This window comes from Plantactinospora sp. BB1 (assembly GCF_003030385.1).
In the GTDB taxonomy this organism is placed as follows: domain Bacteria; phylum Actinomycetota; class Actinomycetes; order Mycobacteriales; family Micromonosporaceae; genus Plantactinospora.
Genome location: NZ_CP028159.1, coordinates 2123017 through 2238359, shown reverse-complemented (window position 1 = coordinate 2238359; position 115343 = coordinate 2123017). Strand labels below are relative to the sequence as shown.

The window sequence follows — 115343 nt, the reverse complement described above, 5'->3', positions numbered from 1 at the left end:
GGAGGTCAGCGTGGCCCGCCAGTCGTCCCACCGGCCCGAAACCGACGAGCCCGGAAACGAGCCCGTCGGAAGCGACGGGGCTGTCGACCCCGGGCAGATCGACGCCGGCTCCTCGGAAAGCAGCGACGACACCGCCGGCACCGGCGACGCCCCGGCGACGTCCGGCACGGCGGACCGTTCGCTGTGGGAAGAGGTCCGGATCGACCCGGTCGAGATCGCCCTCCCCTCGGGCTCCGGCTTCACCCTGCGGGCGTACCGCCCGGCGAGCGAACTGACGCTGACCGACATCGAGGACCGGGAGCACGACGACCTCTTCGCCAGCCGGTCCCGGCGGGCCGAGGTCGACGAGGACGAGGACGACGACGAGACCGTCGTGATCCTGGACGAGGAGGTCGCCGACCAGTTCGCCGAGGCGGAGAAGGAGGAGGCGGAGCGGGACGGCAAGTCCGGGGCCGCCGACCCCGACGCCGAGGCGGCCGAGACGGAGGCCGAGGAGGAGGACGAGGGCGAGGAGGTGCCGGCCTTCCTCACGTACCGGGGGAAGCTGCTGCTCTTCAAGAGCCCTGAGGCTCTCGTCACATTCGTCCGGTCCGGCGCGCCGCACGATCTGGCCGACCTGGACACCTGGGACCAGCTCGTCGAGCGGATCACGCCGGCCGACGTCGCCCCGCTGGACGAGGACTCCTACGAGCTCGACCTCGTGGTGGAGAACCTCCGCGGCGGGCACGACGTCTGGGACTCGACGCTGCTCATCGAGGCAGGTGAGGTGGCCCGCGACCTGGCCTACGCGCTCCGGCTGCCGGCCGTACTGGATATGCTGTCACCCGGCTCCAGCCTGGACGACCTCGACGAGGCGCTCCGGGCCACCGTGGCCGGCGGCCTCGGCGGATTCCGGGGTCGGCGGCGACTCAAGAAAATCGGGGCACAAACCGCAAGTCTCGGGTGGCGCACGATTATCGGCAAGATCTCTGCCGCCGTGGACTGGCGCGACTGACCCCTCACCAGGGAGCATCAGTCTTTGGCACACCACTTGTGTCTCGGGAGGAGGACGACGCCGTGGCGCTCGTGCGGGTGTACTGCGGTCTGGCCTCTGCGGACGCGACGGGTCGGCCGGCTCCGGCCGGCGCGACGCTGACCTCCGCAGTGGTCGACGACGCAGGCAGACTGCTCCACGTCTGCGAGATCACCGATGACCCGGCTGGCTACGCCCAGCTCGGCGCGGTGCTCGTCGAACGGGGCAGCGGGCCGAGTGGCGTGGCCGTCGCGGCGGACAGCGACGACCACCTGGTCACCTCGCTGCTGAGCGCGGCCGGGCGTCCACTGGTCATCGCCGACGACGACGCCGTCGACGACTTCGCCGAACGCTTCGCCGACGACGAGTCGGCCGAGGAGCGGGAATCCGCCCCGGCCGAGCGGCGCGCCGTCGGGCTGGCCCGGGCGTTGCAGGCCGGTGCGCTCTCCGCGGCCACCCTGCCGCCGCCGCGCGAACTCGTCAGCTTCAAGCCGGTACTCGCCGCGCACGCCGCGCTCGCCAACGGCCGGCACGCCGCCGCCGTGGCCCTGCGCGAGGTGCTGCGCGAGCTCTACCCGGCCGCGCTGCGGGCGTACCCGGACCCGGCCGAGCCGGTCTCGCTGGCCGTACTCGACGCGCTGCCCGAGCCGGGCATGCTCGGCGGCACCGCCGCACGTGGCCGGGACACCTCGGTCGCCACCGACGCCATCGCCGCCCACCTCGCCGCCGACGGTGTGGCCGAGGCCGACGTCATCACCGACGCGGTCACCGCGCTCCGGGTCGCCATCGCGGAGACCCCTCGACGGGGCGCCGCCAACAAGGCCCTCACCTCGGCGGCGGCGGAGACCGTACGACAGGCCGTGGCAGCCGTACGCGCCTGCGACGCCGGCTGCGACGCGCTGGTCGCCACCCTGACCGCCCGGGTCGTCAGCACGCCGGCTCCGAGCCGGCGGGCCGGGCGGCGCAGCGTCGGTGACGCCCCGGCGCCGGCCGGCACCGGGCTGCCGGTGCGGGAGCCGGTGCCCAGCTCGGGTCGGCGCAACCGGCACCAGCCGGCGGCGGCCGGCACCGGGCCGGCCAGCCCGCAGCCGATGGGGCCGCCGCCGGTCGCCCCGGCACCGGTCGCACCGCCACCGATGGCGCCGCCACCGGTCACCCCCTCCTCCGCGCCGCCGCTGTCGCCGGCCGCCACGCTCTCGATGCCGGTCGTGCCGGTCTCCGGACCGCCCCGGGAGCCGCGCTCGGCGGCGCCCTCCTCCGCGCCGCCGGCCTACCAGGCGGACACGATGGCGAACCGGCCGGTCTCCGCGCCGCCGCCTCCGCCGCCCGGGATGACGCCGATCCCACCGACGCAGCGCGGGTCGATCCCGCCCGCCGAGGCCGGCGAACCCTTCCGGGCCACCCTGACCACCGCCGCCATCAACAGCGCCCGCAACGAGCGGCGGCCGACGCCGATCACGCCCCGGCCGAAGACCAACGGGGACAGCTCGACGCGTCCGGGCACCATCTCCGCCGCCGGCCTGACCGTGTCGGTGCCGGCGGCCCGGCCCGAGCCGACGGCACCGCCCGGTTCCCGGGCCAACTGGCCGCTGGTCAACTCGGGCGACGAGCAGGACGACCGGGCGGCCGGGTCGGGATACCCCGGCTACCCGGGCGGGCAGTCCGGCGAGCGGGACGCCCCGGTCAGCGCGGCGCCCGCCGACGGGCGGGTGACCCCGCCGTGGCAGGCGGACGACCTGCCCCCCGAGCCGCCGACGCTGCGCCTCGTCGAGCCGTCGCCGCTGGCCGACCGGCCCCTGCACAACGGTCTGCCCGCCGACAACCCGCCGCTGCGCCTGGTGGACCGGGAGGAGCCGGCGGCCCGCGCCGGATCGGCCCTGCCCCGCCGCACTACCGAGCCGAGCACGCCCCCGGTCTCCGACGAGGGTGACGGCGACCTGCTGATCTTCGCGGCGGCCAGGTCCGCCTGGTTCACCGGTCACCCCGAGGAGAGCGAGGTGGAGTGGTCGTCGACCGCCGACAGTGGTTGGCGGGCCGCCGAGCAGGCGTCCCGGCCCTCGGTCGGCGCCTCGACCAATGCCGGCCTGCCCAAGCGGGTGCCGCAGGCCAACCTGGTGCCCGGTTCGCCGCTGCGGGACGAGCGCCCGCTGCGGATCGTCCGTGACGCGGCCCGGATCGCCGAGCACACCACCGGCTACTTCCGGGGCTGGCGGCGCGGCCAGGAGATCGGCGGCTACGCCGTGGGTGGCCGGCCGGGCCGGGAGGCCGCCGGAGGCTGGGACTTCAGCCGCGACCCCGACGAGCGGGCTGACAACCTCGACTACGAATACCGCTCCGCCGGTTACCGCTCCTGACCGAGCCGGACGAACCGCTCCACCGCAAACCCACACCGGCACGTCGACGACTCGGCCGGTGTGGGTTTTCCGCGTCCGCGCAGGGCACTGCGTGCCCGCTCGGCCACGCTCCGCTCTGCCGGGCCCGGCCGGTCGACAGTGCCGCCCGGACCGTCCGGTCAGGACCCGTCGGCTGACTGGTCAATCAGCTTTCAACCTACGTCGACCTGGTGTTTCTTCCCACAGTGTGCGGAGTTGACGACCCGTGGGAGGTGCCGCGACCATACCCCGGGACCGTAGGCGACACCTGCGACCAGCGGATGGAGGGCGACGATGGCCGGACCGGCAGTCGAGGCGTGGACGCTGAGCCGGCGGGGCCTCCTGGCGGCAGTCGCCACCACCCTGCTCGCCGCCTGCGGCCGTGACGACCAGGATCCGGTCGGGCCGCCCGGACCGGACGCCCGCGAACTCGTCATCGGCGCCAGCCTCGAACTCACCGGCCCCGGCCAGGCACTGGGCGTACTCCAGGAACGGGCGCTGAAGATCACCGTCGACAAGCTCAACGAGCAGGGCGTACCCGTCGGCAACCTGCGCCGCACCGTCCGGTTGGTGGTCCGGGACAACGCCAGCGAACCACGGCTCGCCGCCCAGCACGCCACCGAACTGGCCACCCGGGAGAACGTGCACGCGCTGATCGGCGGCTGCCTCGCCGAGACCTCCCTGGCGATCATCCCGATCGCGCAGCAGCAGCAGGTGCCGTTCATCTCCTTCGCCGCGGCCGACAACCTCACCGTGCCGCTGGCGCAGCGGACGTACATCTTCAAACTCACCCCGGACGCCCGCGACGTGGCGAGGGCGCTGGCCCCGCTGATTCGCTCGCAGGGCTTCGAACGGGTCGGTCTGCTGGCGACGCCTGGCGCGCACGGCGATTCGGGCGTACGGGCCCTCACAGCGGCTCTGAAGGCGGTCGACGTCGACCTCGTCAAGGTGACCCGGCTGCCCCGGGCCGAGAACGCCGACTACCGACCGGCGGCCCGGAAGGTGACCGATCCCGATCCCGACGCGGTGGTCATCTGGGGCACCGCGCCGTTCTCCGGTACGGCGGCCCGGGCGCTGCGGCAGACCGGCTACGAGGGCCGGATCTTCTTCGACGCCGGTGCGGTGGCCGAGGACACCCTCTCGGAGACGAACGCCCCGGCGGTCGAGGGCGCGTACGTCGTGCACCCCGCCTCGCTGAACAGCTCGTCGCTGACGAACACCTCCACCGCCGGGCTGGACCGGCGGGACTTCGTCTACCGCTACATCCACCTGTACGGCTCGTTCAGCGGCTTCGCCCCGTACGGGGCGGACGCGCTGCGACTGATCGTCAACGCCGCCCGGCTCGGCAAGAGCGTCGACCGGGGTTGGCTCCGTGCCTACCTGGGTAACCAGATCACCGAGGGGATCGCCGGGGCGTACGCGTTCGCCCCGATCCGGCACGGCGGGATGGAGCCGGACTCGCTCGGCGTCTTCACCGTGGTCTCCGGCTCCTGGAGCCGGGTCTCCTGACGTCCCGTCACGGCGCTCCGCCGCCCTCGCGGCCTACCGTCGCCGAGACGGCTCTCCAGAGTGGCTTTCCAGGGCGACGCGGGACCCCCGGTCGCCGCTCTGGCTCTGACGGGGGCGCTGCCGGCACGGCGCGGGATCACTTCCGCCATCACCATCCGAGGCGACGGTGACGCTCCCGATGCGACCGGGCCGCCTCCATAGTCGACCGGGCCGGCCCGCCAGGTGTGGAGCAAGTCCGGCGAACCGCTTCACAGCCGACCGGGCCGCCTCCAGAGGTCGACCGGTCCGGGCACCGTCCGATCCGGATGCCGGTCGACCGGGCGATCCGGATGCCGGTCGACGGGGTCGCCGGGCGGGGCCACCGGCGCCGAAGCCCGGCCCCTCCGCTCCGCCTCGCCACACCGGCTCAGAGACCCCTCCACCCGGGTCGCGGTCGACGCCGTCGCCAACGGGCGGACGCGGGCAGCCGCCTACCCGGCACGGGCCGGGCAACCGCGTCGGGCGTACCGGCCCAGGGCCGGGCCGCTCCCGACGGGCGACGTGTGCTCGCCGGTCAGGCCGGGGCGACGGCGCGCGAGCGCCGCATGGTGAGCACGTACTCGACCAGCGAGATCAGCACGTGCTTGGTCGACTCCCGGTTCCGGGCGTCACACGCGACGACCGGAACCTCGTTCGAGATCGCCAGCGCGTCCCGCACGTCCTGCGGGTCGTGGTACTGCATCCCGTCGAAGCAGTTGATCGCCACGAGGTACGGCAGCCGCCGGTGCTCGAAGAAGTCGATGGCCGCGAAGCAGTCGGCCAGCCGGCGGGTGTCCACCAGGACGACCGCACCGATCGCGCCCCGCACCAGTTCGTCCCACATGAACCAGAACCGCGTCTGGCCCGGCGTGCCGAACAGGTACAGGATGAGATCCCGGTCGATCGAGATCCGACCGAAGTCCATCGCGACCGTGGTGGTCGTCTTGCCTGGCACCTGGCGGGTGTCGTCGACACCCACCCCAGCCGACGTCATGATCGCCTCGGTGGTCAGCGGCGTGATTTCCGAGACCGAACCGACCAGTGTTGTCTTGCCGACGCCAAAGCCACCGGCGATGACGATCTTCGCCGATGTCACGCGCCCGGCCGTTGGGCGGTGCGACATGTCAGAGCCTGCGAAGTCCACTCAGCACCCTCTCCAGCAGTTCAGTGCCCACCGCGTCGTTTGAGTCGTCCAGAATTGTCGGTTCGTGCACCGCCACCAGGCCATCGGCGGCCATGTCGGCGATCAGGACCCGAGCCACTCCGAGCGGTAACTGCATCCGCGCCGCGATCTCCGCGAGCGACTGCAGCCGACCATCACACAGCGCGGCGATGTATTGATGCTCCCGGCCCTGGCCGCCATTGCCGTTACCGGCGGACCGACCGCGCACCGTCGTCTCGACGAGCGCCTCCAGGGCGATGTCCAGTCTCGGCCTAGTACGACCACGGGTAACGGCATATGGCCTCACCAGCGCGCCCGTCGGCTCGTCGCGTTCAGCCATCATCGCCGTTCACCCCCTTCTCGTCGTACCCGAGACTCAAAGCCTGGAGTTCGTCATTGTTCCATTGTCGTCGCACCGGCCGGCGAACCACACCGGCCGGGTACCACCTAGCTCAACATCCCCGCAGCGGCCCGGGGCGGCGGCGTCAACGCGTCACCCACCCGGTCGACGAGCAGTGCCATCTCATATCCCACCTGCCCGACGTCACAGCTGCGGGCGGCGAGGACCGCGAACGACGAGCCGTCCGAGATGGACATCAGGAACAGGAAACCATTGTCCATCTCGACCACTGTCTGCAGCACCGCCCCACCCTCGAAGCAGCGCGCCGCCCCCTGGGTGAGGCTGACCAGGCCGGATGCGATCGCGGCGAGCTGATCCGCCCGGTCACGCGGGAGGTCCCGTGACGACGCCAGGAGCAGGCCGTCCGCGGAGACGGCGATCGCGTGGGCGACGCCGGGCACACGATCGGCGAAGTTGGCCAAGAGCCAACCGAGATCCTGCGTAGATGTCATCCTTCATGCTCCTTCTGGCCGCTTGCGGTCGCGGGGCCCACCCCGGCCTGCGGGGATCGCTGCCCAGCCGGAGTCGCCTCCGGGTTGGTCGACTGGTCGTCCGTCGGGTGCGTGCGGCCACGCTGCACCCCACGGTGGTACGCGGACAAGAGCCCGCGAACCGCCTCCGGCGTACGACGCTGCACCGAGGTGGTCGGCTTCTCCACCGCTCCGGGCACCAACTGTGCCATCGGTACCCGCTTGGGCAGTCCGGTCTGGGTGGTCTGGCCACCCGACGTCGTGGCAGCTGCCGTAGCCGCCATGGCTGCCCGCCAACCGTCGTCGGCAGCCGTACGCCAGCCGCCGCCCTCGCCTGGCCGACCGGTGCCGTTGGTGCCCGGCCCGCTCCCCGGCTGCTGGCCACCGGAGCTCGGGCTGTGCACCGTTGCCGCGTTGCCTGTCGTCGGTACGGATCCGGCCTGGGCCGCGTCGGGAACGGCGGTGTCCACCGCGACGGCCTGGCCGGTCGCCTGGGAGGCCGGACCGGCTCCCTGCGGCTGCCCACCGGTCTCTTCCGGCTTCCGGCGGGTGCGGAACCAGGCCGACTCCAACTCGCGGAAGATCGGCAGTTCCATGGTCTCGTCGGCGAACTTCGGCCGCGCCTCCGCGTTGGCCGTGGCGTCCGCCGCCGGGGGCCGAGCCATCCTGGGCAGCTCGGCGGTCATGTCCAGGGCCGCGGCCAGGCGCTCCGGGACGGGCGGCGCGCTGGCCTCCCGGTCCGGCGTGTTCACCGGCGGCCAGGCCGGAGGTGCGTTGCCGCCCGGAACCGGCGGCTGCGCGGCCGGCGGCGGCACCGGGATCGGCGCTGGCGGCGGCACGGCCGGCGACGGGTTCAGACCGAACGGTGGCGCGGAGACCGGCGGTTGCCCGGCCGGCGGAGCCGAAACCGGCGGGACCGGCGGTGCGGAGACCGGCGGTGGCGCGGTCAGTCCGTTCGGCTGCGGATCCGGCGTGGCCGGGCGCTGCCGGGGGATGAACCCGGACATCGTCGTCTCCGACGCGAGGCCGGCCGGATCCTGCTCGGTGGCCCGCCGCTGCGGTAGCGGCTCGATGTCGTGTCCGTTGGGGATCCGGGGCGTGAAGGGGTCGTTTCCGTTGCGTCCCGCCCGGGCGCCGGTCAGGTCGGACCAGGCCGGCATCTCCCGGGGCTGGCTCGGGGCGCCGCCCTGCCCGCCGCCGTTCATCGCCGGCTCGTAGGGTCGGCCGTGCGGAGCGCCGTCGCGGTCGCGGTCGAAGCCCGGAGCACGGTCGCCGCCGAAGCCTGGACCACGGTCGCCACCGAAGCCCGGGCCACGGTCGCCACCGAAGCCGGGGCCACGGTCGCCGCCGAAGGCCGGCACCGGCGGGGCGGCCGGTCCGCTCTCCAGGGCGAGCGGTGCGCCGAGCGCGGGGCGGGCGGAGGGTTCCGGCGTACCCGGGAAGCCGCCCGGGTGCTGCGTCCGGCCGGAGAGCGCCCGGGGAATCAGCATCGTGGTGGGCAGCGTGACGTCGGCGACGGTGCCCCGGTCGTGGCCGGGCCGCAGCTCGACCTTGACGCCGTGCCGGGACGCCAGCCGGGCGACCACGACCAGACCCATCATCCGGGAGACGGTCACGTCGACGGCGGGCGGCGTGGCGAGCCGCTCGTTGAGGTCCTGTAGCTGCTCGGCGGTGATGCCGATGCCCCGGTCCTCGACGAAGAGCGTCGCCCGGTCACCGACCCGGCGGGCCTCGACCATCACCTGCGAGTCCGGCGGGGAGAAGGCCGTGGCGTTGTCGAAGAGCTCGGCGACCAGGTGCACCAGGTCGTTGACGGCGGCGGCCTGGACCTCGATGTCCCGGTCGACCATGCCGAACTCGATCCGGGTGTAGTGCTCGACCTCGGACTGCGCGGCCCGGAGCACGTCGATCAGTGCCGCCGGCTCACGCTGCACCCGGGTCGAGTCGGCGCCCGCGAGCACCAGCAGGTTCTCGTCGTTGCGGCGCATCCGGGTGGCCAGGTGGTCGAGCTGGAAGAGCTCGGCCAGCCGGTCCGGGTCCTCCTCGCCGCGCTCCAGCCGGTCCAGGTGACCGATGAGCCGGTCGACCAGGATCTGCGAACGGCGGGCGAGGTTGACGAACATCGTCGCGACCGAGGCCCGCAGTGCGGCCTGCTCGGCTGCGGTCCGGACGGCCTCCAGGTGGACGGCGTTGAACGCCTCGGTCACCTGGCCGAACTCGTCCTTGCTGCGTACCGGTAGTGGCTCGGCGATCTGGTTGGCCACCTGTACCGGTGACATCTGCGCGGTCATCTGCGGGTCGCGCAGTCGGGACACCGCGTGCGGCAGGCCGTACTGGGCGATGGAGAGCGCGCCGTGCCGCAGTTCGCGCAGCGAGCGGGCCATCGAGCGGGCGACCAGGTAGGCGAAGAGCACGGCCAGCAGCAGCATGCTGAGCAGCAGGCCGGTCTCCAGGAAGACCTGGCGCTGCACGTCGTCGCGGAGCGCGCTCGCCTCGGCGAGCACGTCGGAGTCGAGCCGGCCCTCGACCGTACGGATCAGCTGGGCGTTGCCGACCATCGCCGAGTCCCAGTCGTCGGCGTCGAACGGCGCGGCGGACATGCTCGCGTCCGTCCGGCCCCGGATCCAGCCGCCGTAGCTGTCGACCTCGCGCACGTCGGCGCCGGTCACCGTCTCGTCGTAGAAGGCGGACTCGGAGCCGGTCGCGATCGCCTTGAAGGTCTGCAACGCCTGCTGCTGACCGGTCTCGGTGGCGATGTAGTCGGTCTGCAACGCGGCGGTCAGCTCACCGTCGATCAGGGCGCGGTGCACCACGACCCGCCGCATCGACAGGAACTCCTTGCCGCGGGCGTTGGCGGCGGCGGCCCGCATCCGGTCGCTCAGCGAGGCGTTGCCGGCGAGCTGCGAGGCCAGGTCCCGGATGTTGAGCAGGTCGTTGATCAGACCCTCGTACGACTGTGCCGCGTCGGTCAGCTTGAGCTTGGAGTTGATGACCTGGCTGCGGATCCCCGGCAGGTCGGCCAGGCCCTGGTCGATCTGGGCCAGCAGCGCGTCGAAGTTGCCCGGCAGCTCGTCGAGCTGCGCCCGGCGCTCCGAGTAGGGGCCCTTGGCCTTGTCGACCTCGGGATGCACCTTGTTGTAGGCGTCGCGGGCCGTCTTCCGGGTGGTGTCGTTCTGCGCGCCGAGCAGCAGTACGGCGCCGGCCCGCTCGTCCTGCAGGTCGTGCACCAGTTCGCCGGAGGTCTGGGCGAGCGTGGCCAGGGTGTGCGCCCGGTTCGCGTCGTCCAACGTCTCCATGTGGTCGACGATGCTGGTCGTACCGACCACGACGACCGCGATGGTCGGCGCGATCATGATCAGACCCAGCTTCGACCAGATCGGCATGTCGCGCAGCCGGCCGGCGACCGGCCAGCGGAGACGCGACAGGATCGGGCTTGCTGTCTTCGGCCGCTTGCTCACGTCACCGCCTTTCCATCCAGTACCCGGCCAAAGGCCCAGGGCACCGCTGATCGACCGACCCGGGCGGGTCGGACCTCCGAGATTCCATCACGCCGCAACTCAAGAAGAAAGCCCAGGTTGTCACCGACTGGAAGCGCATCCGGATGTCCCCGCGATTTGACAGCAGTCTGTCTTTCTGGTGTCACCCAGGGTAGTCACGCATCCTGTCCATGCTCTACTGCCGTCAACCGTCCAGAACCGGCTGGTCACCGCTCGGCCCGGACCCGGAACCCGCACCGCAACGTATCGAACGTTACCGGCACGGGGAAACCCTACGCCCTCGCGTACGGTGGCTGCGTTCGGCTCCGGTGTCACCGGAAGGCCGGCGCTCGCAGGCGCAGAGAACCATTGCCCGACCGGTCCGGCACGGCAAGGTCGAAGTGCCGGATTACGCGCTCCGTGCGGACCACCGAATGGCCGCCTGGGCAGCCCGGCTGACCGCCCCGGCAGTTTTCCCGACCAAAAGAGATAGCAGACCGGAAATCGTGCGACAACGCCCCGACTCGGTGGCCGATCCGCACCTGGCCGGATCGGCCCACCCGTCAGGACGACAGCTTGGCGTACGCCGGCTTGATCACCTCGTTGATGATGGCGAGCCGCTCGTCGAACGGGATGAAGGCGCTCTTCATCGCGTTGATGGTGAACCACTGCAACTCCGGGTAGCCGTAGTCGAACGCCTCGACCAGCAGCGCCATCTCCCGGGACATCGAGGTACCGCTCATCAGCCGGTTGTCGGTGTTGACGGTGACCCGGAACCGCAGATCGCGCAGGAGCCCGATCGGGTGCTCCGCGATCGACGGGGCGGCACCGGTCTGCACGTTGGACGACGGGCAGAGTTCCAGCGGGATCCGCTTGTCCCGCACGTACGCGGCGAGCCGGCCCAGCACCGGCCGGTGGTCCCCGGGGGTGATGTCGTCGACGATCCGTACCCCGTGCCCCAGCCGGTCGGCGCCGCACCACTGGATCGCCTGCCAGATCGAGGGCAGCCCGAACGCCTCACCGGCGTGGATGGTGAAGTGGAAGTTCTCCCGTTGCAGGTATTCGAAGGCGTCCAGGTGCCGGGTGGGCGGGAAGCCCGCCTCCGCACCGGCGATGTCGAAGCCGACCACACCGGTGTCCCGGTGCCGGACGGCCAGCTCGGCGATCTCCTGCGAGCGGGCGGCGTGCCGCATCGCGGTCAGCAGCGTGCCGATCCGGATCGGGTGCCCGTGCGCCGCCGCCTCGGCGGCACCCTCGGCGAAGCCGGCCAGCACCGCCTCCACCACGCCGTCGAGGTCGAGCCCCCGCTCCAGGTGCTGCTCCGGCGCGAACCGTACCTCCGCGTAGACCACCCCGTCGGCGGCCAGGTCCAGGGCACACTCGGCGGCCACCCGGCGCAGCCCCTCGGCCGTCTGCATCACCGCCACGGTGTGCGCGAAGGTCTGCAGGTAGCGCTCCAGCGAGCCCGAGTCGGCCGCCTCCACGAACCACCGGCCGAGTTCCTCCGGGTCGGTGGTGGGCAGCGGATGCCCCACCGCCTCGGCGAGTTCGACCACCGTCGCCGGGCGCAGCCCGCCGTCCAGGTGGTCGTGCAGCAGCGCCTTGGGTACCCGGACGATCTCTTCGTAGCCGATTGCCGCCATGCCCCGACCCTAGTGGCCCGGCCACCGCGACCAGCGGCGGCACCACCGCCGGCCCCGGCCAGGTCGCGCACTATCGTGACGGGGTGCCACCCGAGGTCCTGCGGCGGCTCCGCTGCCCGGTCTGCGCCCGGCCGCTGGCCGCCGTACCGCCCGCCGCGGCGGTCGCGCTGCGCTGCCCGGTGGGGCACAGCTTCGACCTGGCCCGGCAGGGGTACGTCAACCTGAGCGCCGGCCGGGCCACGCACTCCGGGGACAGCCCGGCGATGGTGGCCGCCCGTGAGGAGTTCCTCGCCGCCGGCCACTACGACCTGATCTCGACCGCACTCGCCGACCTCGCCAGGGCGGTCGCCGGGCCGGCGCCGCAGACGTACCCGGAACTTGTGGTGGATGCCGGCGCCGGCACCGGCCGGCACCTCGGCGCGGTGCTCGACGCGCTCCCCGCCGCCGTTGGGTTGGCCCTGGACGTCTCCAAGCCGGCGCTGCGCCGGGCCGCCCGGGCGCACCCCCGGGCCGGTGCGGCGCTCTGCGACACCTGGCGCGGGCTGCCGCTCGCCGACGGCACCGCGGGGCTGCTGTTGAACGTCTTCGCCCCGCGCAACGGGGCGGAGTTCCGCCGGGTGCTCCGGGGCGACGGCGCGCTGCTGGTGGTCACGCCGACCGCCGAGCACCTCGGCGAACTGGTCGACCGGCTCGGCCTGCTCCGGGTCGACCCGGCCAAGGAGGCCCGGGTCGCCGGCAGCCTGGCCGAGCACTTCACGCCCGGCGCGACGGCCGTGCACCGGGCCACCCTCCGGCTCGACCGGACCGGGATCCGCACCCTGGTCGGGATGGGCCCGAGCGCCTGGCACGCCGACCCCGACCGGCTCGGCCGGCGGATCGACGAACTCCCCGAACCGAGCGCGGTGACCGTAGCGGTCCAGGTGGCCGCCCACCACCCCCGCTGACCGCCGACCCGGCGGGCGGAGCCGGCGGGTCAGGTGGCGGGTCAGGTGGAGAGGTCGACCTCCTCCCAGCCGGCGGGCGGGTCGTGGAACGGGCCGTGGAAGACCACCGCCCACTCCAGCGCCCACCGCCGCTGGCCGATCGCGTTGCTGTCGATCATCCCGGGCAGTTGCAGCCCCGCCTGCTCGGCCTCCAGGTAACCCCAGTCCAGGCAGTAGTAGAAGTCGAGTACGACGGCGACCTCGGCCGCGTCCCGGGGCGCCGCCAGGGTGCGGGAGCGCCACTGGCCGAAGGTCTCCCCCGCCGCCAGGTTGGGCAGCCGCTCCATCAACCGCTCGTCGCTCGGCTCCGTCGGGTCCAGGTGCCGGCTCAGTCCGAGTACCCAGGCCAGCGCGAAGACCGCGTCGTGGTGCAGTACGAAGGAGCGGTGGTCGCCCCGGCTGCCCATCACGAACTGCCACTCCGGCGGCGTCACCGCCTCCACCAGGTGCGAGCCGAGCAGCCAGCTCATCCCCGCCTCCGGCGGCATGCCGAAGCAGCGCGCCAGCACCAGGTGCAGTACCGCCGTCCGGGCCTCGATCTCGGCGGTGGGTCGCAGCTCGACCGCGTCGCCCGGCTCCCAGACCAACGGAAACTGCTCCGGTGGCACGGGCAGCCCCAACCGCCGCAACTCGGTCACGTTGGCGGCCCGGACCGCCTGGGGGTCGGGAGCGGATACGGTCACAGCCTGTTTCCCGTCACGTCGGAGTCGCCTCGGGCGCGCACGGCACCCACGGCACCGCGTGCGGTGTGGCCCGTCGTCGAGCCGACCGCGCACCCGGTGCTACCCCCCGGCGACGGAGGATAGCCGGTCGGCAGGCCGTACACCATGGGCGCCCGGCGTGGCAGCCGCACCGGCGGAAGCTGACCGGGACGAGCCCGCGTCGCGCCCGGACCCGGCCCGGTCAGTGGAGCTGATCGTCGGTGGTGGCGCCCCGGCGGACGGCTAGCCGATCCGGTCGATGACCAGGGCCGGCAGGGTCGGCGGTTCGGCCGAGATCGACACCGCCTCGGCGGCGACGGCGCGCGCCGCCGGGATCCGCCCCGGGTCGTCGGCCCGCAGCTCGTAGAGCGGCTCACCGGCGCGTACCGGATCTCCCGGCCTGCGGTGCAGCAGCACCCCGGCCCCGGCGCTGACCGGGTCCTCCTTGCGGGCCCGTCCCGCGCCGAGTCGCCACGCCGCGATCCCGATCCCGTACGCGTCGACGGCGGCGACGTGGCCGTCCCGGTCCGCCCGGACGACCTCCACCTCCGGGGCGACCGGCAGCGGGGCGTCCGGATCCCCGCCCTGGGCCCGGATCATCGCCCGCCAGACGTCCATGGCCCGGCCGTCCCGCAGCGCCCGCTCCGGGTCGGCGTCCGGCAGCCCGGCCGCCACCAGCATCTCCCGGGCCAACTCGACGGTCAGCTCCACCACGTCGGCCGGCCCGCCACCGGCGAGTACCTCGACCGACTCGGCCACCTCGACCGCGTTGCCCACGGCCAGCCCCAGCGGCGTCGACATGTCGGTCAACAGGGCGACCGTGCGCACCCCGTGCGCGCCGCCCAGCTCCACCATGGTCCGGGCCAGTTCCCGGGCATCCGCCTCCGACTTCATGAACGCGCCCGAGCCGACCTTGACGTCCAGCACCAGCGCCCCGGTACCCTCCGCGATCTTCTTGCTCATGATCGAGCTGGCGATCAGCGGGATCGCCTCCACCGTGCCGGTGACGTCGCGCAGCGCGTAGAGCTTGCGGTCGGCCGGCGCCAGCCGCTCGCCGGCCGCGCAGATCACCGCACCGACCTCACCCAGCTGGGCGATGAACTCGTCGTTGCCGAGCGCGGCCCGCCACCCCGGGATCGACTCCAGCTTGTCCAGCGTCCCGCCGGTGTGCCCCAGCCCCCGCCCGGAGAGCTGCGGTACGGCGGCACCACACGCCGCCACCAGCGGCGTGAGCGGCAGGGTGATCTTGTCGCCGACCCCGCCCGTGGAGTGCTTGTCCACGGTCGGCCGACGTACCCCGGAGAGGTCCAGCCGGTCTCCGCTGGCGATCATCGCGGCGGTCCAGCGGGCGATCTCGGCCGGCGTCATGCCGCGGAGCAGGATCGCCATCGCCAGCGCCGACATCTGCTCGTCGGCGACCCGCCCCCGGGTGTACGCGTCGACCACCCAGTCGATCTGCTCGTCGGAGAGCGTCCCACCGTCCCGCTTCGCCCGGATCACGTCGACCGCGGCTAACCCACCCACAGCTTGCTTCCTCTTCCCAGTTGCCTGTCGAAACCCGGACTGCCGGTCGAACCCCGAATCGGACTCGGGTCGAAGCCCGGACCGGGCTCAGCCGCCCCACCGCTGCGGGATCTCGACCGGCGGCTCCGCCTCACCCGCCCAGAACATCGCCCCGTCGGCGTCGACCACCACCACCCGGGGGGTACGCGCCTGCCCCCAGCTCACCGCCTCGGCCGGGTCGTCCCAGCTCGGGGCCTCCTCGAGTACCCCGGTCTGCGCCCCCTCGGCGTCACCGGCGGCCCGCTCCCAGTAGCCGGTCCAAACCCGCCGCCCACCCGAGACGTCCGGGTGCACGAAGACGGTCCCCCGGCCCCGCCACGCGGCCAGCGCCTCCGGTACCGCCGGCACCTTCACCGAGTCGGCGATCGCCTCCAGGTCCTCCACCCCGAACGCGTGCGGCAGCAGCTCCGCCATCCGCAGCGGCACCGGATCCGCCTCGATCAGGCACTCCGGCCCGCCGTTCTCCCAGAGGAGCTGCCGGCACCGCCCGCACGGCATCAGCGGCTCGCCGGTCGCCCCCACGCACGACAGCGCGACCAGCCGGCCCCCGCCCGAGGCGTGCAGCGCCGACACCACGCCGCACTCGGCGCAGAGCGTCACCCCGTAGCCGGCGTTCTCGACGTTGCAGCCGACCACCACCCGGCCGTCGTCGACCAGCGCCGCCGCCCCGACCGGAAAGTTCGAGTACGGCGCGTACGCGTGCCGCATCACGTCGGTCGCGGCGGCCCGCAGCTTCGCCCAGTCAATCTCCATCGTCACGCCCCCATCCTGCCCCGCCGCTGGTCAGCCCTTGATGTAGGGCTTGCCGTCGGCGGCCGGCGCCCGCACCTTGCCGACCAGGCCGGCCACGGCCAGCAGCGTCGCGAGGTACGGCAGCATCGCCAGGAACTCGCTCGGAATGCTGCTGTCGATGGCGCCCAGATAGGTGCCGAGCTGGTCGGCGAAGCCGAAGAAGAGCGCCGCCAGCAGGGCACCGGTCGGACTCCACCGCCCGAAGATCAGCGCGGCCAGCGCGATGAAGCCCTTGCCGCCGATCATGTTCTTGCTGAAGGTGTAGAGCGCCAGCGTGTAGGAGGCGCCGCCCAGCCCGGCGACCATACCGGCGAGCAGCACGTTGCGGTAGCGCAGCGCCAGTACCTTCACCCCGAGGGTGTCGGCGGCGGTCGGGTGCTCACCCACCGAGCGGGTCCGCAGCCCCCACCGGGTACGGAACAGCGCGACGTGGATCACCACCACCAGGATCAGCGCCAGGTAGAGGAAGATGTTGCCCCGGAACAGCGCCGGCCCGAGCACCGGAATGTCCGACAGCACCGGGATCGGCCACGCCTCGAACCTCGGCGGCTGGTTGTACTTCGCCGCCTCCGGCTGCATCAGCCGCTCGTAGAGGAATCCGGTCAGGCCGACCGCGAAGAGGTTGAGCACGATGCCCATCACCACCTGGTCGACCAGGTAGCGGATGGTGAAGACCGCCAGCAGCAGCGAGATCAGCGCCCCGCCCAGCGCCGCCGCGATCAGCCCGATCCAGGCGCTCGCCGCGATCGTGCCGACCAGGGCACCGGCGAAGGCGCCCATCAGCAGCTGGCCCTCGATCGCCACGTTCACCACGCCGGAGCGCTCACAGAGCACCCCGGCCAGGGCACCGAAGATCAGCGGCAGGGCCAGGATGAAGGTACCCCGGACGATGTTGACCAGCGGCATGAAGTTCTGCCCGGCCGGCGCGGCCGAGACCTGCCAGCAGAGGAAGGAGAGCACCACCCCGACCACGGCCACGCCGAGCAGCGGCACGAACCAGCGCTTCGGCAGCCCGGCCAGCAGCGCCGCGCCGGCCGCCGCCGCGACCAGCCCGAACAGGATCGCCCCGACGGTGCCGTCGATGGCCAGCGCCGCGCCGCCGGCATCCTCGCTGAGGGTGAACCGGGCATCCTCGCCGGTGGCCAACGCACCGAAGAGGACCGCCGCGACCAGCCCGAGCAGGACGGCACCGGCGCCGACCTTACGGTCCCGGGTCCAGAAGCCCGGCCGTACGGTGACGGCCAGTTCCTCGACAGCAATGGTGGACATCAGCGCTGCCTTCCGTTCGCGACTGCGGGGCTCGCAAGCTCACTCCTCGCGCTCACCGGCGCCGCCCTTCCGTTCGCGACTGCGGGGCTCGCAAGCTCACTCCTCGCGCTCACCGGGCTACCAGCCCTTCGCCATGCTCGTGGACAACCTGGCGGCCCGGGCGGCCCGGAGCGCGAAGATCGCCTTCACCAGTGCCGGCGCGGCGATGAAGATGACGATCAGCGCCTGGAGCACGGTGACCAGCTCCAGCGAGATGCTGGCGTACGACTGCATCCGGTTGCCGCCGGCCTGGAGCGCCCCGAAGAGCAGCGCGGCGAGCGCGACCCCCCACGGCTTCACCCGGCCGAGCAGTGCCACCAGGATGCCGTCGAAGCCGATCTGGGCGACCACCAGCGGGGTGAGCGCGGTGGCGGTGGTGCCGAGCACCATGTTCGCGCCGCCCAGCCCGGAGAGCGCCCCGGCGATCACCATCACGAGCACGTACGTCCGGCCGACGCTGATCCCCGCGGTCCGCGCCGCGTCCGGGTTGGCGCCGACCGCGCGTAACTCGAAGCCGAACGTGGAGCGGTTGAGCAGCCAGCCGACCGCCCAGGTGGCGGCGACCGCCAGCACGATGCCGAGGTGTACCCGCAGGTCGCTGCCGAGCAGCCGGGGCAGTTGGGCGGAGCCGTCCACCGGCCGGCTGATCGCGTCCGTCCGGTCCGGATCGTGTACGCCGTTCTGCACGATGATCCAGGCCAGGAAGGAGATGGCGACGTAGTTGAGCATGATCGTGGTGATCACCTCGTGCGCACCGGTACGCGCCTTCAGGAAGCCGGGGACGAAGCCCCAGATCGCCCCGCCCAGCGCGCCGGCCAGCACCGCCACGATCAGGTGCACCACCGGCGGCAGCGGCAGCAGGAAACCGGCCAGCGCGGCCAGGATCACCCCGATGGTGGCCTGCCCCTGTGCACCGATGTTGAACAGGCCGCCCCGGAAGGCGAGCGAGACCGCCAGCCCGGTGAAGACCAGCGGGGCGGTGTAGGTCAGCGTCTCCGAGATCGGCGCGAAGACCGGCTGCCAGCCGCCGGTGCCGTTCGCCCAGGCCTGCACGGCCGCCGGGTCGACGACCGCCCCCTTGAACAGGTTCGCGTACGCGTCGCTGACAACGGCCCAGCTGGAGTTGAGCGCGTCGGATGGCTGGGCGGTGAAGTAACCCCAGGTGGCGAGCACGTCCGGGTCGGAGACGATGATCAGTACCGCGCCGATCAGCGTGGCCAGCACGATCGCCAGCACGGTGACCGTGACGGTGTTGGCCGCCCAGAGGTTGTGCACGAACGCCCGGAGCAGTTGCCGCCCGCCGCCGTCCCGGTCGGTCAACGCGTCCCCGGGCCCGCCCGGTGCGGCTCCGGAACCGGCCGGCGACGCACCGCCGGAATCGGCCGTACCGGCTGCGGTGCCGGCGCCGGACGGATCGGCCGTGCCGACCGTGCCCACCGGCTCGGCGCCGGGCCGCTGCCCGGCCGGAGACTTCTCCGGCGACGGCGAGCCGGGCTCGTTCACGTCGGTCATCGGGTTTCCTCGCTACCAGCGACGTCGGGAGCCGGGGTCACCGGCCCGTCGGGGGTTGCGTTCTCTGCGGTGCCGGCGGTGTCGGTTGCCCCGACGGTGTCGGCTGTCGCCGCGGTGTCGGTTGTCGCCGCGGTGCCGTCGGGTGCGGCGTCGGTGATGCCGGCCATCAGCAGGCCGATCTCCTCGCGCGGGGTGTCCGGCCCGACGACGCCGAGGATCCGGCCCCGGTACATCACCGCGATCCGATCGGCCAGCCCGATCACCTCGTCCAGCTCGCTGGAGACCAGGAGTACGGCGGTGCCGATGTCCCGCTCGTGGATGATCCGGCGGTGGATGAACTCGATCGAGCCGACGTCCACGCCCCGGGTCGGCTGGGCCGCCACGAAGAGCTTGAGCGGCCGGGACATCTCCCGAGCGATGATCACCTTCTGCTGGTTGCCGCCGGAGAGCGTGCCGACGGCCGCCTCCGCCGACGAGGTGCGTACGTCGAACTCGGGGATCCGCTCCCGCGCCGAGGCGGTGATCGCGTCCGGCCGGAGCACCAGCCCGGAGCCGAACGGCGGCCGGTCGTAGATGTCCAGCACCAGGTTCTCGGCGACGCTGAACTCCTTGACCAGCCCGTCGACGCTGCGGTCCTCGGGGACGTAGCCGACCCCGGCCCGCAGCACCCGCTTGGTCGGCCAGCCGTCGATGCGCTGCCCGCCCAGGCTCACCGTGCCGTGCAGCACCGGGCGCAGCCCCATCAGCGCCTCGATCAGCTCGGTCTGGCCGTTGCCCTGCACACCGGCGATGCCGAGCACCTCACCGGCGCGTACGGTCAGGTCGACGCCGTCGACGGCGCGTACCGAGCGCTCGTCGTCGACGACGAGTCCCTCGACCTCCAGTACCGGTTCCCCCGGTGCGGCGGCGGCCTTCTGCACGGTCAGGTTGACCGTACGCCCGACCATCAGCGCGGCCAGCTCGTCCTCGCTCGCGCTCGGGCTGGCGGTGCCGACGGTCCGGCCCCGGCGGATCACGGTGATCCGGTCGGCGATCGCCTTGACCTCTTTGAGCTTGTGCGTGATGAAGACGATCGACTTGCCGGACTCCTTGAGCGACCGCATGATCCCGAGCAGTTCCTCGGTCTCCTGCGGGGTCAGCACGGCGGTCGGCTCGTCCAGGATGAGCAGGTCGACGTCCCGGGTCAGGGCCTTGAGGATCTCGACCCGCTGCTGCACGCCGACCGGCAGGTCCTCGACCACCGCGTCCGGGTCGACCCGCAGGTTGTAGCGGCCGGAGACCTCGGTGACCTGGCGGCGGGCCCGCCGCCGGTCGAGGAAGCCGGCGATGCCGCCCCGGACCTGCTCGGCGCCGAGCATCACGTTCTCGGCCACGGTGAAGACCGGGACCAGCATGAAGTGCTGGTGCACCATGCCGATGCCGGCCGCGATGGCGTCGCCGGGGCCCTTGGCCCTCAGCGGCCTGCCGTCGACCAGGACCTCGCCCTCGTCGGGCTGGAGCAGGCCGTACAGCACGTTCATCAGAGTGGACTTGCCCGCGCCGTTCTCGCCGAGCAGCGCGTGGATCTCTCCTGGCTCCACCGTCAGGTCGATGTGGTCGTTGGCGACCAACTCACCGAACCGCTTGGTGATGCCGCGCAGTTCGAGTCTCAGCGCAACCTCCTGGAGTGCGGGCGATGGTGCAGCCTAGCTGCTGCTCGGACCGGGTCGACAGGGCCTCATCCGTCGATCACCGCGGGCTGTTCGGCCCGCCCGGGCCGGTCTGTCGGCTCGCTCCGGCCGGCGTGAAAACCGGCCGCCCCGATCGGCGCGGAGATATGTCTCCACGACGGTCGGAGCGACCGGATCCTCGGCGTCGGAGCCGTACCGGTCGACCGCCCGACCAGGTCGGACGGTCGACCCGGGGGTCACTTCGGCTGGCTGGCCGAGGTGACCTTGATCGCACCGGAGCTGATGTCAGCCTTGATCTTGTCGACCTCGGCCTTCAGCTCCGCCGGCACCTTGCTGTCGAACTCGTGGTACGGCGCCAGCGAGACGCCGTTGTTGGCCAGGGTGCCGAGGTAGCCGGGGTCGTGCGCCAGCTTCTCGCCCTTGGCCGCCGTCACCACGGCGTCCTTGACCGCGTCGGTGATGTTCTTGACCACGGTGGTCATCAGGGCCGGGCAGTTCGGGGTGCTCTGGCAGCCGTCGACGTCGACCCAGATCACCGAGTACTTGCCGGCGGAGGCCTGCGCCGCCGCCGTGGTGCCCAGACCGGCGCCGCCGGCCACCGGCATGATAATGTCCGCGCCCTGGGCGACCAGGGTGTCGGAGACCTTCTTGCCCTCGTCCTGCTTGACGAAGTCGTTGGTGAACGACCCGTTCTGGGTCTGCTTGTTCCAGCCCAGCACCTGGACGTTCTTGCCCTTGGTCTTGTTGTAGTGGGCCACCCCGTCGGCGTAGCCGTCCATGAAGATGGTCACCGGGCCGATCTTCATGCCGCCGTAGGTGCCGACCTTGCCGGTCTTGGTCATCCCGGCCGCCAGGTAACCGGCGAGGAAGCCGGCCTGCGCGGTGTCGAACTGCATCGGGAAGACGTTGCTCTCCGGCAGCTTCGCGTCGACGATGCCGAACTGCTGGTCCGGGTTCGCCTTGGCGATCTTGGAGGTCGCCTCGCCCATCAGGCCACCGACGGCGAGGATGAAGTCGCAGTCCTGGTTGACGTACTGGGTCAGGTTCGGCTCGTAGTCCGCCTCGGCCTTGGACGCCACGTACTTGATATCGATCTTGCTGTCAGCGGCCTTGGCCGCCTCCAGGCCCGCCCAGGCGGAGGTGTTGAACGACTTGTCGTCGATGCCTCCGACGTCCGTCACCATGCACGCGGTGTACTTGTCGGCCGCGGCGCCGCCCGCGTTGCTATCGCTCGGTGCCTCACCACACGCGGCGGCGCCCAGCGCGAGCCCGCCCACCGCGAATACCGAGACGATCCGCATCCCACGCACAGAGCGCAAGACGGTCTCCTTCCCATTGCACACCGCCCACCGCGGTGGCAGCCCTAAGCCGGCCTGCGCGTTGCCGCCGGCTGTCCCACGTTACGGACGGGAGCGTACGCCCGCGCCTGTCCACCGGCCGACAATCGTGCCTGACTGTTGAACGCCCGTTACCCTTACGTAACTTCAGGGTGCGCGACATCACTTCCCGGCCCGCCCGATGCGTGACCTGGACCTATGGGACGTCCCGTTTCGGGCCTTCCGCCCCGGCCGACCGCCGCCGGACCCGGCCGACCGCCGCGCCGGAGCCGGCCCGGAGCCGGCCCGACGCCGGGTCGACGCCGGGTCGACGGCTCAGCGGCCCCGGGTCAGCGGCCCCGGGTCAGCGCCAGAAGACCGCGACCGCGGCGTTGACCAGGGTCAGCCCGATGATCGCCAGGAAGTGACCTCGGTTGACCGCCTCCCGCTTCCGGGAGAAGAAGACCATCACGAAGATCATCAGCCCGATCACCAGCTTGGTGGCGAGCTTCGCCGGTGACGGCTCGTCGCCGTCGCGCAGCGGCGCGGAGAGTCCGATGCCGGTCAGCACCTGGATGGTGGCGCCCCAGAGCATCAGCGGGTTGATCCGGATCCGTCCGGTGACGTACTGGGCGGCGGCACCACCCAGCAGCAGGGCGAAACCGATCAGGTGGGCGTAGAGGAGTATCAGCCGGAGAGGTTCCACGGCGGCCATCCTCCCCCATCCCGCCACCGCACGTCCCCCCGCCCCGGACGACGGGGGGATCATGCTCCGTCCGGGAAGTGGCGGCATCCCGGGTCGAACGAGATCACTACCTGCCCGAAGTCGCCCCGCGCCGGAGCGCGACGAGCAGCAGGCCGGCGGCGGCGTAGGCGGCGAGGATCAGCAGCGGGGCGGTGGCGCCGGCACCGTCGAAGAAGGCGGCGGAGCGGAGCAGGGTGCCGCCGGCACCGATCGGCAGCCACTGACCGACCTCGCCCCAGGGCTGGGGCAGCAGTTCCGGTGCGGCGCCGACCGCCGAGAGCGGGTTGCCGACCAGGAAGACGAGTATCGCGCCGAGCCCGATGCCCGGCCGCCCCAGCAGCGCGCCGAGCCCGGCCACGGTGGCCGCGGTCGCCAGCCCGACGAGCCCGAGGGTGGCCCCGACGGTCACGGCGTCGCCGGGCAGCAGGCCGAGCCAGCCCTGGAGCACCAGCGGGCCGGCGACGCCGACCAGCAGCCCGAAGCCGACCAGCCCGGCCAGCCGGGCCAGCCGGCCACCCACCAGCAGCACCAGCAGCGCCCCGAACAGCATGCCGGTCAGCCCGAGCGGCAGGAAGCCGGCCGCGAAGCCGGCGCCCCGGGGGTCGTCCGGGTCCGCCGGCACCACGTCGACCACCCGGACGGGCTGGCCGCCGGAGAACTCCCCGGCCGCCTGGGTGAGCAGGGCCGCCACGGTGGGGCTGGCCGCGCTCGCGGTGTGCAGGGTGGCGCCGTCCGGGCCGATCACGAAGGCGGCGTACGCCTCGCGGTCGCGCAGCGCCCGGTCGGCGGCCGCGCCGTCGGGCAGCCGGGTCACGTCGAAGGCGCCCGGTGCGGCGGCGTCGAGCTGCCCGACCAGCCGGTCGGCGGCCGGCGCCGGGCCCGCGACGACCACCGGCAGGTCGCGCGGCTCCAGGTTCGCCGCCGGCCCGGCGAAGAGGGGTACGAGCAGCGACTGCAACAGCACCACCGCCACGGCCAGCAGTACGGCCACCGGCAGCGGCCGGCGCAGCTGTGTCGGGGTGGGCGGCTCGGACGGCGCCGATGGCCGGGTCGTTTCCGATGGGCGGGTCGTCTCCGCTGGATGGGCCATCTCCGGGACTCCTCCTAAAACGAATGCTCGTTCTCTTATTCCCAGAGTCCTCCCAGCCGATTACCGAGTCAAGGAACGAGCGTTCGTTTTACACTGTGTGCCGTGCCACGCGTATCCGAGGAACACCTCGCGGCCCGGCGACGGCAGATCCTCGACGCCGCCCGGCGCTGCTTCCTGCGCAACGGCTTCCACGCCACCTCCATGCAGGACGTGATCTCCGAGGCCGGCCTCTCGGTCGGCGCCGTCTACCGCTACTTCGGCAGCAAGCACGAGCTGGTCACCGCGATCGCCGAGTCGGTACTCGACGGTGCCGACCAGCTCTTCGAGACGCTCGCCTCGGCCGAGCCGCCACTGCCGCTGATCGAGGCGCTGGACCGGGCGCTCGCGTTCGTCGAGTCCCAGACCGGCCCGGACGGCGTCTTCCCGCTCGCCATCCAGGTGTGGGCCGAGTCGCTGCGCGATCCCGCGCTGGCCGAGTTCGTCGCCCGGCTCTACGGCCGCTTCCGTTCCCGCTTCGTCGAACTGGCCCGCCGGGCCCAGCAGGCCGGCGAGCTGCCGGCCGACGCCGACGTCGAGGCGGTCGGTGCCGCCCTGTTCGGCCTGATCCCCGGCTTCGCCCTGCAACGGATCCTTGCCGCCGGCCCGGATTCGAGGACCTATCTCGACGGCGTACGTGCCCTCCTCGCCGGCCACGGCGTGCGACAGTAGGTGACGGAAGCCGTCCGATCAGGACGGGCCCGGCCCGGGGCGGCAGCCCGAGGTCAGGGCGTACTGGATCTTCCACGGTCCCGGTGGCCGGGCTACCATCGGCCGACCCGGGGTTGACGACCCGGCCCCGGCGCAGAGCCCCGGCTACGCCGCGACCGGCCGGCAGGGCGGACGGGAGTCACGCTGTGGTGTTGGCCAGGAGCGCGACCGGCGGCAGTCGCCGGCCGGTGATCGTGTTTCTCGCGCTGGTGGAGTCGGCGGCGGTGCTGCTCGCCCTCGGCATCGCCGGGGTCGCGACCAGCGGGGACGGTCGCCCGGCCACTCCGGCCGCCGCCCCGGCCAGCACACCCCCGGCACCGACCCCGTCGGCGCTGCCCACCTCGGCCATCGGCACCGCGCCGGTGATCCGGCCCGGCCGGCCGGGCGAGTCGGCCCAGGTGCTCCGCCCGGACCAGCTCACCCCGCCGCCCGGGGCACAGCACAACGCGGCCGACATCCGGTTCGTCACGATGATGGTGCCGCACCACGAGCAGGCGCTCCAGCTGGCCGCGCTGGTCCCGGAGCGGGCCGGCAGCACCGGCGTGATCGCGGTCGCCGACCGGATCCGGGCGGCCCAGCAGCCCGAGGTCGAGGTGCTGCGGGGCTGGCTGCGCGACCGCGGCCTCGACTCGCTGCTCGGCGGGACCGGGCACGACCACCCCACCATGCACGGCATGCAGACCCCGGAGGCGATCGCCACGCTCACCGCGACGACCGGGACGGACTTCGACCGGATGTTCGTCGAGATGATGAGCGCGCACCACCAGGGCGCCATCGCGATGGCCCAGGAGGTACTGGTGAACGGCGTCGACCGGCAGATCCGGGAGCTGGCCCGGAACATCGCCTTCGAGCAGGCCGTCGAGGTCAACCGGATGCGCGAGGTGCTCGACCCGAAGTCGAAGTGAGATTCAGCTGACCGAGGGCAGCCGCCAGACCTGGAAGGTCGGGCCGTCCCCGGGCAGCGTCAGCGCGCCGTCCGGGCCGGGGCGCAGCGCGTCCGCACCGCCGTAGAGGTTGACCGCCTCCGGCCCGGCCAGGGGCGGCCCGGCCAGCCGGACCGGTTCGGCGGTGCCGCGCCGGGCCAGTACCAGCACCGACTCCGTCGGCGACTCGCGCAGGAAGACCAGGCTCTCCGCGTCGGCGTACGCCCAGCGCAGGCCGCCGTGCCGCAGCGCCGGCACCGACCGGCGCAGCCCGAGCAGTCCCCGGTACCGCTCGAAGGTGGCCCCGTCCCAGCTCTCCGGCCGCCGCCACGGCATCGGGGTACGCGAGTCCTCGCCGTTGCGCCCGGTCAACCCGAGTTCGTCCCCCGCGAAGATCATCGGTGTGCCGGGGAGCGTGCAGAGCAGCCCGACCGCGACCTCCTGCCGGTCGGCGTCGCCGACGACGGTGCGGATCCGGGCCGAGTCGTGCGAGCCGAGCAGCAGCCACGAGTGGGTGAGCGCCCGCCACGAGACCAGCGCGCCGAACGCCCGCATCGTGGCCAGCACCTCCGGCCCGTCCCGTCGGGGCACCCCGCCCGGTACGCCGAGGAAGTCGGGCAGGTCCAGCCCGTCGTGCCGCAGCCAGCTCCACACCGGACGGCAGAACCCGGCGTAGTTCATGGTGCCCTGCCAGCCGTCCGCGTCCAGGTCACCGGTGAAGTCGTGCCCGTGCTCGGCCACCACCAGCCCGTCCCGCCTGGTCGCGGTGACCGCCGCGCGCAGCGCCGCCGCCACCTCGTGGGTGTACGCGTCCCGGCCGCGCCGTCCGGTCATGTTGGCCACGTCCACCCGCCAGCCGTCCAGCCCGTACGGCGGGTGCAGCCAGCGGTTCAGCACCGAGTCCGGCCCGGCGAGGAAGCGTCGGCGCAGTTCGGGGCTGCCCCAGTTCAGCTTCGGCAGCGACTTCACGCCGAGCCACGACTCGTAGTCGCCGGTCTCGTCGAAGTAGTACAGCCCCCGGTCCGGGGAGTCGACGTCGGAGACGGCGTCGACGAACCACTCGTGGCTGTCCCCGGTGTGGTTGCTGGTGATGTCGCCGAGCAGCCGCCAGCCCCGGGCGTGCACCTCGGCGGCGAGCCGGGCCAGCGCGGCGTCCCCGCCGAGCAGCGGGTCGACGTGCCCGAAGGTGGCGGCGTCGTACCGGTGGTTGGAGCGGGCCGGGAAGATCGGGGTCAGGTAGACGGTGTTCACCCCGAGCCGGTCGAGGTGGTCCAGCCGCTCGGCGACGCCGTCCAGGTCGCCGCCGTAGAACTGGTACGGCGTCTCCGGCCCCCGGCCGATCACCGGCGTCCGGTCCCAGTCGCACGGGATCGCCCAGTCCGGCGCCGGTCGGGCGTCGGCGGCGGCCGACCGGGCGAACCGGTCGGGGAAGATCTGGTAGACGACGGCGTCCCGGGCCCAGGCCGGCGGCGGGTCGTACGCCACCAGCCGGAAGTCGGTGTTGTCCGGTACGTCGTGGCCGAAGTCGCCGAGCGCGTTGACCCAGCGCTGTCGCCCGGCCGCCCCGGTGAGCAGGAACCGGTAGGTGGTCACCGGGTTGCGTACCTCGACCTCGGCCCGCCACCAGACCTCGCCGCCGGAGCGCCGGTCGACGGTCGCCTCGGTGAAGTGCGGCTCGCCGTCCGGGGTGCTGCGCAGGTACACCCGGTCGAACCGGGACGTTTCAGGGACCCGGAGGAAGACGTCGACGGTGTCGCCGAGCGCCGGGGCCTGCTCCGGCACGTGCAGCGCCGAGCCGTCGTGGTGTGGTCGCGGCTGGCCTGCCGGGGCTGTCATCGGTCCGGTCATCCCTTGGTGCCGCCGCCGGTCAGCCCGGAGACCAGGTGCCGCTGGGCGTAGAGGAAGACCAGTCCGGCCGGGATGGTGACCAGCACCGCCGCCGAGGTGAGGTACTCCCACTGCGGGTTGAACTGGGGTACGAACTGCTGGAGTCCGTACGCCAGCGTGAAGTTCCGGTCCTCCTGGATGAAGGCGGAGGCGTACGCCACCTCGCCCCAGGCGGTGAGGAAGGCGTAGAAGCCGGTGACCGCCAGCGCCGGCCGGGCCAGCGGGAGCACGATCCGCCAGAAGATGCCGAACGGCCCGCAGCCGTCGATCGCCGCCGCCTCGTCCAGCGCGGTGGGGATGGAGTCGAAGTAGCCCTTGAGCATCCAGGCGCAGAACGGCACCGCGATGGTCAGGTTCGCGATGATCAGCGAGGCCGGTGTGTTGATCAGCCCGAACCGCGCCATGATCATGTAGATCGGCACGATCAGGATGGCGACCGGGAACATCTGGGTGACCAGGAAGACCGTCATCAGTGGCCGGCGGCCCGGGAAGTTGAACCGGGAGACCGCGTAGCCGGTGGTGGCGGCGAGGAAGATCCCGAAGAGCATGGTGAAGGCGGCGACCAGCACCGAGTTGCCGAACCAGCGCAGGAACCGGGTCTCGCCCAGCACGTACGCGTAGTTGGCCAGCGTCGGGTCCTCGACCAGGCTGATCTCGCTGCTCTGCACCGCGTACCCGGGTTTGAAGGAGGAGAGCAGCACCCAGAGGATCGGCCCGACCGCGATCAGCGAGGCGACGATCAGCGTGGCGTGCAGCCCCACCGACCGCAGCGGGCTCCGGCCGGTACGCACGGATCGGCTCATCCTCACCACACCTCGCCCTGCTTGCGCATCGCTCGCCGATAGAAGATCGAGAAGACCAGCAGAATGGAGAGGATCAACACCCCGTAGGTCGAGGCGAGCGAGTAGTTCCGGATCCCCTCGAAGGCGGCCCGGTAGGCGCCGGTCACCAGGATGTCGGTCTGGCCGGCCGGCTGGCCCTCGGTGACCAGGAAGATGATCGGGAACATGTTGAAGGTCCAGATGGTGCCGAGCAGCAGCACCGTCATGCTGACCGGGCGCAGGCCGGGCAGGGTGATGTTGACGAAGCGCTGCCACGGGCTCGCGCCGTCGATCTCGGCCGCCTCGTAGAGCTCGTCGGGGATGGTCTGCATGCCGCCGAGCAGCGCCACCATCATGAACGGCACCCCGAGCCAGATGTTGGTGACGACCGCGGTGAACAGCGAGGTCCACCGGTTGGCGAACCAGTCGACCGGGTCGATCCCGACGGCGCTGAGCAGCGAGTTCGCCAGGCCGAACCGCTCGTTGAAGATGAACTTCCAGGCGAAGGCGCTGACGAAGGCCGGCACCGCCCAGGGCAGCACCAGCAGCACCCGGTAGAGCCCGCGCAGCCGCATCGGCCGGTTGAGCATGGTGGCCAGGCCCAGCCCGAGGCCGTAGTGGAAGACCACACAGACCGAGGTCCAGATCAGCGTGATGCTGGTCCACTGCCAGAACTCGCCGACCTGCCCGGTGAGCACCCGGGCGTAGTTGTCCAGCCCGACGAACTCCCACCGGTTGGGGTTCTCCTTGCAGACCTCCCCGCCGGTGATCGACCTGGTGCAGACCTCGGCCACCTGGTTGGCCTCGGTCAGGTCGGTCAGCGAGAGCCAGACGCCGCGGACCAGCGGATAGAAGATCAGGACCGCGAGTACCAGCACGACGGGGAGGACCATCGCCCAGGCGTACCAGTGCTTGTCCCAGCTTCGGCGCAGCCGGGACGGGCCGGCGGGGCGGCGTCCGGGCGGTGCGGGCGCCGGCGCCGGGCCGGCGGTCACGGTGGTCATCAGCAATGCTCCAGGAAGGGAGCCCGGCAGGGCCGCCGGCCAGCGCCGGCCGGCCCCGCCGGGTGCCGGAGGGGAGCGCCGGCCGGGGCCGGCGCCGACGGTCAGATCACATGCCGTACGACGGTACGACCTCGGACTTGTACTTGTTGGCGACCTCGTCGAGCGCCGCCTTCGGGTCCTTGTTCTGCACCAGGACCTGGGTGGCCATCTGGTCCAGCGGGCCGAAGAACTGGCCGCCCTCGGGGATCCACGGCCTCGGCACCGCCGACTCGACCACCGGCCGGAACGCCGAGACGACCGGGTTGTTCTTCACCGCGTCGAGGTCGTACGCCGACTTGCGGGTCGGCAGCAGCCCCAGCTTCTCGGCGAGGAAGGCCTGCGACTCCGCCGAACTCATGAACTTGACGAACGCGATCGCCGCCTCGACCTTCTCCTGCGGCATGCCGGACCAGACCACGTAGTTGTGCCCGCCGACCGGGGCGCCGGCCTTGGCCGAGCCGGCCGGGACCGGGGCGACGCCGAGGTTCGCCAGGCCGCCGAAGGTCGGCGCGGTGGAGATGTTGTTGACCTCCCACGGCCCGTTGACGATCATCGCGACCTTCTTCTCCTTGAAGAGGGTCATCATCGTCCCGTACGCGTCGTTGGCGGCCGGCTTCGGCGCGGCACCGCTGGCGATCAGGTCCTTGGCCACGTTCAGGCCGGCGACGTTCTGCGCGGAGTTGACGACGATCTTCTTGGCTCCGGCGTCGACCAGGTCACCGCCCTCGCCGTACATGAAGGGCAGCATAAAGTAGCCGGCCGGGTTGACGTAGACGCCGTCGGCACCGGTCTTCTGCTTGACCGCCAGCGCGGCGGTCTTCAGGTCGGCCCAGGTCGCCGGCGGCGAGCTGATGCCGGCCCTGGTCAGCAGCTCCTTGTTGTAGAGCAGGGCGAGCGAGTCGGTCACCTGCGGTACGCCGTACGTCTTGCCGTCGTACTTGTCCGCCGAGAGCGGGGTGGGCAGGAAGTCGGACTCGTCGGCGGTCAGCTCCGAGCCGTCGAGGGCGTAGAGGTAGCCGAGCGAGGCGAACTCCGGCACCCAGGCCACCTCGGCCCGGAGGATGTCCGGGGCACCGGTCTTGGCCTGGGCCGCAGTCTTGAACTTGTTCTGTGCCTCGCCGAACGGCACCGACTGATAGTTGATTTTGACGTTCGGGTACGTCTGGTTGAACTTCGCGACGAGTTCCTGGAAGGCCGGTCCCTCGTTCTTCGGGTCCGAGGTGTCCCACCAGGTCAGTTCCGCTTTCAGGGCGGCGGGATCGGTCTTCTGGCCCGACTCCCCCGACTTGTCGTCCTCGCCGCCGCAGGCGGCGAGCGTCAGAGCAAGGGTCGTGCAGGCGAGTACGACGATCCCTCTGGCTGTGCGACGCATCTAGCGCTCCTAGTCTGCCGGCCGGGTATCGGCGGGACAGTAGCAAGGAGTTGCCGATTACGAAACCCCTTGCAAACCCACTTGCAACAACCGCCGCCCACTCGTCATCTGACCCGGGCAATTCGTCCTGTTTGAAGCGCCTCCCGGGCGGCCGGCACCGCACCGTCACCCCGGTACCGCCACCGCCAGCAGCATCGGGCCGGGTCCCGGGCCAGCTTTGCAAGTACTTGCCGTGGGCTACGCAAGAAACGACTCGTGGGCTACAGTTCCGCCATGCGTGCACGATTGGCCGACATCGCCCAGCAGGCCGAGGTGAGTGAGGCCACGGTGTCGCGGGTGCTCAACGACCGCCCCGGGGTGGCACCGGAGACCCGGCAGGCCGTACTCACCGCACTCGACGTGCTCGGCTACGAGCGCCCCGCCCGGCTGCGCAAGCGCAGTGCCGGACTGGTCGGGCTGGTCGTGCCGGAGCTGGAGAACCCGATCTTCCCCGCCTTCGCCCAGGTCGTCGAGTCGGGGCTGGCGCAGGCCGGCTACACCTCGGTGCTCTGCACCCAGACCCCGGGCGGGGTGACCGAGGACGAGTACGTCGAGATGCTGCTGGACCGGCAGGTCTCCGGAATCGTCTTCGTCTCCGGCCTGCACGCCGACACCTCCGCCGATCCCGCCCGCTACCGCACGCTGATCGCCCGGCCGCTGCCGATCGTGCTGGTCAACGGCTACCAGCCCAGCCTGCCGGCGCCCTTCGTCTCCTGCGACGACCGGGAGGCCGGCGAGCTGGCCGTGGCCCACCTGGTCGCGCTCGGGCACCGCCGGATCGGCCTGATCACCGGGCCGGGCCGGTTCGTGCCGGTGCAGCGCAAGGTGGCCGGGTTCAAGGCCGCGATGAAGCGGCTGGTCGGCCTGGCCGACGCCGAGCTGGACGAGCTGGCCGAGCTGTCGCTGTTCGGTGTGGAGGGTGGCGAGGTGGCCGCCGCCCGGCTGCTCGACCGGGGCGTGACCGGGCTGGTCTGCGGCTCCGACCTGATGGCGCTGGGCGCGATCCGGGCGGCCCGGCAGCGCGGCCTGTCGGTGCCGGCCGACCTCTCCGTGGTCGGCTACGACGACTCACCGCTGATGGCCTTCACCGATCCGCCGCTGACCACGATGCGGCAGCCGGTCACCGCGATGGCGGTGGCGGCGGTACGCGCGCTGGTGGACGAGATCCACGGGCACGCCGCGCCGCACTCGGAGTACATCTTCCGACCGGAGCTGGTGGTGCGCGGCTCGACGGCGGTGGTGCCGGGGGTGCTGGACAAGCCGGCGGACCAGCCCCGGCCGCCGGCCGACCTGCCGCTGCCGGTCTGATCCGGCCGGGTCCTGCGAGGCAGCGTCGGCAGCTTCTTGCGCAAGAACTGCTTGACTCTTGCAGATCCGGCCCGGCATCCTGGCCCGGCATCCTGCTCTGACCCGCCCGGCATCCCCGTGCCTGACGAACGGACAACCCCCGCATGAGTGAGCGCAGCGAGCGAATCAGCCAGTTCAGTGCGGATGTGCCTCATGACGGCACGCAGCGAAGCGGAGTGCCGGCATGAGCGTCTCCCCCACACCGAGCCGGCCCGAGGACTGGTGGAAGTCCGCGGTGGTCTACCAGGTCTACGTCCGCAGCTTCGCCGACGCCGACGGCGACGGCACCGGCGACCTGGCCGGGGTACGGAGCCGGCTGCCGTACCTGCGCGACCTCGGCGTGGACGCGCTCTGGCTCACCCCGTTCTACCGCTCGCCGATGGTCGACGGCGGCTACGACGTCGCCGACTACCGGGACGTCGATCCGATCTTCGGCACCCTCGACGACTTCGACACCATGATCACCGACGCGCACGCGCTGGGGCTGCGGATCATCGTCGACATCGTGCCGAACCACACCTCGGACGCGCACCCGTGGTTCGTCGCCGCCCTGGCCAGCCCGCCCGGCTCCGCCGAGCGGGACCGCTACCTGTTCCGGGACGGCCGGGGAGCCGACGGTGAACTCCCGCCGAACGACTGGGAGTCGATCTTCGGTGGCCCGGCCTGGACCCGGGTCCCGGACGGCCAGTGGTACCTGCACCTCTTCGACCCGGCCCAGCCCGACCTGAACTGGCGGCACCCCGAGGTACGCGCCGAGTTCGAGGACGTACTCCGGTTCTGGCTCGACCGTGGCGTCGACGGCTTCCGGATCGACGTGGCACACGGAATGATCAAGGCGGACGGGCTGCCGGACGTCGGCGACAGCGTGCCGGCCGGCCAGCGCCAGGTCGAACTGCTCGGCCGGGCCCGGCTGCCCTACTTCGACCAGGACGAGGTGCACGACATCTACCGGGCCTGGCGGCCGATCCTGGACAGCTATCCGGGCGGCCGGATGGCGGTCGCCGAGGCGTGGGCCGAGACCCCGCAGCGGCTGGCCCGCTACGTCGGCCCGGACGAGCTGCACCAGGCGTTCAACTTCGACTTCCTCGACGCCACCTGGTCGGCCGACTCGTTCCGCAAGGTGGTCGACACCGCGCTGGCCGAGTCGGCGATCGTCGGGGCACCGACCACCTGGGTACTGTCCAACCACGACAAGCAGCGGCACGTCACCCGGTACGGCGACGGCGCGCTCGGGCTGCGCCGGGCCCGGGCGGCCGCCCTGCTGATGCTCGCGCTGCCCGGCAGCGTCTACCTCTACCAGGGCGAGGAACTCGGCCTGCCGGAGGTACTCGACCTCCCCGACGAGCTGCGCCAGGATCCGGCGTTCCGGCGCACCGGCGAGAGCCGGGACGGCTGCCGGGTACCGCTGCCGTGGAGCGGCGACGTCCCGCCGTACGGCTTCGGCCCGGTCGGCGGCGCTCCGGCCTGGCTGCCGGCCCCGCCCACCTGGCGGGCCCTCTCGGTCGCCGCCCAGACCGGCGCCCCGGACTCGACCCTGGAGCTGTACCGGGCGGCGCTCCGGCTGCGGCGCGAGCAGACCGCGCCGGCCGGCGGGTCGACCGAGCCGGCCGGGGTGACCTGGTTGGAGGGCGAGCCGGGAGTGCTCGCCTTCAGCCGGCCGGCGGCCGGTGTGGCGGAGCTGGTCTGTGTGGTCAACTTCGGCGCCGAGCCGGTCTCCGTCGACGGTTACGGCACGCCGATCCTGCGCAGCCAGCCGCCGGGCCCGGCCGACGACCCGGCCCGGTTGGCGACCGACACGGCAGGGTGGTTCATCCGGCCGGTAACCGGGTAAGCCACTATCGACCTGGTCGTCCGCCGCGCTCCGCGCCGACGGGCGGCCGGGGCCGCGACCCCTTTGTGGTGGAGGGGATGGTGGTGCCGGTGCTCCGGGAGCGCGTTCCCGGAGCACCGGTGCGTTCGGGCCGGGTGAACTGGCCGGGTGAACTGGCCGGGCGCCGACCCAGAGGCCCGACGGAGCCGGGTGGTCAGGAGGAGGGGCGGGTGAGCAGCGCGGCGATCCGGGCGATACCGGCGCGCACCTCGGTGGGGTCCGGAGGTTGCCGGGGCTGCGCCGGAGCGCCGGTACCCTCGCCGATCACCTCTTCCTCGCCGAGGTCCTCGTAGTCGCCGTAGATGCTGGTGTCGTCGAGGTCCGCCGCCTCGTCCTCGGCCTCGACCGCGATCTGCGCGGCGGCGATCTCGGCCCGGATCTCCTCGGCGGAGACCCGGGGCAGCAGCGGCTCGACCACCGCCATCAGCTCCTCGTCGGCCACCACCGACTCGGCCAGCGCCAGCGCGTGCGGCCGCTCGTACGGGCCGCAGACCACCGGCTCCCACTCCGCGTCGTCGTCCAGCGGCCCGAAGGTGATGATCCAGGGCAGCGCGAGGATCGGCGAGTCATCCGGCAGGTCCAACGTCACTAGTGCGCCCACGCGACTCATCATCGCGGCGATCGGCGCACGATTAGTGGCTTTTGCCCGAATCACAGCTCAGGTCACTTTCCCCGGGCCCGGTCACGCTCGGCTGCCGCCGGCACCGACCACCGTCCTCAACCGGTCGACGGGGGATGCGGCCGGGCCGGATCGGGCACCTCCGGCGCCCCGGTCAGGTCCTGCACCCTCCCCTGCCGGCTCGTCGCCGCGATCGCCGCGCCGAAGAGCAGCAACTGGTTGAGCAGATAGAGATAGATCAGCAGGCCGACCGCGCCGGCCACCACCGTGTACGCCGGATTGCGCTCCCAGCGCACCACGTAGTACCGGCCGACCGAGTTCAGCAGCGTCACGCCCAGCGCGACCAGCAGCACCGGCGGCAGCCAGCGCCGGAAACTCATCCGCAGCCGTGGTACGGCGAGCAGCAGCGCCGAGGCGAGCAGCATGTTGAGCAGGAACGCCAGGAACCAGCTACAGATGGTGAGCCCGATCGAACGCGCGCCGAGCAGCCAGCTCAGCAGCGACTCCAGCGCATCCACCGCACCGATCGAGAACCCGAGCAACACGAAGATCGCCAGCAGTACGGCGAGGTCGACGAGCTGGCGCAGCACGAGGTAACCCGGATGCTGGGCGAGACCGTGGATCAGCCGCTGCGAGGAGCGGATCGACTCCACCCAGCCGATCCCGGTGACCGCCAGCAGGATCAACCCGATGATCCCCGGGCGGCTGCTGCTCTGCCGGATCTGCTCGGGGTCGACGAACGGCAGGTTCCGGTTGAGGAAGCCGACGATCACCTCGCCGCTCTCCGCGCTGTCCCCGAGCAGCGCGCCCAGCACCGCGTACGCCACCAGGCCGAGGGCGAAGACCGCGAAGAAGCCGTAGTAGGCGATCGCCGCCGCCAGCCGGGCGCCGAGCACGTCGGTGTAGCGGCCCACCGCCCGGGCGAGGTGGTCGAACCACGGCGACCGTCGACGGTACGCCGTCAGTCGGGCGTCGATGCGCAGCACCGCCCGCTCGAACGCGTTCACGCCGCCATCCTTCTCCATCGCCACCCGGCGCGGGGCCCGCTCGACCCGCCACGCCGGCACCTCGACGCCACCAACCGACTTCCGGCCGTCGGACGGGCTCAGCCGCCGAGCGGAAAGTCCCGGCGCGGCTGCCAGCGGGCGTCGCCGCTGTGCGAGAAGAGGGTGAACTTCTCGACCTTGAACAGTGCGGAGAAGTCGGCCAGGTCCTCGTAGACCCGGTCCAGCGCCTCCGGCGTGACGTCCTGGGCGACCGTGACGTGCGGATGGTAGGGAAAACGGCTCTCCCGGCGCAGCTCGGGCGCCCGGCCGATCGCCGCCGCGAGCAGCTCGCACTCGCTGATCCCGGCCGCCACCACCACGAAGACCACCTCGGTGATCGGCCGGAAGGTGCCGGTGCCGCGCAGGTGCAGCAGGTAGGGCCGGTGCCTGGCCGCCACCTCGGCCAGGTGCCGCTCCACCTCCGGCAGGCTCGCCAGGGGTACGTCGGTCGGCCCGAGCAGCGTCAGATGCGCCGGCACGTACGCGGCCTGCGGGTCGCCGGCCTCCGCCCGCCGCCGGGTGAGGAACTCACACCACGGCTCCGGCACATCGACGGCGACCCCGATCCGGGTCATCGGAGTTCCCGGATCCTGCGATCCGTCCGTGACAACCACACTCCGCTCCACTCACCCGCCGGCCGGCAGCGCGCCGCCCGGCGACCACGTCCCGGTACCCCGGCGGTCTGAGGTCCCCGCCGGGAGGTCCGGCGGGCTCAGCCGTTCCGCGTACCGGGCAGGAACCCCACCCGGTCGTACGCCTCGCGCAGCGTTGCCGAGGCGACCGCGCGGGCCTTCTCGGCACCGATCGCCAGCAGCTTGTCGAGCTGCGCCGGGTCGTCGAGGTAGCCCTGGGTGCGCTGCTGGATCGGCCGGACGAACTCCGCCACCACCTCGGCCAGGTCCTTCTTGAGATCCCCGTAGCCCTTGCCCGCGTACGCCTCGACCAGCTCGTCGATGCTCCGGTCGGTCAGCGCGGAATAGATGACCAGCAGGTTGGAGACCCCCGGCTTCCGCTCCGGGTCGAAGAGGATGTCCCGCCCGGTGTCGGTCACCGCCGACCTGATCTTCTTGGCCGACTTCGCCGGGTCGTCCAGCAGCATGATGATCCCGGCCGGCGATGAGGACGACTTCGACATCTTGGCCGTCGGGTCCTGCAGGTCGGTGATCTTCGCGGTGTCCTTGACGATGTACGGCGCCGGCACGGTGAACGTCCGGCCGAACCGGGTGTTGAAGCGCTGTGCCAGGTCGCGGGTCAGCTCCAGGTGCTGCCGCTGGTCCTCGCCGACCGGTACGGCGTCGGCCTGGTAGAGCAGGATGTCGGCGGCCTGCAGGATCGGATAGGTGAAGAGCCCGACGCTGGACCGGTCGGCGCCCTGCTTGACCGACTTGTCCTTGAACTGGGTCATCCGGCTCGCCTCGCCGAACCCGGTGATGCAGCTCATCACCCAGGCGAGCTGGGCGTGCTCCGGCACCTGGGACTGGACGAAGAGGGTGGTCCGCTCCGGGTCCAGCCCGACCGCGAAGAGCTGGGCCGCCGCGACCCGGGTGGAGTGCCGCAGCGCGACCGGGTCGTGCCCGGCCGTGATCGCGTGCAGGTCGACCACGCTGTAGAAGGTGTCGTGCGTCTCCTGCATCGCCACCCAGTTGCGTACCGCACCCAGGTAGTTGCCCACGTGGAACGAGTCGGCCGTCGGCTGGATCCCGGAGAGCACCCGGGGCCGGGCAGGAGCGTCGGACATGCCGGCAATTCTGACAGCAACCATGGGAGCGTGTCCGCACGCCCCCGTGCCATTCCGCCCCGGTCACACCGGCCAGCCGCCGAGCTGTCCGGCGGAAAGCCGGGAACCGGCCGCGACGGTGCGGACTCGTACCCTGAAACCGGAGTCGGTCGGCGGCTCCGCCGCATCCGGGTGCGGCGTACCGCCCGGCCGGGAGGGACAGCGCTTGGCACGGGATCGGGGCGGACGCTCCTCCGGCGGCGGGCAGGGCGCGGTGGACGAGGCGATGGGCGAGCTGTACCACGCCTGCTACCGACGACTGGTCGCGCAGGTCTACGCGTTCACCACGGACCTGACCGAGGCGCAGGACGTGGTGCAGGAGGCGTTCGCCCGGGCGATCGCCCGGCCGCAGGGGCTGGCCGACGTCGACAACCCCGAGGCGTGGCTGCGTACGGTCGCGGTCAACGTCGTACGGCGGCGCTGGCGGCGACGCCAACTGCTGGACACCATCCTGCTGCGGGACCGTCCGGTGGCCCGACTGGTCGAGGCCGCTCCCGGCCCCGAGCGGACCGACCTGCGGGAGGCCCTGGCCGGCCTGCCGGTCAGCTATCGGGAGGTGATCGTGCTGCACTACTTCGCCGACCTGCCGGTCGAGGAGATCTCGTCCGTGCTCGGGGTGCCGACCGGCACGGTGAAGTCCCGGCTGTCCCGGGGACGTACGGCGCTCGCCGCCCGACTCGGCGACTACCAGGGCACCGGCGGACCGGCGGGATCGGACGCGGGATCGGAACCGGCGCCGGGATCGGGAGCGGCGCCGGGATCGGAACCGGCGCCGGGATCGGAACCGGCGCCGGGATCGGGTGCGCAGGGCCGGCCGGACCCGGCGGCCGACAGCACGGACCGGCGCGCCGACACGGCGAACCCGCCGGCCGGTCGGCCGGATGCGACGGCCGCCAGGACGGAACCACCGGCCCGGGTGCGGCCGGCGGTGCGACGGGGGTGAGAGATGCCTGACCCAGACCTCTCCGGCCCGGACCTCGACACCCGGCTGGCACGCGGCCGGGCGGCGCTGCTGGACAGCATCGACCAGCCGCCCCTGGCCCGGATCCGGGACCGCGCGGCGACCCGGCGCCGTCGCCGGCACGCGACCGGCGCGGCCGGTGGCGCCGCCCTGCTCGGCCTGGCGGTCGTGGCGACCGTGGCGCTCCAGCCGTGGACGGCCGACGGCACCCCTCCGACCCCGCCGCCGGTGGCGGACGTACCGCCCGGCGGCCCGGTCTACACCGGGGCCGGGATCACGATCAACGGGCTCACCACCTCCGCCGTCGCGCACGTGCCGGGGACGATCAGCGACGTCGAGTTCGTCGACCCCGACCACGGGTACCTTTTGGCCCGCTGCGGGGCCGCCGAGCCCTGCCCGGCCAACCTGGCCCGTACCGGCGACGGCGGCGCGAGCTGGCAGTACAGCGAACTGCCGGCCAGCAGCGCCGGAGAGCGGGACCTGGAGCTGGCCGCCTTCCCCGACGGACGGCTGCTGGTCAGCCACCCCGGCGGGGCGTACGCCTCCACCGACGAGGGCCGGAGCTGGCGGGAGGTCGACACCGGGGACGGGACCGGCCAGGTTCCGGCGGTTCGAGGCGACCTGCTCCGGGCCGGACCGGGCGGCGGGCGGTGCGACCTCGACGTGGAGGTGTGGCGGCCGGAGCGGGCCCGGGCCGGTGTCCCGGCGGCCACACCCGCTCTCGACGTCTGCTGGGTGGCACCGGCGGCCGGCGCCGACGGGGCCTGGTGGGTGGGCGGCTTCCGGGACGGCCGCGCCTCGGTGGCGATGACCCGGGACCGGGGCGCCAACTGGCGCACCGTCGACCTGCCCGGCGCCACCCCCGCGGCCGGTACCGTCGAGGTGGCCAGCCTGGGCAGCCAGGCGTACGCGGCGGTGCTCGGCGCCGACCGGGCCCTGCTGGCCCTCTACCACTCCGCCGACGGTGGCGAGACCTTCACCCGGAGCCGGGCCGGCGGGTCGAGCCTGCCGGCCGGGCTCGCCGGTGCGCTGGTCCCGCTGCTGGACGGCCGGCTGCTGGTGACCGGCACCGACCGGCAGCTCTACCTGAGCACCGACGACGGGGTGACCTTCCAGCCGGCCGGCGGGAGCCTGCCGCCGCTCGCAAGGCTGGAGCGGACCGTCGCCGGCTACGTCGCATACGACCTCTTCGGTTCCGGCTGGGCGGCCTACTCGGCCGACGGTGCCACCTGGCGCAAACTCCAGATCATCTGACCGGCCCCGGTCCGGGCATCACCGGGGCCGCGCGTCAGCGCAGGTCGGCCGAGCCGGGCGAGGGCGCGGCGGCCTCTCCGGCCTCCCGCTCACTGTGCTCCTCGCCGCGCACCTCGCTGTGCCCGTCGCCGCGCACCTCGCCGCGTCCGTCGCCGCGCACCTCGCCGTGTCCGTCGGTACGCGCGGCCGGCACGCTGGGCCGCTGCTGCTCCGGGAGCCGGGCCACCGAGATGCCGACCCGGGCCACCCGGCGGCCCTCGACCGCCAGCACCCGCAGCAGCCAGCCGTCCGGGTCGGAGCCGTGGTCCGGGTCGGAGCCGTTGCGGTGCCCGCCCGCCGAGCGGCCCGAACCGCCCCCGTTGCCGGACCCGCCTGGTTCGGCCACGCCCGGCACCGATACCTCGTCGCCGCAGACCGGCAGCCGGCCGAGGGCGGCCATCACGAATCCGCCGACCGTCTCGTACGGGCCGGGTGGCAGGGCGAAGCCGACCCGTTCGGCGAAGTCGGCGAGGTTGAGCCGGCCGTCCACCTCGGTCGGCCCGCCGGTCGGCACCGGGTCGGGCGCGCTGTCGTACTCGTCGTGGATCTCGCCGACCAGCTCCTCGATCAGGTCCTCCAGGGTGACGATCCCGGCCGTGCCGCCGTACTCGTCGATCACGACCGCGAGGTGGTGCCGCTCGCGGCGCATCTCGGTCAGCGCCGCCAGCACCCGCTTGCTGCCCGGGATCTTCTTCACCTCCCGGGTCAGGTCCCCGATCGTGGTGCAGACGTCGTCGTCCGGGCGGAGCAGCACGTCGCGCAGGTGCACGAAGCCGACCACGTCGTCGGAGGTGCCGTCGACCACCGGGTACCGGGTGTGGGTCTCGACCCGGACGAGTTGGGCCGCGTCCTTCAGCGGCAGTCCGGCGGCCAGGAAGACCACCTCGGTCCGGGGCATCATCACCTCCCGGACCAGGCTGGCGCCGGCCACGAGCACCTCGTCGATGATCCGCCGTTCGACCGGGTCGAGCCGGGTGTTCGCGGCGACCAGGTCGCGGAGTTCGGCCTCGCTGATCTGCTCCCGCCCCGCCGTCGGGCTGGCCCCGAGCAGCGCGGTGACCAGTCGGGTCGAGCCGTCCGCCGCCCGTACGATGATCCGGGCCAGGGCCCGCGCGAGTGGACCCGGTTGCCGTTTAGGACGCCCCGGCGATCGTCGCCGGGGCCCGGTACTGCCGCCGTCCCGCATGCCAAGGATGGTAGACACCGGAGGTGCCCGATGTGGGCACCTCCGGGCCCGCGTCATCCCACCGGTCGATGTTCGACTCTGTGCAGAATTGGCAGAACATGGTGGAATGCTGAGGGCGCGCGCCTCGGCGCCGAACACGAGGCCGATCCGGAATCGTCTGCGGAGTCGGCCCGGCATCCGTCGTACCGAAGCAGAAAGGGCACAGGCGTGAAACTGCTCGTCACCGGAGGTGCCGGTTACGTCGGCAGCGTCGTCACCCGGCTGCTGCTGGACGCCGGACACGACGTGGTGGTCCTCGACGACCTGCGTACCGGGCACGCCGAGGCACTGGCCTCGGAAGCCACCTTCGTCCGGGCCGACATCGCCGACGTCGCCACTGTGCTCACCCCCGACGCAGGCTTCGACGGGGTACTGCACTTCGCCGCGCTGATCGCGGCCGGGGAGTCGATGGTCAAGCCGGAGCTGTACTGGAAGGTCAACACGGTCGGCTCACTGGCGCTGCTCGACGCCGCCCGGCTCGCGCGGGTACCCCGGTTCGTCTTCTCCTCCACCGCCGCCGTCTACGGCAACCCGACCGAGACGCCGATCAAGGAGACCAGCACCCCGCTGCCGACCAGCACGTACGGCGCCACCAAGCTCGCCGTCGACCTGGCGCTCACCTCGATGGCCACCGCGCACGGGCTGGCGGCGGTGTCGCTGCGCTACTTCAACGTCGCCGGGGCGTACCTGCGGGACGGCGTGGCGCTCGGCGAGCGGCACGAGCCGGAGACGCACCTGATCCCGATCGCCCTCCAGGTGGCCGCCGGCCGCCGGGACAAGCTGCAACTCTTCGGCGACGACTACCCGACCGAGGACGGCACCTGCGTCCGGGACTACATCCACGTCGAGGACCTGGCCCGGGCACACCTGCTCGCCCTCGACGCCGCCAAGCCCGGCGCGCACCAGGTCTTCAACCTCGGCAACGGCTGCGGCTTCTCCAACCGGCAGGTGGTGGAGGCGGTCCGCGAGGTGACCGGGCACCCGGTACCGGTCGAGACCGCACCGCGCCGCCCCGGCGACCCGGCCGCGCTGGTCGCCTCCGCCGAACGGGCCCGGACCGACCTCGGCTGGACCCCGGCCAAGCCGGCTCTGCCGGAGATCGTCGCCGACGCCTGGACGTTCTACCGGGAGCAGATCCTCGGCGGAGCGGCGTCGTGACCGGCCGTTCCGACACCGGCCACCGGCCGGCCGCGACGAACCACCCGGACCGGCCGGTCGGGCCGGTCGCCGACCGCGCCACCGCCGGCTTCTCCACCGAGTACGGCGGCGAGCGTCCCGCCGGAGTCTGGGCCGCACCCGGGCGGGTCAACCTGATCGGCGAACACACCGACTACAACGACGGCTTCGTGCTGCCGTTCGCGCTGCCGCAGCGCACCGTCGTCGCGGCAGCACCCGAGCAGGGGCGACGCTGGACGGTCTGGTCCGAGCAGGCCGGTGAACGGATCTCGTTCGGCCGGGCCGACGCCGCCGAACCGGGCCGGGTCACCGGCTGGGCGGCGTACGTCGCCGGGGTCGTCTGGGCGCTGCGCGAGGCCGGACACGACGTACCGGTGGCCCGGCTCGCCATCGCCTCCGACGTACCGCTCGGGGCCGGACTCTCCTCCTCGGCGGCGCTGGAGTCCGCCGTACTCACCGCCCTGGCCGACCTCGGCGAACTGGAGCTGCCGCTGGCCGACCGGCCGGCGCTGGCGCAGCGGGCCGAGAACGACTACGCCGGGGTGCCGTGCGGGATCATGGACCAGTCCGCGTCGCTGCGCTGCCGGCCGGGGCACGCGCTCTTCCTGGACTGCCGGACACTCGCCGTCGAGCAGGTACCGTTCGACCTCGACGCCGCCGGGCTCGCCATCCTGGTCGTCGACAGCAACGCGCCGCACCGGCACGTCGGCGGCGAGTACGCCGCCCGCCGCGCCGCCTGCGAGTCCGCCGCCGCCGCGCTGGGCGTGCCGGCGCTGCGGGACATCTCCGTCGACCGGCTCGACGCCGCACTCGCCCGGCTCGACGACGAGACGGTACGCCGCCGGGTCCGGCACGTGGTCACCGAGAACCAGCGGGTACTGGAGACCGTCGAGCTGCTCCGCGCCGGCCGGCTCGCCGAGATCGGGCCGCTGCTGACCGCCTCGCACGCCTCGATGCGGGACGACTTCGAGATCACCGTCCCGGAGGTGGACACCGCGGTCGAGGCGGCCCTGACCGCCGGGGCGTACGGTGCCCGGATGACCGGGGGCGGGTTCGGCGGCTGCGTACTCGCCCTGGTCGACGCGGCAGCCGCCGAGACGGTGGCGTCGAGGGTCGCCGAGGCGTACGCCGAGCGTGGCTTCCGGGCCCCGTCCAGCTTCACCGTCACCCCGGGGGCCGGAGCCGAACGGATCGACTGACGATGCCGGACCCCCGCCTTGGTGGTTCAGGCTTGGCGGTCACGTTCCCAGGCGGCATGGTCCGCCTCGATCCGCTGCCACACCGCCCGCAACCGCTCCTCCGGTACGTCGTCGAGCGGCAGGTGGAACACCTCCCGCAGCAGGGCGCGCCATTCGGCGTACCCGGAAAGCTGCCGGACCGTCGCGGGGCCGGCCACCGGCCGTTCGGAGAGCATCCGACCACGGATGATCCGGACACCGGCCGGGGTCCGGTGCTGCACCGTCACCACCCGCACCATCCCGGACGTCGGCGAGGTGGAGATCTCGATGTGCTTGTCCAGCAGGTCGGTCGGCCCGGTCGCGGTGGTCGGAAAATCCATCCCGACGAACGCGCCGCCGGGCTCGTGGTCGAACCGCCAGCCGCCCGGCACCGAGTCCGACGGCCGCAACCGGAACCGGTCGTCCGGACCGAACGCCCCGGCGACCAGCGGCACCGGGTCGAGCGGGCCGTGGCCCAGTCCGGTGTCCAGCCACCAGCCCTGGCCGTCGAGGACGGTGGTCAGCGCGAGATGGTTGCCGCTGTCCCCGGCCGGGTCGCCCGGCTGGCCCTGCACGCCGGCCCGGTGCCAGGTCACCGGGTAGCCGAGCGTGGTCAACAGCGCCGAGAAGGCCCCGTTGAGCTGGTAGCAGTAGCCGCCCCGCCCCGCCACCAGGTGACCGGCCGCCTCGACCGGGTCCATCCCCCGCCGCTCCCCCAGCGCGATCCAGACGGTTTCGTACGGCACCCGCTCGACGTGCGCGGCATGCAGCCGGTGCAACTGCGCCACCGAGGGCCGCTCCGCCCGCTCGGCCGCCGGGTCGAGCCCCAGCCGGCGCAGGTAGGCGGTGGCGACCTCGTCGTCGAGCGCCGGCGGTCGCCAGATATCCACTCCTGTCGATATAGAGCCGATCACCGCGTCAGCTTAGCCAGGGGTACCGACAACAACGGTTCGCCTGCTCAGGTGATGACGGATCGGCTGGCTCGCCCGGCACCCACCACCTCACGCACCGCGCGGCTCCGCTCGTACGGGAGCCCCGCCAGACCCGAACCGGTCCAGCGGACCTTCACCGATCACAGCGTCGCGGGCGGCGAACAGAAGAGATGCTGTGGCCCGTTCAGCGGGTACTTCCCGCGACCGTCGGCAGCGGGTTTCGGCGCGGCGGCCTCGCTCTGGAGTACGGCGCCGAGGCAGAAGACCACCTCACGGACCGGCTCCGGCAGCTTGACCGTGGCGACGTAGGGGCGACGACCTTCCAGTGGCAGCGGGACGGAGAACTCCTCGCTGACCTCCTCGCCGGGCGGGACGACCATGCCCTCGACGGTGCCGACCGCGTCGGCGTTCACCCCGGGCGGGATCGCGAAGGTGCGCTTGGCCAGCTCCACCGTGCCGTCCTCCCGGGCGGTCACATAGACGTCGTAGGCGTGCGAGGCGGCGTCCCCTTCCACCCCGACATAGGCGACGATCGGCTCCGCGCCCTGGTTGCGCAGCGTGTAGCGGATCTCCAGGGCCTCCGCCCGAGGCGTAACCGTGGCGTCGAAGCTCGCCGTCGGCTTGGCGCCGCTCGGGCTCCACTCCGGCTCGAAATCCACGTAGGCGTCCGCGCCGCAGCCGGCCAGCGCGACAACGCCGAGCGCCGCCGCACCGCCGGCAAGAAGCAACTTCTTGATCAAGAGTACGACGTCCTTCTCGGCCAGCCCATCTCGTCCCGGAAAGCATTTTCGGTGTAACTGTAGGGGTGGTCGGGGTCGATCTGGCCGGGCGTGTTCGGGTCGTCGTCCTCGTCGATCGGCAGACCGACGGCCTCCCGTTCGTCGTTCTCGACCCCGACATCGCCCGGCCCCTCGTGGGTACCCGGCGCGGACGTGTTGTTCCCGTAGTCGTAGACGTGCGCGAACTCGTGGAACAGCCCCGCGACCGGCGGACGCTCGTCCGACGACGAGAGCCGGCTCGGGTTGTAGGTGACCTCGTAATCCTCCCCCAGATGCCAGTTCGTGGTGTACGAGGCGGTGTTGGACTCGGCTTCGACGATGACGAGCGGATTCCCCTGGTACGCGATGTCGCCGAGCACCGGCCAGTCGGCGGCGATCGCGGCCGAGTCGTTTCGGATGTCGTCCAGCTCGGCGAGCATCTGCTGCCCGATCGGCGAGGCCCGCATCATGTCGAGGTCGGCGCGGACCCGCTCCTGGAACTCGTCCGACCCCCGGATCTGGATGTACTCCGCCGCGTCGCTCACCTCGACCCGCACGTCCTGGCGTACCCCGGTCACCTGGTCCTCGTCCTGCCGGTAGGCGGTGTCGGCCCCGCCGCCGCCCGTGACCGTGTCGCGGCCGTGCCCGGCGTAGATCCTGTCGTCGCCGGAACCGCCGTCGAGCCGGTCGTTGTCCCGGCCGCCGGAGACGACGTCCCGACCCGCGCCGCCGTGCACGGTGTCATCGCCGGTCGCGCCTTCGAGGTAGTCCTCACCCTCGCCGCCAGCGATGTTGTCGTTGCCGGAGAGCCCGTAGACGACGTCGTTGCCGCGCCCACCGGCCAGCAGGTCGTCGCCGCCCTGGCCGTCGGCGTAGTCGCGGCCGGAGCCGGCCGAGGCGTAGTCGTTCCCGGCACCGCCGTACACCTTGTCGTCGCCGTGCAGGCCGATGATCCGCTCGTTGCCGTCCCCACCGCGCAGCGTGTCGTTGCCCTCGCCGCCGAGCAGGGTGAGGCTCAGATCGGCGCCCTTGGGCACCTCGACGACGTCATTGCCGTCCCCGGCGCGGATCGTCACCGGCGTACCCTCGGGGTAGTGGTACTTGACGCCGTTGACCTCGACGACCACCTGTCCGGTGTCCGGGTCCCGGGTCACCTTGACGTTGTCGTCGCCGGGGCCGGTGTTCACCACGGCCCGCCCGTCGACCATCAGCACCGAGACGCCGGTCGCCTCCGGCGGCAGCGTGAACGGGTCGGTCGTACCGGCGGAGACGGTGTCCCACTGCGTCGAGATGGCGTCCCACTCCGCTGTGGAGAAGCCGCTCAGCTTTCCCTTCAGAGCGTCGTCAAGCTCCTTGCGCAGGTTGCTGGCCCGGTTGGTCGCCTCGCTGACCTGGGTGGCCTGCGCGGGCTGGTTCCACCGGAAGACGATCTGTCCGCCCGAACGCCGGCTCGGCACGGCGCCCATGATCTGCTCGCGCTCGCCGTCGAGCGCGTTCTGATACCACCGCAGCAGCTCCGCCACGCCCTCCAGCGCCGAGGCGAGCCGGTCGGCCTGGCCGCCCATCGCGTCGAGGCTGCCGAACACCTTCGACTGGTGCTGACCGAACGAGTCGCGAGCCGCTCCCGCCCACTCCGAGCCCAGCAACTTCCGGCTGTCCGCGTCCAGGTCGTCGCCGACCGCGACGCTCGCCTTGCCGAAGCGCCGCCACGCCGACGCGGCAGTTTCGATCCGGCCCGGGTTGGCCTGAAGGTCCCAGAGCGCGGCGTCGACCCGGATCTCCCGATCCTCCGGCGGGATGCCCATCGACGCGTCCTCTCCTAGATCGGGATGTTGGGATGTTCACGGCGATGCCGCTCGGCCGCCCGCTCGTCGGCCTGCCGGTAGGCGAAGGCGACCTGGAGCAGGCTCTCGTTGTCGACCTCCAGCACGCCGATGACGCGCTCGACGGCCGTACCGGCGCTGCCCGCCACGGTGTTGTAGGCGTCGTTGAGCTGGCCGGCCGGGCTGACCTGGCCGAAGTCGGCCGGCGAGATCACGGCGTCGGCGCGCACCGCACGCAGCGCGGACGCGAGTTCGGTGGAGTTGTCCAGATAGGACTGGGCGACCCTGGCGATCTCGACCGGATCGGCACGCACCTCTTCCCCCATGCCTGCCCACGCTACCGCTGGGCTGCCAGCGCGCAGGCTCAGAAGTTCGACTAATACCTTTCGGAAGAAGTTGCTCGGCTCGCTGGCACCGATGCCGGGGCACAGACCGGCCATGACCGCTTCATGGGGTACGCACCCAGCCAATCACCGGGTTGAGCCTCCAGGGCCAGTACGCTCCGCCCTTGCCGGAATGCTTCGACACCGAGGACGGCCTGGTAGGCGCCTTCCTGCTATGCGAGCTGAACCACTTCAGCCAGGGGGATGGGCTGGACGACGAGCCAATCGAGCTGGTCGACCTGCTGGCCGGTCCGTCCACCGTCTACCGCGCACCGGCGACCCGGGCCGGCCTGGAACAGGAATCAGTCAGGAGATCGATGCCGAGAACGCACCTGGGACACCGCCGATGGAGACCATCCTGATCGGAGGGTCCGAGTACGAGCAGGTTATCCACAGGTTCCCGACTGTAGGGTGACGAGGCGGTCGCGCTTCGTGCTATAACCTCCGAGGCAATTTCACCTGTAATCGGGGGTAACGGGATCATGGAGACAACCGATCCGGGATGGCCACCGGAGTATCACCGCGGTGACGCCAGCCACGTCGACGCCGGCCCAGGTAGGGGGCTTGGCGCGCCCTCCTCACCTGGTGCCTTCGCGGAGGAGGACGACCGTGCCCAAATCCGGTAGGGACCTGGGGGTGGACCTCTACGAGCTATGGGTCGCCGGGGACAGGATGCTGCCGGAGGTGGCCCAGCAGTTCGCCGAGGCGGGAAAGCGCTTCGGCCAAACAGAGTCGGGGGACGGCTACTTCTCCCGTCCAGCCGAGATCGGCGGTGGCGGCTATGGTCCCGCGCAGCGGGCCTTCGCCGAGTTGCGGATGACGATGTCCGCGATCTTCCGGGACAGTCAGAGCAACCTGGAGCTTGCTGGGCAGGCCCTCAAGATGGCCGCCGAGAACTATGCCACTTCGGACCAGGCAGCTGTAGACCAGTTCAACGCGATGAAAGACGATGTTGGGCAGGGACGCTTCTGATGGCCTACACCTACGAGAACCTTGCCGCTGGCGCGGAGGCGTTGCGCCAGGCGGCCATCAAGACTGCCTGCGAACAGGCAGCGATCCCTCCTCGGCAGGAGGACCAGTCCGGCCAGCAAAAGCTGGACGTCAGCGCTATCGAGGCGGCGTTCGCCGGCGTACCGGCGATGTTCTATCCCTTCCTTGATATGCCGAGGCCGGACAACTTCGACAGCATTTTCCTTGATCTACGGGCCAGCGCTACGATCCTGATGACAACCCAGAACTTGCCGCAACCGGACCTCGAGCTCACTGCACCGAACAACAACAAGTTCTCCGGGGTGACCACGGTAGGCGACAACCTGGCGAGCTGGAGTGGCGCGGCAGCGCGTGAGTTCAAATCGCAATATCTCGACAAGCTTCCCGCTCAGCAGGCCAGCCAGTTCAACGCTGTCGTGACCTGCATGAAGCTCATCCAGCAGGAAAAGGCCATCTGGACGGAGGCTCGCAAGAACGTCGCGGAGATCGTCAACCAGGCAATCGATGTCCTGGAGAACATGCCGAGGCGGTGCAGCAAGGACAACTGGACGGTGGCGTTCACAGTGGTCGCTGCGGTAGCGGGCATCGCTGCCGTGCCACTTGGCGTTGCCACCGCCGGCACCGGCGTCCTCGTCGGTCTCGCCGTGGTTGACAAAGTAGCCGGGGGTGCCTCCCTTTTTATGGAGGACGACCCGCCGGAAAACCGGCGCTTCGCGGCATCGACGGCGGATGGCGTGATCCGTGAGGTCGATCGCGGCCTGAAGGAGCTGATCGCGCGAATCGTTGAGCAGGAAGGCAAGATCGCGACAGTGTTCAGCGGCGCCAACTCGGTGGTCCGCGACGAACGGCAGTCGTTCGTGCCGAAGCAGCCGCTGCTCGCGAAGGCAACCCCGGAAAACATCACCGAACAGGACTTCCTGGGCTTCTCGAGCTAGCAGGACGGAAAGAGTCATGGGCGAAATGGCGGACCGGATCAACGCCATCCACGTGCACGCCTCAGCGCCAGGTGGAGGGGTGCACGGCGAGGTACGCGGGCACAACGGCGTCGAGATCTACTTCTCGTCCGGCTACTACGAGCAGGCAAACGAGCGACAGCTCGAGCGACAACTCGAAGGCCTGGCCCGACTGTTGTGGACGGCCCGAGAGCGCGCCCACCGGGCGAGCATGGCAGAGTTCAACATCTACCCCGACGAATCCATTTCGTCGTATGAAGACGAGCGGTTTCACGAGGAGCGCGCACAGGTGGTCGCCATCGGTCGGTCGGACGATGACCGGATCGTGGTCTCCGTGCGCGGGATGCAGGAGTGGCGGATCCAGCTCGCTGCCGGGACGCTCCAGGCGCTCGACGAGCGCTCCTTCCTCGCCGGGCTGCAAGTCGCCGTGACCCGGCTGATCAGCGATCAGCTCCAGCAGGTCAACCAACTGAAGGTGCGGGTGTACCAGTGAGGCGCCGGACGATCCTACTCGCCAGCACGCTCGTAGTCGTGTTGCTGGTGGCGGCGGGTGTGTGGTGGGCACTGCGGCCGGACGACTCCCCGGAGACCGCAGCCTGCCCATACCCGGTGGTCTCCAGCGGAGTGACCTCGGCGAAGCCGGACGACGACAACCGGACGACGATCGCAGCACCGTCGAGCGGCGCCGTCACGGTGACCGAGACCGGCTTCACGCAGATCGCGAACAAGGGCGAGGTCAGCATGGGCGCCGTCGTCGAAAATACTAGCTCCCAAGTGGCATACCGGACTCGAGTGATCTTCGGTGCCTTCGACGCGAACGGCAAGTACGCACTGGGCGAATCCGGGCGGTTCAACTACTTTTTCGAGATCCCCATCATCCGGCCGGGCGAACGTTCGGTGATCGGCACCTACGCGTTCTTGGACCCGGCCAGCTTCACCCGGACCGGTATCTGGATAACCGTTGCCCGGGCAAGTCTGCAACTGGTCCAAACCCAATGGATTCGAGAAGCGGACACGGAGACGTTTCCGACGGTCACCGCCCGACTCAACCCCGAGAAGCCACCGATGGCGGGCGACGGGGATGTCATTGTGCACCTCGTGGCGAATTCCAACGCCTGCCGTGAACTCGGCGGTCGGGGCAAGATGATGGTATTCCGCGACGCGGCCGGATCGGTGGTCGGCGGAGCGTACCATCCTATGCCGAATTCCGAGGTATGTGCGGCCGGCGACTTTACTACCCGGGCGCAGGCGCTTGGCGGCAGGCTGCCGGAGGCAGATCTGGCTCGTACCGAACTCAGCGTCTACTGTGATCTGACTCCGAGTAGCTACCTGCCAGCAGGCCCAACCCAGCCCGTCAATTGACCGGGCTGGCAGCGGTCACCCAGCCGATTTGAGGATGCTGGATGTTCAACGTGACGCGGCCTGATCGGGTACGCGCACGGCCGGCTCTACCACCGCAAGTCACTCCGCCAAGGGAGTATTCGTCACCCGGGCCAACGCCAGCCGGGGGGAGCCGGAAGTAACGGTCCTGGCTGCGGTCACCGTACTGCGCCATGAAGTGGTCGAGCCGGCGGCTGGCCCGCTCGACGCTGGCTCGTTCCGCCTTGGCTGAGTTGCGCTCCCGGCCGCCCACGCGCTCGGGTTACCGGTCAGTGGGCTCGATAGCTGGCTCGTCCGACCGTCCGCTCGCCCGGCGTCCCGACGGTCAACCCGCCTCGACGATCATCCCCGCACCGACCGTACGGTTCGTCGACTCGTCGATCACGATGAAGCCACCCGTCGTCCGGTTCCGCCGGTACTCGTCGGCGAGCAGCGGCACGGTGGTCCGCAGCCGTACCCGGCCGATCTCGTTGAGCCGCAGCTCGGCGGCGGTCTCGTCCCGGTGCAGCGAGTTCACGTCGAGCCGGTACCGCAGATTGCGGATCACCGCCCGGGCGGACCGGGTGGTGTGCTTGATGGCGTACTTGCCGCCGACCCGCAGCGGTTTGGTCTCGTCCATCCAGCAGATCATCGCCTCGACGTCCTGGGCCACCGCCGGGGCGTTGGTCGGCCGGCAGATGAGGTCGCCCCGGGAGATGTCGAGCTCGTCGGTGAGCCGCACCGTCACCGACATCGGCGGGAACGCCTGCTCGACCGGGCCGTCTGCGGTCTCGATCGCCGCGATCCGGCTGGTGAACCCGGACGGCAGCACCATCACCTCGTCGCCCGGCTTGAGCACACCAGAGGCGACCTGCCCGGCATAGCCCCGGTAGTCCGTCACCGTCGTCGACTGCGGCCGGATCACGTACTGCACTGGGAAGCGTACGTCGACCAGGTTGCGGTCGCTGGCGATGTGTACGTGTTCGAGGTGGTGCAGCAGCGACGGGCCCTCGTACCACGGGGTGTTCTCGGATCGGCCGACGATGTTGTCGCCGTGCAGCGCCGAGATCGGCACCACGGTCAGGTCCGGCACCTCCAGTTTCGCCGCGAACGCGGTGAACTCGTCCGCGATCCGCTCGAAGACCTCCTGGGACCAGTCGACCAGGTCCATCTTGTTGACGCAGAGCACCAGGTGCGGCACCCGGAGCAGCGAGCAGAGGAACGCGTGCCGGCGGGACTGCTCGACCAGCCCCTTCCGTGCGTCGACCAGGATCAGCGCCAGGTCCGCGGTCGACGCCCCGGTGACCATGTTCCGGGTGTACTGGATGTGCCCGGGGGTGTCGGCGATGATGAACTTCCGCCGAGGGGTGGCGAAGTACCGGTACGCCACGTCGATCGTGATGCCCTGCTCACGCTCGGCCCGCAACCCGTCGGTCAGCAACGCCAGGTTCGTGTACTCGTCGCCTCGGGCCGCGCTGACCGCCTCGACCGCTTCGAGCTGGTCGGTGAAGAGCGACTTGGTGTCGTAGAGCAGCCGGCCGATCAGGGTGGACTTGCCGTCGTCGACGCTGCCGGCGGTGGCGAACCGGAGCAGGTCCATCGCACGGGTCTCGATCGGGACCACGGTCGCCGTCATCAGAAGTACCCTTCCCGCTTGCGGTCTTCCATCGCCGCCTCGCTGACCCGGTCGTCGCCCCGGGTGGCGCCGCGTTCGGTGATCCGGGTCGCGGCCACCTCCTCGATCACCATCTCGACGGTGTCGGCCGCCGATCGGACGGCGGCGGTGCACGAGGCGTCGCCGACGGTGCGGTAGCGGACCTGCTCGACGAAGGGCGTCTCGCCGGCCCGGGGCGAGATGAACTCGTTGACGGCGTAGAGCATGCCGTCCCGCTCGACGACCTCGCGCTCGTGGGCGTAGTAGATCGACGGCAGCTCGATCTTCTCCCGGGCGATGTAGTGCCAGACGTCCAGCTCGGTCCAGTTCGACAACGGAAACACCCGGATCGACTCGCCCGGATGGTGCCGGCCGTTGTAGAGCGACCACAGCTCCGGACGCTGGTTCTTCGGATCCCACTGGCCGAAGTCGTCGCGGAAGCTGAACACCCGCTCCTTGGCCCGGGCCTTCTCCTCGTCCCGGCGGGCGCCGCCGAAGAGGGCGTCGAAGCGGTACTTCTCGATCGCCTCCAGCAGCACCGGCGTCTGGATCCGGTTGCGTACCCCGTCGGCCGGCTCGTGGACCAGCCCGGACTCCAGCGCCTCCGGCACGCTGGCCACCACCAGTTGCAGCCCCATCTCGGCGACCCGCCGGTCGCGGTAGGCCAGTACCTCGGGGAAGTTGTGCCCGGTGTCGACGTGCATCACCGGGAACGGGATCCGGGCCGGCGCGAACGCCTTCTCGGCCAGCCGGAGCATGACGATCGAGTCCTTGCCGCCGGAGAAGAGCAGCACCGGCCGCTCCAGTTCGGCGACCACCTCGCGGATGACGAAGATGCTCTCGGCTTCCAGCGCGTCGAGATGGGACACCCGGTAGGCCGCTGGCGAGGTCATCGCGTCACCTCGCCGCGCCCGCCGACGGAGTCCGGCCTCCCGGTGCTGAGCCGGCCGCTCCGCTCGCCGCGCCCGCTCATGCCGGCCCTCGTTCGTGCTGCTCGCGCATGGGATTCCAGACCCTCCCGGTCGGTTAAGTCGCCATGTCCCGGCCTAGGGTACCCGGAGGTGACGCTGCAACGCTGCGAGCAGCCGAGGAGCGAGATCCTTACGGCACACCACCAGATCCGGCAGGCGGGGATCGGCCTGGTTGTATTTCAGCGCGGATCCGTCGATACGGGAAGCGAAAAGCCCGGTGGCCGTCGCCACAGCGACCGGAGCCGCCGAGTCCCACTCGTACTGGCCGCCGGCATGGACGTACCCGTCGACCTCGCCACTGATCACGGCGGCGATCTTCGCGCCGGCCGAGCCCATCGGCACCAGCTCGGCGCCGAGTTCGGCGGCCAGGTCGGTGAGGAAGACCGGCGGCCGGCTCCGGCTCGCCGCCAGCCGGACCCGCCGGGCGGTGCCGTCCGAGCCGGTCGATCCGGTACTCCCGGTCCCCGCCGCCGACGTCATCGGCGGGTACGACGGCGGCTGGTCGGTGCCGAGCACCCGGTGCTGGGCGGGAAGCCCGACCGCGGCGCCGACGATGCCGTGCGCGGTGCCGGCCCGCCGGGCCCAGAGCGCCACGTGCACCGCCCAGTCCGTCCGGCCCTCCTCGGAGAACTCCCGGGTACCGTCCAGGGGATCGATGATCCAGACCCGGTCGGCGCCCAGCCGGGGCGCCACCTCCGGCTCCATCCCGGCAGCCCACGCGAGCCGGGCGCCCTCGTCCTCCTCGGACAGCACCGCGTCGGCGGGCCGCCACCGGGCCAGCTCGGTGCGGAGCAGTTCGTGCGAGACCTTGTCACCGGCCGCCTTCAACGCCCCGGGGTCGGCGAAGCCCATCTCGGCCCGGAGCTCCAGCAGGGCCTGACCGGCCCGACCGGCCAGCCAGCGGGCGAACTCCCCGTCGATCACCGGCGGCGCGGCCATCAGGGCATCTCCAGGGAGCCGGCCTCGCCGGCCGCTTGACGCGAGATCATCGTTGTCAGCCTCCTCATCCGCGGCGCAAAGACTACCGGCCGAGGCGCGGCTGCGGGGTGGACCGCCGGCCCGCCACACCGGGCACTGTCCGTCCTTCGCCGGTCAGCTGCCGTGGTACGTGTTCTGCGCCCACTCCAGGCCACGCCCGACGACCGCCTCCGCCGCGTCCGCCGCGCGGTCCACCAGGAACTCCAGTTCCTTGCGCTCCACGGCGGAAAAATCGGAGAGTACGTAGGCGGCCGGGTCCTGCCGTCCCGGCGGCCGCCCGATCCCGAACCGCACCCGCAGATAGTCCTTCGTCCCCAACGACTTGGACATCGACCGCAGCCCGTTGTGCCCGCCCTCGCCGCCACCCTGCTTCAGCCGGATCTGCCCGTACGGAATGTCCAACTCGTCGTGTACGGCGACCACCTGGTCGACCGGCACCTTGTAGAACTGGGCCAACGCCGCCACCGGGCCACCCGAGAGGTTCATGTAGGTCAACGGCTTCGCCAGCACCAGCTTCGGCCCGCCGAACCCGAGCCGCCCCTCGGCCACCTCGGCGACCGCCCGGCGGTGCCGGCCGAACTTCGCGCCGATCCGCCCGGCGAGCAGGTCGGCCACCATGAAGCCGACGTTGTGCCGGTGCCGCGCGTACTCCCGGCCGGGGTTGCCGAGCCCGACCAGCAACCACGGATGAAGCTCCTCCGCCACGCCGCTCTTTCCCCTCTGCTTCCCGATCCGCTGGCCGCCACAGTACGAACCCGCTGGGCGTCACAGTACGAACCCGCTGGGCGTCACAGTACGAGAACAGGCGCCCCCGAACGTCCGGGGGCGCCTGTGGAGACGGTTCTCGCTCAGGCCTCCGCGGCGGCCTGCGCGGGTGCGCCCTGGTTGTCGCTCTCGCCCTCGGCGGCCTCGGCACCGGGGCCCTCGGCACCGGCTTCCTCCTCGGCCTCCTCGGTCGGCTCCTCGCCGGCCTCGGCGGCCATCTGCTCGGCCGTCGGCGCCTGGGTGACGAGGGCGAGGATCTGCTCCGGGTCGGCGACCAGCTCCACACCCTGCGGCAGCCGTACGTCCGCCGCGGTCACCTGCGCACCGACCTCGAGCCCCTCGATCGAGACCTCGAAGCTCTCCGGCAGCCGGGTCGCGTCGGCGCTCACGGACAGGGTGTTCTGCTCGTGCACGACCAGGGTGTCCCTGGCCGGCTCGCCGGTCAGGTGCACCGGCACGTCGACGGTGACCTTCTCACCCCGGCGGACCAGGATCAGGTCGATGTGCTCGAAGGTGTCCTTGATCGGGTCACGCTGGATGGCCTTCGGCAGCGCGAGCGCCTGGGTGCCGTCACTGATCTCGATCGCGAACAACTGGTTGGCGCCACCGTGCCGGATGGCGGCGGCGAACTCACGCGCTGGCAGCGCGATGTGCTTGGGCTTTTCGCCGTGGCCGTACAGCACGGCGGGCACCTTACCGGCCCGGCGGGTACGACGGGCACCACCCTTGCCGAACTCGGTGCGGGGCTCGGCGCTGATCTTTACCTCGGACACGGGAAGACTCCTGATACGGTCACTCTGCGGCGCTACGTCGGCTGGCGGTTGCGGTGCTAGGGCGAAGGGCGCGCTGGGGGCTTTGCGTGTGGCCACTGCCCGGAGCACCGCGTCGATGACGGTGCGTCCGTGCGGCGCTTGCTTCAGCGGCCCGCAGGGCACCCTCGCCGTGGCAACCGCACCAGTCTACCCGAGCCCCGATGCGGGTTCGCGGCGGTCCCCGCCCAGCCAGCCGGCATCATTCGCGATCCGCCAATTCCACCTCTGGATCACCCCGCCGGGCCGCCTCCAAGGGGACGCGCCGGACCGGCTCCGAGCGGACGCGCCGGAGCGCCTCCGGACGGACGCGCCGGACCGCCCGCAGCGGGCGACCGTCAGCTCAGCCCGCCGAAGAGGGTGGTCACCGAGCCGTCGTCGAAGACCTCGCGGATCGCCCGGGCCAGCAGCGGCGCGATGGAGAGCACGGTGAGCTTGTCGAGCTGCTTCTCCGGCGGCAGCGGCAGGGTGTTGGTCACCACCACCTCGCTGATCCGGCTGTTCTTCAACCGTTCCGTCGCCGGGTCGGAGAGCAGGGCGTGGGTCGAGGCCACCAGCACGTCCGCGGCCTTCGCCTCGTGCAGGATCTCGGCCGCCTTGCAGATGGTGCCCCCCGTGTCGATCATGTCGTCGACGATCAGGCAGACCCGGCCCTCGACGTCCCCGACCACCCGGTTCGCCACCACCTGGTTCGGCTTGGACGGGTCCCGGGTCTTGTGGATGAAGGCCAGCGGGCAGCCGCCGAGCCGGTCGGTCCAGCGCTCCGCCACGCGTACCCGGCCCGAGTCCGGGGCCACCACCGTCATCGGGCGGCCGGCGTACTTGCGCTGGACGTACTCGGCCAGGATGTCCATCGCGAAGAGGTGGTCGACCGGGCCGTCGAAGAAACCCTGGATCTGCGCGGTGTGCAGGTCCACCGTGAGGATCCGGTTGGCGCCGGCCGTCTTGAGCAGGTCCGCCACCAGCCGGGCCGAGATCGGCTCCCGGCCGCGGTGCTTCTTGTCCTGCCGGGAGTACGGATAGAACGGCAACACCACGGTGATCCGCTTAGCCGAGCCGCGCTTCAACGCGTCGACCATGATCAGGGTCTCCATGACCCACTTGTTCACGCCGTGCGTGACGGACTGCACCACGAAGGCGTCCGAACCACGCACCGACTCCTTGAACCGTACGAAGATCTCACCGTTGGCGAACTCGTAGGCGTCCGATGGTGTCGGCGCCACCCCGAGCACCTCACCGATCTCCGTTGCCAGCTCCGGAAATCCCCTTCCGGAGAAGAGCATCAGGCTCTTGCGATTTTCGGCGACGATGCTGCCCATCGGCTCGTCTGCTCCCGTTTGTCGGTGGGTCACCCGGCGTTGGGCCAGAGACTATTCGGTTGCAGTATCTCCCGAGGCCGGACGACCTTCACCCGCTACGGAGCCCCCGTGCAGTGGCTCACCTTCGCTTGCGCCGGGCGCCTCCCGTCCGGCACGCTCCGCCGCCGCCGCGGACTTCGTACCGGGCCGGCGGCGCAGCACCCAGCCGTCGATGTTGCGCTGCTGGGCCCGGGTGATCGCCAGCGCCCCCGGGGGTACGTCGTTGGTCACCGCGCTGCCCGCCGCCACGTACGCCCCGGCGCCCACCTCGACCGGGGCGACCAGGCTGGTGTCGCAGCCGACGAAGGCCGCCTCACCGACCACGGTGTGGCTCTTGTTGACCCCGTCGTAGTTCACGAAGAGCGTCCCCGCGCCGATGTTGGCCCGCGGCCCGATGGTGGCGTCCCCGACGTACGTCAGGTGCGGCACCTTGGCGCCCTCGCCGATCTCCGACTTCTTCACCTCGACGAAGGTGCCGACCTTCGCCTTCTCCCGCAGCGTCGCCTCCGGCCGCAGGTACGCGTACGGTCCCACGCTCGCCCCCGGACCGACCGCCGCGCCGACCGCGTGCGCCCGGAGCACGGTGGCCCCGGCACCGACGGTGGTGTCGATCAGCGTGGTGTCCGGGCCGACGGCGGCCTCCGGGCCGACGGTGGTGGCCCCGCAGAGCTGGGTGTTCTGGTCCACCACGGCGTCCCGGCCGAGGGTGACCGTGACGTCGATCCAGGTCGTCGCCGGGTCGAGCAGCGTCACCCCGGTACGCATCCAGCCCTCGTTGACCCGGTCCCGCAGCAGCCGGCGCAGCGCCGCCAACTCGACCCGGTCGTTGCAGCCGAGCGTCTCGGTGGCATCCGCCGCCACGTGCACCGCCACGGCTTCACCGGTCGCGGCGAACTGGCCGAAGACGTCCGTCAGGTATTCCTCGCCCTGGTCGTTGTCGGTGGAGAGCTTGCCGAGCGCGTCCCGCAGCAGTGCGGCGTCGAAGGCGTAGATCCCGGCGTTGATCTCCCGGATCGCCCGCTGGGCATGGGTCGCGTCGCGCTCCTCCACGATCCGCTCCAGTCCGCCGTCGGCGCCCCGGACGATCCGGCCCAGGCCGGTCGGGTCGGCCACCTCGGCGGCGAGTACGGTCGCCGCCGCACCGGCGGCCTCGTGCGCGGCGACCAGCTCGGTGACGGTCTCCGGACGCAGCAAGGGCACGTCTCCGTTGAGTACCACCACGGTGCCACCGGCGTCCGGCGCGCTCTCCAGGGCGATCCGGACGGCGTGCCCGGTGCCGTTCTGCTCGGCCTGGAGCACCGGCTCGGCGTACGGGGCGACCTCGCGCAGGTGCGCGGTGACCTGGTCGGCGCCGTGGCCGACCACCACCAGCGTGCGGTCCGCCGACACCGGGGCGGCGGCCACGAGTACGTGGCCGAGCAGGCTGCGGCCGAGGATCGGATGGAGCACCTTGGGTAGCGCCGACTTCATCCGCTTGCCCTCACCGGCGGCGAGGACGACGACGGTGCGGAGGCGGGGCTGGGACACGAGAATGCTCCCGTCAGAACGGCCGGCAGTGTGCGGCCCCATGCTAACCAGGCACCGGCGACGATGGGCGAAGCTCCCGGGAGAGGATTCGAACCCCTACAATCAGGACCAAAACCTGACGTCCTGCCATTAGACGACCCGGGACCACCTAAAAGGGACAAAGTTCCCTTCAGTCGGAGAGCATCTACACCCTACCGCCCCGCCTCCAGATCCTCATCCGTCATCCCTCGCATGATCCCTTCGATCTTCCAGTACAGCCGGCTGGAGCCAGGGACCTCGATTACCAGACAGCCCCGATAACCGTTGCCGGTGTTCCGCCGGTTGGTCGCTGGCCGGTGCCGCTTGATCGAGGGCCTCCGAAACGCCTCCGCCGGCACGCCGACCAGGTCGGCCCACCATCGACCGGCGGCTGCCACATCCGCCGTCTCGTGGATGCTGAGCTGAAACCGGAGGACGGACCGCTGCACCCCCAGCGCCTCGACGAAACGGAGAAACAAGAGGATGAGACCCGGGTCGCTGTTGACGAACTTGACGCGGCAGTCGTTAGGGCGCCACGGCTTGGCCTTGGCGCCCTCGCACCAGTAGATCGCCGCGCCGACCAGAATCAACTCGCGATACCGAAGGGTCTTCACCCAGTCCGCCGTCGCCTTGACCGTCTCCGCCCGTGCGGCGTCCCGGGCCGCTCGGTGCGGACCCCAGAGCGCGTCGGTCATCCGCCGGGAGTGCGCTCGTCGGCGGTCGGCCTCGGCCGCCGGGTCCGGGTCGAGCGGCAGGTGTTGGACCCACCGGTACGCGGTCGACTTCGCCACTCCCAGCTCGACGGCGATCTCCGGCACCGAGCGACCCGCCCCGCGCAGCTCGACGGCCCTGGCCCGCAACTCGTCCTTGGCGTTGGGTCGTTTCGTCCACTCCGGCGCGGGAACATCCCGCAGCAACGCCGTCAACCGGTCCTTGCCGATGCCGAGCCGCTGCCGGATCTCCCCGGCGGAGAGCAGCTCGACCGTACGCAGACGACGCGCCTCGGCGGCGAGCGGATCGATCACGACCAGGAGATTAGGGCCCGTGTACGACAAGACCGGTCGATGGCTGCCAGCCGATTCCCAGTTCGCGTCCATGGCAGACTACGAGAGCGTAGGTTACGGTGACGTAGGCGTAAGTTACCGCTCTTCCCCCTACGCTCAGCGAGGTGCCATGTCCTCCGTACTACTCGAACAACCGGCCGCCACCGCCAAGAAGGGCCCCAAGCCACTCACTGACGGCGTCCAGTCCAAGGGCATCCTCTTCGCCCTCTGGTCCTTCGTCACGATCCCCTTCCTCGCCCTGCTCGCCGCCGTGCCGGTGGCCTGGGGCGGCTGGTTGAGCTGGACCGACATCGCCATCGCCGGAGTGTGGTACGTGGTGGCCGGGCTCGGCATCACCGTCGGCTTCCACAGGTACTTCACGCACGGGTCGTTCAAGGCCAAGCGCTGGCTGCGGGTGGCCCTCGCCGTCGCGGGTTCGTTCGCGGTCCAGGGCAACATCACCCAGTGGGTCGCCGACCACCGCCGGCACCACGCCTTCTCCGACCTGGAAGGTGACCCGCACTCACCGTGGCGCTTCGGCAGCAGCGTGTGGGGCCTGACCAAGGGTCTGTTCCACGCCCACGTCGGCTGGCTGTTCAAGCGGGAACTCTCCAACCGCGAGCGGTTCGCCCCCGACCTGATCGCCGACAAGGACATCAACCGGGTCGACCGGCTCTTCCCGCTGCTGGTGGCCCTCTCCCTGCTCACCCCGGCGCTGGTCGGCGGCCTGGTCACCTGGTCCTGGCAGGGCGCGCTGACCGCGTTCTTCTGGGCCGGCCTGGTCCGGGTCTCGCTGCTGCACCACATCACCTGGTCGATCAACTCGGTCTGCCACGTCTACGGCGAGCGCCCGTTCGAGGTGCGCCAGGGCGACCGGGCGACGAACTTCTGGCCGCTGGCGATCCTCTCCTTCGGGGAGAGCTGGCACAACCTGCACCACGCCGACCCGACCTGCGCCCGGCACGGCGTACTCCGGGGTCAGGTCGACATCTCGGCCCGGGTGATCTGGCTCTTCGAGAAGGTCGGCGCCGCGTACGACGTGCGGTGGCCGAAGCCCGAGCGGGTTGCCGCGAAACTACTCAAATCAACACCGTCGCAGTGACCCGTGACGCGCCCGGGCACCCGGCCACGAGCGTTCGCCTGGCAGGATGGCCAGGTGACGGAGCGCAGCGAGGGCGCCACCAGGGACGATCCGAGTCGGCGTGGCATCGCGGAACGGCAGCGGGATAGCGGGGTGAGCGACGGTCCGGATACCGACCGCAGCCTCGGGCGCCGGCAGGTCAAGCCACCGGCGCCACCGCCGCCGCCACCCCCCAAGCCCAGTTCCCGGGTACGGATGTCCGCGGCCCAGCGCCGCGAGCAGCTCATCGCGATCGGCCGGCAGGCCTTTGCCGAGCGCGGGTTCGACGCGACCTCGATCGAGGATGTCGCCGCCCGGGCCAAGGTCTCCAAGCCGGTGGTCTACGAGCACTTCGGCGGCAAGGAGGGCCTCTACGCGGTCGTCGTGGACCGGGAGGTACGCGCCCTGCTCTACCGGGTCACCACCGCGCTGACCGCCGGGCATCCCCGCGAGTTGCTGGAGCAGGCGGCGCTGGCCCTGCTCGACTACATCGAGGAGGAGACCGACGGCTTCCGGGTGCTGGTCCGGGAGTCGCCGGTGCTCTCCGCGACCGGCAACTTCAGCAGCGTGATGAACGACGTGGCGCACCAGGTGGAGCACATCCTGGGTGCCGAGTTCAAGAGCCGGGGCTACGACCCGAAGCTCGCCGAACTCTATTCACAGTCCCTGGTCGGCATGGTGGCGCTCAGTGGCCGCTGGTGGCTCGAGGTGCGCAAGCCGCGCAAGGAGACGGTGGCGGCGCACCTGGTCAACCTGGCCTGGAACGGGCTGTCGCACCTGGAGGCCAAGCCGACCCTGCTCACCCGCCGGACCCGCTGAACCCGCGGCCGGACCGGCGTCGCCGTCGGGGTGGGTCTCAGCGGCCGGGGCGGGCGCTCGTACTGGTGTCCATCTCGCGTTCCTCCTCGGCGTGCTCCGCCGGGCCGACCTTGTCGTAGAGGCCGGTGGCGAGCAGGACGAGTCCGAAGAGCATCGACACGATGACCGTGGACATCGAGAAGTTCAGGATGTTCGCCTCGGTCTGCAACACGGCCATCATCGCGATCGCGACCACCAGGAAGACCACCCCGATGGCCAGGTTCATCAGGTGCCCGAAATTGCCCCGGTGCACCGCGCCGAAGAGGACCACCAGCCCGAAGATCACCGAGACCAGCGCGAACGCCATGTTGGTACGCAGCCCCAGCACCCAGTGGCTGCCTCGGCTGAAGAAGTCCTCCCCGGCGGTCTCGAAGAGTCCGAAGACCCCGAAGATCACGATGTAGAGGCCGATCAGCCCGGCGAGTACCCGGTAGACCGGACGAGCCGGGTGGTTGATCGGGATGTGCGCCATGTCCCCTCCTGGCTGCCGGTTGGCGACTTTCCTACCGGATTGTCACCCGGGCCGGAGAGGATTGCCCGGCGAACGCCGGATCGGCACCGGCCGGACCGCTGCGACGGCCGGCCGGTGCGGCACGGGCTCAGAGCACCAGGCGGGCGTCCTCGAAGGCCTTGGCCTCCTCCTCGGAGCCGACCTTGCCGTACATGCCGCACATCAGCAGGGTCAGCCCGAGGATCATCGTCACGATGGTGGTGGCGACGGTGAAGTTGAGATAGTTCGCATCGGTACGCAGCACCGCCAGTTCGGCGAGGCCGAGCGCCATCAGGGCGTACCCGATGAACTTGTTGACCGTCGTGTCGACGTTCCGGCCGACCAGGGTGGCGAGCAGGATGACCAGGCCGAGCACGGTCGAGATCACCGAGTAGCCGAGGTTGGTCCCCTGGCCGAGTACCAGGGTGTCGTCCTGGGCAAAGAACTCGCCGCCGCCGGCCTCGACGAAGCCGAGGACACCGAAGGCCACCAGGTAGAGGCCGATCAGCCCGCCGATGGCCCGGTAGACCGGCCGCGCGGGATGGTTGACGGGGTTGTGGGCCATGATCAGCAGTCTCCAACGCCGTTGCCAGTGGGGGTCGGAGCTAGATTCTTCCGCATGCCGTCCGGGTGACGCCGCACACCCCCGCCGGTCAGCGGCCCCTCGTCGTCGCACCGCCGCCGCTCAGCCCTCCGGTACCTGCTCGGCCAGGGCCAGCCACGCCTCCTCGGTCTGCTCCCGCTCGGCCCGCAGAGCCCGGAGCTGGCCGTCCAGCTCGGCGATCCGGGCGTAGTCGGTGGCGTGCTCGGCCATCTGGTCGTGCAGTGCCGCCTCGCGCTGCTCCAGCTTGCCGATCTGCCGCTCCAGCCGGCTCAGCTCCTTGCGGGCCAAGCGCAGCTCCCCGCCGGAGAGGACACCCTCGGCCCGCTCGGCCGGCACCGCGCCGTTGCTCCGCCGCTCGGGCGGCGGCCCGCCGGGCGTGACGGCGCGGGCGAGGTATTCCTCGACACCGCCGGGCAGGTGCACGAGCCGGCCGTCGCCGAACATCCCGTACACCACGTCGGTGACCCGTTCGACCAGGTAGCGGTCGTGACTGGCCACGATCAACGTACCGGGCCAGGAGTCGAGCAGGTCCTCCAGCGCGGCCAGGGTGTCGGTGTCCAGGTCGTTGGTCGGCTCGTCGAAGAGCAGCACGTTCGGCTCGGCGGCGAGCAGCCGCAGCAGTTGCAGCCGGCGCCGCTCACCGCCGGAGAGGTCGGAGACCGGGGTCCAGAGCCGGCGGTCGTCGAAGCCGAAGATCTCGGCGAGCTGGGAGGCGTTGATCTCCCGGTCGCCGAGTACGACCCGGCGGGCCACCTCCTCGACCGCCTCCAGTACCCGCAGGTTGCCCGGCAGCTCGGCCAGCTCCTGGGAGAGGAAGGCCGGCTTGACGGTGGAGCCGGTCCGCAGCTGCCCGCCGTCCGGGCCGCGTACCCCGGCGAGCAGCCGGAGCAGCGTCGTCTTGCCGGCACCGTTCGCGCCGACGATCGCGATCCGGTCACCGGGGCCGACCTGCCAGGTCTGGTTGTCCAGGATCAGCTTCTCCCCGGCCAGCAGGGTGACGTCGGTGAGGTCGTACACCTGCTTGCCGAGCCGGGCGGTGGCGAGCCGTTGCAGCGACACGGTGTCGCGCGGCGGCGGTACGTCCGCGATCAGGGCGTTCGCCGCCTCGATCCGGAAGCGCGGCTTGGAGGTCCGGGCCGGCGGACCGCGGCGCAGCCAGGCGATCTCCTTGCGCAGCAGGTTCTGCCGGCGTGCCTCGGTGGCCGCGGCCACCCGTTCCCGTTCGGCCCGGGCCAGCGTCCAGGCGGCGTAACCGCCCTCGTAGGCGCGTACCGCCCGGTCGGCGACCTCCCAGGTGGCGGTGCAGACGGCGTCCAGGAACCACCGGTCGTGGGTGACCACCACCAGCGCGCCGCGCTTGCCGATCAGGTGCCGGGCCAGCCAGTCCACCCCGGCCACGTCGAGGTGGTTGGTCGGCTCGTCCAGCACCAGCAGGTCGGCGGTGCGGACCAGCAGGGCGGCCAGGGCCACCCGCCGCCGCTCGCCGCCGGACATCGGCCCGACCGGCTGGTCCAGCCCGAGGTACGGCATGCCGAGCCCGTCGAGGATCGCGCGTACGCCCGCGTCACCGGCCCACTCGTGCTCGGCGCCGAACCCCTCGTCGAGCCAGGCGGTGCCGAGCACCACGTCCCGGACCCGGGCCTCGGGGTCGAGCACGAGGGTCTGCGGCAGCCAGGCCACCCGCAGGTCGCGGCGGTGCGTCACCCGACCGCTGTCCGGCTCCTCGGTCTTGGTGAGCAGCCGCAGCAGGGTGGACTTGCCGGTGCCGTTCAGCCCGACGACGCCGATCCGGTCCGAGTCGGAAAGGCCCAGGGAGACGTCGGTGAGGAGCTGCCCCGCCGCGCCGTACCCCTTGGAGACCCGGTCCAGATTGACGATGTTGGCCATGTACTCAGACGGTAGTCGCCCCGGTCAGCTGACCCGGGCGCCGGGGACCGGACCGTACGCCGTGCGGACCTTCCGGCACAGCCCGGAGGCGGTCAGCTCGGCCGCGACCCGCTCGGCGTGACCGCCGTCGGTGGCGAGGAAGACGCAGGTGGGTCCGGAGCCGGAGACGATGCCGGCGAGTGCCCCGGCCGCCTCGCCGGCCTTCAGCGTCTCGGCGAGCGCCGGGCGCAGCGAGAGCGCGGCGGCCTGGAGGTCGTTGCCGAGCGCCCGGCCGAGCCGGGCCGGATCCCGGCCGCGCAGCGCGGCGAGCAGCGCGTCGGCGTTGCGCAGCGGAGGTGGGGCGGCGTGTTCGGCGCGCAGCCGGTCGAGCTCGCGGTAGGCGGCCGGGGTGGAGAGGCCGCTGTCGGCGATCGCCACCACCCAGTGCCAGGTGACCGGGCGGGCCAGGATCGGGCTGATCGTCTCGCCGTGGCCGGTGCCGAGCGCGGTGCCGCCGTACACCAGGAAGGGGACGTCGGAGCCGAGCCCGGCGGCGATCCCGGCCAGCTCGTCGCGGCTCAGGTCGGTACCCCAGAGCGCGTCGCAGGCGACCAGCGTGGCGGCGGCGTCGGCGCTCCCCCCGGCCAGGCCGCCGGCGAGTGGGATCTGCTTGCGCAGGTGCAGCCGGGCGTGTGCCGGCACCCCGGCGTGCGCGGCCAGCGCCCTGGCGGCCCGGATCACCAGGTTGGACTCGTCCAGGTCCAGCTCACCGGCGCCCTCGCCCTCCATGGTCAGGGTGAGGGTGTCGCCCCGGCGGGCGGTCAGCTCGTCGTGGATCGAGATCGCGTGGTAGACGGTGTTCAGCTCGTGGTAGCCGTCCGGGCGCAGCGGCCCGACCCCGAGATGGAGGTTGACCTTCGCCGGCACCCGGACCCTGACCGGGCCGGGCATCCTCCGGCGCGGCCGCTCGTCGTCCTCGTCCGGTCCCCATGCCTCGGTCATGCAGCCGTGCCCCGAACCCGCGACCGGGCGGGACACCACCGGACCGGATGGGGTGCCCACGGTCGCCGGGACGCGGGATCGACCGGCTCGGCCGTCACGTCGGCCACCTCCTGCCACACACGCCGTCAGCCTACTCGGCGGCCCGGACGGTCACCGGAGCCGACGCGGCGATCGCGGCGAACTGGGCGACCGTCAGCGCCTCGCCCCGGGCGCCGGGATCCACCCCGGCGGCGACCAGCGCCGCCGCCGCCCGGTCCGGGCCGCCGGCCCAGCCGGCCAGCGCCGCCCGCAGGGTCTTGCGGCGCTGCGCGAAGGCCGCGTCGACCACCGCGAAGACCTGTTTCCGGGGTACGTCGTCGCGGGGCGGTTCGCGTCGGGTGAAGGCGACCAGCCCGGAGTCGACGTTCGGCACCGGCCAGAAGACGTTCGGTGGCACCCGGCCGGCGTTGCGGGCGTCGGCGTACCAGGCGAGTTTGACCGACGGGACGCCGTAGGTGCGGGAGCCGGGGCCGGCGACCAGCCGGTCGGCCACCTCCTTCTGCACCATCACCAGGCCGTGCCGCAGGGCGGGCAGTTCGGCGAGCAGGTGCAGCACCACCGGCACGGCGACGTTGTAGGGCAGGTTCGCCACCAGCGCGGTCGGGGCCGGGTCACCGAGTTCGGCGGCGGTGATCCGCAAGGCGTCGGCGGCATGCACGGTCAGCCGGGCCGCACCGGCCGGGCCGGCGTGCCGGGCCACCGTCTCCGGCAGCGCCCCGGCCAGCGTCGGATCGAGTTCGACCGCGTGCACGTGCCCGGCCACCGTCAGCAGGCCGAGGGTGAGCGAGCCCAGCCCCGGCCCGACCTCCAGGGCCACGTCGTCCGGGCCGAGTCCGGCGGCGGCGACGATCCGGCGCACCGTGTTCGGGTCGTGCACGAAGTTCTGGCCGAGCTTCTTGGTCGGGTGCACGCCCAGCCGGGCGGCGAGTTCCCGGATCTCCGCCGGGCCGAGCAGATCTGCGGCCATCTGCAACAGGGTACGGGCCACCGGCAGGGAACCGCCGCCTGCCCGGCCCACTCGTCGACGCCGGTCGGGGCCCGCCCGGCCCGCCCGTCGACCCCGCCCAGCCCGCCGGTCGACGCCTGGCCGGGGTGGGTTGGCGACGCTCGACCTGGACAAGCTAGGCGTTAACCGAGCCGCTTGACGCCTCTGGTGTCCAGGTGGATCGCGCAGATCTAGCCGGGGGCATGCGTCGGCGCGGCCGGGAGGGGCGTACCGGCGAAGTGGCAGGCGGCGACCCGCTCCGCACCACCCCGGCCGATCGGCCCGCCCCCGGCGACGGTTCGCGCGTCGGCGTCCGGGACGAGCAGCGCCGGGGTTTCCCGGGCGCAGATCTCCTGGGCGATCGGGCAGCGGGTGTGGAAGCGGCAGCCGGACGGCGGGTCGACCGGGCTCGGCGGGTCGCCGGCCAGCACGATCCGCTCCCGTCCCCGCTCGCGCGGGTGCCGTACCGGTACCGAGCCGAGCAGCGCCCGGGTGTAGGGGTGCGCCGGGTGCTGGTAGACGGTGCCGGCCGGGCCGAGTTCGGCGAGCCGTCCGAGGTACATCACCGCGACCCGGTGCGAGACGTGCCGGACCACGCCGAGGTCGTGCGCGATGAAGACCAGGGCGATGCCGAGCCGCTGCTGCAACTCGGCGAGCAGGTTGACCACCTGGGCCTGCACCGAGACGTCGAGCGCGGAGACCGGCTCGTCACAGACCACCACCCGGGGTTCGGTGGCCAGGGCGCGGGCGATGCCGATCCGCTGCCGCTGCCCGCCGGAGAACTCGTGCGGGAACCGGCGCATCATGTCCGGGGCCAGCCCGACCATCTCCAGCAGTTCGGCGACCCGGTCGCGGCGGGCGGCGGCGCCCCGGGCCAGTTTGTGCACGTCGAGCGGCTCGGCGACGACGTCCAGGATCGGCATCCGGGGGTTCAGCGAGGTGACCGGGTCCTGGAAGACCATCTGCACCGCCCGGCGCAGTTCGCGGCGGCGGCTGCCCCGGGCGGAGCCGACGTCGAGGCCGGCGTAGCGGACCTGGCCGGCGTCGGGGCGTTCCAGCCCGACCAGCAGCCGGGCCAGGGTCGACTTGCCGCAGCCGGATTCGCCGACGACGCCGAGGGTTTCGCCGGCCGCCACGGTCAGGTCCACCCCGTCGACGGCGTGCACCCGGGATCCGCCGCCGAGGCCGCGTCCGGCCCGGTAGCTCTTGCGGACCCCGGTGGCGACCAGCAGCGGCTCGCCGTGCGCCGGTCCGTCGGCGGTGAGCGGGCCGACGGTGTTCGGGCCGGCGGAGGTGGCGAGCGCGGTCGGCGTACCGACGGCGGTGGTGGACCCGGCCGGGCCGGCGGAGGCTGGGCCGGGCCCGGCCGGGTGGTCAGACGGGGGCATCGACGGCCTCCTCGGCGTGGTGGCAGGCGGCCGTCCTTCCGGGTACGGCGAGCGGCCGCCGCTGCGGGCGGGTCACCGTGCACTCCTCGGTCGCCCGGTCGCAGCGCGGGTGGAAGGCGCAGCCGCTCGGCAGCGCCAGCAGGTTCGGCGGGCTGCCCGGGATCGGTCGGAGCCGGTCGCCGGGCTGGGCCAGATCGGGTACGGAGCGCAGCAGCGCCGCCGTGTACGGGTGGGCGGGCCCGTCGAGTACCTCGGCCACGGTGCCGGTCTCGACGATCCGGCCGGCGTACATCACGGCGACCCGGTCGGCGATCTCGGCGGCCACCCCGAGGTCGTGGGTGATCAGCAGGACGCCCATCCCGAGCTCGGTGCGGAGCCGGTCGACGAGTTGCAGGATCTGCGCCTGCACGGTCACGTCGAGCGCGGTGGTGGGCTCGTCGGCGATCAGCAGCCGGGGGCCGAGCGCGACCGCCATGGCGATCAGGATCCGTTGCCGCATGCCGCCGGAGAACTGGTGCGGGTAGTCGCGTACCCGGCGGTCGGGGGCCGGGATGCCGACCAGCCGGAGCAGTTCGGCGGCCTCGGCCCGGGCGGCCCGGCGGGAGAGCCCGCGGTGGATCCGGAACACCTCGCCGAGCTGGTCGCCGATCGAGAGCACCGGGTTGAGCGCGGAGAGCGCGTCCTGGAAGACCAGCGCCATGGTCTGGCCGCGCAGCTTCCGGACCTGGTCGGGGTCGGCGGTGGTCAGGTCGTGTCCGGCGACCTGGATCTGCTCGGAGCTGACCCGCACGCCGCCGGTGTCGAGCAGGCCCATCACGGCGCGGGCGGTGACGGACTTGCCGGAGCCGGACTCGCCGAGCAGCACCAGTACCTCGCCGGCGGCGATGTCGAGGTCGACCCCGCGTACCGCCGGGACGGTGCCGCGCCGGCCGGTGAAGGTGACGTCGAGTCCCCGGACCCGCAGCGCGGCCGGCAGGTCGGTCTCGGGTGAGCGCTCTGTGCTCGTTACCCCGCTGGTCACTGCACCTCCCGATTTCTCCGTGTTGGTTCCCGCCGTACCGGTTTCTCTCGCCCAGCCGCCGCTCCGCGCCGGAGTTGGCCAACATGTTGACATGCTGCGCCTGATCCTGGCAATCTCTGCTCCCACATCGCCGACAATCCACACCCAGATCAGGTCGCGGCGCCGAAATCCACCGCGCGCCCCGGCTCTGGCACCGACCCGAAGGAGGGAGCGGCGTGCTCGACCCGGCCCCGCGCTACACCGGATACACGTCCTACAGCTACCTGGAGGCAGGTACCGACTACCGCGAGTTCAAGCTCGCTCCGGAACTCGGTCGGGTGCCGGCATACCAGGGCATCGCGCTGACGGACGGTCAGCGAGACCGGGTCCGCCGGCTGCTCACCGACAACGTCGTGATCTCGTTGCACGACCACCCGTCGGTCTTCCCGGAGGAGATCGGCCAGACCGTCGACTACAACCGCACCGCGCGGCACCACACCGGGTACGCCGGACTGGCCCGCTCCGGCATGACCGCCGTCTTCGACAACATGATGGACGGCACCTGCTGCGTGACCAGCCAGATGGGCTGGAAGTGGACCGACGTCATCGCCGACCTCGGGATGCGGCTCTCCGACCTGGCCCACCAGGACTACCTGATCCGGGTGGAGCGGCTGGCCGACATCCACCACGCGCACGAGACCGGCCGGATGGGCCTGGTGCTGGCCACCGAGGCGGCCACGATGATCGAGAACGAACTGGACCGGATCGACATGCTCTACGGCTTCGGCGTCCGGCAGATGGGCATCGCCTACAGCGAGGCGAACACCCTCGGCAGCGGGCTCAAGGAGCGCGGCGACGGCGGCCTGACCTACTTCGGCGAGAAGGCCGTACGCCGGATGAACAAGCTCGGCATCGCGATCGACGTGTCGCACTCCGGCGACCGTACCTCGGCCGACGTCATCGCCGCCTCCACCAAGCCAATCTTCATCACGCACGCCGGATCGCGTACCGTCTGGCCGACCAACCGGATGAAGCCGGACGAGGTGATCCGGGCCTGCGCCGAGCGCGGCGGGGTGCTCGGTCTGGAGGCCGCACCGCACACCACACTCTCGCCGGCGCACCCCGAGCACAGCATCGAGTCGGTGATGGACCACTTCGTGCACTGCGTCGAACTGGTCGGCATCGACCACGTGGCGTTCGGCCCGGACACCCTCTTCGGCGACCACGTCGGACTGCACGACACCTTCGCCGCGCACCTGTCCATCGCCGAGGCGCACGGCCACGTCGAACACCCCCGGGTGCCGTACGTGGACGGGCTGGAGAACCCGGCCGAGTGCTACTGGAACATCGTCTCCTGGCTGGTCGGTCACGACTACTCGGACGACGAGATCGGCAAGGTCCTGGGGGGCAACATCATGCGCGTCCTTGAGGAGGTCTGGCACTGATGCGTCGAACATTCCGGCGCGCCCTCGCCGTGGCGGCGGGCACGCTCTCGATAGGGCTGGCGGCGACCGCCTGCTCGCCCAGCAACCCGGACAGCCAGGCCGGCGGCGGCAGCGGCGGCTCGGCGGACCGGATCACGATCGGCACCACCGCCGACGTACTCAACTACAACCCGCTGGTCGGCAACAGCCGTACCGACACCTGGGTGACGAACCTGATGTACCCCCGGCTGATGAGCATGGGGATGGACGGGGTGCGGTCGCCGTACCTGGCCAGCAAGTGGGAGTACCTCGACGGCGGGCGCAAGGCGAAGGTGACGCTGCGGGACGACTTCACCTGGAGCGACGGGGAGAAGGTGACCGCCGACGACGTGGCGTTCACCATCGACGCGGTCGCCAAGGAGAAGATCGGCGTCGTCGCCGGGCTCATCTCGTCGTACCAGAAGTCCACCGTCATCTCCCCGACGGAGATCGAGTTCCAGCTCTCCCAGGTGGACGGCACCTTCCTGGAGAACGTCGGCTTCTGGATGCCGGTCGTGCCCGAGCACGTCTTCAGCAAGGTCGGCAGCGTGCAGAAGTTCGCCAACGACTCCGACTGGGTGTCGGCCGGGCCGTACAAGTTGACCACCGTGGAGCGGGGCCAGCGGTACGTGCTGGAGCGGATGGAGAACTTCCCGCTGGTCGAGGGCGGACCGAAGACCAAGGAGGTGGTCTTCCGGGTCTTCCCGGACGTCAACACCGAGGCGCTGGCGCTGCGCAACGGTGACGTCGACCTGATCGCCAACGCGCTGCCGCCGCCGCTGGCCAAGACCCTCGAAGGCGACAGCAAGCTGAAGCTGGTCAAGGTGCCGTCGCTGGGTTGGGCGCACATGCAGTACAACACCGCGCGGAAGCCGCTGGACAGGCTGGAGGTACGCCAGGCGCTGGCCGCCGCCGTCGACTACGAGGCGATCCGCCGGGTGGCGTTGCAGGGCAAGGCGGTCTCGTCGAACTCCTCGGTGCTGACCCCGACGCTGAAGCAGTGGCAGGACCCGTCCGCCAAGGAGTACGCGCACGACCCGGCGAAGGCGAAGTCGCTGCTCACCGGTGCCGGTTTCTCCGACGGCAACGGTGACGGGCTCTTCGACGGGCTCAGCCTGCGGATGATCTACGACCAGGCCGACCCGAACATCTCCAAGTGGGCGCAGCTGGTCCGGGACTCCAGCAAGGAGGCCGGGATCGAGATCAAGCTGGAGGGCCTGGAGCGGAACACGTACGTGGAGAAGTACACCGCCCGGGACTACGACATCTACGCCGGCTCCTGGGCGATCATGGAGAACCCGCCGGCCAACCTGGCGCTCGCGTTCAAGTGCAAGGGCTTCATCAACTACGCCAACGCCTGCGACCCGGAGCTGGACGCCCTGATCGACCAGGCCCGGACCCAGCTGGACCAGGCCGCCCAGAAGGCCCCGATCCAGCAGGCGGCGAAGATCATCACCGACAAGGTGTACGACAACGTGCTCTACGTCGAGGAGTTCACCATCGCGCACTCGGCCGAGTGGTCCAACTTCCTGGTCCAGCCGAGTGAGCTGCTCTCCATCGTCAACCCCGTCTCGGTGGCCCAGGCCACCAAGGGCTGACCAGTTCGACGACGCGGTCAGGGCGGGTCCGGCGCACCAGCCCGGTGCGGCCCCGCCCTGACCCGCCAAGCCAGGAAAGGAGAGAGGCCATGCCCGCTGGTGCCCGGTTCGTCACCCGCCGCCTGCTGCGCGGCGTACTGACCATGTGGTTCGCGGTGACCGTGACGTTCTTCCTGCTCCGCCTGCTGCCCGGCGACCCGGCCCTGGCGGTGGCGGACCCGGGGATGACCGAGGAGCTGCGGGCCGAACTGCTGCGCGACTACGGCCTGGACCGGCCGCTGGCGGTGCAGTACTGGGAATATCTGACCCAGCTCCTCCAGGGCAACCTCGGGGTGTCGTTCCGGCAGAACCAGCCGGTGCTGGACATCCTGCTGGAGCGGCTCCCCTGGACCCTGCTGCTGGCCGGCTCCGCGCTGGTGGTGACCGTGGCGCTGGGCATCCCGCTCGGCGTGCTCGCGGCCACCCGGGCCAAGGGCACCCTGGACCGGCTGATCCAGGTCGGTGGCATCACCGGACAGTCGCTCTTCATCCCGAGCATCGGGGTGTTCCTGCTCTACGTCTTCGGGGTGGTCTTCGGCATCCTGCCGATCGGCGGCGCGATGGACGACGACGTCTACGGGCTGGCCGCGTACGGCAGCATCGCGCTGCACCTGATCCTGCCCTGCCTGTCGCTCGTGCTCGTGCAGCTCGGCTCGTACGTGCTGACCCTGCGCAGCACCCTGATCGACGCGCTCGGCGAGGACTACTGCACGCTGGCCCGGGCCAAGGGGCTGCCGAACCGGAAGGTGGTCTGGCGGCACGCGCTGCGCAACGCGCTGCTGCCCACCACCACGCTGGTCGGGCTGCAACTCGGCTTCCTGGTCGGCGGGGCGGTGCTGACCGAGTCGATCTACGCGTACCCGGGTGTGGGGCGGGCGATCTTCGAGGCGGTCGGCCAGCTCGACTTCCCGGTGTTGCAGGGCGCGTTCCTGATGCTCGCCTTCGCGGTGATCGCCGCCAACCTGCTCACCGACCTCGCCTACGGACTGCTCGACCCGAGGGTGAGGACGGCGTGACCGCGACCGATGCCCTGATGCCGCCGCCGGGTGACGCGCCACCGCCGGCCGCGACCGCGACCCCGACCGCCGGTGGGTTGCCGCCGTCCGAGTCGGTGGCCCGGCAGACCTGGCAGTCGTTCCGGCGCAACCCGCTCGGCCTGGTCAGCGCCGGCATCCTGCTGCTGCTCGGCCTGGTCGCGCTGGCCGCGCCGCTGATCGCCGACTACCCCAGCGGGTACGGCGAAGAGGTGCTCGCCGGCCCCGGTGCCGGGCACTGGTTCGGCACCGACGACCTGGGGCGGGACGTCTTCGCCCAGGTGGTCTGGGGCACCCGGGTCAGCATCGTGGTCGGTTTGGCGGCCAGCCTGCTGGCGATCGTGATCGGGGTACTGGTCGGGGTCGCCGCGGCGTACTTCCGGCCGGCCGACCTCGTACTCGGAGTGATCGTCGACGTCTCGCTCTCGCTGCCGGTACTGCCGCTGATGATCCTGGTCGCCGCGCTGGCCGGGCCGAGCGTGCCGACCCTGGTGGTGGTGATCGCGGTCTTCAGCTGGCCCGAGGTGGCCCGGGTGGTCCGCTCCCAGGGGCTGGCCGTGGTGCCGATGCCGTACGTCTCGGCGGCCCACGTGATCGGCGGCTCGCACCTCTGGATCATCCGCAAGCACGTGCTGCCCGGCGTCGCGCCGGTGGTCGCGGTCTCGGTGGTGCTGACCACCTCCCGGGCGGTGCTCTCCGAGGCGGGGCTCTCGTTCCTCGGCCTCGGCGACCCGAACAGCTGGTCGTGGGGGACGATCCTGCACCAGGCGCAGCGCTCCGGCTCGCTGGCCACCGCCTGGTGGACCACGCTCTTCCCGTCGCTGGCCATCCTGCTGCTGGTGGTGGCGACCACCCTGCTCGCCGTGGCGTACAACGACGCCCGCAATCCGAGGACGAGGTGACGAGCCGGTGCGACTGGCTGCTTCCTGCTACTCCGCGCTGCACGAACGGGTCCGGGCCGAACTGGACCGGGTCGGGCTGGACGCGCTGCTGCTGGACGATCCGCTCGACGTGGCGTACCTGACGGGTTTCTCGCACTTTCCCAACGAGCGCCCGGTCGCCGCCTACCTGGCCCGGGACGGCGCCGTGCTGTTGCTCGTCCCGGACCTGGAGCGGGAGTACGCGGCCGACCAGCGGGCCGCCGCCGACCTGGTGGTCTATCCCGAGTTCCCCGGCGAGCGGAGCCCGTGGGCGGTGCTCCGGGACGCGGTGCCGGTGCCGCCGGTCCGGGCCGGCTACGCCCCGTCCACCTCGGTCGCCCGGGTCGCCGGCCTCGGCCGGGCCTTTCCCGGTACCGCCTGGGAGCCGACCGACCTGGTCGGGACGCTGCGGCTGCGCAAGACGCCGGAGGAGATCGCCCTGCACGCCGAGGCGGCCCGGATCGCCGACGCGATGCTGGCCGAGGGGGTCCGGCTGGTCGCCGACGCGCTGGCCGGCGGCGGTGAGCTGCCGACCGAGACGGAGCTGGCCGGGCACGTCACCCGGTACGGCGCGGCGAAGATGTACGCCGAGCACGACGACGTCGTGGTGGTGCCGATGCTCACCGGTGGCCTGGTGTACGGCGGCCCGAACTCGGCCCAGCCGCACCGGCTGCCCGGCGGGGACCGGCTGCGGCACGGCGAGCCGTTCATGCTCTCGCTCGGCTGTGCGGTCGGTGGCCGGTTCGTGGAGAGCGAGCGGACCTTCCTGCTCGGCGAGCCGACCGCCGAGCAGCGCCGCTACTACGAGGTGGTGCGGGAGGCGCAGCAGGTCGGCACCGAGGCGCTGCGCCCGGGGGTCCGCTGCGTGGACGCCAACCGGGCCTGCCTGGAGGTGATCCGTCGGGCCGGGCTCGGCGAATACCTGCGGCACCGGCAGGGGCACGGGATCGGGCTCGGCTTCCACGAGCCGCCCTGGGTGGCCGACGGCGACGACACGGTGCTGGTGCCCGGCATGGTGCTCTCCAGCGAACCCGGGGTGTACGTGCCCGGACACGCCGGCTACCGGATCTCGGACACCGTACTGGTGACCGACGACGGGCCGCGCCGGCTCACCAGCTATCCCCGGGACCTAGCCGAGATCGTGATCGGAGCATGAGCGTGAGCGTGACCAGCGAACCGACGATGGTGGAGATCAACGGCAACCGGCTCAACGTGCTGGTGCTCGGCGACGACGCGCCGGGCGACGCGCCGGAGAAGCCGGTGATGATCGTGCATCACGGCGCGCCGGGGCTGGGTTCGATGGCCGAGCCGAGGGCGTCGTTCGCGGCCTTCGCCGACGAGTACCGGGTGCTGGTCTTCGACGCCCGGGGTTCCGGGGCGAGCGAGGGGAACGGGCCCTTCACCCACGAGCAGTGGGCGGCCGACGTGGACGGGCTGCGGGAGTGGATCGGCGCGGAGCGGATCGTGATGGCCGGCGGCTCGTACGGCGGCTTCATCTCGATGGAGTACGCGATCCGCTATCCACAGCGGGTGGCCGCGCTGGTGCTCCGGGACACCGCCGCCGACAACGCCAACCAGGAGTTGGCGCTGCGCAACGCGCTCGACTCGGCGCGGGTGGAGATCGACCGGGTGAAGTTGGACCGGATCATGTCCGGCACGGTCCGGGACGACGAGGACCTGCGGGACTGCTGGGCGGAGATCCTGCCGCTCTACGACCACGAGCTGGATTGGGACAAGGTACGGCAACGGGTGGAAAATACTCCGTACCGGTACGCCACGCACAACTTCGCATTCGCCGTCAACCAGCCGAATTACGACATCAAGTCATTGCTCCCGGGGATCTCCTGCCCGACCCTGGTCACCGTGGGTCGACATGACTGGATCACGCCGGTGGAGTGCAGCGAAACCATCGCCCGACTGATCCCGGACGCGAAACTGGTGGTCTTCGAGCACTCCGGGCACTCCCCGCAGGTGGAGGAGGCGGAGCGGTTCCAGCAGGTCGTCCGGGAGTTCCTGGCCGGGATACCGGCGCGCCAGGCATGATCCCGGGCGAGACCTACGACCTCGATCCGACCGACCGGCGCATCGTCGCCGCGCTCCAGGTCAACGGCCGGGCGAGCTGGACGGAGATCGCCCAGCTCACCGGTACCTCGGTCACCACCGTGGCCCGCCGCGCCCAGCAGCTCTTCGCCGACGGGCTGGTCAAGGTCGCCGCCGCGCCGCAGCCCGGCGGCGGCCCGGCCGACCTGCTCATCGTGCGGATCCGCTGCGCGGCCGGGAGCCAGCTCGCCGCCGCGCAGGCGCTGGCCGCGATGCCGGAGATCCGCTTCGTCGCCCTGGTGACCGGGGTCTACGACCTGGTGGCCGAGGTACTGGTGCCGAAGGGGACCAGCCTGCACAGCGTGCTGCTCAACGGCTTGCAGAAGATCCCCGGCGTGCAGGGCAGCGTCGCCGACCTGAACCTGCACACCTACAAGTCGACCCACGAGTGGTCCCGGCACCTGCTCGGCACCGAACCCCAGCTCGTCGCCCCGCCGCCGGTGCACGACTGCCCGCCGGCACACCTCGACGAACTCGACGAGCTGATCATCGCGGCGCTCCGCGAGGACGGCCGGAACAGCTTCCAGGCCGTGGCCGGCGGGCTCGGGGTCAGCGAGAGCACCGTCCGGCGGCGGTTCGAGTCGCTGTACAACGCCGGCTGCGTACAGGTGATCACGCTGGTTCCGGCGACGGCGCTCGGCTTCGAGGCGGAGATCTTCTTCTGGCTCTCGGTGGCGCCGTCCCGGCTCGACGGGGTGGCCCGGGAGCTGGCCGCGCTGCGCGGCGTCCGCTACGTCGCCGCGACGCTCGGCCAGGAGTCGCTGATGTGCGAGGTGATCCTGCCGACCCACGCCGACGTCTTCGAGTTCACCACCAAGACCCTCGGCGGGATCGACGGCATCCAGGCGTGGACGGCCGGGGTGCAGCTACTCACCGTCAAGCGCGGCTTCGTGATCACCCCGTGGGCCGCCCGGCGACTCGCCGCCGAGGGCATGGGTGGCGTCCCGGTACCGGCCGGGCCGGGCGGCGGGACACCGTCCGGCAACGGCCGTGCCACGCGGAGCCGCCGGCCGTCGGGCTGAGCCGCGCGGTCACCAGGGGCCGAAGACCCGGTCGCCGGTGGCGGAGATCGCCGCGCAGAGTTCGTCGAGGTCGGCGCCGGTCGTCTCGGCCAGCGACCGGACGGTCAGCGGAATCAGGTACGACGCGTTCGGCCGCCCCCGGTGCGGCATCGGGGTCAGGTAGGGGGCGTCGGTCTCCACCAGGATCTGGTCCGGCGGGGTGACCCGGGCCGCCTCGCGCAGCCCGGCGGCGTTGCCGAAGGTGACCGTACCGGCGAAACTCAGCAGGTAGCCGCGCCGGACACACTCGGCGGCGAACTCGGCGTCCCCGGAGAAGCAGTGCAGCACCACCGTCTCGGGGGCGCCCTCGGAGTCGAGGATCCGCAGCACGTCGGCGTGCGCGTCCCGGTCGTGGATCACCAGCGGCTTGGCGTACCGCTTGGCGATCGCGATGTGTGCCCGGAAGCTCGCCTCCTGGGCCGCCCGCCCCTCGTCCCCGGTACGGAAGAAGTCCATCCCGGTCTCGCCGATCCCGCGTACCCGGTCCTCGGCGGCGAGCGACTCGATCTCGCGCAGCGCCTCGTCGAGATCGGTCAGCCGGGGCGCCTCGTTCGGGTGCAGCGCCACCGTGGCCAGCACCGCCGGCTGTCGCCGGGCCAGCTCGGCACCCCACCGGGACGACGCGACGTCGACGCCGACCTGCACCAGCCGGTCCACCCCGACCCGGGCCGCCACCGACACGGCCGCCGCCACCGGGTCGTCCAACCGGCCGTTCCACGGCGGGGCGGCCGCCTCGGCGAGGGTGATGTCGAGGTGGGTGTGGCTGTCGATCACCGGGATCGGCAGTGGCTCCGGTACGGGTGGAAACTCCCCCGCCCGGCGGGCGGCCCGCGTCCGGCGGCTCTCGGTCGGCTGCTGCTCTGTCATCGCCGCCAGCATCACATATCGGCCGGTGTCGGCCGAACCGGCGGCCGGTACCCGACCGAACCGGCGCCGGGCGACCAGCCGAATCGCCAGATCGCGTCCGGAGCACCCCGGCCACCCCGGCCGGTAACCGGATGTTCACCGGACGGGCGCCGACCGGTCTTAGCGTCGGCGCGGTGAGCGTGTCCCCGCCGGTCGGTGCGGTGCCCGAGACGCCGGCCGGACTCCGGGTCCGGTACGGCGAGGCCGTGCACCCGGCCGAGGAACTCGCCCGGGGTGCCGCGTACGAGCTGTTCAGCACCGAACCGGCGCCCGGGTTCGAGCGGGACCGTCGCCCCGACGCCCGCTACCCCTACCACCGGTACGCCCACGCCAGCGAGGTCGGGCTCCTGCCGGGTACCCGGACGGCCGGCGGTGGCGGTGCTCGTGCTGGTGCTGGTGGCGGTGGCGGTCCGGGCGGTGCGCGGGCGAACGGTCTCGGCGTGCCGGACAGCCCGCTGAGCGCACCACTGCACCGGGTCTGGGGCTGGACGGACATCCACGGCCTCAGCCAGAGCCCGGCCGCCGCCGAGGACCCGGTGCTGGTCTCGGTACGCGAGTCGGCGACCGTGCGGCGCGGCAGTCAGATGGTCAAGGCGCTCTCCGCCGCGCAGTTCGCCGGCTTCCTGCTGCGCGGCTGGCTGCCGTACGGCTTCTGCTACCGCGAGTACGACGTGGCGCACCTGCGTACCCCGGCCGACCAGATGCTGCTGCGTACCGACTCGGAGGCGGGGCGTGCGGTGCCCGAGGTCGCGTACCTGCTGCGCTGGCGGGCCACCGATCCGGTCGACTACGTCGCGCCACTCGCCGCCGGACACCAGGGTCTGATCACGATGCCGCCGCACGACCGGATCGGGCCGCCGGTGCTCGGCACCGGGTTCACCCCGAGCGGGCGGCACCTGATCCCGGAGTTCGTCACCCGGGACTTCGCCGACCTGCCGCTGCCGGCGAACGCCGCCCTGCTGGCACACACCTCGGACGGGGACGAGGTGGTGCTCTACACCTACCAGCCGGAACAGCGCGGCTGGCTGCGGATGGCCGGGCCGCGCTGGCGACACCTGCTGGCCTCGGTGCCCGGGGTCTCACCCGACCAGGAGTACGTCTCGACCAGCGACGCGATCCGGTCCACCCTGCTGATCGGCGGTTACCGGGGGCAGGAGCACGAGGCGGTCGCCGACCCGCCCGGCGAGTTCCGGGTACTCGCGATGACCCGGGCGGCCCGCTATCCGGTGGAGACGCTCACCCGCCGGGCCCGGTACGTCAACTGGCGCGACACCCGTTGCCTGGTGCTGCGCGAGGAGGGCGGCTGGCTGCGGGTACGGCTCTGCCGGCCGGACCCGGACAACGTGGCGGCGCTCGGCGCGCAGTGCTACGAGCGCGGGGTCTACGAGTCCTGGGCACCGGCGGTCGAGGTCACCGACGACCAGCTCCTGGACGTGCCGTACCAGATCTGAGAGCAGGCATCCTGGTACCCATGAGCGACGTCGCCCTCTATTTTCCGTACGTCAACCTTCCCGGGGACGCCTGGGTGAAGGCGGCCGCCCTGCACTGGCCCCAGCTCGGTCGGATCCGCCCGGACGACTACCAGGCCCTGCACGACTCCGACACGGTGAAGCGGCTCCGGGACGAGTTGAACTTCGTCATCGACGTACCGCCCGGCTGGCGTGACCGTTCCTGGGTGGACAGCGACCTGCTCCGACGAGTCGACCGTTTCTACGACGAGGCCCGGGACCGGCCGGTGGACACCGCGAACCAGGTCGACGCGCTGTTCTTCGACTTCCTCGACCGGTACCGGGACGAACTCACGCCCCGGTACGGCGCCGAGGCACTCGGCGTCGAATCGCTGCGCACCTGGCACGTGTACGACGAGCCCCTGCCGCTCGACCCCCGACTCCAGGAGATCCATCCGGGCAAGATGTCGTACGCGCTGACGCAGCGGTTGGCGGACGACGGGTTGCTGGTGTCCCGCAGCTACCAGTGGCGTCGCGCCTCGGACGGCAGGGTGCTCTCCCTCGACGACCTGGCGATGCACCACCGGCTGGCCGGGGTCTACCTGGCGATCCTCGCCGACGTCATCGCCCGGGAGAACGGGATGACGCCGATCACCGACCAGCCGTTGGCCACCGCGGCCACCTCCGGCTGGACGATCGAGGCGATGGCGCGGATCCTCCTCGACGAGAAGATCGGGGTGGTGTCCGAGGATCCGACGGACTACAGCCACGCGTTCGCGGTGTTGGCGCTGGAGACGGTCCTCCCGCGCGACCTGGCGGAGATTCCGGTCGAGCGGATCATCGAGGCGCGACGGCGGTTGCTGCCGCAGCTGCTGCAGTACCGCGAATTCCTCGACTCCCTCAGCCCGGACTTCGTGGCGATCAGTGCCGTCCGGGATCCGGAGGTGCGTGCGGCCAAGCTGCGTAACCACGTGCAGAGCCGGATCGCCCACCCGCTCGCGGAGATGGAACGTACGCTCGGCCGGCTCGGCCTGGTGCCGGTCCGGGCCGTCCTCAGTCTCCAGACGCTCGCCCCGCCGGCGGCGTTGGGTGTGCTGGCCAACGCCGTCCACCTGCCGCCGGTCGTGACCAGCGCGGGTGTGGTCGCGGGATGCCTCGTCGGCGCGGTGGGCAGCGCCTTCGACCAGCGGAGGCAGGTCCTCGCCGGCCACCCCTCCGGCTATCTGCTGGAGCTGCGGCACGAGTTCGGTCCGTCGGACACCGTCGCGCAGATCCGGTCGGCCATCCGGCGGGCGGTCCCCGAGCGGCGGGGCCGCCGCTGACCGCGGTCGCGACAACCGCCGTCGCCGGAACTCCCGGTAGCAGCTCCGCGCACCGATGTGCCGATCCGCGGAGGTGCCACAGAGTCACCTTGGTGACTCTGTGGCACCTCGCCCAGAGAGGTGGTGGCCGCTCCGCCGGCTCAGGGCTTGCGGAACACGATGCCGCACTCCATGGAGCGCTGGTTCTCCGGCGGCGATTCCAGGTACGGACGTAGCGGCTCGTCGACGTGTGCCAGCAGCGGCTGGTCGGGGTCGGGACGCCAGTCGACGACCTTCACCAGGCCCGGCTCCACCGGTTCCGCCCCGGTCAGGCCACTCATCAGCTCGACGACCTGGTCGGTGGTGCGGTTGCGCCAGGCCAGGCCGAGCCGCTTGGTCATCTCGTTGCCCTCGTCCACCGTGGCCTGGTCCACCCCGCACACCTGGGAGAACGCCAGGTAGCTGCCGGAGGCGAGCGCGCCCCACACGGTGACGAGCATGTCGCGCAGCGACGCGTCGTCGACGATGGAGTGGCCGATGGAGAGGAACAGCGCCGCGGCCGGCTGGGAGAAGTCGATCAGTTTCCGCGTCTCCGGGTCACGGAGGATCCGCTCCGAGTCGGTCATGTCCGCCGCGATCACGGTGGTGGTGCGGTCGTCGGCGAGCAGCGCCCGCCCGTGGGCCAGCACGATCGGGTCGTTGTCGACGTAGACGACGTGGGCGTCCGGCTGGAACTCCTGGGCCACCTGGTGCACGTTGGCCTGGGTCGGCAGCCCGCTGCCCATGTCGAGGAACTGCCGGATCCCGGCGTCGCGGGCCAGGAAGCGCACCAACCGGTAGAGGAAGAGCCGGTTGTTCCGGGCCTCGGTCACACCCTCCGGAAACTGCTTGTGTACGGCCAGTACGGCCGCCCGGTCGACCGGGAAGTTGTCCTTCCCGCCGAGGCAGTAGTCGTACATCCGTGCCGGGGTGGGCACGTCCTGCCGAATCTGCGGCTTGCTTCCGTCATTGGGCGCGGTCACGACAACAGCTCCACAGTTGACACCGTCTCCGACTCGGGGGAAGTGGGATGAGGAATCGTACCGGGAGGAATGGATCAATCACCGAGTCGGGCGAGTTCCTCGTCCACGATCGACGGGTCGAGCTTGCGGAAAACCGGCTTCGGCGCGGAGAGCGCCCGCCCCGCCTCGACCGGCACCGACTCCCACTTCGCCCCGACCGTGTAGTCCCCGGTCAGCACCGGGTACGACGGCCCGCCGTCGAGGTCGTCGACCTCCACGATCGACGGCATCGGCGCGTGTACGCCGGTACCGCCGAGCAGCTCGTGCACCCGCTGCGCCGAGTGCGGCAGGAAGGGCGTGAGCAGGGTATTGGCGTCGCTGACCACCTGGAGCGCGACGTGCAGGATGGTCCCCATCCGGGGCTTGTCGGCCTCGCTCTTCAGCTTCCACGGGGCCTGCTCGGAGAGGTACTTGTTCGCCTCGGCGACCACCCGCATCGCCTCGCCGATCGCCTGCTTCTGCCGGTGCTTGGCGATCAGCTCGCCGACGGTGCCGAACCCGGCCCGCGCGGTGGCGAGCAGCGCCTCGTCGGCCTCGGTCAGGCCGGCCGGGTCGATCGGCGGGATCGCGCCGAAGTTCTTCGCGGCCATCGAGATCGAGCGGTTGACCAGGTTGCCCCAGCCGGCGACCAACTCGTCGTTGTTGCGGCGCAGGAACTCCGCCCAGGTGAAGTCGGTGTCCTGGCTCTCCGGGCCGGCGACGGCGATGAAGTAGCGCAGCGCGTCGGCGTCGTACCGGGCCAGGAAGTCGCGTACGTAGATCACGACCTGCCGGGACGAGGAGAACTTCTTCCCCTCCATGGTCAGGAACTCGCTGGAGACCACCTCGGTCGGCAGGTTGAGCCGGCCCAGGCCACCCGGCTCGCCGCCCCGGTCACCCTCGCCGTCGTAGCCGAGCAGCAGCGCCGGCCAGATCACCGAGTGGAAGACGATGTTGTCCTTGCCCATGAAGTAGTAGCCCCGGGCGTCCTTCCCCTCGGCGTCCGCGGCCCACCAACGCCGCCACGCCTCCGGGTCGCCGGAGCGCCGGGCCCACTCGATCGACGCCGACAGGTAGCCGATCACCGCGTCGAACCAGACGTAGATCCGCTTGTCGCTGCGGTCGCGCCAGCCCTCCAGCGGGATCGGTACGCCCCACTCCAGGTCGCGGGTGATCGCGCGGGGCTGGAGGTCGTCCAGCAGGTTCTTGGAGAAGCGCAGTACGTTCGGCCGCCAGCCCTCCCGGCCGTCCAGCCACTTCGCCAGCGCCTGCGCGAAGGCGGGCAGGTCGAGGAAGAAGTGCTCGGTCTCGACGAACTGCGGCGTCTCGCCGTTGATCTTCGAGCGCGGGTTGACCAGGTCGATCGGATCGAGCTGGTTGCCGCAGTTGTCGCACTGGTCGCCCCGGGCGTGCGGGTAGCCGCAGATCGGGCAGGTGCCCTCGATGTAGCGGTCCGGCAGGGTACGGCCGGTCGACGGCGAGATCGCCCCCATGGTGACCTTGGGGACGATGTAGCCGTTGCGGTGCAGCGTCTCGAACAGCTCCTGCACCACCGCGTAGTGGTTGCGGGTGGTGGTCCGGGTGAAGAGGTCGTAGGAGAGACCGAGGCCGTGCAGGTCCTCGACGATCACCCGGTTGTAGCGGTCGGCCAGCTCGCGCGGGGTGACCCCCTCCTTGTCCGCCTGCACCTGGATCGGCGTGCCGTGCTCGTCGGTACCGCTGATCATGAGTACGTCGTGCCCCGCCATCCGCATGTACCGGCTGAACACGTCGGAGGGGACCCCGAAGCCGGAGACATGGCCGATGTGGCGCGGGCCGTTGGCGTACGGCCAGGCAACCGCCGCGAGAACGTGACTCATGGGAAGCAAGCCTAGTGACCACGCTCGGAGTACCGCGAACCAACGCCGTACCCCGGCCGCATCGACGGTCGCTTTGCGGAAAGATCGCCTAACCTGCCAATATTCAGACTGATATCCGACTTTTTTCTCCTTCGACACGCGTATCGCGCTGCCGTCGCGGGCCGGATCAGCGTTGTCCAATGGACGGGTGACGGGCCACGAGGGTCGCCAGCAAGCAGCGGAAACGTGCCCTTCCGAGGCCGAGCCCCAGCCGTCGGCGGCGGCCGAGACCGCCCCCGTACCCGCCGACGGGCAACCACGGCAGCGGCCCGCCCCGGAACACGAGCCGGCGCCGGCCGGACCGTTCCGGGGTGCCACCCCCGCGCTCGGCTCGGCCTGGCTCGGAGCCCCCGGCACGCTCGCCGGCCCGTCCGGGATCGAGCCGACCACCGGCGCACCGCTCGCGATGCTGCCCCAGCGGGCGCCCCGGGCGGTACCGACCTGGAACGGGCCGACCGGCGCGCTGCCGACCGCCGCACCCGGATCGGGCCAGGAGACGGTCGACGAGGACGACTTCTGGCTGCCGATCGAGGAGGTCCACTGGGACGGCACACCCGTGCAGCCGACCCCCCGGACCTGGTACGGCCGGCCGAAGGACCCGGCCGCGACCGCCGCCCGGCAACGGGTACCCCGACCGCCGAAACGGCAGCGGAACCCGGCGCTGGGGCTCGCCGGCATGATCCTCTGCTCCCTGGTCGCCAGCTTCTTCGCCTGGGTCAGCGCCGAACCCTTCTGGCTCGCCGTCGGTCACGGCGAACTGGGCACGGCGACGGTGGAGACCTGCACCGGCCGGGGGCTCGGGCAGCACTGCCGGGGCGAGTTCCGCGCCGACAGCGGCCTGTTGCGGGTGCACGACGTCCGGCTGGTCGGGGTCGACGGGGCGCACCGGGAGTTCGGCAGCCGGCTGACCGCCCGGATGACCGGTACGGAGAGCGGCAAGGCGTACGTCGGCGTCGGCACCGGCCTGCTGCACCTGCGCTGGGTACTCGGCCTCGGGATGGTGCTGCTCTGCTGCGCGGGAGCCGGTTGGACCACCGGGGCGCTGCGGCTGCCGGAGCGGCGCAACCGGCACGCCGCCGCCCTGGTCAGCGTCGCCGGCCCGCTGCTGCTCACCGCCGGTTTCCTGGCCGCCGCCTACTGACCCTCCGGCGGGCGAGGGATCAGCCCGACGTCGGGGGGTGCACGGCGGAGTAGACGTCCCGCCTGCGCAACCCGTACTCCGTGGCGACGGCGGCGATGGCGTCGCGTCGGGACGTACCCTCGGCCTCCAGGTCGGCGACCGCGGCCCGCAGGTCGGCGGCGGCCGGGACCGGCGCGGCGACCGCCGGGGCGCCCGCCACGACCAGGGTGATCTCGCCGCGCGGCTCGCCGGTGCCGGCCCAGGTCGCCAGCTCGCCGAGCGGGCGGCGCAACACCTCCTCGTAGGTCTTGGTCAGCTCGCGGCAGAGCGCCGCCGGCCGCTCCGGGCCGAACGCGGCGGCCAGGTCGGCGAGCGCACCGGCCACCCGGTGCGGCGCCTCGAAGAAGACCAGGGTGCGCTCCTCGGCGGCGAGCGCCCGCAGCCGGGCCCGGCGCGGGCCGCCGGTGCGGGGCAGGAAGCCCTCGAAGCAGAAGCGGTCGGTGGGCAGGCCGGAGAGCGCGAGCGCGGTGGTGACCGCGCTCGGGCCGGGCGCCACGGTGACCGGCACCCCCGCGTCGAGCGCGGCCCGGACCAGCCGGTAGCCGGGGTCGGAGACGCTCGGCATGCCGGCGTCGGTCACCAGCGCCACCAGGGCGCCGTCTCCGGCGGCGTCGACCAGATCCGGGGTACGGCGTTCCTCGTTGCCCTCGAAGTACGACACGATCTTGCCGGTGATGGTCACGCCCAGGTCCCGGGCCAGCCGGGTCAGCCGGCGGGTGTCCTCGGCGGCGACGACGTCGGCCTCACCGAGGGCGTCCCGCAGCCGTGCCGAGGCGTCGCCGGGGTTGCCGAGCGGCGCGCCAAGCAGGATCAGCCGGCCGTTACCGGGCGATTTTCCCACCAGCTGACTCCTTCATCGATAACTGTCATCGCAGATAGCGAGCGTCGTGCCCCGTTTCACACCATCGCAGCCTACGATCACGGGGTGACTCTGGCGTCGACAGCGCAGACCGAGAGCCCGGGCACCGCCGGGCCGCCGCCGACCCCGGTGGTCGAGGTGGTCTCGGCCACCCCGGGCGGGACGGCCACCACCGAGCGCACCGGGCGTCCCGGCGGGGGCATACCCGCGATCATCAGCCGCCGGCTGGCCCCGTTCGACGCCAGGCTCGAACCGTGGTCCTGGCTGGCCACCGCCGTGGTGGTGCTGATCGCCGGCATTCTCCGCTTCGTCGGACTGAGCAATCCCAAGGGCAAGATCTTCGACGAGATCTACTACGCCACCGACGCGCACAACCTGCTGCTGCGCGGCATCGAATGGGACGAGAAGAACAACACCGCCGCGTACGTGGTGCACCCGCCGCTCGGCAAGTGGATGATCGCGGTCGGCGAGCAGATCTGGGGCTACAACGAGCTGGGCTGGCGGTTCTCCGCCGCGGCGATCGGGACGCTCTCCGTGCTGCTGCTGATCAGGATCGCCCGCCGGATGTTCCGGTCGACCGTGCTCGGCTGCACCGCCGGGCTGCTGATGGCGCTGGACGGCTTCCACCTGGTGCTCTCCCGCACCGCACTGCTCGACATCTTCCTGATGTTCTTCATCCTCGCCGCGTTCGGCGCCCTGGTGGTCGACCGGGACGTCCGGCGCAAGCGCTGGCTGCGGGCGATCGAGTCCGGCCTCGACCCGAGCCAGCCGGGACGGCGCAACCGGCCGCCGTTCCGCTGGTCCGACGGGGTGCCGTGGTGGCGCCTGCTCGCCGCCGTGATGCTCGGCTGCGCGTTCGGGGTGAAGTGGAGCGCGCTGTACTTCGTACCGGTCTTCGCCCTGCTGGTCGTCTTCTGGGAGGTCGGCGCCCGACGCTCCGCCGGGGTACGCCGGCCGTGGCGGGACACCTTCGTCGACGAGGGGCTGTGGCTGCTCGGTGCCGGGGTGCTGATCGGGCTCGTCTACCTCGCCACCTGGTCCGGCTGGTTCGCCAGCGACAACGGCTACTTCCGGAACTGGCGGGCCGACACCGGCCAGTCCAGCCTGCCGGTCATCGGCAGCCTGCAGAACCTCTGGCACTACCACCAGGAGGCGCTCAGGTTCCATTCCGGGCTGGACGACAAACACGTCTACCAGTCCTGGCCGTGGCAGTGGCTGCTGCTCGGCCGGCCGGTCGCGTTCCACTGGTCCGACCAGGGCGCCTGCGGGGCTCCGAGCTGCGCGTCGGAGATCCTGCTGCTCGGTACCCCGATCCTGTGGTGGTCGTTCCTCCCGGCGATGGCCGCGCTCGTCTGGCTGGGCCTGGCCCGGCGGGACTGGCGGGCCCCGGCGATCCTGCTGCCGGTCGCCGCCGGCCTGCTGCCGTGGTTCTGGTTCGCGTTCGAAGGCCGGACGATGTTCTTCTTCTACGTCGCGCCGGTGGTGCCGTTCATGATCCTGGCCGTCACCTACGTGCTGGGCGTGATCACCGGCCCGGCCCGCTCCCCGGCACCGGCGGGCCCCCCGGCCGGCGCCGATCCACCCGCCGGGTCGGAGGGCGACGGCGGCCACGGCGGCCGGACCAGCGACCGCCGCATGATCGGCGCGATCATCGCCGGCACCTACGTCCTGCTGGTGGCGATCTGCTTCGCCTACTTCCACCCGATCTTCGTGGGGCAGATCCTGCCCTACGCCGAGTGGTCGACCCGGATGTGGCTCGGCAACCGCTGGATCTGACGCTTCGCGACGGTCGGGGCGGACCGGTCGGGCGGCGCGCGCTTCGGTGCCCGCCCGGCCTGGTTCCACCGTGGACGGCCACCGGAACAGCTGCGGGATGGTGTGGCAGCTCGGAAAGGCTGCTCGGGAGGGCTGCTCGGGAGGGCTGCTCGGCCCACGACAGGGGCCGGACATAGGGCCGGACATAGGTGCGCGCCCCGATCGCCTGCCACGGGGGAAGCGGGCGATTGGGGCGCGCACCAAGGAGCTTAACCACCCTGGATCAGCGGCACAACGGGTGGTGTTAAGTCAGATTTCCGACCGACGCACCGCCGAGCACAACGGGCGTATGGGGCAGAGCGCTCGGACGGGCATCAGCCCCGCCGGAACGGTCGGTTTCGCGAGCGCCCGAGGCGACCGGAAGCCGGCCGCCCGGCAGCTGCGTCGCCGCCTCGTGCGGCCCCGACCACCGGCCCCGGGCTCCCCCGTTCACCGGATGGCCACTCCACCGATCATCAGGCGAACCCGACGGAACGAGCCGACATCGAAACGACCGAATAGCGCTGCTGCCGATAGTCGCTCTCGGTAGGCACACTGTTGCGGTGACCGGACCACTGCGTTCAGGATTCACCCCCGTTCCGACCCGGCTCGTCGTGGTCGGCCTGGTGGCCGTACTCGGCCTCACCTCCTGCGACCTGGGCGGCGACGCTCCGGAGGCCGCACCGAGCTGGTCGGGCAGCGCCACTCCCACTCCGGGCGGGCTGGGTGCGGCCAAACCCACCCCGTTCACCGGCTGGTCCGATCCGGCCCTGGTCGGCAAGCCGTACGGCGACAAGGTCGACGGCCTGCTCACCTTCCGGGGCAACCCGACCCGGACGTACTACGGCACCGGGCCGATGCCCCGGACCACTCCGGCCCGGCGCTGGCAGTTTCCGCGCAGCGGTGGCCTCTGCGGAAAGTCGACCGACGAGAAGGGCACCCGGGTCTGGTGCGGTACGGGCTGGACCGGCCAACCCGCCGTCTTCGAGCGGGACGGTCGGACCTGGGTGGTCTTCGGGGCGTACGACCACAGGATCCACTTCCTGGACGGCGAGACCGGTGAGCGGATCCTGCCGGACTTTCCGACCGGCGACATCATCAAGGGTTCCGTCACCGTCGACCCGGACGGGTTCCCGCTGGTCTACTCGGGATCGCGGGACAACTACTACCGGGTCATCGCGATCGACCGGGGCAGGCCGACCGAGCTGTGGAAACTGTCCGCCCGGGCGGTCTCGCCGACGATGTGGAACGACGACTTCGACGGTGCCGGCCTGATCCTCGACGACTACCTCCTGCTCGGTGGCGAGAACAGCCAGTTCCACATCGTCAAGCTCAACCGGGGGTACGCCGCCGACGGCAGGGTCACGGTCAAGCCGAAGCTGGTGTTCAACGCTCCCGGCTGGGACGCCCAGCTCCTGCGCGACGTGGACGACCGGATGGTCTCGATCGAGAACTCGGTCGCCGTCTTCGGCAACGTGGTCTATTTCGCCAACTCCGGCGGGCTGGTCCAGGGCTGGGACATCAGCGGACTGAAGCAGGGGCGCAAGCCCAAACGGGTGTTCCGGTTCTGGACCGGTGACGACACCGACGCCTCGATCGCGGTCGACGAGACCGGCGCGCTCTACGTCGGCGCGGAGTACGAGCGCGGCACCGCGCGCTCCAAACAGGTCGGGCAGATGATGAAGCTCGCCCCGTCACGCAAGGGCGACCCAAGCGTGTGGCACGTCGACGACCACGCCGATCGGCCGGCCGGGATCTGGGGCAGTCCGGCCCTGCACCGGGATCTCGCCATCTTCGACACCCAGGGCGGCGAGGTGCTCGGCGTCGACCGGGCGACCGGGTCCGTACGGTGGCGGTTCGAGCTGCCCGGCCCGACCTGGCAGTCGCCGGTGGTGGTCGACGACGTACTGGTGATCGGGGACTGCGCCGGGACGCTGCACGCGTACGACGTCGCCGACACCAGGGTCGCGCCGAAGCCACTGTGGAAGGTCAAGCTCGGCGGTTGCATCGAGTCGACTCCGGCGGTCTGGCGTGGCCGGATCTACGTCGGCACCCGGGCCGGCGCGTTCCACGCCATCGCGGTCCGCTGACCCGGAAGAAACCTGCACGGCCACTTCCGCGCGACGCAGGTATCTGCCAACCTGACATCTACATTCGCCTATGTCAGGAGGCCAACAACCATGCCGCTGCCTCGTCGTCTGGTCCCCCTGCTAGCCGCCGCCACCCTTCCACTCGTCAGCACGCTCACCGTCGCGCTGGCCGCCGTACCCGCGCAGGCGGCGGCGACCACCTACACCGCGCTCGGCGACTCGTACGCCTCCGGCACCGGCACCCGGGAGTACTACCCGGACAGCGGCTCCTGCCAGCGCTCCCGGCACTCCTACCCGGCGCTCGACGCCGCCCGGCTCGGCGCCACGCTCAGCTTCCCGGCCTGCGCCGGAGCCACCACCTCCAGCGTGCTCAGCGGGCAGCTCGGCAGCCTGAACTCGGCCACCAGCTACGTCACCGTGCAGGCGGGCGGCAACGACATCGGCTGGTCGTCCGTGATCGTGCAGTGCGCGCTGCCCTGGCCGACCACCTGCTGGTCGCAGATCGACAGTGCGGAGAGCACCATCCGGAACACCCTGCCGGGCCGGCTCGACCAGCTCTACTCCCGGATCCGCAGCCTGGCCCCGAACGCCCGGGTCGCGGTGGTCGGCTATCCACGCCTCTTCAACGGCGAGGAGTGCAACATCATCGCCCGGATCTCCCCCGGTGAGCAGGCCGAACTCAACGCCGCGGCGGACCTGCTCGCCACCACCATCGCCGCCCGGGCCGCCGCGCACGGGTTCGCCTTCGTCGACGCCCGGGGCCCGTTCACCGGGCACGCGGTCTGCGACGACGTCGAGTGGCTGAACGGCACCTCCAACCCGATCGGGGAGTCGTACCACCCGAACCGGGCCGGCCACGTCGGATACGCCGGCATCGTCGAGACCGCCCTCCGGGCCGCCGCCGCCAGCAGGTCCTGACCGGTACGCCGTCGGCGGCCTGGGCCGTACGGGCCCTCCGCCCCCGGCGGCGCTACTCGGTCATGCCCACCGGGTCGGAGCGGACGAAGGACATCGTCCAGCAGCCGTCCGCCTCCTGTTGGGGGCGCAACTCGTAGAGGTGATCCACGCCGGGCTGCTCCGGAGGACCGTCCGGAGCGCTGCTGAGTACCCAGCGGCGCGGCGGCCCGCCGCCGGGTGCGGCCGGCAACTCCCGGGCGGTGCCGTCGGCCGGACCACCCGAGAAGCGTACGGTGACCCACTCCACGCCCTCATGTTACGAGCGCGACATCCCCGATACGCCCCGGAACGCCCAGCCGCCACCTTCGGTGTGGCTTGCGGCCCGTCTCGCGCATTGTCGGCAGGACATCTGTGGACGCCGCATCCCCCATCCATCGCGGGTTGTGCGTCTAACTGCCGAACGGCGTCGATCCCCTCGTTGGCTGTGCATGCGATCATCGCGAAATTCTCAGCCAGTCAGTTAACCCTTTTCATCTCTCCGTCGAGAGTAGCTGTCGGAACACTATCAGCGACATCATGGGCGCTCTGCGTGACCATAGGTCATGCGATTCGATCCGAATCGCGGCGTACCCACGCCCACGAAGGGAGTCTCCATGTGGAAAAGACGACTAGCCGTACTCGTCAGCGCGGTACTACTCGGATCGCTGACCTGCGTTGCGCCGGCCCAAGCCGGCGGAGCTAACGACCCGCTGTGGGGTGACCTGAACGGAGACCGGCGTCTCGACCGCATCTATCCGGACTGGTCGAGTGATCAGAGGCAGTGCGCCATCAGTGTCCAGTGGGGCGGCACAGGCGCCGTCGAGAAATACCCTTACCTGCCGCCGGGGGCTAGTGTACCGGTCTCGCACTGTCCGGACATGGGAGTGGCGGTCGACCTGGGCGGCAACGGAAGTACCGAACTGATCGTCGGCTCGTTCGACGGCGGCCCCAGCGGGGCGCATGGCTCGATCTTCGTACTACGAAACTTTGTTCCGGAGGTCCTTGAATCGTCGGACATCCTACTCAACGAGATCGGAACGGCAGATTTCAACGGGGACCGGCTCACCGACGTGTTCTGGTGGACCGACCAGGGCGCCGGATTCACCACCTACCTGAACACGTCGGCCGGTCAACTGACGTCCGGACCGATTCAGCAGGACGGCGAAATCAACGACCACCAGATCGCGGACTTCGACGGGAACGGTGCGATGGACGCCCTGGTCGCCTTCCATACCGCCGCGACCGAGCCACCCATGGGCGTCGTGGTTGTATTCGATGACGGCGCGAAGGCGTGGCTGCACCAAGGGGACGACGGTGGCTGGAGTGCCGAGGTGGTCGACGGGAACGCCGACGGCCGACCCGACGTCCAGACCAGCGAGCGCCTCTTCCTCAACCGCGGTGACCGCACCTTCGGCACCGGTCCGATCGCCAACGACGACCTCGCGCACGCGTACCGCGCCACGGCCAAGGTGATCAAGGTGCGGGACAACGACGTCGTCAGCGCCGGCGCAACCCTGAACATCGTCGTTCCGCCCAAATATGGTTTCCTCACCAACCACGACTCCCGTTATGAGGTGACCTACCAGCGCACCGCAGCCCATAAGCTGCAGGACAGCTTCGTTTATCGCCTCAGTCAGGATGGTCTGACCGACACGGGCGTCGTTACGGTGAAGATGAAGGACTGATCATCCTGCGGGCGGCGGTCGGACGACCTCCGCCGCCGCCCACGCCCTCGTCTGTAGAAGCTGAGTTGACGCCAGGACGGCGATGAGGAGACCGGTACACCTGCCGACGCCGAGCGTTCGGCGTGGTCTGTCACCTACATGACCGGGACGGTACAAGACCCGCCTTGTTGGCGCCGGCCCCGGGCCTGGCACCCGAGTCGGGGATAGGCAGGGCGGTCCTGCCGACACCGCCCGAATCCGGCTCCCTTGGGGAGGTCGGGTAAAATTCGAGCACAGCAGAGACTTCCCCCGAGTGCAGGCTCGTGCCGGGATTGGAGCAGCCTCCAATGGCCCATGACCTGTTCCTGTCATATTCACGCAAGAACAAACGGTTCATCGACAGGCTGGCCGCCGACTTGCGGGAGCACCATGTCGACGTCTGGCTCGACACGATCGAAATCGAGGTCGGCGACCTCATCCACCTGACAATCGAGCAGGGCATCGAGCAGAGCCGTTACTTCTGCCTGGCACTGTCTCCGGCGTCGTTGCGGTCGTACTACGTGCGGGGAATCGAGTTCGAGACGGCTTTCGCGCGCATGGTCCGCGAGCGGCGCGAGTCCTTCATCCTGCCCATCCTCATCCAGCGCGTCGACGAACCGTTACCAGCCCGCCTCGCGGGCCGGGCCTACCTCGACTTCACCAACAAGAAACTCTATGCGGAGAACGTGCGCAAGCTCGCCAGAAAGGTCCAGCTACAGAGTGACCTTTTCTCCGGTCAGCGCTGGTACAAGGCGCTGGAAATCTCCCCGTTCGGAGAAATCGTCGGCATCGGCGAGATAACGCAGGTGGCACCCACCGGCCCGAGCATCTGCATCACCTGGACCCGGAGCACCGTTTCACGGGCCGACATCTACTACAACGCCGCGAACGTCCACTACAAGCAGTTTTCGTTCGACGAGCACGGTCGCGTCGTCGAAAACATGATGTACGAGTTGGATGGTTCCGGCGGATGGCGTTACGTCGACACCTGGCGGTACGAATACGATCCGGCGACCGGCCGCCGGGTGAAGAAGTTCGTCGAGAAGACCGGAGCCCGTTCATACCGGGTCCTCGACTACGACGGGCACAACAATGTCCTGGAGGAGCGGGTGGTGACGCTGGAGGGGGCACCCGACCTGTCGTACGGCTACACCCGGAAGCTCTTCGAATACTCCGAGGACGGCCACGTGCTACGGGAGATCCTCTACGACCAGGACGGCGATGTCGTACGGACGGTGGAGCGAAAGACCGACTAGGGCGCGTCCCGGCGGCACTGCTGCCCGGGTCAAGCCCCACAAGCCCTGACCGCGCACGGCCAACCCGTGCTCCGTCGACGAGGTCATCAGTCCTGCAATCGGCGTACGCCGAGTCTCGATCATTGGAGGGGTGTCGGGTGGAGCCGCTGGGGATTTCGCATCACGCCTTCGGCCGGCTTCGCCTCGCGGACTTCATCGCGTCCGAGCACCTTACGCAGCTTCACGGCTGGGAGTACATGGAGCGCTGCTAGATCGGCGAGGCGTCGGGCTTCACGGAGTGGCTTCGTCTCGAATCGGATCCCGAGGTGACGCGTTCGGTAGCGATCGACCTCGTCGCCCTGCCGGAGTCAACGCTGCAGAGCATGACCGGCGCGCTCCGGCTCCCCTTGCGGGCAGGGCTGGACCAGCGGGAAGTCACCGCCGTCTTCGGCGAGCCCACCGAGACGCAGAGATTCGCGCCGAACCGAGTCACTCTCGTCTTCGACATCCACGCCGTTGACCCTTACGAACTGAGTTGTACGGTTCACCAGGAACGGGGACTCGTCTATTTCACGATTCACCCGACGCCGCTCCCGGATTAGCCCCGATCACCGCCGTCGGCGTCAACTGCCGCACTTCCCCGGTGCACAAGATCGAAAAGGCCGTATCCGACGAGCGGAGACGGCCTTTGACCTGGGGTGGAGCTGAGGGGATTTGAACCCCTGACCCCCTCGATGCGAACGAGGTGCGCTACCGGTCTGCGCCACAGCCCCTTGACCAACCCGCCCAGAACGGCGAGCCGGCGCCAAGGCTAACAGGTCGGCCACCCCGGGCGCGAACCAGCCCCCGCCGACACGTCACGCGACGCCGCTCACCGTCCGCCGGCCTCGTAGGGCCGCCCGCGCAGGCCACCGGCCCGGCGGTAGGAGACCGTGCCCGCCGCCCGGCCACCCCCACTGGCCGCCGGCGGCAGGTCGGCCATCCGGTTCATCCCCAGCGCCGCCCGGCGTACCGCTTCTCGCTGGGCCGCGAGGCGACGCTGCGCCTCCCGACGGGCCTGCGCCCGGCGGGCCTGGGCGCGCCGGACCTCCGCCTGCCGGGCGGCCAGCCAGGCCGCCTCGCGGGCCTGGAGGCGCCGCCGCCGACGGTCGGCGATGGCCCGGCTCCGCAGGTGTACGAGGTAGGCGGCCAGCAGCGTGCCGGTGGTCGCGAAGCCGATCCAGAAGCCGGGGCTGACCAGCACCACCCCGACCAGCTCGACGAAGTTGAGCAGCAGCAGGGCGGCGAAGACCCGGCGCCGCCGGTAGACGGCCGGAGTGTGCCGGGCCGGCGGTGGCCGGCGTCGGGCCGGTCCCGGGGTCCGGGGCACCGAGCGCAGCCGACGGCTCCGCCGACCGTTCCCCGGCGGCCCGGAGACCGGAGACCCGGAGACAGATGAGCCGGAGACGGATGAGCCGGAGGCCGGCGGCGCGGAGACCGGCGAGCCGGGGCCGGCGGCCGGCGAGACGGGTTCGGCGGAGCCGTCGGCGGGCAGAACGCCGGCACGCAGGGTGATGATTCGGGTACGCGGCGGGTTGACCGGCTGCCGTCCCGGGACACTCCGGCGCCGTCGATGGCGCTGGAGCACCCGCGCCGTCGACTGCGCCCGCTCCGCTGCCAGCCGCTCCGTGGCGTCGTACCGGCGGACCAGTGCCGGCGCGAGGGCGAGCAGACCGGCTGCGGCGAGGACGGCGAGGAGCACCGAGGCCGGCACCCTCATCCCTCCCGTCACCCACCTCGGGCAACCGACCGGACGAGCACCTCCCGCACCGCCGGGTGCGTCCACGGCAGGCGCGGACGGGCTCCCGGAGCCGCGGGTCCGTCCGACGTTGCCGCACGTCCCGATTACTTCAGGTTACGGGGACACACCAGGAATATCGTGCGGCGCGCCGGCCGACCAGCGACTAAGGAGATCAACAGGGCGGCGCGGCGAGGTCAGGACGCGGCGGTGCGCAGCCGGTGCCAGCGGGCCAGCAGACCGCCCTCCCGGATGACCTCCTCGCTGGTCATCGCGTACCCGATGTGGTCGCGCCAGGCACCGTCGATGTGCATGTAGCGGGGGTGGTACGCCTCCTCGCGGAAGCCGAGCTTCTCCACCACCCGCCGGGACGGGCCGTTCTCCGGCCGGATGTTGACCTCGATCCGGTGCAGTCCGCCCGGCCCGAACGCGTGGTCGACGGCGAGCGCCATCGCGGTCGGGATCACGCCGCGCCCGGCCACCCGACGGTCCACCCAGTAGCCGACGTACGCCGAGCAGAACGCCCGGCGCACGATGTTGCCCAGGTTCAGGTGCCCGACCAGCCGCTCCCGGCCCTCCTCGACCAGGCAGACCGCGAACGGCATGCTCTCGCCGTGACGCGCCTGCCTGCGCTGGTCGCGGTGCACCCAGCGGAACGCGGCCGGAGAGTTCATCTCGTCCCACCGACCGGGCGGGGACGACTCCCAGGGTGCCAGCCAGGCCTGGTTGGCGCAGCGCACCTCGGACCAGACCGCCGCGTCCGAGCGCCGGTACGGGCGCAGCAGCACCGCACCGTCCCGGAGTACGGCCGGCCAGCCCGGGGTCGCGGCCAGGTTCACGCCCGGCGTCCCGTCGGCACCCCACGCCCCCTCGTCAACGCTCCGACACCGCTCCGGGCACCGCTCCCGGCAACGGTCGTTGCACCGCTCCCGGCAACGGTCCCGGCAACGGTCCCGACACCGCTCCCGGCAACGGCCCCGGCACCGCTTCCGGCAGCGGTCGGCCAGCGCGGCAGCCTCGTCACCGGCGCCGGTCCAGCAGCAGCACGTCCACCGTGGAGCCGGCCGCCGCGCTGGTCACCCGCTCGCCGAGCACCATCAGCCCGTTCGCCTCGGCCAGCCCGGAGAGCGTGTACGGCCCACCGCGCAGCGGCTGCACCGTGTAGCCCCCGCCGCGCCGCTCGGCCACGTGCGCCGGCCGGAACTCCCGCAGCCCGGACGGCGAGGAGACCGTCTCCAGCAGGTGTGCCCGGACGCTGGGCCGGAACACCGGCTCGGCCCCGGCCAGCAACTGGATCGCCGGCCTCGCCAGCACCTCGAAGCCGATCAGTGCCGCGCCGGGCTCACCGGGTAGACAGACCACCGGCACCTCCTCGGCTCCGACCGTACCGAATCCGAGGGCGCTTCCGGGATAGAGGGCGACCTCCATGAAGGTCACCGCGCTGGCCCGACCACCGTCCCGGCGGGACAGTACCCGGCGGATCATGTCACCCGGTCCGGCACCGGTACCGCCGGTCGTGATGATCAGGTCGGCCCGGAGGGTCTGGTCCTCCAGCAGCCCGCGCAGCCCTTCCGGGTCGTCGTCGCAGATGCCCACCCGGTACGCCAGCGCGCCCACCTCGGCCGCCGCCGCCGTCAGCGCGTGCGAGTTGATGTCGACCACCTGCCCCGGCTGGCTGGCCCGGCCGACGTCGACCAGCTCGTCCCCGGTCGCCACGACCACCACCCGGGGACTCGGCCGGACCACCACGTGCCCGATGCCGGTCGCCGCGAAGACCGCGACCAGGGCCGGCGAGATGTATGAGCCGGAGCGGGCCAGCAGGGTACCGGCCGGCAGCTCCTCCCCGGCCCGGCGCAGCCCGTAGCCGCGCTTCGGGGTCCGGAAGATCTCCACCGCCGCCATGCCCTGGTCGGTCCACTCCACCGGCACCACCACGTCGGCGGCGATCGGCAGCGGCGAACCGGCCGCCACCGAGAAGCAGGCTCCCGGGGTCAGCCGCACCGGCCGCCAACTCGCCGCGCCGAGGTCGCCGACGACGTTGAGCCGTACCGGGCGGGGGTCGCCGAGCCGGCTCGGGCCGTAACCGCCGGCCACCCCGCCGGTACGCCCCGCGCCGGAGATGTCCTCCCAGCGCGCCGCGTACCCGTCGATGGCCGCCTGGTCGAAGGCCGGATAGGCGTGCGGCGCCACGACGTCCTCGGCGAGCACGTTGCCGTACGCCTGGGTGAGGTCGAGGTCGAGCGGGGGAAGCGCCCGCAGCCTGCGCAGCACGCTGCCCAGGTAGTCGGCGAGCGGCGTCAGCTCGTTGGCGGCCGCCTCGGCATCGGCCGTCGCTGTCACACCGTCACCTCACCGGGGGCCGTCATGTGCGGCGGCCGGCGTCGGAGGCGACGAACTCGCCCAGCCACTGCCGGAACTCCGCACCCAGATCCTCGCGCTCGCAGGCCAGTTGCACCACCGTCTGGAGGTAGCCCAGCGGCATGCCGGTGTCGTAGCGGGTGCCACGGTAGACGATCGCGTGCACCGGCATGCCCTCCTTGAGCAGCAGACCCATCGCGTCGGTGAGCTGGATCTCCCCGCCGCTGCCCTTTCCGGTACGCCCGATCGCCTCGAAGATCGCGCTGGGCAGCACGTACCGGCCGAGCACCGCCAGGTTGCTCGGCGCGTCCTCCGGCTTCGGCTTCTCCACCAGCCCGGTCACCTCGACCACCTCGCCGAGGTCGGCGAAGCTGCTGTCGGCCGGCGCCACCGACGCGATGCCGTACCGCTTGGTCTCCTCCGGCGGCACCTCGAAGAAGGCGAGCACGATGCCGCCGGTCCGGGCCTGGAGGTCCAGCATGGCCGGCAGCAGCGGCTCGGAGAGGTTCACGAACTCGTCGCCGAGCATGACCGCGAACGGCTGGTCACCGACGTGCGTCTCGGCGTACCCGACGGCGTGGCCCAGGCCGAGCTGTTCCGGCTGCCGGCAGGTGTAGATCTGCGCCAGTTCCCCCGGCCGGCGCACCGCCGCCAGCAGCTCCGGGTCGCCCTTCTCCTCCAACCGCGCCTCCAGGTCGGGCCGGCGGTCGAAGTGGTCGACCATCGCGGTCTTGCCCCGGCCGGTGATCAGCAGCACGTCGTCGATACCGGCCTGGGCAGCCTCCTCGACGATGTACTGCAACACCGGACGGTCGACGACCGGCAGTAGTTCCTTCGGCACCACCTTGGTGGCGGGAAGGAACCGGGTCGCCAGGCCGGCGGCGGGGATGACCGCCTTCACCGCCCGTCGTCCGGCCGTCGACGTCGAGGAGTTGGCTGGGGTGGCTGCGTTCTCCGGCATGTCGCGAGACTATCGGCCACGGCCCTGGCGCGGCGGTTGTGGCCCGGATAACGCGCCGTCCGGGCCGCCGTCCGCGGTGACCGGTCCGTCTCCGGCCGACCGCCCCGCCCGGGTCGGCCAGCCGCCGCCCGCGCCGGGCATCGGCCGGCCGCCGGCCCAGGGCAGCCCGTCGTCCGGCGTCGCCGCGCCGGTCCGGACCGGGATCTCCTCGACGGTCGGTCGGCCGCCGGGCGTGGCCGGGTGGCTGGCCGTGGCCATCTGGTACGTGTTGCGGCCCGCCGCCTTCGCCGCGTAGAGCGCCTCGTCGGCCGCGACCAGCAGTTGCGGGCCGGTGGCGGCGTGGTCGGGATAGACGGCGACCCCGATCGACACGGTGACCGAGACTAGGGCCCGGACCGGGGCGACCGCGCCGGGCCGGGGACGGATCGCCATCGGGGTCTCCCGGACGGCCGCGCCGAGCCGTTCCGCCACCGTCGCCGCGCCCCGGGCATCCGTCTCCGGCAGCAGGACCACGAACTCCTCGCCGCCCTGCCGGAAGGCGAGGTCCACCTCCCGCATCGCGCCCCGGATCCGCTGGGCGAACTCGGCCAGCACCGCGTCCCCGGCGGCGTGCCCGTAGGTGTCGTTGACCTCCTTGAACCGGTCGAGGTCGAGGGCGAGCACGCTGAGCATCCGGCCGAACCGGCTGGCCCGTTCGATCTCCCGCCGGATCGACTCCTTGAGGTAGCGGTAGTTCCAGAGCCCGGTCAGCGGGTCGGTCAGGGAGAGCCGCTGCGCCTCCTCGTGCATCCGGATGTTCTCCACCGCCACCGCCGCGTGGTCGGCGAAGGTACCCAGGGTGACCAGGTCGACGTCGTCGAACTCGTCCGCGCCGAGCCGGTCGTAGAGGGCCAGTACGCCGACCGGGGTACGCCCGCTGACCGGCACCCGTCCCACCCCGAACGTCAGCCCCGGACGGGCGGTACCCGCCTCGGCACCGGTACCCGGCCAGCCGGCGGCGGTCGCCGGGCGCAGCGGCGGGGTACCGCTCCCCGGCTCCGCCCCCGGATACCCCGTCTGACCGGCGGTACCGGAGGACGGCAGCGGCACCGCGACGTAGGTCCGGCAGCGCGGCTCGCGGCCGTAGAGACGCGGACCGTCCCGGTCCAGCCGGCCCCGGCGCGGCTCACCGGTGGCCACGACCGTGCCGAGCAGTCCCTTGCCGAGCGGTACCCGCAGCGCCGGTGGATCGCCGTGCCGCCGCCGTTCGTCGGCCGGTCGGCCCCGGTCCGCGCCCACCGACCCGCTCCCCCGAGCGGGCCCCGGACCGGCTGCCCCGCCGCCCGGCGGAACCGCCGCCCCGCCGGCCCCGGCGCCGGCTGTCCCGCCGTCGGCCGGGCCGGCTGTCCCGCCGTCGGCCGGGCCGGCCGTCCCGGCGTCCGCCGGGCCGCCGGGGACGGGTGTGCCGGACGACGCCGCCCCGCTACCGGACGGCGCCGCCCCGTAGCCGGTCGCCGATGCCGGTGGGCCGAGCCCGACACCGCGTCGGTCGAGACCCTCGGTGCACTGGCTGACCAGGACTCCCGTCCTCGGGTCGAGCAGCAGCACCACGCCGGCCCGGGCCCCGGTCGCCGCCATCGCGGCCCGGAGCAGCAACTCGAAGATCCGGTGCAGGTCGTGCGAGCTGGCCAGGGTGTCGCCGAGCACGGCGAGCTGCTCGCGCAGCTGGTGCCGACTGACCACCAGCGCCCGGAGGTAGGACTCCGCCTCCCGGGTCATCCGGTTGAAGCTGTCGGCGAGCCGGCCGACCTCGTCCGGGGACCGGACCGGTACCCGGGTCGCCAGGTCACCCTCGGCGACCCGGTCGGCGGCCCGGGCCAGTTCGGCCAGTGGCCGGGTGGTCGACCGGGCCAGCCGGCCGGCGGCGAGCACCGCGAACACCCCGGCGAGGAGCACGACGATCGCCAGGGGGCCGTACCGGGTCATCGGCGGGTCCCGGGGTACCGACAGCACCAGCGGTAGCGGCTGACCGGGTGCCGGACCGACCCGCCGGACGTACCGGCCCCCGTTCGCCTGGACGACCTTGTCCCCGGAGATCCGCCGGGCGGCGGCGAGCACGGCCGCCCGGGAACCGGTCGACTCGGTACTCGGTGACTCGGCCCCCTGCGGTCCGGCGTCCGGAACTGCGCCGCCGGGCGCCGCGGTTCCGGCGGACGAACCGGCCGACGAACCGGCCGACGAGGAGACCGACGAGGAGACGGTGTGCGGCGCGGCACTGCCGACGGGTCCGGGCACCGGAAACGCGAGCCCCGGTTCGGGAACGGGGTCCGGTTCGGGCACGGGATCCGGTTCGGGGACGGGATCCGGTTCGGGGACCGAGCCCGACGGCGACGGCCCCGGGGAGGTCACGGCCGGCGCGGGCACCTCGCGCAGCAGGGTCACCGCCGTTCCGCTGGCGCTGGCGAGCCGGCGGACGAACGCCGCGTCGAGGGCCTGTGCGGTCCAGACCGCGCCGGTCACCGCTCCCGAGCCGTCCCGGAGTTCGACCCGGGCCGCCAGGGCACGGGGTGCCGGGCCGGTACCGGCGGCGCCGTCGCAGGAGGCCCAGGGGCGGGCGGGTGCCGCCGGAGTGACGAACTCGACCGTGTCGGCCGAACCGAGGATCACGACCGCGTCCGCCAGCCCCCGGGTCACCACCTCGCCCGCCGCGCCGGTCCGGCTGGTCGGATCGGCGAGTACGGCCAGCGCTCCAGCCGTGGCGTGCAACTGTCGACAGAGCGCGCCGACCGACGTACGGACGGCTTCGGCGGCGAGGTTGAGCCGGTGTTCGGCCTGGTGGCGGCTTGCCGTGGCGACCGTACCGGCGACGGAGAGCGCGCCGAGCAGCACCGGCCCGAGCACGACGGCGAGGAAAGCTGTGGTCAACCGTCCGCGCAGCGTCACTCATCCCCCCGGAAGCTCGGCACCCGATGCTGCGATGCTGACCCAACCGCATTGGTTAACCGGCCTGGCCCCGGGAGTGTTACGTGCCGGATTTTTCGGATGAAGGTGTCGGTCCGCGCAAGATCGCGCTCCGGACCACCGTGCTGGCCCGGCGCCGGGCGCTGTCGGCTCCGGCCCGGCTGGCCGCCGCCGAGCGCCTCCGGGCCGAGCTGCGTGCCCTGGTCCAGCGGGTACGACCACGCCTGATCACCGGTTACGTTCCGGTCGGCAGCGAGCCGGGCGGGGCCGGGTTGCCGGACGAGTTGGTCGCCGCGCTGGGACCGGCCGGGCGACTCCTGCTGCCGGTACTCCGCCCGGACCTCGACCTGGACTGGGCGCCGTACGCCGGACCGGGTTCACTGGTCGCGGCCGGTCGGGGGCTGCGGGAGCCCCGTACCGACCGGCTCGGTCCGGGTGCGATCGGCTCCGCCGGGCTGGTCGTCGTACCGGCGGTGGCGGTCGACCGGCGCGGTCTCCGGCTCGGTCGCGGCGGCGGCTCGTACGACCGCGCCCTGGCCCGGGTCGCGCCCGGCGCTCTCACCGTGGCGCTGTTGCACGACGGCGAACTGGTCGACTCGGTGCCGGCGATGGATCATGACCGTCCGGTACGCGCCGTGATCACCCCTTCCGGCGGGTTCGAGCACGTGGGGGCCGGTTGACGGCTCCCGCTGCTCGCGTTGCCGGGCGGCCGGTCGGAGTCCCGCCCGGCGTCGGCCTGGACACTTCGGCTGGACGAAAACGGGTACGATGCCGCACCATTGGCACTCGGATACGTCGAGTGCCAACAGGCTGCAAGATCCGGAGGGGAACGTGCCCACCTACCAGTACGCCTGCACCGAGTGCGGCCACCAGCTCGAGGCGGTGCAGTCCTTCACCGACGAGCCGTTGACCGAGTGCCCGGCGTGCGAGGGTCGCCTGCGCAAGCTCTTCAACTCCGTCGGCATCGTCTTCAAGGGTTCCGGCTTCTATCGGACCGACTCCCGGAGCAACGGTTCGGAGGGTGGCGGCTCCGCGGCGAGCAAGTCCGACTCGTCGAAGAGCGACTCCGCGAAGACCGGCTCCGGCGGCGACTCGGGTTCGACCGGCGGCGGCACGTCCGGCACGTCCGGCAGCGGCGGGGCCTCCGGCTCGGCCAACGGCGCGTCGAGCGGGTCCGCCGGCAAGCCGAAGGCGGCCTCCTCCTCCTCGACCAGCTCGACCTGACGGCCGCCGACCTGCCGCCCTCGCCCGACTCGTCGGGGGTCGACGTCGCCGTCGCGTTCCGAGGAGTTATCCACAGCCCTCCGAGTTATCCACAGGCTGTGAGTTTTCCGCCGCCTCCCCGGGCCGACCTCGCCTAGCCTGCTGCGCACCGGACGGCGCCGACCTCGCTGGCGTCGCCGGGCGAGGGAGGTTCGCCGTGGCGCTCGACCGTACGCCCACCCGTCGGGACGGCACGCTGAGCCCGGCCCGCTGGACACGCCCCGGCGCCGGCTCAATCCTGCGCTGGCTGCTGGTGGTCGCCCTGGTGACGCTCGCGCTCGGTGCGCTCTACCTGCGGGAGCCGACCTCGACCTGTCCCGCGCCGTCGGCCGGCCCCACCGGGGGCGAGGTCGGTCCGTCCCGGTCCGCTGCGCCGGTCGCCGGCACGGGGTCCGACGGGCCGGCCGGGGCGAGCCCGGCGGGGAGCGGGTCGCCGGGTGCGCCGGCAGCGCCGAGCGGGGTGCCGGTGCCGGAGGGGACCGTGGGGGTGCCGATCCGGCTCGCCGAACCGGCGGCGCTGACCGTGGCCCGGCCGGGAGCCCGGGTGGATCTCCTCGCGGCGCCCGGCGGCGACCAGGCGGGCCGGTCCCCGAAGCCGACCGTACTGGCCACCCGGGTGCTGGTACTCGACGTACTCGGGCCGGGCCAGACCGACGGCGCGGCCAGCGCCATCTACCTGGCGCTCCGCCCCGACCAGGCCCACCGGGCGGTCGGGATGCCGGAATCCACCCGCTTCGCGATCATCGTTCGCGCGTAGCCGCGTCGCGACCGGAGCCCGTCGACGGGTGCCGGAGGGGGCAGGCGGTCAGCCCCAGTGCGGTGGCCGATCGGCGAGTAGCCGCTCGTCGTTGGAGTCCGGCCGCTCGCCCCAGCCCCGGTCGGTGTCGTCCACCGACTGCTCCGGCGGCACCCGACGGTCACCGGTCGACCTGACCGGCCGCTCGTCGTCCCGCCCGCCGCTCGTGCTGTGCTGCTGCTCCGTCCCGGACACCCGGCAAGCGTACCCGGGGCGCCGGGTCGACGGCTCCGTCGGTGACCGCGGGCGAGGGGCCGCGGAGGGCTCGGGTTGGTAGCGTCGGACAGCGTGACGACGCAGAGCGGGAACTCCGCCGATGACGCCTTCTGGCGTCGACCCACCGGACCGCCCGCCGACGCCCCGGAGTCCACGGCAGGGTCCCCGGCGCCGCCACCGGTACCCGAGATCCACTATCCCGGCCCGCCGCCGAGCATCACCCCGCCGCCGGGCTGGCGCCCACCGCTGCACGTACAGCCGGCGCCGCCACGGCCACTGCCGGGCCAGGACCATGCCGCGCTGGACGCCGAGGAGGGGAGCGCACGGACGCTGACCTACGGCGTCGGCATGGTCGGCGGCGCGGTGGTACTGGTGCTGATGTGCCTGCTCTGCTCCCGGGCCCTCTTCTGACGACCGGCGGCCGGGACCGCAGCACGCCCCGCTAGAGGACGCCCTGCCAGACCGCCTCGGCGCCGGTGTCCCCGGTGAGGTAGACGTACCAGACGTTGAGCGCGGCGAGCACCACCACGATCGCGCCGAGCAGCAGGTTGAGCCACCCCGGCAGGGACCGCTCCCGGGTGAACCGGGGGCTGGTCACCACCAGCAGCACCAGCGTCACCACGCCGAGGGCGAGACTCCACCAGAGGGTCAGTTCGCCGTACCCCTGGTGCTCCACCACCTTCTGCAGGATCTCCGGGCCGTAGCCCTTGGCGGTCAGTACCTCCTGGAGTTCCTCACCGGACTGCACCGCGAAGAAGGCGGCGACCGGCGCGGCCACCGCCAACACCGCCGCCGCCCAGTCGAGCCGGTTGCGGAACCGGGGCAGCACGGCGTACCCGGTGGAGACCAGCGCGAGCAGCGGCACGAAGACGACGGCCGCGTGCACCAGCAACGCGTGTGCGGGGAGACCCATGACTTCCCTGAACACCGACGCCTCCTTGCTACCGCTCCCGACGGGAGCGAACGGACGGTACGAAAATTCGATCACGTCATCCGCGACCTATACCGGTACACGGGGATCGAGCCGGGGCGGTTCAGCCGGGTTCCACCTCGGGTGCGACACCGGGTACGTGTGGCGGGCGCCACGATCGACTCGCATCCGCCTTGTTGGGTCCCCATCGACGTGCTGTGATAGTGGGATGACTGGCGAGGAACTGCTCCGGTCGAGGGGCCTTCGGGTCACCCGGCCGCGCCTCGCCGTACTCGAGGTGCTGGCCGCCGGTGGGCACCTGGAGGTGGAGGAGATCACCCAGCGGGTCCGGCAACGCCTCGACTCGGTCTCGACGCAGGCGATCTACGACGTACTGGGTGCGCTCTCCCGGGCCGGGCTCTCCCGCCGGATCGAGCCGGCCGGGTCACCCGCCCGGTACGAGGCGCGGGTCGGCGACAACCACCACCATGTCGTCTGCCGGGGCTGCGGCGAGATCGCCGACGTGGACTGCGCGGTCGGTTCCGCACCCTGCCTCGACCCGGTGACCGCGTACGGCTTCCAGGTCGACGAGGCCGAGGTCACCTACTGGGGCCTCTGCCCGAGCTGCCAGTCGCGCAGGGCCACCGACGACTGATCACGGCCGCGCCCAGCGACCCGGCCGCGCCCAGAACAACCCGCCGCCCGCCGCCCGCCGTCGGACGGGCGGCATTGGCCGGAGGGAACCGGAACGCGGGCGAGGCACCCGTCGGCGCGTCACGCCGTCTCGGCGTGCCCGCCGTCGCCCGGCTCGACGGGCACGAGGGCGCGTTCCACCGCCGCCCAGGGCTCGCGCTCGGGGGCGTCGGCACCGGCCGGGCAACTGCGGCGGTAGTCGCACCAGCCGCACCGGATGCCGGGCGAGACCGGAAATGCCTCGTCCGGGTCGGTGCCGTCGGCGACCGCCCGCTCGGCGGCGATGATGTCCCGGGCGGTGTCCTCGGCCCGGGCGAGTTGCCGGGCGAGCGATTCCTCGCTGTGGTCGTGCCCGGCCACCGTCCGGGTCGGCAGGTGGTGCAGCTCCACCCGCCGGCACGGCTTGCGGAAGACCCGCTCGGCCGCGTAGGCGTAGAGCGCGAGCGCCTGGGAGCCACGGGCGTCGTCGGAGTCCAGGCCGGTACGCCCGGTCTTGTAGTCGACGATCACCAACTCCGTACCGTCCGGGCCGGTGCGCGAGTCGATCCGGTCGGCGCGACCGTTGAACGCCAGTACGGCGGTCTTGACCGCCACCACCCGCTCCACCCCCAACGGCTCGTCGGCGGGGTCGAGCGTCTCCACGTAGGACTCGAGCCACTCCAGTGCCCGGCGGAAGATCGCCCGCTCCTGCTCCTCGTCGCGGTAGCCCTCCCGGACCCAGGTGCCCTTGAGCAGCGTCGGCAGCGCCTCGGGGCGGCGGCGGTCGGGCGGCAGCGCATACCAGTTACGCAGTGCGGTGTGCACGCTCGCGCCGAGGGAGTTGTGCGCCCACGGCGGCCCCTTGGGCGGCGCCGGCCGGTCGAGATAGGAGTAGCGGTAGCGGCGCGGGCAGTCCGTGTACGTGCCGAGCTTGCTCGGCGTGCAGACGAAGAGGCGCTCGGGCATCCCGTCGAACCCCAACTGCTCGGGCTGGGCGCCGCGCGGTCGAGGGGTCCGGTTGCCGGCGGACGATGGCCTTCGCACGCCCCGATCCTGCCATGCCGGTCCGACACCCCCGTCGATCCGCCACCCGCCCGCCCCCGGACGACACGTGTCGGCAGAGGCACGCCCGCCGAGGGCGGGACGGGAGGGCGGCGACCGGAGTCCGCGGAACGCTCAGGAGGCGTGCAGGTGTGCGGTGACGAAGGCGGCGACGGAGTCGGCGATCAACTGCACCGCGATCGCGGCGAGCAGCAGGCCGGCGATCCGGGTCAGCACCTCGATCCCGGCCGGCCGGAGCACCCTGACCACGATCCCGGAGAAGCGCAGGATCAGCCAGACCGCCACCATCACCGCGACGATGCCGACCCCGATCGCCAGGTAGTCGGCCGTGCCCTCGGCGCGCTGTACGAAGAGCATCGTGGCGACGATCGCGCCGGGACCGGCCAGCAGGGGCGTACCGAGCGGCACCAGCGCGATGTTCGAGGTGTTCTGCTGGCCGGGGTCGTCGGCCTTGCCGGTGAGCAGTTCCAACGCGACCAACAGCAGCAGCAGGCCACCGGCGCCCTGCAACGCCGGCAGGTCGATGTGCAGATAGTCCAGCAGGGTCTGCCCGGCTACCGCGAACACGACGATCACCCCGAGGGCGAGCGCCACCGCCTGCCACGCGGCGCGTACCCGTTCCCGGGCCGGCATCTGGCCGGTCAGGGCGAGGAAGATCGGCACCATGCCCGGTGGGTCCGTGATCACCAGCAGGGTCAGCAGGACCTCGCCGAGCAGCTTCATGTTCACGTGATCACGTTAGCCGGACGCCGAGCCGCATCCGCCGAGGTCAGCCCGGGTCGGCGAGTACCCCGACCCCGCTGCTCGCCGCGAGAATCCGCTCGTACGCCTCGACCTCGGTGGTGTACGCGCCGAGCCGGACGCTCTTGTGCGCACCGTGGAAGTCGGAGGAGCCGGTGACCAGCAGTCCCAGCTCGGCGGCGAGGGCCCGTACGGCGTCCCGCTCGGCCGGCGAGTGGTCCTCGTGCTCCGCCTCCAGCCCGGCCAGCCCGGCTGCGGCCAACTCGACGATCAACGAGTCGGGCACGATCCGCCCCCGCCTGGTCGCCCTCGGGTGGGCCATCACCGGCACCCCGCCGGCCTGCCGGATCAGCCGGACCGCCCGGAACACGTCGATGTCGTCCTTGGGCAGCCGGTAGCGCTCGCCGAGCCAGTGCGGGGCGAACGCCTCGGCGGTGGTCGCCACCAGGCCGGCCCGGATCAGCGCCTGTGCGATGTGCGGCCGGCCCACCGTGCCACCCCCGGCGGCGTCCCGGATCTCCGCCCAGTCGACGTCGATGCCGTCGGCCCGGAGCAGTTCGACGATGCGTTCGCCGCGTACCTCGCGGGCGGCGCGTACCCGGGTCAGCTCGGCCACCAGCTCCGGCGACTCCGGGTCGAAGAGGTAGCCGAGCAGGTGCAGCGGGATCGACGGCTCGGTGCCGTACCAGCGGCAGGAGAGTTCCGCGCCTCGGACCAGGGTGAGTCCCGGCGGCCGAGCGGCGGCGGCCCGCTCCCAGCCTCCGGTGGTGTCGTGGTCGGTGATGGCCAGTACGTCGAGCCCGGTGGCCCGGGCGGCCCGGACGAGTTCCTCTGGCGTGCAGGTGCCGTCGCTGGCGGTCGAGTGGGCGTGCAGGTCGATCCGGACCCGGCCTGCGTGGTCGGGCGTCTCGGACTGGCGGGACGTCACCGGGCCGAGGCTACCGGCCGTCGGCCGGGGCGGTCAGCCTCGGCACGAGCTGCCACTTCTCCGAGACTCCGTCGGGCAGCGGCACGATCTCCTCGGTGCCGTCGGTGCGGCAGCGTACGACCTGCCTCTCGTCCCCGGTCACCACCGTCCGGTCGTCGGCCCAGACCGGCGGCACGTCACCGGCGGCCGGGCAGGCGACGACGGTGTCGCCGCCGTTCAGTACCCGGTCGATGTCGATCAGCGCGACCTCGGCGCCGCGCCGCTCGGCGAGCCATCGGCCGCCCGGGGCGAGGCCGCCGTCGGGGGCCTCGGCGCGCAGGCCGAGCCCGCAACCGCCACTGCGCACCGGTTGCAGTTTCCCGCCGGTCGAGGCGAGCCTGGCCAGGCAGCGCCGGTTCCCGCTCTCCTCCCGGACCAGCCCGACGACACCGTCGGCGCGTACCCCGTAGATCGCCGTCACGTCCGCGTTGCGGGTCGGTTGCCGGGCCGGGTGGGCCAGGTCGACGAAGCCGTAGCCCCGGGAGCCGTCGGAGACCACCACCCGGTCGGCGGTGACCGCCACCGGCCAGGTGCCGGCGGGCACCTCGACGTGGTCCATCAGGGCCAGCCCGGTCGGGCCGACCCGGGCGAGGTACAGGGTGGTGTCGAGTTGGAAGGCCAGCCGGTCGCCGTCGGCGCTCAGCGCCCACCGGTCGTCCTCGCCGCTGAGCGCCACCGAGGTGCCGTCTGGCCGGAGGAACCTGACCTGCCGGGCCCCGGCGTACACCCAGCCGCCCGGCACCCGGTAGACCCGGGTCACCTCGCCGACGCCGGCCAGGCTCAGCCGCCGGCCGTCGGTGGTCCAGAGCTGGTCGCCGCTGCGGATGTCGAGTCCTACCCCGGTTTCCCGGCCGGGGGTCGGCGGCTGCACCGGCCCGACCGTGACCTCGGCCAGCGAGTCCACCTCGAAGCCGGCGGCGGGTCCGTTGGACGGCCGTTCGAGCAGCCATCCGCCGCCGAGCGAGGCGGCACCGGCGGTGACCAGGACCAGCGCGGCCGCCACCGCCGCCAGCGAGCTGACGGCGCGGCGTCGGCGGGCGAGCCGACCCCGTTGGATCACCCTGCCGGCCGGGTCGTCGGCCACCGGCGGTGTGTCGACCCGGGTGGCGAACATGTCGCGCAGCGAATCTTCCAGCATCGGCGTCACGCTTCCGCTCCGACCGCCGGACCGGGCGGGGCCGGCACCGAGAGGGCGGCCGGCCGCCGGGCTCCGGCCTGACGCGGTCTCGGCAGCTCCGGCGGGAGGGCCGGACGTTGGCCGAACGACTGCTGCGCGGGCTCGAACCGGCCGCCGTCGCCGTCGGCCGCTCGGAGGGGTACCGGGGTCAGCGCCTCCTCGCCCTGCGGCACCCGGCTGTCGGCCTCGGCGCCGAGCCGGCGGCGGAGTGTGGAGAGGGCCCGGGAGGTCTGGCTCTTCACCGTGCCCGGTGAGATGTCGAGCAGCGCGGCCGTCTGCGCTTCGGAGAGATCCTCGTAGAACCGGAGCACCAGGACGGCCCGCTGCCGGACCGGCAGGGTGCGGACGTGCCGCCACAGCCGGTCGCGTTCGAGCTGCTCCTCGATCTGGTCCGGGGCGGGCCGCTCGGGTAGCACCTCGGTGGGGCGCTCGCCGTGCCAGCGCCGCCGCCACCAGCTGGTCGCCGTGTTGATCAGGACCCGCCGGGCGTACGGCTCGACCGCCTCGATCTCGCCGAGCCGCTTCCAGGCCAGGTACGTCTTGGTCAACGCGGTCTGCAACAGGTCCTCGGCGGTGGCCCAGTCCCCGGCGAGCAGGTAGGCCGTACGCAGCAGGGCAGCCGATCGGGCCGCGACGAATTCGCGGAACTCCTCGTCCACCGAGTGCTTCGGCGCCACTCCCGCCTCCCCCCGCCTGTGCCAATCCGAAGGCTGCCACAAGCCCGACCCGCAGGTCTACGGCGGAAAGGTGCGATTCAGTTCGATGTTCGGGCAGGGAACCGCCGTTTTGCGCACCGGTGTCGCCCACCGCGTCGGCAGCGTCACACCGCCGCCCGGTCGTGCCGGGGTGGGCCGTCAGGCGCCGTCGTCGGCCTTGGCCTCCTCGGCCTCCTTGCCCAGCCGCGCCTCGACCGCCTGCGGCTCGTACATCTCCTCGACCACGCGCAGGTAGAGCTCGTTGGGGTTGGGAAGATATTTGATCTCCCGCAGCGCCTGCTCCTGACCGGCCGACTCCAGCACGAAGGTGCCGTAGTTGAGGGCCCGGCCGAGCGGCGACTGCTCGTATTTCATGTCGGTGACCCGCAGCAGCGGCATCATCGCGACCTGCCGGGTGATGATCCCGTTGACCACCATCACCCGCTTGTTGGTCAGGATGAACCGGTCGAAATACCAGTCCGCGACCTTCCAGGCGACCCAGCCCATGATGCCGAGCCAGATCAGCACCGCCACGGTGGTCAGCGCGCCGACCTCCTGGCCGGCGAGGAAGCCGGAGAGGTAGCCGAGCACGAAGGTGGCGAGCAGGCCGATCAGCAGCGGGGTGGCGAGGTAGATCTTGTGCCGCTTCCACTCGCCCCGGTAGCGCTCGGTCGGGAAGAGATAGCGGGCCACCAGCGAGGTCGGCTCGTCCTCCAGCGGCAGGACCCGGCGCGGGCCGAGCGGCATCCCCGAGGCGTCGACCCGGAGGCCGGCGAGCTCCTCCTCGGAGATCTCCGGACCCTGGTCCGGGTCACGGACCCAGCCCCGGGTGCCGGCCCGGCGGTCGCCGTAGCCGATGCCGTCGGAGTAGGCGGGCCCGTCCGAATAGGAGGGACCGGCGGCGTAGTCCGGGCCGGTACCGAACTCCGGCCCTTCGTCGGGTCGGACCCGGGGGATCGGCTCGGTGTCCCGCTCGCGCCGTCGACGTTCGTCGTCGTCCTCGGGCTCAGGGGGTTCACCCGACGGATTGCCCATGGGCGGCTAAGCGACGAGGTCGGTGAAGAAGTCGCCGAAGCCCTGGGCAACGTCCAGCAGGCTGCCGCCCAGCGACTTGAAGACGTCGGCGGCGGAGGAGGGCTGGTAGGCGATGAAGAAAACCAGGAAGGCGATACCGCCCCAGGTGAGGACCTTTTTAACCATGGCGGGCCATCCCTCCGTGCGGCACCGGGTTGCGAACCCCGGCAAAACCCAGAGTATCAGTCGGGTGTCCTGCGGGAAATAATCCACATACGCCCTCCGCCCCAGCCTGGCTGGCCATATCAGACCCTCCCGTGCAGGTAGGGGGACGGAGCACCGTAGACGAGCTCGGGCGGTGTCCACTCGGTCAGGTCGTGGAGTTCGACGTCTTCCGCGAGGAGGTAACCCGCACTCGCCGGCCAGGTTATCGCATAGAGCCAGATCCCCCGAGCTTCACCGGCGTAGGCGCTCCGGTCTGTCGGAGATTTGACTGACCATAGTGGAGTCGGATGGCCGCCGGCCCGGATCTTGGCGTGCGCGACCCGCTCGGCGGAACCCGGGCCGGGATCGGTCAGCGCCTCCGCGAGCTGCGGGCCCGGGTCGACCCCGGTGGTACCGGCCAGCCGGGTGCCCAGGCCGACGCCCGGCTCCTCGGCGACCAACACCAGGTCGGCGGGTCCACCGCCGAGCCGGTCCGGCCCGGTGCAGGCCACCGCGGTGGCGCGTACGCCGCCGCGATCGTCACCGGCCCAGCCGACCCCGGTCATCGTCCAGCCCTGCGGCAGCGGCCAGAGGCACCAGAGCGGCATCGGCGCGCCGGACCGGGCTCCCGGGAACCGGGCCTCCCGGTCGGCCGGATCGCGCTGTTCGACGATCCGCTCGACGGTGCTGGCCACGATCTCCGGCCCGATGTGCTCGGCGACGTGCAGCGGAGCGACCGGACCGCAGTCCGGACACCGCCAGGCGGTGTGCATCAGGTCCGGTGCTCGGACCGGACCGCCGCAACGTGGACAGCTCACCGCGACACCCACGACAACTACAGTCCCCGTACCAGTGGCCCCGAGTCAAGGCGAACCGGCCTTTTCGGGTCGTTCTGCGTACGGTCGGGACGCCGTGGGCCAGGTCAGCCGGGCTCGCCGGGCGGCTCACCCCCGTACGCGCGGATCCAGGCGTGCATGGCGATCCCGCTGGCCACCCCGGCGTTGATCGACCGGGTCGAGCCGTACTGGGCGATGGAGAAGACCGCCGAGCAGGCGAGCCGGGCCGGCTCGGAGAGCCCCGGCCCCTCCTGCCCGAACAGCAGTACGCAGCGGCGCGGCAGCACCGCGCTCTCCAGCGGTCGCGACCCGGGCAGGTTGTCGATGCCGATCACCGGCAGGTCGGCGGCGCGGCACCAGCGCAGGAACCCTTCGATCGTCTCGTGGTGCCGGACGTGCTGGTAGCGGTCGGTCACCATGGCACCCCGCCGGTTCCACCGCCGCCGCCCCACCACGTGCACCTCGGCGGCGAGGAAGGCGTTGGCGTTGCGGACCACGGTGCCGATGTTGAAGTCGTGCTGCCAGTTCTCGATCGCCACGTGGAAGTCGTGCCGGCGCAGGTCCAGGTCGGCGACGATTGCCTCCCGCCGCCAGTAGCGGTACCGGTCGACGACGTTGCGCCGGTCGCCCTGGCTGAGCAGTTCGGGGTCGTACCGGGGATCGGCCGGCGGCTCGCCCGGCCACGGCCCGACCCCGACCTCAAGCTCGACCTCGGCAGCGTCCACGGTTGCCGAGGGTACGCACGCCGGTCAGCCGGCCGGGCGCAGGCCCAGCGCCTCGCCGAGCTGGTCCAGCACCCGGCGCTGCTCCGGATCCACCGGATCGCCGAACGGACGGGGCCGGCCGTCGGAACCGGCGGCCCGGCAGACCCGGGCCGCGACCGACTGCACCCACTGCCGGTAGGCGGCCGAGTCGGCCGGGTCGGCGTGTCGGGCCAGCGTCTCGACGGCGGCCCGGCAGGACCGGAGCAGTTCGGCGAGTCCGGCGTCGACGTGTCCGGCGCGGACCGGCCCGGAGTGCCCGTCGTCGGACTCGGCGTAGATGGCGGCGACCACGGCCCGGACCAGTTCGCTGTCGAACGACCGCCCGGCGGCGATGCCGTCCAGGCCGGCCAGGCCCTCGGTGACCGCCCGGACCGGGTTCTCCGGCCGGGCCGACGAGGCCGCGACGATCACCCGGCCGGGCAGCCGGACGAGCAGTCGCCAGTCGTCGGGCGGGTAGCCGGTGACGGTGGCCCGCCAGGCACCGTGCGTGGCACCGGGCGAGTCCGGAGATCCGGTGTGGCTCATGGCGCCTCCCGGGTCAGCATAAGCCGACAATAGGCGGAAGGCCCGGTTCCGCCCGAAAAGCGGTAGTGCTGGTGTCGTCGCCGGTCGACCCGGCGGCCGGACGCGGCATTGCCGACGTCACCGACCGGACCGAGGAGTCCGTGGCACTGATTAATGAGGTGTGCCGGGCGGAGGAAACCGACCCCGGACGCAATGAGCGGCGGGGCCCTCCCCGGCACCCGCCGCCCACGCTCTGATGGGGAAGATTCTGCCCGACCCGACCCGGTCGGCAGAAGAGTCCACCACGAGATCGGGGTCACAGTTACCTTTTTGTAATGTTACTGAACGTGAACGGTCGTACGCGCCCGGGCATCCGTTATGTCACCTGTTTCCGCTTGCCAACCGGCAAGTTTCCGGATCACACCCGGACTGGCCAGCGGAAGTCTTGGAAACGCTCCCATAACTGTCCGTCATCGAACTATGTCACCGGTGTTTCACATCCGGACCGGTCGGATCACCGACCCTCATCGATACCGGCGCCGGAACGTGAGCCCGCACACGATGACCGTTTCAACCCGCCGTGCCAGGGAATTCCGAGGAGACCGGGCGGGTTTTCCAGTCGTAAGCCAATTGCGGTGATCGGAGTGATCAATGGCGACCGTTGAGCTGACCACAGCCAACTTCGACGAGGTGACCGAGCAGCCGGGCATCGTGCTGGTGGACTTCTGGGCGGACTGGTGTGGCCCGTGCAAGCGGTTCGCGCCGGTGTACGAGCGCTCCTCGGAGAAGCACCAGGAGATCGTCTTCGGCAAGGTCGACACCGAGGCGCAGCAGGAGATCGCCGCGAAGTTCGACATCCGGTCCATCCCCACGATCATGGCGATCCGCGACGGCGTGATCGTCTTCGCCCAGCCGGGCGCCCTGCCGGAGTCGGCGCTGGAGTCGCTGATCGAGCAGGTGCAGGCGCTGGACATGGACGACGTACGCAAGCAGCTCGCCGAGCACAGCCACTGAACGGCAAACTGACCACGTAACACGACCGCGCTCCGGCCGGACACCGTACCCCGGTGTCCGGCCGGAGCCGTCTTCGCCGGGGTCGGCGGGCTGGACGGCCGGACCGACGGTCCCCGGGGCTTGCGGGCACCGCGTAAGGTCTCGAACCGATGGACGCGTTGCCGAGGCGGGGCCGGAGACTCCGGGTGGGCCTCACCCTGCTGGCCGGCGTGGTGCTGCTCGCCGGCACCCTCTGGGGCCAGGACGACCACTTCCCGTTCGGTCCGTTCCGGATGTACGCCGGCTCCAACCCGCCGGACGACCCCGCCCCGGACACCCGGATCGAGGGGGTCGACGCCACCGGCGCGGTGGTCGGGCTCGGCGAGCAGAACACCGGCATCCGCCGGGCCGAGATCGAGGGCCAGCAGAGCCGGTACGAGGCCGACCCGACCCTGCTGCGCCAGGTCGCCGACGCGTACGCCGATCGGCATCCCGGCGCACCACCGATCGTCGAGGTACGCATCGTGATCCGCTGGCACGGCATCACGGACGGCCGGCCGACCGGGAACACGATCGACGAGACGGTGGTCCGGTGGCAGGCGTCGTGAACACGTCGAGACGGATCGGCGCCGCCGTCTCCGGCTGGCTGACCGAACCGGTACCCCGGGCCCGGGTCGCCGCCTTCCGTACCCTGGTCTACCTCTTCGTCGCCGCGGACCTGCTGGTCTTCACGCCCTGGATCCGCGACAAGGCCAGCATCCCCGGCGAGCTGTACCAGCCGCTCTTCGTCGGCCGGCTGCTCCCGCTGCCGACCCCGACCCCGCTGCTGGTCAACCTCGTCTTCTGGGCGCTGCTGCTGCTCGCCCTCGCCGCCGCGACCGGACGGGCGCCCCGGGCACTCGGCTGGGCCGTCTTCGTGCTCTATTTCGAGTGGATGGTCATCGCGATGAGCTACGGGAAGGTGGACCACGACCGGTTCGCCTTCCTGGTGGCGCTGGCCGTGCTGCCGACCGTGGGCCGGGCCCGGCACGCCGACCGCACCATGAGCGAGGCCGCCGGCTGGGCACTCCGGGTCACCCAGATCGCCGTGGTCTGCACCTACTTCCTGGC

Annotated in this window: 107 protein-coding genes and 2 tRNA genes (1 of these 109 running past the window's edge); 43 read left to right on the top strand and 66 right to left on the bottom strand. The window is 71.9% G+C overall.

Features of this window, described 5'->3' with window-relative positions; translation table 11 throughout:
- The first annotated feature begins 10 nt into the window (after positions 1-10).
- The 3 genes from C6W10_RS09670 to C6W10_RS09660 all read left to right on the top strand — a co-directional run bounded on the left by C6W10_RS09670 (position 11) and on the right by C6W10_RS09660 (position 4893).
- Positions 11-994, top strand: coding sequence for a DNA primase (locus tag C6W10_RS09670; protein ID WP_107257779.1), 984 nt, complete (start codon positions 11-13; stop codon positions 992-994).
- A 38-nt stretch (positions 995-1032) separates the two neighbouring features.
- A complete protein-coding gene (locus C6W10_RS09665; RefSeq protein ID WP_107257778.1) occupies positions 1033-3366 on the top strand; it encodes a transposase in 2334 nt (777 codons plus the stop codon).
- A gap of 312 nt (positions 3367-3678) precedes the next feature.
- Positions 3679-4893, top strand: a complete 1215-nt coding sequence (locus C6W10_RS09660) for an ABC transporter substrate-binding protein (RefSeq protein WP_107257777.1) — start codon at positions 3679-3681, stop codon at positions 4891-4893.
- Between the two features lie 553 nt (positions 4894-5446).
- Here C6W10_RS09660 and C6W10_RS09655 read toward each other — a convergent pair.
- The 5 genes from C6W10_RS09655 to C6W10_RS09635 all read right to left on the bottom strand — a co-directional run bounded on the left by C6W10_RS09655 (position 5447) and on the right by C6W10_RS09635 (position 12062).
- On the bottom strand, positions 5447-6034 hold the full coding sequence (locus C6W10_RS09655) for an ATP/GTP-binding protein (protein WP_101369592.1): 588 nt from the start codon (positions 6032-6034) through the stop codon (positions 5447-5449).
- Between the two features lies 1 nt (position 6035).
- Positions 6036-6413 carry a DUF742 domain-containing protein gene (locus tag C6W10_RS09650; RefSeq protein ID WP_101371820.1) on the bottom strand — a complete coding sequence of 126 codons (378 nt, stop codon included), beginning with the start codon at positions 6411-6413 and terminating at the stop codon, positions 6036-6038.
- A 107-nt stretch (positions 6414-6520) separates the two neighbouring features.
- Entirely contained in the window at positions 6521-6925 is a 405-nt protein-coding gene (locus C6W10_RS09645) for a roadblock/LC7 domain-containing protein (RefSeq protein WP_107257776.1), read from the bottom strand.
- Positions 6922-10401: a sensor histidine kinase gene (locus tag C6W10_RS09640; RefSeq protein ID WP_107257775.1), complete on the bottom strand. Its 3480-nt coding sequence runs from the start codon at positions 10399-10401 to the stop codon at positions 6922-6924. The genes C6W10_RS09645 and C6W10_RS09640 overlap by 4 nt, the downstream gene beginning before the upstream one ends.
- Positions 10402-10982: 581 nt before the next feature.
- Positions 10983-12062, bottom strand: coding sequence for an adenosine deaminase (locus tag C6W10_RS09635; protein WP_107257774.1), 1080 nt, complete (start codon positions 12060-12062; stop codon positions 10983-10985).
- An 83-nt stretch (positions 12063-12145) separates the two neighbouring features.
- On the opposite strand from C6W10_RS09635, the gene C6W10_RS09630 reads away from it, so the two are divergent.
- Positions 12146-13006, top strand: a complete 861-nt coding sequence (locus tag C6W10_RS09630; RefSeq protein ID WP_107257773.1) for a putative RNA methyltransferase — start codon at positions 12146-12148, stop codon at positions 13004-13006.
- Between the two features lie 41 nt (positions 13007-13047).
- On the opposite strand, the gene C6W10_RS09625 is transcribed toward C6W10_RS09630, so the two are convergent.
- From C6W10_RS09625 to C6W10_RS09585, 9 genes are all read right to left on the bottom strand, one after another.
- The gene (locus C6W10_RS09625; RefSeq protein WP_107257772.1) at positions 13048-13728 is read right to left on the bottom strand and encodes a DUF4272 domain-containing protein; all 681 of its coding nucleotides are present in this window, start codon (positions 13726-13728) and stop codon (positions 13048-13050) included.
- Positions 13729-13989: 261 nt separating this feature from the next.
- Entirely contained in the window at positions 13990-15270 is a 1281-nt protein-coding gene (locus C6W10_RS09620) for a thymidine phosphorylase (protein WP_107257771.1), read from the bottom strand.
- A gap of 87 nt (positions 15271-15357) precedes the next feature.
- Complete coding sequence (locus tag C6W10_RS09615) at positions 15358-16062, bottom strand: cytidine deaminase (protein WP_107263798.1); 705 nt, start codon at positions 16060-16062, stop codon at positions 15358-15360.
- Between the two features lie 30 nt (positions 16063-16092).
- Positions 16093-17370: an ABC transporter permease gene (locus C6W10_RS09610; protein WP_107257770.1), complete on the bottom strand. Its 1278-nt coding sequence runs from the start codon at positions 17368-17370 to the stop codon at positions 16093-16095.
- A 117-nt stretch (positions 17371-17487) separates the two neighbouring features.
- Positions 17488-18921, bottom strand: coding sequence for an ABC transporter permease (locus tag C6W10_RS09605; protein ID WP_107257769.1), 1434 nt, complete (start codon positions 18919-18921; stop codon positions 17488-17490).
- A complete protein-coding gene (locus tag C6W10_RS09600) occupies positions 18918-20531 on the bottom strand; it encodes an ABC transporter ATP-binding protein (protein WP_369938148.1) in 1614 nt (537 codons plus the stop codon). The genes C6W10_RS09605 and C6W10_RS09600 overlap by 4 nt, the downstream gene beginning before the upstream one ends.
- Before the next feature lie 296 nt (positions 20532-20827).
- The gene (locus C6W10_RS09595; RefSeq protein ID WP_107257767.1) at positions 20828-21892 is read right to left on the bottom strand and encodes a BMP family protein; all 1065 of its coding nucleotides are present in this window, start codon (positions 21890-21892) and stop codon (positions 20828-20830) included.
- Positions 21893-22271: 379 nt separating this feature from the next.
- On the bottom strand, positions 22272-22613 hold the full coding sequence (locus C6W10_RS09590; RefSeq protein WP_107263797.1) for a hypothetical protein: 342 nt from the start codon (positions 22611-22613) through the stop codon (positions 22272-22274).
- Positions 22614-22719: 106 nt separating this feature from the next.
- A complete protein-coding gene (locus C6W10_RS09585) occupies positions 22720-23742 on the bottom strand; it encodes a hypothetical protein (RefSeq protein WP_234361682.1) in 1023 nt (340 codons plus the stop codon).
- Between the two features lie 102 nt (positions 23743-23844).
- Here C6W10_RS09585 and C6W10_RS09580 point away from each other — a divergent pair, with 102 nt between their 5' ends.
- Positions 23845-24450, top strand: coding sequence for a TetR/AcrR family transcriptional regulator (locus C6W10_RS09580; RefSeq protein ID WP_199853334.1), 606 nt, complete (start codon positions 23845-23847; stop codon positions 24448-24450).
- 191 nt (positions 24451-24641) lie between these two features.
- The gene (locus C6W10_RS09575) at positions 24642-25394 is read left to right on the top strand and encodes a DUF305 domain-containing protein (RefSeq protein ID WP_234361681.1); all 753 of its coding nucleotides are present in this window, start codon (positions 24642-24644) and stop codon (positions 25392-25394) included.
- Positions 25395-25397: 3 nt separating this feature from the next.
- On the opposite strand, the gene C6W10_RS09570 is transcribed toward C6W10_RS09575, so the two are convergent.
- The 4 genes from C6W10_RS09570 to C6W10_RS09555 form a co-directional block, all read right to left on the bottom strand.
- A complete protein-coding gene (locus C6W10_RS09570; RefSeq protein WP_107263794.1) occupies positions 25398-27248 on the bottom strand; it encodes an alpha-amylase family glycosyl hydrolase in 1851 nt (616 codons plus the stop codon).
- Between the two features lie 8 nt (positions 27249-27256).
- Positions 27257-28102: a sugar ABC transporter permease gene (locus C6W10_RS09565; RefSeq protein ID WP_107257765.1), complete on the bottom strand. Its 846-nt coding sequence runs from the start codon at positions 28100-28102 to the stop codon at positions 27257-27259.
- Between the two features lie 2 nt (positions 28103-28104).
- The gene (locus C6W10_RS09560; RefSeq protein WP_107257764.1) at positions 28105-29124 is read right to left on the bottom strand and encodes a carbohydrate ABC transporter permease; all 1020 of its coding nucleotides are present in this window, start codon (positions 29122-29124) and stop codon (positions 28105-28107) included.
- A gap of 106 nt (positions 29125-29230) precedes the next feature.
- Entirely contained in the window at positions 29231-30535 is a 1305-nt protein-coding gene (locus tag C6W10_RS09555) for an extracellular solute-binding protein (RefSeq protein WP_107257763.1), read from the bottom strand.
- 273 nt (positions 30536-30808) lie between these two features.
- On the opposite strand from C6W10_RS09555, the gene C6W10_RS09550 reads away from it, so the two are divergent.
- Together C6W10_RS09550 and C6W10_RS09545 are read left to right on the top strand one after the other, a co-directional pair.
- Positions 30809-31882 (top strand): LacI family DNA-binding transcriptional regulator, encoded by a 1074-nt coding sequence (locus C6W10_RS09550; protein ID WP_199853333.1) that lies wholly within the window; start codon positions 30809-30811, stop codon positions 31880-31882.
- 223 nt (positions 31883-32105) lie between these two features.
- Entirely contained in the window at positions 32106-33752 is a 1647-nt protein-coding gene (locus C6W10_RS09545) for a glycoside hydrolase family 13 protein (RefSeq protein WP_107257761.1), read from the top strand.
- Between the two features lie 193 nt (positions 33753-33945).
- Here the strand turns inward: C6W10_RS09545 and C6W10_RS09540 are convergent, their stop codons facing one another.
- From C6W10_RS09540 to trpS, 4 genes are all read right to left on the bottom strand, one after another.
- Positions 33946-34392: a hypothetical protein gene (locus tag C6W10_RS09540; RefSeq protein WP_107257760.1), complete on the bottom strand. Its 447-nt coding sequence runs from the start codon at positions 34390-34392 to the stop codon at positions 33946-33948.
- A gap of 116 nt (positions 34393-34508) precedes the next feature.
- Positions 34509-35417 carry a YihY/virulence factor BrkB family protein gene (locus C6W10_RS09535; RefSeq protein ID WP_304598413.1) on the bottom strand — a complete coding sequence of 303 codons (909 nt, stop codon included), beginning with the start codon at positions 35415-35417 and terminating at the stop codon, positions 34509-34511.
- A 98-nt stretch (positions 35418-35515) separates the two neighbouring features.
- Positions 35516-36031: a 2'-5' RNA ligase family protein gene (locus C6W10_RS09530; RefSeq protein ID WP_107257759.1), complete on the bottom strand. Its 516-nt coding sequence runs from the start codon at positions 36029-36031 to the stop codon at positions 35516-35518.
- 137 nt (positions 36032-36168) lie between these two features.
- Entirely contained in the window at positions 36169-37194 is a 1026-nt protein-coding gene (gene trpS / locus C6W10_RS09525) for a tryptophan--tRNA ligase (protein WP_107257758.1), read from the bottom strand.
- Between the two features lie 205 nt (positions 37195-37399).
- Between trpS and C6W10_RS38460 the strand changes: the two genes are divergently transcribed.
- Both C6W10_RS38460 and C6W10_RS09515 read left to right on the top strand, forming a co-directional pair.
- Positions 37400-38176, top strand: a complete 777-nt coding sequence (locus C6W10_RS38460) for an RNA polymerase sigma factor (protein ID WP_234361680.1) — start codon at positions 37400-37402, stop codon at positions 38174-38176.
- 3 nt (positions 38177-38179) lie between these two features.
- Complete coding sequence (locus tag C6W10_RS09515; RefSeq protein WP_107257757.1) at positions 38180-39448, top strand: sialidase family protein; 1269 nt, start codon at positions 38180-38182, stop codon at positions 39446-39448.
- 34 nt (positions 39449-39482) lie between these two features.
- On the opposite strand, the gene C6W10_RS09510 is transcribed toward C6W10_RS09515, so the two are convergent.
- The gene (locus C6W10_RS09510; protein ID WP_107257756.1) at positions 39483-40673 is read right to left on the bottom strand and encodes a hemolysin family protein; all 1191 of its coding nucleotides are present in this window, start codon (positions 40671-40673) and stop codon (positions 39483-39485) included.
- Positions 40674-40880: 207 nt separating this feature from the next.
- On the opposite strand from C6W10_RS09510, the gene galE reads away from it, so the two are divergent.
- Positions 40881-41870, top strand: a complete 990-nt coding sequence (gene galE / locus C6W10_RS09505; protein WP_107257755.1) for a UDP-glucose 4-epimerase GalE — start codon at positions 40881-40883, stop codon at positions 41868-41870.
- Positions 41867-43087 carry a galactokinase gene (gene galK, locus C6W10_RS09500; RefSeq protein ID WP_107257754.1) on the top strand — a complete coding sequence of 407 codons (1221 nt, stop codon included), beginning with the start codon at positions 41867-41869 and terminating at the stop codon, positions 43085-43087. The genes galE and galK overlap by 4 nt, the downstream gene beginning before the upstream one ends.
- 26 nt (positions 43088-43113) lie before the next feature.
- Here galK and C6W10_RS09495 read toward each other — a convergent pair whose 3' ends face one another.
- The 4 genes from C6W10_RS09495 to C6W10_RS09480 all read right to left on the bottom strand — a co-directional run bounded on the left by C6W10_RS09495 (position 43114) and on the right by C6W10_RS09480 (position 46944).
- Entirely contained in the window at positions 43114-43995 is an 882-nt protein-coding gene (locus tag C6W10_RS09495) for an arylamine N-acetyltransferase (protein ID WP_199853901.1), read from the bottom strand.
- A gap of 182 nt (positions 43996-44177) precedes the next feature.
- Complete coding sequence (locus C6W10_RS09490; protein ID WP_107257753.1) at positions 44178-44777, bottom strand: hypothetical protein; 600 nt, start codon at positions 44775-44777, stop codon at positions 44178-44180.
- Complete coding sequence (locus C6W10_RS09485; protein WP_107257752.1) at positions 44774-46600, bottom strand: M91 family zinc metallopeptidase; 1827 nt, start codon at positions 46598-46600, stop codon at positions 44774-44776. The genes C6W10_RS09490 and C6W10_RS09485 overlap by 4 nt, the downstream gene beginning before the upstream one ends.
- A gap of 14 nt (positions 46601-46614) precedes the next feature.
- The gene (locus C6W10_RS09480) at positions 46615-46944 is read right to left on the bottom strand and encodes a hypothetical protein (RefSeq protein WP_107257751.1); all 330 of its coding nucleotides are present in this window, start codon (positions 46942-46944) and stop codon (positions 46615-46617) included.
- Between the two features lie 182 nt (positions 46945-47126).
- Here C6W10_RS09480 and C6W10_RS09475 point away from each other — a divergent pair, with 182 nt between their 5' ends.
- From C6W10_RS09475 to C6W10_RS09455, 5 genes are all read left to right on the top strand, one after another.
- Positions 47127-47363 (top strand): hypothetical protein, encoded by a 237-nt coding sequence (locus C6W10_RS09475; protein WP_159104528.1) that lies wholly within the window; start codon positions 47127-47129, stop codon positions 47361-47363.
- Between the two features lie 274 nt (positions 47364-47637).
- On the top strand, positions 47638-47973 hold the full coding sequence (locus tag C6W10_RS09470) for a hypothetical protein (protein ID WP_107257749.1): 336 nt from the start codon (positions 47638-47640) through the stop codon (positions 47971-47973).
- On the top strand, positions 47973-48926 hold the full coding sequence (locus C6W10_RS09465; protein WP_107257748.1) for a hypothetical protein: 954 nt from the start codon (positions 47973-47975) through the stop codon (positions 48924-48926). The genes C6W10_RS09470 and C6W10_RS09465 overlap by 1 nt, the downstream gene beginning before the upstream one ends.
- Before the next feature lie 16 nt (positions 48927-48942).
- A complete protein-coding gene (locus tag C6W10_RS09460) occupies positions 48943-49437 on the top strand; it encodes a hypothetical protein (RefSeq protein WP_107257747.1) in 495 nt (164 codons plus the stop codon).
- A gap of 38 nt (positions 49438-49475) precedes the next feature.
- Positions 49476-50306, top strand: coding sequence for a hypothetical protein (locus C6W10_RS09455; RefSeq protein WP_159104527.1), 831 nt, complete (start codon positions 49476-49478; stop codon positions 50304-50306).
- 343 nt (positions 50307-50649) lie between these two features.
- Here C6W10_RS09455 and C6W10_RS09450 read toward each other — a convergent pair whose 3' ends face one another.
- From C6W10_RS09450 to C6W10_RS09410, 9 genes are all read right to left on the bottom strand, one after another.
- Complete coding sequence (locus C6W10_RS09450) at positions 50650-51939, bottom strand: sulfate adenylyltransferase subunit 1 (protein WP_107257745.1); 1290 nt, start codon at positions 51937-51939, stop codon at positions 50650-50652.
- Complete coding sequence (gene cysD / locus C6W10_RS09445) at positions 51939-52850, bottom strand: sulfate adenylyltransferase subunit CysD (RefSeq protein ID WP_107257744.1); 912 nt, start codon at positions 52848-52850, stop codon at positions 51939-51941. The genes C6W10_RS09450 and cysD overlap by 1 nt, the downstream gene beginning before the upstream one ends.
- 153 nt (positions 52851-53003) lie before the next feature.
- Positions 53004-53867: an inositol monophosphatase family protein gene (locus tag C6W10_RS09440; protein ID WP_107257743.1), complete on the bottom strand. Its 864-nt coding sequence runs from the start codon at positions 53865-53867 to the stop codon at positions 53004-53006.
- Between the two features lie 153 nt (positions 53868-54020).
- Complete coding sequence (pth, locus tag C6W10_RS09435; protein ID WP_107257742.1) at positions 54021-54611, bottom strand: aminoacyl-tRNA hydrolase; 591 nt, start codon at positions 54609-54611, stop codon at positions 54021-54023.
- 143 nt (positions 54612-54754) lie between these two features.
- Positions 54755-55444 carry a 50S ribosomal protein L25/general stress protein Ctc gene (locus tag C6W10_RS09430; protein ID WP_107257741.1) on the bottom strand — a complete coding sequence of 230 codons (690 nt, stop codon included), beginning with the start codon at positions 55442-55444 and terminating at the stop codon, positions 54755-54757.
- 374 nt (positions 55445-55818) lie between these two features.
- A complete protein-coding gene (locus tag C6W10_RS09425) occupies positions 55819-56799 on the bottom strand; it encodes a ribose-phosphate diphosphokinase (protein ID WP_107257740.1) in 981 nt (326 codons plus the stop codon).
- A 51-nt stretch (positions 56800-56850) separates the two neighbouring features.
- Positions 56851-58407 (bottom strand): bifunctional UDP-N-acetylglucosamine diphosphorylase/glucosamine-1-phosphate N-acetyltransferase GlmU, encoded by a 1557-nt coding sequence (gene glmU / locus C6W10_RS09420; protein WP_107257739.1) that lies wholly within the window; start codon positions 58405-58407, stop codon positions 56851-56853.
- 31 nt (positions 58408-58438) lie between these two features.
- Positions 58439-58509, bottom strand: a tRNA-Gln gene (locus tag C6W10_RS09415).
- Between the two features lie 47 nt (positions 58510-58556).
- Positions 58557-59480: a helix-turn-helix domain-containing protein gene (locus C6W10_RS09410; protein WP_199853900.1), complete on the bottom strand. Its 924-nt coding sequence runs from the start codon at positions 59478-59480 to the stop codon at positions 58557-58559.
- A 76-nt stretch (positions 59481-59556) separates the two neighbouring features.
- On the opposite strand from C6W10_RS09410, the gene C6W10_RS09405 reads away from it, so the two are divergent.
- Together C6W10_RS09405 and C6W10_RS09400 are read left to right on the top strand one after the other, a co-directional pair.
- Complete coding sequence (locus tag C6W10_RS09405; RefSeq protein WP_107257737.1) at positions 59557-60528, top strand: acyl-CoA desaturase; 972 nt, start codon at positions 59557-59559, stop codon at positions 60526-60528.
- Between the two features lie 234 nt (positions 60529-60762).
- A complete protein-coding gene (locus C6W10_RS09400) occupies positions 60763-61365 on the top strand; it encodes a TetR/AcrR family transcriptional regulator (RefSeq protein WP_234359597.1) in 603 nt (200 codons plus the stop codon).
- 37 nt (positions 61366-61402) lie between these two features.
- On the opposite strand, the gene C6W10_RS09395 is transcribed toward C6W10_RS09400, so the two are convergent.
- The 7 genes from C6W10_RS09395 to C6W10_RS09365 all read right to left on the bottom strand — a co-directional run bounded on the left by C6W10_RS09395 (position 61403) and on the right by C6W10_RS09365 (position 68799).
- Positions 61403-61876 (bottom strand): DUF4383 domain-containing protein, encoded by a 474-nt coding sequence (locus C6W10_RS09395; RefSeq protein WP_107257735.1) that lies wholly within the window; start codon positions 61874-61876, stop codon positions 61403-61405.
- A gap of 127 nt (positions 61877-62003) precedes the next feature.
- Positions 62004-62459 carry a DUF4383 domain-containing protein gene (locus tag C6W10_RS09390; protein ID WP_107257734.1) on the bottom strand — a complete coding sequence of 152 codons (456 nt, stop codon included), beginning with the start codon at positions 62457-62459 and terminating at the stop codon, positions 62004-62006.
- A gap of 120 nt (positions 62460-62579) precedes the next feature.
- Positions 62580-64385: an ABC-F family ATP-binding cassette domain-containing protein gene (locus C6W10_RS09385; RefSeq protein ID WP_107257733.1), complete on the bottom strand. Its 1806-nt coding sequence runs from the start codon at positions 64383-64385 to the stop codon at positions 62580-62582.
- A gap of 24 nt (positions 64386-64409) precedes the next feature.
- Complete coding sequence (locus C6W10_RS09380; RefSeq protein ID WP_107263791.1) at positions 64410-65366, bottom strand: 4-(cytidine 5'-diphospho)-2-C-methyl-D-erythritol kinase; 957 nt, start codon at positions 65364-65366, stop codon at positions 64410-64412.
- A gap of 130 nt (positions 65367-65496) precedes the next feature.
- A complete protein-coding gene (rsmA, locus tag C6W10_RS09375) occupies positions 65497-66372 on the bottom strand; it encodes a 16S rRNA (adenine(1518)-N(6)/adenine(1519)-N(6))-dimethyltransferase RsmA (protein WP_107263790.1) in 876 nt (291 codons plus the stop codon).
- A 209-nt stretch (positions 66373-66581) separates the two neighbouring features.
- A complete protein-coding gene (locus C6W10_RS09370) occupies positions 66582-67778 on the bottom strand; it encodes an ABC transporter ATP-binding protein (RefSeq protein ID WP_107257732.1) in 1197 nt (398 codons plus the stop codon).
- The gene (locus C6W10_RS09365; protein WP_234361679.1) at positions 67765-68799 is read right to left on the bottom strand and encodes an ABC transporter ATP-binding protein; all 1035 of its coding nucleotides are present in this window, start codon (positions 68797-68799) and stop codon (positions 67765-67767) included. The genes C6W10_RS09370 and C6W10_RS09365 overlap by 14 nt, the downstream gene beginning before the upstream one ends.
- Positions 68800-69014: 215 nt before the next feature.
- Between C6W10_RS09365 and C6W10_RS09360 the strand changes: the two genes are divergently transcribed.
- From C6W10_RS09360 to C6W10_RS09330, 7 genes are all read left to right on the top strand, one after another.
- Complete coding sequence (locus tag C6W10_RS09360; RefSeq protein WP_107257730.1) at positions 69015-70223, top strand: dipeptidase; 1209 nt, start codon at positions 69015-69017, stop codon at positions 70221-70223.
- Positions 70223-71839, top strand: a complete 1617-nt coding sequence (locus tag C6W10_RS09355) for an ABC transporter substrate-binding protein (protein ID WP_107257729.1) — start codon at positions 70223-70225, stop codon at positions 71837-71839. The genes C6W10_RS09360 and C6W10_RS09355 overlap by 1 nt, the downstream gene beginning before the upstream one ends.
- Positions 71840-71928: 89 nt before the next feature.
- Positions 71929-72894 (top strand): ABC transporter permease, encoded by a 966-nt coding sequence (locus C6W10_RS09350; RefSeq protein ID WP_107257728.1) that lies wholly within the window; start codon positions 71929-71931, stop codon positions 72892-72894.
- Complete coding sequence (locus C6W10_RS09345) at positions 72891-73814, top strand: ABC transporter permease (protein WP_234361678.1); 924 nt, start codon at positions 72891-72893, stop codon at positions 73812-73814. The genes C6W10_RS09350 and C6W10_RS09345 overlap by 4 nt, the downstream gene beginning before the upstream one ends.
- 7 nt (positions 73815-73821) lie before the next feature.
- Entirely contained in the window at positions 73822-74988 is a 1167-nt protein-coding gene (locus C6W10_RS09340; protein ID WP_107257727.1) for a Xaa-Pro peptidase family protein, read from the top strand.
- Positions 74985-75875, top strand: a complete 891-nt coding sequence (locus tag C6W10_RS09335; RefSeq protein ID WP_234361677.1) for an alpha/beta fold hydrolase — start codon at positions 74985-74987, stop codon at positions 75873-75875. Before C6W10_RS09340 ends, C6W10_RS09335 begins: the two co-directional genes overlap by 4 nt.
- The gene (locus tag C6W10_RS09330) at positions 75872-76954 is read left to right on the top strand and encodes an Lrp/AsnC family transcriptional regulator (protein WP_107257726.1); all 1083 of its coding nucleotides are present in this window, start codon (positions 75872-75874) and stop codon (positions 76952-76954) included. Before C6W10_RS09335 ends, C6W10_RS09330 begins: the two co-directional genes overlap by 4 nt.
- Positions 76955-76963: 9 nt before the next feature.
- On the opposite strand, the gene C6W10_RS09325 is transcribed toward C6W10_RS09330, so the two are convergent.
- The gene (locus C6W10_RS09325; protein WP_107257725.1) at positions 76964-77872 is read right to left on the bottom strand and encodes a TatD family hydrolase; all 909 of its coding nucleotides are present in this window, start codon (positions 77870-77872) and stop codon (positions 76964-76966) included.
- 161 nt (positions 77873-78033) lie between these two features.
- Here C6W10_RS09325 and C6W10_RS09320 point away from each other — a divergent pair, with 161 nt between their 5' ends.
- Complete coding sequence (locus C6W10_RS09320) at positions 78034-79350, top strand: hypothetical protein (protein WP_107263787.1); 1317 nt, start codon at positions 78034-78036, stop codon at positions 79348-79350.
- A 20-nt stretch (positions 79351-79370) separates the two neighbouring features.
- Positions 79371-80669, top strand: coding sequence for a DUF6236 family protein (locus C6W10_RS09315; protein ID WP_107257724.1), 1299 nt, complete (start codon positions 79371-79373; stop codon positions 80667-80669).
- Between the two features lie 140 nt (positions 80670-80809).
- Here C6W10_RS09315 and C6W10_RS09310 read toward each other — a convergent pair whose 3' ends face one another.
- Both C6W10_RS09310 and metG read right to left on the bottom strand, forming a co-directional pair.
- Positions 80810-81670 (bottom strand): SAM-dependent methyltransferase, encoded by an 861-nt coding sequence (locus C6W10_RS09310; RefSeq protein WP_107257723.1) that lies wholly within the window; start codon positions 81668-81670, stop codon positions 80810-80812.
- A 74-nt stretch (positions 81671-81744) separates the two neighbouring features.
- Positions 81745-83547, bottom strand: coding sequence for a methionine--tRNA ligase (gene metG / locus C6W10_RS09305; protein WP_107257722.1), 1803 nt, complete (start codon positions 83545-83547; stop codon positions 81745-81747).
- A 187-nt stretch (positions 83548-83734) separates the two neighbouring features.
- Between metG and C6W10_RS09300 the strand changes: the two genes are divergently transcribed.
- A complete protein-coding gene (locus C6W10_RS09300; RefSeq protein WP_234361676.1) occupies positions 83735-84727 on the top strand; it encodes a hypothetical protein in 993 nt (330 codons plus the stop codon).
- Between the two features lie 19 nt (positions 84728-84746).
- Here the strand turns inward: C6W10_RS09300 and rsmI are convergent, their stop codons facing one another.
- Complete coding sequence (gene rsmI, locus C6W10_RS09295; RefSeq protein WP_107263785.1) at positions 84747-85607, bottom strand: 16S rRNA (cytidine(1402)-2'-O)-methyltransferase; 861 nt, start codon at positions 85605-85607, stop codon at positions 84747-84749.
- Between the two features lie 147 nt (positions 85608-85754).
- Between rsmI and C6W10_RS09290 the strand changes: the two genes are divergently transcribed.
- From C6W10_RS09290 to C6W10_RS09280, 3 genes are all read left to right on the top strand, one after another.
- The gene (locus tag C6W10_RS09290) at positions 85755-87401 is read left to right on the top strand and encodes a dolichyl-phosphate-mannose--protein mannosyltransferase (RefSeq protein WP_369938661.1); all 1647 of its coding nucleotides are present in this window, start codon (positions 85755-85757) and stop codon (positions 87399-87401) included.
- A gap of 581 nt (positions 87402-87982) precedes the next feature.
- Positions 87983-89509, top strand: coding sequence for a PQQ-binding-like beta-propeller repeat protein (locus C6W10_RS09285; protein ID WP_107257721.1), 1527 nt, complete (start codon positions 87983-87985; stop codon positions 89507-89509).
- A 90-nt stretch (positions 89510-89599) separates the two neighbouring features.
- Complete coding sequence (locus tag C6W10_RS09280) at positions 89600-90427, top strand: SGNH/GDSL hydrolase family protein (RefSeq protein WP_107257720.1); 828 nt, start codon at positions 89600-89602, stop codon at positions 90425-90427.
- Positions 90428-90479: 52 nt separating this feature from the next.
- Here C6W10_RS09280 and C6W10_RS09275 read toward each other — a convergent pair whose 3' ends face one another.
- Entirely contained in the window at positions 90480-90713 is a 234-nt protein-coding gene (locus tag C6W10_RS09275) for a hypothetical protein (protein WP_107257719.1), read from the bottom strand.
- Between the two features lie 346 nt (positions 90714-91059).
- Between C6W10_RS09275 and C6W10_RS09270 the strand changes: the two genes are divergently transcribed.
- The 3 genes from C6W10_RS09270 to C6W10_RS09260 all read left to right on the top strand — a co-directional run bounded on the left by C6W10_RS09270 (position 91060) and on the right by C6W10_RS09260 (position 93985).
- Entirely contained in the window at positions 91060-92130 is a 1071-nt protein-coding gene (locus tag C6W10_RS09270; protein ID WP_159104526.1) for a VCBS repeat-containing protein, read from the top strand.
- Between the two features lie 326 nt (positions 92131-92456).
- Positions 92457-93404 carry a toll/interleukin-1 receptor domain-containing protein gene (locus tag C6W10_RS09265; RefSeq protein ID WP_107257717.1) on the top strand — a complete coding sequence of 316 codons (948 nt, stop codon included), beginning with the start codon at positions 92457-92459 and terminating at the stop codon, positions 93402-93404.
- A gap of 305 nt (positions 93405-93709) precedes the next feature.
- Positions 93710-93985, top strand: a complete 276-nt coding sequence (locus C6W10_RS09260; RefSeq protein ID WP_107257716.1) for a hypothetical protein — start codon at positions 93710-93712, stop codon at positions 93983-93985.
- Positions 93986-94082: 97 nt separating this feature from the next.
- On the opposite strand, the gene C6W10_RS09255 is transcribed toward C6W10_RS09260, so the two are convergent.
- The 6 genes from C6W10_RS09255 to C6W10_RS38455 all read right to left on the bottom strand — a co-directional run bounded on the left by C6W10_RS09255 (position 94083) and on the right by C6W10_RS38455 (position 101383).
- Positions 94083-94156 (bottom strand) — tRNA-Ala (locus C6W10_RS09255).
- 98 nt (positions 94157-94254) lie between these two features.
- Entirely contained in the window at positions 94255-95142 is an 888-nt protein-coding gene (locus C6W10_RS09250) for a hypothetical protein (protein ID WP_199853899.1), read from the bottom strand.
- Positions 95143-95357: 215 nt separating this feature from the next.
- A complete protein-coding gene (locus C6W10_RS09245) occupies positions 95358-95999 on the bottom strand; it encodes a GNAT family N-acetyltransferase (protein WP_107257715.1) in 642 nt (213 codons plus the stop codon).
- 181 nt (positions 96000-96180) lie between these two features.
- Positions 96181-97500 (bottom strand): gephyrin-like molybdotransferase Glp, encoded by a 1320-nt coding sequence (gene glp, locus C6W10_RS09240; protein ID WP_107257714.1) that lies wholly within the window; start codon positions 97498-97500, stop codon positions 96181-96183.
- Between the two features lie 22 nt (positions 97501-97522).
- Positions 97523-98479: a UTP--glucose-1-phosphate uridylyltransferase gene (locus C6W10_RS09235; RefSeq protein WP_107257713.1), complete on the bottom strand. Its 957-nt coding sequence runs from the start codon at positions 98477-98479 to the stop codon at positions 97523-97525.
- A 9-nt stretch (positions 98480-98488) separates the two neighbouring features.
- Positions 98489-101383, bottom strand: coding sequence for a diguanylate cyclase (locus C6W10_RS38455; protein ID WP_234361675.1), 2895 nt, complete (start codon positions 101381-101383; stop codon positions 98489-98491).
- A gap of 101 nt (positions 101384-101484) precedes the next feature.
- Between C6W10_RS38455 and C6W10_RS09225 the strand changes: the two genes are divergently transcribed.
- From C6W10_RS09225 to C6W10_RS38450, 3 genes are all read left to right on the top strand, one after another.
- Positions 101485-102099, top strand: coding sequence for a 5-formyltetrahydrofolate cyclo-ligase (locus C6W10_RS09225; protein WP_107257712.1), 615 nt, complete (start codon positions 101485-101487; stop codon positions 102097-102099).
- A 151-nt stretch (positions 102100-102250) separates the two neighbouring features.
- Positions 102251-102643 (top strand): FmdB family zinc ribbon protein, encoded by a 393-nt coding sequence (locus C6W10_RS09220; RefSeq protein ID WP_107257711.1) that lies wholly within the window; start codon positions 102251-102253, stop codon positions 102641-102643.
- A gap of 196 nt (positions 102644-102839) precedes the next feature.
- Positions 102840-103439, top strand: a complete 600-nt coding sequence (locus C6W10_RS38450; RefSeq protein WP_234361674.1) for a flagellar biosynthesis protein FlgA — start codon at positions 102840-102842, stop codon at positions 103437-103439.
- Positions 103440-103487: 48 nt separating this feature from the next.
- On the opposite strand, the gene C6W10_RS09210 is transcribed toward C6W10_RS38450, so the two are convergent.
- Entirely contained in the window at positions 103488-103673 is a 186-nt protein-coding gene (locus C6W10_RS09210) for a hypothetical protein (RefSeq protein ID WP_107257710.1), read from the bottom strand.
- 93 nt (positions 103674-103766) lie between these two features.
- Between C6W10_RS09210 and C6W10_RS09205 the strand changes: the two genes are divergently transcribed.
- Positions 103767-104105 (top strand): hypothetical protein, encoded by a 339-nt coding sequence (locus C6W10_RS09205; protein WP_107257709.1) that lies wholly within the window; start codon positions 103767-103769, stop codon positions 104103-104105.
- Between the two features lie 31 nt (positions 104106-104136).
- Here C6W10_RS09205 and C6W10_RS09200 read toward each other — a convergent pair whose 3' ends face one another.
- Positions 104137-104622 (bottom strand): DUF2231 domain-containing protein, encoded by a 486-nt coding sequence (locus C6W10_RS09200; RefSeq protein WP_107263781.1) that lies wholly within the window; start codon positions 104620-104622, stop codon positions 104137-104139.
- A gap of 211 nt (positions 104623-104833) precedes the next feature.
- Here C6W10_RS09200 and C6W10_RS09195 point away from each other — a divergent pair, with 211 nt between their 5' ends.
- Entirely contained in the window at positions 104834-105259 is a 426-nt protein-coding gene (locus C6W10_RS09195; RefSeq protein ID WP_107257708.1) for a Fur family transcriptional regulator, read from the top strand.
- 119 nt (positions 105260-105378) lie between these two features.
- Here C6W10_RS09195 and C6W10_RS09190 read toward each other — a convergent pair whose 3' ends face one another.
- From C6W10_RS09190 to C6W10_RS09145, 10 genes are all read right to left on the bottom strand, one after another.
- Complete coding sequence (locus C6W10_RS09190) at positions 105379-106320, bottom strand: RecB family exonuclease (RefSeq protein WP_369938119.1); 942 nt, start codon at positions 106318-106320, stop codon at positions 105379-105381.
- Positions 106321-106452: 132 nt separating this feature from the next.
- A complete protein-coding gene (locus C6W10_RS09185) occupies positions 106453-107067 on the bottom strand; it encodes a MarC family protein (RefSeq protein ID WP_107257707.1) in 615 nt (204 codons plus the stop codon).
- A 40-nt stretch (positions 107068-107107) separates the two neighbouring features.
- Complete coding sequence (locus C6W10_RS09180) at positions 107108-108007, bottom strand: PHP domain-containing protein (RefSeq protein ID WP_107257706.1); 900 nt, start codon at positions 108005-108007, stop codon at positions 107108-107110.
- A gap of 10 nt (positions 108008-108017) precedes the next feature.
- Positions 108018-109184: a hypothetical protein gene (locus C6W10_RS09175; RefSeq protein WP_159104525.1), complete on the bottom strand. Its 1167-nt coding sequence runs from the start codon at positions 109182-109184 to the stop codon at positions 108018-108020.
- A gap of 5 nt (positions 109185-109189) precedes the next feature.
- Entirely contained in the window at positions 109190-109900 is a 711-nt protein-coding gene (locus C6W10_RS09170) for a SigE family RNA polymerase sigma factor (protein ID WP_107257704.1), read from the bottom strand.
- Positions 109901-110077: 177 nt separating this feature from the next.
- Positions 110078-110953: a PH domain-containing protein gene (locus tag C6W10_RS09165; RefSeq protein WP_107257703.1), complete on the bottom strand. Its 876-nt coding sequence runs from the start codon at positions 110951-110953 to the stop codon at positions 110078-110080.
- 6 nt (positions 110954-110959) lie between these two features.
- Complete coding sequence (locus C6W10_RS37920; protein WP_165436875.1) at positions 110960-111118, bottom strand: hypothetical protein; 159 nt, start codon at positions 111116-111118, stop codon at positions 110960-110962.
- Between the two features lie 119 nt (positions 111119-111237).
- Positions 111238-111954, bottom strand: coding sequence for a DUF6758 family protein (locus C6W10_RS09155; RefSeq protein WP_369938115.1), 717 nt, complete (start codon positions 111952-111954; stop codon positions 111238-111240).
- A 104-nt stretch (positions 111955-112058) separates the two neighbouring features.
- On the bottom strand, positions 112059-112697 hold the full coding sequence (locus C6W10_RS09150; protein WP_107257701.1) for an RNA methyltransferase: 639 nt from the start codon (positions 112695-112697) through the stop codon (positions 112059-112061).
- Between the two features lie 24 nt (positions 112698-112721).
- A complete protein-coding gene (locus C6W10_RS09145; protein WP_234359459.1) occupies positions 112722-113261 on the bottom strand; it encodes a hypothetical protein in 540 nt (179 codons plus the stop codon).
- Between the two features lie 630 nt (positions 113262-113891).
- On the opposite strand from C6W10_RS09145, the gene trxA reads away from it, so the two are divergent.
- The 3 genes from trxA to C6W10_RS09130 form a co-directional block, all read left to right on the top strand.
- Complete coding sequence (gene trxA, locus C6W10_RS09140; protein ID WP_107257700.1) at positions 113892-114254, top strand: thioredoxin; 363 nt, start codon at positions 113892-113894, stop codon at positions 114252-114254.
- A 185-nt stretch (positions 114255-114439) separates the two neighbouring features.
- Complete coding sequence (locus C6W10_RS09135) at positions 114440-114841, top strand: hypothetical protein (RefSeq protein ID WP_369938112.1); 402 nt, start codon at positions 114440-114442, stop codon at positions 114839-114841.
- A protein-coding gene (locus C6W10_RS09130) for an MFS transporter permease (RefSeq protein ID WP_234361673.1) crosses the window boundary here: on the top strand, positions 114826-115343 show its 5' portion. The gene runs 412 nt beyond the window's last position; the window shows 518 of its 930 coding nt (coding positions 1-518); its start codon is at positions 114826-114828; the stop codon falls past the right edge of the window. The genes C6W10_RS09135 and C6W10_RS09130 overlap by 16 nt, the downstream gene beginning before the upstream one ends.

Excerpts from the sequence above, each read along its gene's own strand:
- C6W10_RS09660 (WP_107257777.1), top strand. The coding sequence starts at position 3,679 with ATGGCCGGACCGGCAGTCGAGGCGTGGACGCTGAGCCGGCGGGGCCTC.
- C6W10_RS09655 (WP_101369592.1), bottom strand. The coding sequence starts at position 6,034 with ATGTCGCACCGCCCAACGGCCGGGCGCGTGACATCGGCGAAGATCGTC.
- C6W10_RS09650 (WP_101371820.1), bottom strand. The coding sequence starts at position 6,413 with ATGGCTGAACGCGACGAGCCGACGGGCGCGCTGGTGAGGCCATATGCC.
- C6W10_RS09645 (WP_107257776.1), bottom strand. The coding sequence starts at position 6,925 with ATGACATCTACGCAGGATCTCGGTTGGCTCTTGGCCAACTTCGCCGAT.
- C6W10_RS09635 (WP_107257774.1), bottom strand. The coding sequence starts at position 12,062 with ATGGCGGCAATCGGCTACGAAGAGATCGTCCGGGTACCCAAGGCGCTG.
- C6W10_RS09615 (WP_107263798.1), bottom strand. The coding sequence starts at position 16,062 with ATGGAGATTGACTGGGCGAAGCTGCGGGCCGCCGCGACCGACGTGATG.
- C6W10_RS09610 (WP_107257770.1), bottom strand. The coding sequence starts at position 17,370 with ATGTCCACCATTGCTGTCGAGGAACTGGCCGTCACCGTACGGCCGGGC.
- C6W10_RS09605 (WP_107257769.1), bottom strand. The coding sequence starts at position 18,921 with ATGACCGACGTGAACGAGCCCGGCTCGCCGTCGCCGGAGAAGTCTCCG.
- C6W10_RS09595 (WP_107257767.1), bottom strand. The coding sequence starts at position 21,892 with ATGCGGATCGTCTCGGTATTCGCGGTGGGCGGGCTCGCGCTGGGCGCC.
- C6W10_RS09585 (WP_234361682.1), bottom strand. The coding sequence starts at position 23,742 with ATGGCCCATCCAGCGGAGACGACCCGCCCATCGGAAACGACCCGGCCA.
- C6W10_RS09570 (WP_107263794.1), bottom strand. The coding sequence starts at position 27,248 with ATGACAGCCCCGGCAGGCCAGCCGCGACCACACCACGACGGCTCGGCG.
- C6W10_RS09565 (WP_107257765.1), bottom strand. The coding sequence starts at position 28,102 with ATGAGCCGATCCGTGCGTACCGGCCGGAGCCCGCTGCGGTCGGTGGGG.
- C6W10_RS09560 (WP_107257764.1), bottom strand. The coding sequence starts at position 29,124 with ATGACCACCGTGACCGCCGGCCCGGCGCCGGCGCCCGCACCGCCCGGA.
- C6W10_RS09555 (WP_107257763.1), bottom strand. The coding sequence starts at position 30,535 with ATGCGTCGCACAGCCAGAGGGATCGTCGTACTCGCCTGCACGACCCTT.
- C6W10_RS09550 (WP_199853333.1), top strand. The coding sequence starts at position 30,809 with ATGCGTGCACGATTGGCCGACATCGCCCAGCAGGCCGAGGTGAGTGAG.
- C6W10_RS09545 (WP_107257761.1), top strand. The coding sequence starts at position 32,106 with ATGAGCGTCTCCCCCACACCGAGCCGGCCCGAGGACTGGTGGAAGTCC.
- C6W10_RS09530 (WP_107257759.1), bottom strand. The coding sequence starts at position 36,031 with ATGACCCGGATCGGGGTCGCCGTCGATGTGCCGGAGCCGTGGTGTGAG.
- trpS (WP_107257758.1), bottom strand. The coding sequence starts at position 37,194 with ATGTCCGACGCTCCTGCCCGGCCCCGGGTGCTCTCCGGGATCCAGCCG.
- C6W10_RS09515 (WP_107257757.1), top strand. The coding sequence starts at position 38,180 with ATGCCTGACCCAGACCTCTCCGGCCCGGACCTCGACACCCGGCTGGCA.
- C6W10_RS09510 (WP_107257756.1), bottom strand. The coding sequence starts at position 40,673 with ATGCGGGACGGCGGCAGTACCGGGCCCCGGCGACGATCGCCGGGGCGT.
- C6W10_RS09485 (WP_107257752.1), bottom strand. The coding sequence starts at position 46,600 with ATGGGCATCCCGCCGGAGGATCGGGAGATCCGGGTCGACGCCGCGCTC.
- C6W10_RS09480 (WP_107257751.1), bottom strand. The coding sequence starts at position 46,944 with ATGGGGGAAGAGGTGCGTGCCGATCCGGTCGAGATCGCCAGGGTCGCC.
- C6W10_RS09465 (WP_107257748.1), top strand. The coding sequence starts at position 47,973 with ATGGCCTACACCTACGAGAACCTTGCCGCTGGCGCGGAGGCGTTGCGC.
- C6W10_RS09460 (WP_107257747.1), top strand. The coding sequence starts at position 48,943 with ATGGGCGAAATGGCGGACCGGATCAACGCCATCCACGTGCACGCCTCA.
- C6W10_RS09450 (WP_107257745.1), bottom strand. The coding sequence starts at position 51,939 with ATGACGGCGACCGTGGTCCCGATCGAGACCCGTGCGATGGACCTGCTC.
- cysD (WP_107257744.1), bottom strand. The coding sequence starts at position 52,850 with ATGACCTCGCCAGCGGCCTACCGGGTGTCCCATCTCGACGCGCTGGAA.
- C6W10_RS09440 (WP_107257743.1), bottom strand. The coding sequence starts at position 53,867 with ATGGCCGCGCCGCCGGTGATCGACGGGGAGTTCGCCCGCTGGCTGGCC.
- C6W10_RS09425 (WP_107257740.1), bottom strand. The coding sequence starts at position 56,799 with ATGGGCAGCATCGTCGCCGAAAATCGCAAGAGCCTGATGCTCTTCTCC.
- glmU (WP_107257739.1), bottom strand. The coding sequence starts at position 58,407 with ATGGGGCCGCACACTGCCGGCCGTTCTGACGGGAGCATTCTCGTGTCC.
- C6W10_RS09410 (WP_199853900.1), bottom strand. The coding sequence starts at position 59,480 with ATGGACGCGAACTGGGAATCGGCTGGCAGCCATCGACCGGTCTTGTCG.
- C6W10_RS09405 (WP_107257737.1), top strand. The coding sequence starts at position 59,557 with ATGTCCTCCGTACTACTCGAACAACCGGCCGCCACCGCCAAGAAGGGC.
- C6W10_RS09400 (WP_234359597.1), top strand. The coding sequence starts at position 60,763 with ATGTCCGCGGCCCAGCGCCGCGAGCAGCTCATCGCGATCGGCCGGCAG.
- C6W10_RS09395 (WP_107257735.1), bottom strand. The coding sequence starts at position 61,876 with ATGGCGCACATCCCGATCAACCACCCGGCTCGTCCGGTCTACCGGGTA.
- C6W10_RS09390 (WP_107257734.1), bottom strand. The coding sequence starts at position 62,459 with ATGGCCCACAACCCCGTCAACCATCCCGCGCGGCCGGTCTACCGGGCC.
- C6W10_RS09385 (WP_107257733.1), bottom strand. The coding sequence starts at position 64,385 with ATGGCCAACATCGTCAATCTGGACCGGGTCTCCAAGGGGTACGGCGCG.
- C6W10_RS09380 (WP_107263791.1), bottom strand. The coding sequence starts at position 65,366 with ATGACCGAGGCATGGGGACCGGACGAGGACGACGAGCGGCCGCGCCGG.
- rsmA (WP_107263790.1), bottom strand. The coding sequence starts at position 66,372 with ATGGCCGCAGATCTGCTCGGCCCGGCGGAGATCCGGGAACTCGCCGCC.
- C6W10_RS09370 (WP_107257732.1), bottom strand. The coding sequence starts at position 67,778 with ATGCCCCCGTCTGACCACCCGGCCGGGCCCGGCCCAGCCTCCGCCGGC.
- C6W10_RS09355 (WP_107257729.1), top strand. The coding sequence starts at position 70,223 with ATGCGTCGAACATTCCGGCGCGCCCTCGCCGTGGCGGCGGGCACGCTC.
- C6W10_RS09350 (WP_107257728.1), top strand. The coding sequence starts at position 71,929 with ATGCCCGCTGGTGCCCGGTTCGTCACCCGCCGCCTGCTGCGCGGCGTA.
- C6W10_RS09335 (WP_234361677.1), top strand. The coding sequence starts at position 74,985 with ATGAGCGTGAGCGTGACCAGCGAACCGACGATGGTGGAGATCAACGGC.
- C6W10_RS09330 (WP_107257726.1), top strand. The coding sequence starts at position 75,872 with ATGATCCCGGGCGAGACCTACGACCTCGATCCGACCGACCGGCGCATC.
- C6W10_RS09325 (WP_107257725.1), bottom strand. The coding sequence starts at position 77,872 with ATGCTGGCGGCGATGACAGAGCAGCAGCCGACCGAGAGCCGCCGGACG.
- C6W10_RS09315 (WP_107257724.1), top strand. The coding sequence starts at position 79,371 with ATGAGCGACGTCGCCCTCTATTTTCCGTACGTCAACCTTCCCGGGGAC.
- metG (WP_107257722.1), bottom strand. The coding sequence starts at position 83,547 with ATGAGTCACGTTCTCGCGGCGGTTGCCTGGCCGTACGCCAACGGCCCG.
- C6W10_RS09280 (WP_107257720.1), top strand. The coding sequence starts at position 89,600 with ATGCCGCTGCCTCGTCGTCTGGTCCCCCTGCTAGCCGCCGCCACCCTT.
- C6W10_RS09270 (WP_159104526.1), top strand. The coding sequence starts at position 91,060 with ATGTGGAAAAGACGACTAGCCGTACTCGTCAGCGCGGTACTACTCGGA.
- C6W10_RS09265 (WP_107257717.1), top strand. The coding sequence starts at position 92,457 with ATGGCCCATGACCTGTTCCTGTCATATTCACGCAAGAACAAACGGTTC.
- C6W10_RS09250 (WP_199853899.1), bottom strand. The coding sequence starts at position 95,142 with ATGAGGGTGCCGGCCTCGGTGCTCCTCGCCGTCCTCGCCGCAGCCGGT.
- C6W10_RS09235 (WP_107257713.1), bottom strand. The coding sequence starts at position 98,479 with ATGCCGGAGAACGCAGCCACCCCAGCCAACTCCTCGACGTCGACGGCC.
- C6W10_RS09195 (WP_107257708.1), top strand. The coding sequence starts at position 104,834 with ATGACTGGCGAGGAACTGCTCCGGTCGAGGGGCCTTCGGGTCACCCGG.
- C6W10_RS09175 (WP_159104525.1), bottom strand. The coding sequence starts at position 109,184 with ATGCTGGAAGATTCGCTGCGCGACATGTTCGCCACCCGGGTCGACACA.
- C6W10_RS09165 (WP_107257703.1), bottom strand. The coding sequence starts at position 110,953 with ATGGGCAATCCGTCGGGTGAACCCCCTGAGCCCGAGGACGACGACGAA.
- C6W10_RS37920 (WP_165436875.1), bottom strand. The coding sequence starts at position 111,118 with ATGGTTAAAAAGGTCCTCACCTGGGGCGGTATCGCCTTCCTGGTTTTC.
- C6W10_RS09145 (WP_234359459.1), bottom strand. The coding sequence starts at position 113,261 with ATGAGCCACACCGGATCTCCGGACTCGCCCGGTGCCACGCACGGTGCC.
- trxA (WP_107257700.1), top strand. The coding sequence starts at position 113,892 with ATGGCGACCGTTGAGCTGACCACAGCCAACTTCGACGAGGTGACCGAG.